Source organism: Paraglaciecola sp. 20A4 (assembly GCF_011378905.1).
Taxonomy (GTDB): Bacteria; Pseudomonadota; Gammaproteobacteria; order Enterobacterales; family Alteromonadaceae; genus Paraglaciecola.
In genome coordinates this window covers 173,015-288,357 of record NZ_WTPY01000001.1, presented here as the reverse complement: position 1 = coordinate 288,357, position 115,343 = coordinate 173,015, and the positions used below count along the sequence as shown (strand labels likewise).

Genomic DNA, 115,343 nt, shown 5'->3' with positions numbered 1-115,343 from the left:
CGTTAACTAATTTTATTAAAGGCAACAGAGTGAAAGCAGGACGAAAAAGAGCGTTTGATAAAGAGGTCGTTTTAGATAAAGCGATGCGATTATTTTGGAAAAATGGGTATTCCGGTACTTCTGTAGCCAATCTATCTTCTGAGCTTGGACTCAATACGTCGAGTTTGTACGGAACGTTTGGCAATAAAGAACAGTTATTCAAAGACTCACTGGTTCACTATGTAAAGCAATACGTTGCAGCTAATTACAAACACCTAGTAGAGCCATCAAATGCAACATTAAAAGAGCGATTACAAACTTGTTTCTATGGGCTTATTGAGCTGTTCACTAATAATGAGACTCCCCGTGGATGCTTACTCGTAAAAAGTGTTAATGAATCAGACAGTGTTGCGTTTCCAGAAGACGTGGTTGTTTATATAGACAAATCAGGAACAGAAACTCAGAAAATACTGACGGATTTGTTCGCGTCTGGTATTGCGAAGACTGATATGCCCAAAGGTCAAACAGCTGAAAAACTTGCTACGTATCTATTGTCAATTAGTTATGGCATTGCCGTTCAAGCAAAGGCTGGTAAATCGGAATGTGAGTTAAAGTCAGTCCTTGATCATAGTTTGAATTCTATCCTTGGTTAAAATTGATTAAGCTAAATATGCAGGGTTTTGATGATCTGTTATTGAGCCATTTTATACATTACCTCCCCACCAATAATAGTATAAGTCACCTTAGTATCTAAAATCTTCACAGGTGCAATTTCAAAAATATTGTTATCCAATATAACCAAATCAGCCAACTTTCCAACTTTCCAACTTCGATAGAGCCTAAATCACTTTCCTGAAATCCAGCATAGGCATTATTAATGGTATAAGCCTTAACTGCATCTTCTACACTGATTTTTTCTTGTGGCACCCAACCAGTTGGATTTTTACCATCTAAGGTTCTACGAGTAACGGCTGCATAAATACCCGCTATAGGATTTAGTGGAGCAACATACCAGTCCGAGCCAAAGCTCAAAGTCGCACCGGCATCTAGCAAGGATTTAAACGCATACGTTGTTTTAATGCGTTCAGGGCCAATACGTTCTTCTGCCCAGCGACCATCGTCAATCGCATGAAAAGGGTGCATAGAAGGAATCACATCAAGTTCTGCAAAACGATTTATTGCAGCTTTTGATAAATGCTGTGCATGTTCAATTCGTGGCCGTGAGCCTTTTACATTGAGCTCATCAAATATTTTTAAAATTTCATCATTGGCTCTATCACCGATCCCGTGAATAGCCAGTTGCAAACCTAATTCGTGTGCTTCTTTAATGTTTTGTTTTAAGTCATCCATCTGCATTAATGCAAAACCGTGGGTTTCTGGTGCATCAGTATAAGGTTGATAAAACCAAGCAGTAGTGCTGCCTAATGAACCATCGACTAATTCTTTAACGCCGCCAAAACGTAACCATTCATCACCTTTGCCTTCTTTCTTTATTTTCTGGGCTAACTCATGTCGCATAGAAATATGTGGGAAAAAGTACGTACGAATTTTCAAACGTCCTTCAGCTTTGGCTTTTTCGAATATCGCGATATTATCCCACGACTTCGCGTTTTCACTCATATTATGAATTTGAGTAACACCATTTTTCAAAGCTTCTTGAACGCCCATATCAAAAGTTTTGGCATTTTTCTCGTCGGTGACAGAAGGTAAAATTTTGTTGATTAGAGATAAGGCTTTGTCTTTAATAATTCCGGTAGGCTCGCCAGTAGCATCTTTTTCGATTACCCCTCCTTCAGGATTTGGTGTGTCTTTAGTAATTCCTGCCAATGCTAAGACTTTAGAATTTACAATCGCCATATGGCCATCAGTTCGCATTAAATAAATAGGAATTTCAGTGGTGATTTTATCCAACCAACTTTTATGAGGTAACTCTCCCCCCCCAAGCTTCATGGTCCCACAGTCCTCCAGTTATCCATTCGTCTTTAGGCGCAATAGCGGCGAAATTTTTAATAGTCGTTAAGAATTGTTCAATAGTTTTAGAGCCGTAAGTATCTACGCTGACTAAAGAGTTAGATCCATCCATAAAATGCGTATGGTTATCTATAAAACCAGGCAGCACTAATTTACCTTGTGCATCAATTGTTTCGTCTGCTTGATATTTTGCTGCTATTGCTGAATCACCAACGGCAATAATTCGAGAGCCTTCAATTACAATTGTTTCTGTCCAAGGTTGTTCGATGTTACCTGTCCATGCTTTGGCGTTAATAATAATTTTGTCAGCGATAACAGGAGAATTTATTTGTACAGAATCATCTTTCTGCGAACATGCACTAAGAAGAAAGGCTATGAGAAGAGTATTTAATATTTTCATTCGTTTATCTATTAGATTCATGAAGACAGTGCGACTGAATCAATTTCAGAATTAGCTTGCACTAGCAATTTGTTACAGGAGATATTTTGAAACTTTACCATAGGGTAAACATTGTTGTCTTTGAGGAAATTTATCGAAGACACCCAAATGAAAGTTTTGGGTGCAAGTTACTTGATTAATAAGACTCCATAGTATCAGGAACCTGTGGGGTCACATAACTGATGCAACGTCGGTGTTGGTTTGTTTTGAGCCAAAGGACTATCTCTAACCAGCATCAATATATAGCTATGAACAGCCTTAGATTATTCACTCTCTTATGTCATAATGTCGGAATTTTTGTCCTTAGCAGATTGGCAAAAATCGACCTTTAGCTGTCATTAGCAAAGCGCAATTTTGAAGGCGTTTTTAGGTCACTTTGATACGAAACCGGACATTAGCCTTGGCCTACATATTTACAAGTGATCCGATAATGCAGCCCTAAATTAGATAATAAGTTTTTTATAAATCCCAATTTTAAAACTTGAAAAATCAATACTCAAATTTGATTAAAAACTCCGAAAGCGGACATTCGAGCGTTAGGAATTGTAGGCATGAAAAATTAACTTTCTATCTCACTATGGGGCACTTTCCGCCTTAGATTTATTACTTTAATTTGATAGCTAACCAGATTGAACGTGTGAAAAATGTAACTTATTAGGTTGAGAGAATAAGCACAATAAAACAACATGTAAGTTGTTTTATTATTGTATTTACAACTTTATTGTTGTTTTACTTGTTTTACTTGTTTTACTTGTTTTACTTGTTTTACTTGTTTTTACAATATAAACGTTGTATTTTTGTGCTTTATACATCATTTGAGTTGTTTTTATGAAGACAGTTGAAGCACTTGCTGAATTACTCATTGCAGAACGCAAAAAGAGAAAACTCTCGCAAAAAGATATGCGCATGCTTATTGGTATGTCACAACAACAATATCAACGCATCGAATCAGGTCAGGACTTAAAAGTTTCTACCTTGCTGCGTATATTAGAGGGGCTAGGGCTTGAATTATTAATAATTGATCCTGACCAAACTACACAAAGTCAGCATGTTGAGTCACTTTTGATAGGTGATAATTTTTGGTCGAGTAAACATAAGCACCTTGAGGATGAGTAATGACAGCTAAGAAAAGAATGGAAAGTGTTGAAGGACTTAGGCTATCACTCAACGGGCAAGATATTGGGGTGCTTACTCATTATTCTGGCGGGAAAAATATTTTTGTCTTTTCTCCTGATTATGTGGCGTTGGCAAAGACTGAACGTCAAACCTTTACGATGACACAATTAGCAAATGAGCAATACTTATTACAACCATTGATAAGTTCTCAGAAACTAGCTCCAGTATTTTCAAATTTACTGCCAGAAGGTGCGCTACGTGATTGGATGGCTCACTCTCTTAAAGTACACATTGATAATGAATTTCCTTTAATGGTCCATATGGGCAAGAACTTACCTGGAGCTTTGCTGGCTGCACCTATATCTGCTGGCAATGTGCCGAAATGGGCACTTGATCACCGAGAACAAGTTGAAGCTGTTCAAGTAGATGTTGAACTCAGCCAAGGTAAGTTTTCCTTGGCAGGCGTACAAATGAAGTTTTCTTCAGTGAAGAACGGAGATGGTCGATATAATATTGGTCAAGATGCAAACAGTAATAGTTGGATCATCAAAACACCCTCTACTATACATAAGTATGTTCCTTACAATGAGTACACAGCCATGAGATTAGCTGAGTTTGTGGGGGTTGATATTCCTGAAATCAAGTTGGTTGAACTGATTCAATTGGATAACCTGCCTGATATTCAGCTTCCTAACGAAGTCCACGCTTATGCTATCAAGCGGTTTGATCGACAAGAAGGCCAACGAGTTCATACTGAAGACTTTGCCCAAGTGTTCCAAGTGTACTCTCATGAGAAATATCAAAAGTTTAATTACGAGCAAATAGCTAATGCACTCTACCAATTTGGCTCACAAGGTTTGAAAGATGTACAGCAAATGGCAAGACGGTTATTAGTAAATATTCTATTGGCGAATGGTGATGCCCATTTAAAAAATTGGTCATTAATATATCCAGATAGTAACAGACCTATGTTGTCACCAGCTTATGATATTGTATCAACACTACCCTACGTAGAAGGGGAGCAAGAGTTCGCACTCAATATGGCAAAAAGCAAAAATTGGTATCAAGCGGACATGGCGTCATTTGAAGCGTGGGCGAAACGGATTGGTGCACCTTGGCAAGCAATAAAAGTTCATCTTGAAGACACTCTAGAGCTTTCCAGAGGCAATTGGTTGAAATTGTTAACTGAATTGCCTATGGATGAATTACATCAGCAAACGTTGAAAGCACACTGGCAAAATTTACATCATGACTTTCGTATTGAATAAAATTAACGGTGCAGGTATTTGAATGTTAATCCTGTTTCAAAGCCAATGTCATGAGGGCTGCCGTTTGTCTGTTCAGTGCCTTTTTCAGTGTATCAAGGGACATCTCTTCGTCAGAAATAAAGTCCGTGAACATCTGGTCGACGTTGTTCCAAAGAACTTCGCCCAGTGATTGAGGGTCTACCTGTGGGATGAAAACTTGCTCTTCATAGAGTCTGTGCATTAGGTCAATAAGCAGGCTCTGTAAATGCTGTTCTACCTTTTGATATTCTTGGGTAAACTTTTTGTTTGAAGACGCAGTAGATGCTGCAAGTGCCTGACGCCAACAGGACTTGTTCATAAATTCCATTGGATGATCAACGTACATTTCAATTAGACGGTAGATAATACGAGCATCATTTTGTTTGCGCTTAGCAATTATTTGCTCGCCAATTTGCTGCGCTTTTTCTCCTTCGTCTATTAATACAGCCAGTAAAAGCCCGGTCTCGAATAATAGGGGTCAGAGTCGAATTAAGCAGGAATAATAGGGGTCAGAGTCGAATTAAGCAGTATGTGGCTAGCCATTAACAGTAATTATCAGGGCGGTGCCGCTGAAAATATAAAGCAGCGACGATGCTGTCAAAGTATTCGCTCAGCTTATAGTCTAAAAGTTAGCTCAGAGTTGGTTAATATCAGTTTAAATATCTAAGAATTGAAAACAATTTAAAATAACGCTAGTTATGGCCTCTTGTAATACCCCCATGAAGTTGAAGCGTGTTGCGCAATACGCTACACCCGACTGATGATTAAGTCATTTAAACACAAAGGTCTGAAGTCGTTTTTCGAGAAAAGGAAAACATCAGGCGTTCAAGCAAAGCACGCGAAGAAACTTCGTATGCAGTTAGCTGCTGTCCATACCGCACAAGACATAGATGACGTTAATCTTCCTAGCTTTTCACTTCGCCAACTGAAAGGTGAAAGGGCCAACATTTGGTCTATATCAGTTAAGGGTAATTGGAGAGTGACGTTCGAGTTCAAGGCCGGTAATGCTTACATCTTAAATTACGAGGATTATCACTAATGAATATGCTTAACCCACCCCATCCTGGTGAGTTTATTGAATCCATCTATATGGAACCATATGGCATCAGTTGCAGAACACTTGCTAGGCATCTTGGCGTTGCAGCTTCTACGCTTAATCGTGTGGTAAAAGGTAAAAGCGCAGTATCGCCTGAAATGGCACTGCGACTATCTAAGGTACTGGGTCGAAGCTCTGAGAGTTGGCTTAGCATGCAAGATAACTATGAGCTTTGGCAAGCTAAGCAAAATATCAATCTAGATAACGTTCAGCCCATAGACCTGCATGCCGCTTAACAATCGCATTGTCTGGCTCCGAGAATAATTACATGGACACAAATTACGTAGACCCCCATGATAAAAATGCTTACCACAAAGCCTTTGTCGATGGTGTGCTGGAGCTTGCGGGATTGTAAACGCGGAAGTTTTAAGCTGCGCAGGTTTAACGGCTTGATAGGTATTTGTATAAACAGCTAAATGTAAAAGAAGCCCCTCATTTTGAAGAATTTCTTGTTTATACGTGAAATACAGCTAGCTAATGACTAGCCCAGCCACCTACTCTATTGATAGCTCTACCACGTCTTTTCTTGCCGCCACTCTAAGAGTCATTTGAATCGGGTTGTCGTTTACATCGGTAATGTAATCCACGGTATGCGGTAATTGCCCAAGTACCTCTAAAGTACCTTAAGAATTACATAGACACCGTCATAAAAATGCTTCATTTGAAAGCCTGACCTAAGCTTGATCTGTGTCTCACTTTATCAGGTAGACGAATCATGCCTCAGCCTCGAAAAAGTCAAATTAGGTTAATCGATACGCCTTATTTTATTCACAACATCCATGTCGTTCACTTCTTCGAAGCCAGCTAAAGCGGTTCAAATTTATTTCCGATAAATTTGTCACTACGTCTCCGGTTTTGTATATCGTTTATTTTTGTGTGGTGCAGCCGCCGCGCTGTTGATAAATATTCAGGGCTACAGAGCTACATAAGAACCTACAAACCTTTTGTTTTGGGATTAGTCCCCTTCGTGTGGGTGGTTATTGGGGAGCGGGGTGTCATCGGGACTAAGTAATCAATGCTAGCTAACATACAATTAATAAACCTTAATCTCCATTTTACACGCCAGACCGTGTACACATCAATTAAACGCCTATAGCGTGTAAAATCAATCTTAACTGCTATAACAGGTAAATATTGCTTTACCGGCTATGGCGTGTAAAGTAAGTTAATTGAGTAAAATGCTAAAGGTAAATAATTATGAAGGTGACAAATTCAAAGCAGCTTAGTGCATATATAAAGGATATTCGTCTAAATCAAAAGCAATCTCAAACAGACACTGCAAAAAAAGTGGGTATTCGTCAGGACACCATTTCAAGTTTTGAGCTAAACCCTGATTCTACTAAATTAAACACCTTATTTAAGATTCTATCTGCTTTAAATCTTGAATTAGAAGTTAAAGTAAGGAACTCAACACTGTCAGAACAACAGCAAGGTAACAGCTGTGCGGCAAGCATTAATACAAGTGATAGCAAATGGAAGGAAGAATGGTAATGGCTATTCTAGATGTTTATATGAATGGCTATTTAATAGGGGAGTTCACTAAGTCGGCAAACGGATCTCATATGTTTAAATATGGACTCAAGTGGCTAGAAACCCCCGGAAGTCGCCCAATATCACTTTCTATGCCATTGCAACGCAAACAATATAGGGGGACTGATGTCTATAATTTCTTTGATAATTTATTACCCGATACTATTGAAATAAGAAATAAAATTGTTGCTCGTCATGATGCGCAATCTACACAAGCATTTGATTTACTGGAAAAAATAGGTCAAGACAGCGTTGGCGCTTTGCAGTTAATACCACACAAACAACCCGCTCCCGATGTAAAGAAGATAGAAAGTAAGCCACTGTCAAACAAGGCTTTAGAAAAAATTCTAAAAGGCTATGAGTCTGATATGCCATTAGGTATGTTAAAAGAAGAAGAGGACTTCAGGATTTCACTAGCAGGTGCTCAGGAGAAAACAGCGTTATTAAATCTACAAGGACAGTGGCATTTACCTCTAAAAAACACGCCAACTACACATATTATGAAACTACCAATCGGTGAAATAAAGACTCATTCACATATTATTGATATGTCCGACAGTGTTGAAAATGAATATTTGTGCATGATGATTGTGAGAGAGTTTGGATTGGATGTTCCACAATGTTCAATTATCAAAGTTGGAGATATAAGGGCACTTGCTGTTGAGCGCTTCGACCGAAAACGTTCTTCAGATGGCGAGTGGATCATGCGATTGCCACAAGAAGATTTTTGCCAAACTTTAAATGTTCCATCGGCAAAAAAATATGAAAGTCACGGTGGTCCGAGTATTAAGAAAATTATGGATTATCTGCTTGGCTCTATGAATTCGCAAAAAGATCGATTTAATTTTATGAAGTCGCAGCTACTATTTTGGTTGTTGGCTGCGACAGATGGGCATGCAAAGAACTTCTCTCTTCATATTCACGCTGGTGGAGCGTATTTTCTTACCCCATTTTACGACATTTTATCGGTCTATCCTGTCATGGGTGGAAGAGGATTGAATATTCGAGACGCAAAGCTAGCGATGGGGCTAAAGGCGACAAAAGGAAAGAAATACCTGATAAATGATATCTTTCCAAGGCACTTCTTAGATACTGCCAAAGATGTCGGCTTCGATATTGAAATGATGGTGAATATAATGACTCAGGTAGTTAATGATCTAGACTCGGTAACTACTCGGGTTGAACGGCAGCTAAAAAGAGATTTCCCAGTGCACATAAAAAACGCAATATTTAAAGGCATGAAAAACAGAGCTAAACGACTTGCTGATTACAAAACTCAATAAAAACCCAATTAATTTGCTGTGCTGGATTTAATGTTATGCGAAGTATCGTATTGAAAATAGCAGCATTTAAACACTAGGGGTGTATTTTTGGGTGCCTATTATCAAAAAAGTTAAAATAATAAATAAAAACAATAAGATAAGTCTAACATAAGTAGCATATTGCAAAACGATAGATGATATTCCACTCAAAATATCCCTTTTAAATTGAAAAGCCCGAATAGCAATATTCGGACTTTTTTTGTTTTTATCAATATACAGACACTTTTCCTCAGTTGGCGCTAAGTGGTGAGGGTCAGCTCTTGTCGGATGATTGCCGCCCCGGCACTTAACGCGCTTAGTTTGGCTCTTGCTACATCACGAGATAAAGGAGCCATGCCGCAGTTGGTGCATGGGTAGAGCTTGTCGGCATCAACGTACTTGAGTGCTTCTCGCAAGGTATTGGCGACTTCTTCTGGGGTTTCTATGGTATTAGTTGCCACATCAATGGCCCCTACCATCACTTTTTTACCTCTGATCAGTTCAAGTAACTCAATAGGCACGTGAGAGTTGTGGCATTCCAGGGAGATGATATCGATATTCGATTTTTGCAATTTGGGAAAGGCTTGTTCATATTGTCGCCATTCTGAGCCCAGAGTCTTTTTCCAATCTGTGTTGGCTTTGATGCCATAGCCATAGCAAATATGCACAGCCGTTTCACACTTAAGACCTTCAATGGCGCGCTCTAAACACGCAATGCCCCACTCGTTAACGTCATCAAAAAACACATTAAAGGCAGGCTCATCAAATTGGATAATATCCACGCCTGCGGCTTCTAATTCTTTGGCTTCTTGATTAAGAATTTTAGCAAATTCCCATGCCAGCTTTTCGCGACTGTGATAATGATCATCATACAGTGTATCGATCATGGTCATAGGGCCTGGCAGCGCCCATTTGATAGGCTGATCAGTTTGCTGACGTAACAGCTTGGCATCTTCTACAAACACAGATTTGGGCCGGGAAACAGCGCTAACGACCGTGGGTACACTGGCATCATAGCGGTCGCGAATTTTAACGGTTTTACGGTTCTCAAAGTCAACACCGGTTAGATGCTCGATAAAGGTGGTAACAAAGTGTTGGCGTGTTTGTTCGCCATCACTAACAATATCTATACCCGCTTGTTGTTGTTCATGTAATGACACACGTAACGCATCGTGTTTACCATCAATCAGTGCTTGGCCGTCCAGTTTCCAAGGTGACCATAGCGCTTCAGGCTCTGCCAGCCACGATGGCTTAGGTAAGCTGCCTGCTGTAGATGTAGGTAGTAATGGTGTAATAGTCGCTGATTTTCGAGTAACTGTTTTCATAATAAATACTGCTAAGCCTTTTGCGTATAGGTAGTTTGAATTAATTAAAGCCCGTAGTTGGCAGACCACTGCTCAAGCACAGTTTGATAGGGCTTGATAAAGTGTTCCTCAGTAAATTTGGCCTGTTTAAACGCCAACTTGCTGCGCTCTTCTCTGTCATACACAATTTGGGTTAACGAATGATCTAGGTTATTTAAGTTTGGTTGATAGCAATGTCCTGCCACAGCATTGGCATTATAGATTTCAGGTCGGTAAATTTTTTGAAAGGTTTCCATGGTGCTGATGGTGCTTATCAACTCAAGATTGCTGTAATCATTCAATAAATCGCCAAAGAAAAAGAAAGCCAAAGGGGCCACACTATTAGGCGGCATAAAGTAACGCACCTGTAAGCCCATTTTTTTGAAGTATTGTTCAGTCAGTGATGACTCATTTGGCTGATATTCGTAGCCCAAAACAGGGTGCTGATTTTCAGTTCGATAATAGGTTTTATTGTCTGACACACTTAGGCAGATAACAGGTAGTTTTTTAAAATGCTGTTTATACGCATCTGAGTTCACAAAATATTTGAAGATCTTGCCATGCAATTCGCCAAAATTATCCGGAATGCTAAACTGGCTTTGGCCCTTGTTATGCTCGCCCAGCAAGATACTAAAGTCATAATCCCGCACGTAAGATGAAAAGTTATTGCCTACAATCCCTTCAATGCGCTCATTGGTTTTGTGATCAACAATATTGGTTTTCAATATCTCAATAGAAGGGAATGTATCGCCACTGCCTGCCACATCCAAATCAACAGAAATGATTTCAAGCTCTACTGAATAACGCTCGCCTTTGGGATTATCCCAATACGCTAAGGCATTAAAACTATTGTCGATCATCTTCAGTGTGTTGCTTAAATTCTGTTGGCGACTTTCGCCTCTGGCTAAATTTGCAAAGTTGGTGGTAGCGCGTGTGCTGTCTGACGGATGATAGTTTTCATCGAGGGATATATTCTTAATAGTAAATGCAAAATCTGTGTTCATGACCTTCTGGTATCCAATTTCTGTATAACAACCTAAATCTATTCTTTGCGCTTTTTTGACTTGGCCTAAATAAGAACCAACGGTCATAAGACCTCAAGCGATGTGCTGAAAAGGATTTATACGCGGAAGGTTAGATGAATAAAATTGATATAATCTCATTGATACATGAGAAATACTCATAATTAGTGTACGTATTATCGAGACATCAGGGTTTTTATTTGCTTTTTTTATGCGCGGCTCGAGTAACGCTTTCTTTAACAGCTAAGAAAGAGTTACCAGAGCATATGCTTCGCACACTATGCCTTACGCGACTAATACCCCCTGATTATGCACACGTGATTTATTACGTGGTAGCTTCGTGCAAACCAAAGGGGTTATCAATACTGTCGCTTGGTTGTGTAAACCAACGTGGGCCATTGTCGGTCATATAAAAATGATCCTCTAAACGAATACCGAATTCGTCGGGTATAACCAGCATAGGTTCATTACTAAAACACATGCCTTTGGCGAGTGGGGTTTTGTTGCCGCCGACTAAATAAGGCCACTCGTGAATATCTAAACCAATGCCATGACCGGTACGATGTGGACAACCAGGTGTTTGGTACTCTGGGCCTAAACCTTGTGAGGCTAAGTATTGACGAGCCGCTGCATCAACGTCCTCGCATGGCACATCAATTTGGGCAGCGTTAAAAGCGGCGAGTTGTACGGCTTTTTCATCGTTCCAAAATTGTCGTTGCCGACTCGTTGGCTGACCAAATACATACGTTCGGGTAATGTCAGATATATAGTCGTGTACTTTGCAGCCGGTGTCGATTAACACGACATCCCCCTCCTTGAGAATTTGCGGATCTTTAACACCGTGTGGGAACGAAGTCGCGGCCCCAAAAAGCACAATACAAAAATAATTACCCGGCGCACCGACCTTTTGGTGTGCTTGCTCAATAAAGGCTTCCACTTCTGTGGTGCTTATTCCTGGGCGTAACATACTTGCGGTGGCTTTATGCACAGCCAGTGTCATATCCATAGCACCTTGCATTAACGCCAGTTCATTATCAGACTTATGCATTCTGCAATGGGCAGTAACCTCTTGTGCATTGATGAGAGTTAAGCCAGTTTGAGCTTTATTAATACCGTCGAATATAAAAAACTGCGCACTTTCGTCTATACCTATTTTAGCGGTATCAGCTATTTCCAATTGTTTTAAGACATCAACAAATAAACCATAAGGGTTTTCATGTTCTTGCCAGCCATGTATTGGCCCATCTATGACTTTAAAGCCGTTTAGGCTGCCAATTTCAAAGTGAGGCGCGATATATTGCACAGCACCTTTTGCTGGCAGAATGGCCCCTACCAGGCGCTCACTGGCATACCATTTCATGCCAGTAAAATAAGTAAGGTTGGTACCTGCGTTGAGATAAATAGCGTCGATCTTATGGGCTTGCATATATGCTTGCGCTATAGCCATACGCTTTAGGTGCTCTTCTGGCTTAATAGGCACGAGGTCTTGAGTCATATCGCTCAATGTGGCTAATGCTTGCTCTGGTGTTTGCGTGCCAATGCCAGTTCCTGTAATAGTGCTCGTAACAGAGCCGGTATTAAGAGTCGTCATTTTTTCTCCTATTTTTGGATGCAGACTAAATATATTGTCAGGCACCCTATTAAATATGTAATAAAGCCATGATATCACTGACATTACCAACACCGCGCCGATATAACCTGGAATTTATTTTAACTCGCTCATTTCTAGCCTGCTGCTACTTTACACGTTGCGTGTGGGGGAATTCGCTTCGCGAACCTTATGCGCTTCGCTTATCAAAGCGTGCGGATTTATAAAGCGTTTAAAACATAATTGTTTTCAATCCGCAGTAAATAACTTTGCACGGACTGTTGCCCTGTATTCCCTAGGCGAGGTGGCCAATAATTTCACAAACAGGGACGTAAAATATCCCACATCTTGATAGCCAATTTTATCTGCTACTTCACTTACGTTGAGATTACTTGTTTGTAATAAGTCTTTGGCAATTTCAATACGGACTTTTTGCAAATACTGTATCGGTGTTTGCCCAGTGGCATTTTTAAAGCGGCGGTTAAATGTGCGTACACTCATTTCAAAACGCCCCGCTACCTCGCTCAGGTTAACCTGCCGGTAATAATTGTCTTGTAACCAAATTTGCGCTTGTACTATTTCCTCATCGGGGTGCTGTTTTGTACTGCCTTCAAAATAACTGGTGTTTTCATAGGGGCGACGAATTTCATGGGAAAAATTTCGCTCAACAACACTGGCTATCGCTTCGCCGTAGAGTCGCTTAACAAAATGCACGGTAAGATCGGCCATCGCATTCACGCTAGCCGAGCAGTACAGATTGCTAGCTTGGGTAATAAAGTATTGACGTTTTAATTTGACCCTTGGGTAGTCTCGTTGAAACTGATCAAAATAATGCCAGTGAGTGGTAGCAGGTTTATCATTTAGTAACCCTGCTTCAGCTAAGAAGCAACAGCCTGTGCCTACTGCAGAGAGCATCGCACCATTTTCATAAGCCTTACGTAACCATTCTAAAATTTCAGGGTGTTTTTTGACAATTGGTCGAGGGTTTCGCCACAGAGCAGGTAAGTAAATAATATTGCTATCACCTACATCTTCGAGCTTGGTATCGGGGAACAATGAAAAACCAATACTGGTTTTAATTGGCAGTTTATCTATCGACGTTGTTTGAATAAGCACGGGTTCCACTTGGCTGCCTTCTTTTGCCCGAGCAGCACTTTCGGCTGCACGCAACATTTCAAAAGGCAAAGTCGCGCTAGTAGCCAGCATATTATCGCAAAGTAAAAAGGTAATTTTATGCACTAATCGGTTAGTCAGTTTGCGGATATTGGCCAAAGATAACGAATTAATGGCTAAAACGCCACGTATTATGGCCAGTATAACCCTGCCAGAACCTAAACCTAGCCAGTAAACTGCGGGTATTCAAACATTGGGTATCTTAAATATGTCTTCATTACCGGTCATCGTTGGATTTGGTGGTTTTAATGCCGCTGGTCGCAGTTCATTTCATCATGCTTATAAACGAATGGTGATAGAAAGTTTGCCTGGGAGTGAACGAGAAGAAACCCTGCTTGGTTTGGCCACAATGATGAAGTTGGTGCGTTGCGAAAACGGTCTCTTTATTGATAACGCGATTGAAGGTAATCAACAAACCTTAACGCCAGAAGAAGTGGTGGAACGTTTTTCAGAGCAAATTTTAAATTCGACTCTCATTCGCACAATCGAAAAAAGCCACTTCGATGTTAATGCTGTGCATTGGCAGAAAAACATCACTATGCAGCCAACAGACAAAACAGGCATTTGTTTTGAATTGACCCGTAAGCAATTACCTGAGCCAATGCCGAAAAATTGGCAGTTAACTGATATAGATAAAAACAGAGTGAAAGTTGAAATTATCGGCGAAGTCGATTTCAAAGTAGACAGTTATCGTGAATGCCCAGTAAAAGTGGCCGGGCAATTACCCAGCGGATTTAACCCCGAAGATCACTACAATGCTCGCTTTCATCCTCGCGCCTTGCAAATGGCAATTATGGGTGCATCAGATGCCATTCGATCACTAGGCATGGAATGGAAAACCATCGTCAATGCGGTCAAACCAGACGAAATTGGCGTATACGCTAGTAATGCCATGTCGCAGCTGGATGAAAACGGTTTTGGTGGCATGTTGCAATCACGCTTAAAGGGCGGCCGAGTCAGTACTAAGCAGTGCCCATTAGGTTTGAACACTATGCCTGCTGACTTTGTGAATGCTTATGTGCTAGGTAATGTCGGTCATACGAGTGCAATTGTTGGGGCCTGTGCTAGTTTCCTTTATAATCTCAGTGCTGCCATTGAGGATATAAAAAATGGCAAGCGCCGTGTGGCAGTCGTTGGCAATGCCGAAGCCCCCATATTGCCAGAAATAATTGATGGTTATGCCACCATGGGCGCCCTGGCCAGCGAAGACAATTTAAAACGTTTAGACAAATCTGAAACAGTTGATCACCGCCGTGCCAGTCGTCCTTTTGGCGAAAATTGTGGTTTTACTATCGCAGAATCAACCCAATACGTGGTGTTAATGGACGATGCATTGGCGTTAGAGCTAGGGGCTGATATTCATGGCGCAGTGAGCGATGTATTCATTAATGCTGACGGTTATAAAAAATCCATATCAGCACCCGGCCCAGGTAACTACATCACAATGGCTAAAGCCGTATCTGCGGCTCGCGGGATTGTGGGCGATGAGTCTGTTCGAGAGCGTTCGTTTATTCAAGCTCATGGTTCAAGTACGCCTGCCAACCGAACCACAGAATCTCGTATTTTCCATGATGTCGCAAAGATTTTTAATATTCATAACTGGCCAGTCACTGCGGCAAAAGCCTATGTGGGTCATCCGTTGTCGCCGGCGAGTGCCGAACAGTTAGTAGTGAGTCTTGGGGTGTTTAAACATGGATTTATACCGGGTATTAAAACCATCGATAAGGTAGCAGATGATGTATTTGCTGAACGCTTAAATATTTCAATAACTGATATAGATAAAGGTCCAGGGAATATTGATGTCGCCTTTCTAAACTCCAAAGGGTTTGGTGGTAACAATGCCACTGCGACGATATTATCACCTCACGTTGTCAATACCATGCTCGCTAAGCGATATAGCACTGAGGATATTTTGGCGTATGAATCTCGTCGTGAACAAGTACGCGAAAAAGCCAAGGCCTATGATCTATCTGCCAGCCAAGGCAACTTTGATACTATTTATCATTTTGGCCAGGATCTTATCGAAGAGGATGATATTCAAATGACCGATCAAGAAATTCGGATTGCTGGATTCGCCAATCCTATCGACTTAAGAATGAAAAACCCATTTGAAGATATGATTTAGAATAAGTAGAAAAATAAAAAGATACAGAAAAGAATCCGGCTAACTCAGCCGGATTTTTTTAAAAGGAGCTTAATTTAGACAGGCGAATACATACATCCAATGTAAAAATAGATAACCTGTAGCCACTTGATTCTTATCAGAAGTTCGCTGTTAACTTGGTTTATCATCGATGAATATCCCTACCTCCCCTAGTCACTCCTAACAATCATGGAAAACTAAAAAATGACTGATTCGAAAAACGCTCTCTCAATTACGCCCGTGTCTCGGAATGACGCTTGGTGGCAGGAGCGCCATCAGCAAAAATTAGCTGAAAAGCAGGCATTAAATAATGATGTGGATTTATTATTTTTGGGGGACTCTATTACCCACGCTTGGGAAGATACAGGTGCAACCACTTGGCATAAATATTACGCCCATCTAAAACCCTTGAATCTGGGTTATTCAGGGGACTGTACCGAACATTTGATATGGCGCTTACAAAACGGCGAAATCGACAATCTGTCACCTAAACTCACAGTGATCTTAATTGGCACCAATAACGCGGGTCATAGAGTTGAAACAGCGGAAGATACCACTGCTGGGGTTAGGGTTATTTTACAAGAAGTTCGAAAACGTTTACCTAATAGTAAAATACTGTTGTTAGCGACCTTCCCGCGTAGTAAAAGTAAAAATGCCCCTATGCGAAAAAAAGTGAATGCGGTGAATAATTTGGTACAACACTTTGCCGATAACAAAAACGTATTTTGGTTAAACATAGGCCAAGCATTTTTAACCGAAGATGGATTGGTATTAAATACCGTTATGCCGGATTTTTTGCATTTAACCAGTGAGCAATATCAAGTGTGGGCTGATGCGATGCAAAGCACTATAGCAAGGTTAATGGGTTAGTCATGGGTCTGATCACCAGCTATCTTTAGTGACTTAAGATAGTTAGAACTAGCGTAAATGTATACGTGAATCAACGGAATCAAAATCGCTTCGTTTTGTTATTGAGCCATGCCTCAGGATGATTCATCCGGTCTAAATGCTTACTATATAGATGATGTGAAAATGCTAAAAAGTGAGCCTGATGAAGACTAAATTTATGAGCTTGAGTGAACTTAGCTACGCATCTGACAGCCGCCAATATTAACGGGAACGTTCACGTCCCGAATAAATAGAAGCAGCGACATGTCTTCGATGGGAAATTCCGCTAGCGGCGATGTCAATAAATAGGGTTTAGTTTCAGCGTCTCTGAACCTGTTTATTTCTTAATAATTTGCCTACCGAGCTCTTAGAAAGTCTTTATCCAGTACGCCTGAGATATTTCGCAGTTCATAGTCAATAATTTCGGCAGTACGAGTAGCGCCGGCAGTTTCTGTCATTTCAGCAATAGCCGTGATGATCAGTGCTTCTAGTGCGTCACTGTGATTAATCTTTTCTTGGTCAGCTGCCGCAAAGGCATCCGCTATACATTGTTTTGCAATACTATATTTACTCATTTTGGCTCTCCTTAGGTAAAATCCTAAAATTGGCACCTTCTAAAATAGGAAAGAGCAAGGGTCAAATACGTCGACCCTTGTTAATTTTATACTTACGCGATAATAGTCTACTTAACTTTTGTTTCGCTCGTATTCACGTACTTCATTACGACCCACCACCATATGATGAACCTCATCAGGGCCATCTGCATAACGCAAGGTACGCTGGCCTGCATACATAGCAGAAAGTGGCGACCATTGTGAAATACCGGTAGCACCATGCATTTGCATAGACTGATCAATAATTTCGCAAACCCGCTCTGGCACCATCGCTTTGATCATGTGTATCCAAATACGTGCTTCTTGGTTACCTAGTACATCCATGGCTTTAGCCGCTTTGAGTACCATCATACGCATGGCTTCAATGTCGATACGCATCTTTGAGATAACTTCAACGTTCTTACCAAGTTGATATATTTTTTTGCCAAACGCTTCTCTTGTCGTTGAACGCTCAAGGGCAAGTTGCAACGCTTCTTCCGCTTGGCCAATTGAACGCATGCAATGGTGAATACGACCTGGGCCTAAACGAACTTGAGAAATTTCAAAGCCACGGCCTTCACCTAACAACATATTAGTTTTAGGCACCCGCACGTCTTCAAGTTTAATGTGCATGTGTCCATGAGGCGCATGATCGTGTCCGAAGACATGCATTGGGCCAACAATTGTGACGCCTGGAGTGTCTAATGGCACAAGTATCTGTGATTGTTGTTTGTGTGCTGGCGCATCGGGGCTGCTTTTAACCATGCAGATCATAATTTTACAACGCGGGTCACCGGCACCAGAAATATAATATTTCTCACCATTAATAACCCAGTCGTCACCATCTTCAACAGCCAAGGTTGAAATATTTTTTGCATCAGAAGAGGCAACATTAGGTTCAGTCATGCCAAAGCAAGAACGTATTTCACCTTTTAATAGTGGTGCCAGCCATTTTTCTTTTTGCTCAGGTGTACCTACGCGTTCTAACACTTCCATATTACCGGTGTCAGGTGCTGAACAGTTTAATGTTTCAGATGCTAGCGGCGCTTTACCAAGTTCAACGGCAATATATGCGTAATCTAAGTTAGACAAACCTTGCCCTGTTTCAGCATCTGGCAAGAAGAAATTCCACAAGCCCGCTTCTTTTGCTTTGGTTTTAGCGCCTTCAAGCAATTCCATTTGACGGTCAGAGTAGCTCCAGCGATCAGCGAGTTTTTCACCAATTGAATAAAATTCTTCTTGGATAGGAATAACATTTTCTTCAATGTGCTTCTTTACCGCGAGGTAAAGTGGACGCACGTCCTCGGACATACGTAAATCATTTAAATCTTCAGTCGACATAATTGTTCCTTAAAATTGAGTGAAACCTGACGTGTTTTACTGACGCTTCATAACACAAATATTGAAGGTTAGATTTCAAATAAATCAGTCGAAATATAATATGTAAATGAAGTGTAAATGGCCAACAAAATCTCTACAAGAAGCTGAAATTATTGATATTTTTAAAAAAAATGTCTTTTTATAGCGTCTTTATAAAAGTGGATTATAGGGGTGTATCACTGTTACTTTTTAAAACACCAATTTAAGCAAGCTCCGTGCAAAATGTGAGCAAACGAGAATTTAAATATAAACGAGGCTTTTTTCAAAAAGAGAGAACGGCCAACATACATTTTTATAGGATATTTGTTGTAGAAAAGAGATGAGCAATTGAAAACAATTACCAATTGCTATAACGATATTAGTTTTGCTAATAGCTTGACTAACACTATAAATTAGGAGTAAGGTGTGCCCAAGCTTTGAGAAGAGCCTATTTTGTGAATCCCACGATGTTAGTTATTAAGTAGTACTCTAGTCATATTAGTTTATTTGTAATTCTTCGCGTTATCCTCAGTAAAATAATCGTTTTCCTCACATGCTTTATCGCCATACTTTTTTGGCGCACTTTTTTAATTATTTCTAGGATATCTATTATGTCTAATACAACTACTGGTTCAGTAAAATGGTTTAACGAAGATAAAGGTTTTGGCTTTATCGAGCAAGAATCTGGTCCTGACGTTTTCGCACATTTCAGTGCAATCGTTAGCGAAGGTTTTAAAACTTTGGCTGAAGGCCAACGTGTAGAGTTTACTGTTACTCAAGGTCAAAAAGGCCCACAAGCAGAAAACATCGTCTGTATCTAGACCTTGTTAATCAGCGCAGTTAAATGCTGCGCTATCGTTTCGCTCATATATGAATATGAGTGAAACAAATACGCCGTTTATATAAAACGCGTATCGAATACCTTTTAAAACGAGTCTTAAGTAGTAACATCTCGTCTTTATATTTCGACTCATAACCCGAGTCATCCCGCCTTATGCTGTTACCCGTATTCCTTTTCCTTCATTAAGAATTTTATATCCCTAATTTGAAAATACCCAGTACCAAGCAATCGGCGGCTCAAAGAGAATTTTATTAATTTGAATCAAACCGCACAATTATCCCCTATACAAATTTACGACAACCCTATCCCTGGCCGCGAATTCATCCTTAGTCTTTTTAGTAGTTTAAAAAAGCACTTAAATCGCGAACAAATAGCAGATGCACTCGCATTAAACTCTCCTCAAGAAAAAGAAGCCCTCAGAAGACGTTTACGTGCAATGGAACGTGATGGTCAACTGTCATTTCAGCGTAAGGGCTATCAATTAATAGATCCCGAATCCCTTGTTAGCGGCACTATTAGCATTCACCCTGATGGTTTTGGTTTCGTGACCTATAGCGATACTGAAAAAGATTTATTTTTACCCAAAAGCCAACTTAACCATGTGTTTGATGGCGATGTGGTTCAAGTGCTTATTGAGCCTGGGAAAAACGCCAAACGCGCTTACAGTAATTTACTTAAAGTACTGCAACGTAATACCACCCACCTCGTGGGTACCCTTATGCGTGAAGATAAGCGATACTTTTTACTGCCTGATGACATTAAGCTTACGCAAAACATAAACGTTGAGCAAAGCTCATTGCAGCAAGCTAAAGTCGGTCAATATGTGAATGCTAGAATTACCCACTACCCTAACTTTCGTCAAGAGACGCAAGTTGAAATTGTTGACGTATTAGGTAATGCAACTGATGCTGGTATCGAAAGCAAATTAGCCCTTCATCGCCACGGTATTTCAGACCAGTGGGGCAAAACCTTACTTGATAAAGCTCATTCCCATGGTAGTGCGGTCTCACAAGCAGACAAGACACAGCGCACAGATTATCGCAGTTTACCTTTTGTCACCATTGATGGTGCAGATGCGAAGGACTTTGACGACGCGGTTTATTGTGAAAAAAATCAAGCTGGAGATTGGCGCTTATTAGTGGCAATAGCGGATGTGTCGCATTATGTGTTACCCAACGACGTATTGGATATTGAAGCGCAAGAACGCGCCACATCTATCTATCTTCCTGATCAAGTCGTACCTATGCTGCCCGAAACATTGTCCAATGGCCTATGTTCGTTAAATCCACATGAAGACCGCTTGGTTATGGTATGTGAGATGATCATTAGCGCGAAAGGTCTAGTGACCCAAGCCGATTTTAGCGAAGGCTTGATACAGTCTCATGCACGCCTAACATACAATCAAGCCAATGCACTGGTGTTTAAGCCCAACAGTAAGCTTGCCAAAACCGTTTCAGATGTTAGCCCTGCAATTGTGCCGCATATTAACGATTTGCATGCCTTGTTTCAGGTGTTGAGTAAGCAGCGTAAACGGCGCGGGGCCATTGAGTTTGAAACACGAGAACTCGCCCTTACGCTTAATAAACACAAGAATATAACAAGCATTTCACCGGTTAAGCGTAACGACGCTCATCGCATGATAGAAGAATTCATGTTGTGTGCGAATGTTGCTACAGCGCAATTTTTACAACATCATAAAATTCCGAGTTTATTTAGAGTACATGCTGGACCACAGTTAAAAAAACTCACCGCATTACGGGCATTTTTAACTGAAAAGGGCTTAACCCTTGCTGGCGGCGATAGCCCAAGCTCACACCACTATAATGACTTACTTAAAAAAGTGAGCTGTAGAGCTGATGCGAAACTGATCCAAACATTGTTACTGCGTTCACAAAGTCAGGCAGAGTACTCACCCGTTAATCAGGGGCATTTCGGTTTAGCCTACGACGCCTATGCACATTTCACATCGCCCATAAGACGTTACCCCGATTTATTAACTCATCGAGCAATACGTGCAAAATTACGCAGCAGTAAACCTGCCACTGGCTTTAACTGGGTCTTGCGCCAACTTAAACTCGAAACGTTAGCCAGTAAAAGCATAAGTAAATCGGCTTACCCTTATACTGCAAAGGATGTCGAGCTGCTAAGTAGTCATTGCTCTGGGCAATCGCGCTTGGCCGATACTGTTAGCCGAGAAGTTGAAAGTGCGCTGATGTGTAAATATATGCAACCGTTTATAGGTGAGAATTTTGATGCCTCTATATCGGGTATGAACAATGCAGGTTTCTTCGTGACACTAGAAAAAAGTGGCGCGGAAGGCTTAGTACATATTACCAGCTTAAAAGGTGAGACGTTCACATTCGATGGCAATAAGCAGCAAATTAGTAACCAACAGCATACCTATCATATTGGTGATCACGTAAGCGTTGTTTTGAAAAATGTTGATTTACGCAGCCGTAAGATGAGCTTTGTAATGGTATAAAGGATATGCATGTACCCCCAACTAAAATAAACCTGGAGCCGACTGAACAAGTAAATTAGTTCGCAAGTGGGCCTTGGATTCTTGGATTGGATTGGATTGGATTGGATTGGATTGGATTGGATTGAATGTGCAAAAACGCAAAATCACCAGATATAATAGCTCTTTTTTGCTCGCTACAGCTCTTTCATGTTTTGCTGGCCGAATAACCTGTAGAGATAGAAAAGCAAAGCGGCTATGCATGATCCCACAAAGGCAATGCCCATATCTTTTTGCGCATCCCATATATCCCCTTGCGTGCCTAAATACGAATCCCCTTCTGCAGGAAAGAAAATATCTGCAACCAGCCATTCCAAAATTTCATAAAGAGCACTGATTGAAAGTATCAGGGTGATGGGTAAATAGAAGGCAATGCGCGGTGGATATCTTAACCATGCTGAAAAGCACTCTTTCATTGGATAGTAGAGTAAAAAACCGAAACTAAAATGAACGAGACGATCGTATTGGTTTCTAGGCGAATGAAAAATATCCTGAAAATAAAACCCTAAAGGATTCTCGGCATAGGTGTATTTTGAACCATAGACATGCAGACATAAAAATAAACAGAGCAAAAAATAACTCACCTTGCTGAACTTGTATTTTCTGTAGGTAATGATTAAAAATACTAACGAGATGACCGTCAGCGTATTTTCAATAAGCCAATTGGCAACATCGGTGGTACCAATAAGTGAGTTGGCCCATACAGCGGTAAACACGAATGTAAAAAGCAGCATCCAACCCAAATCTGTTGTTTTATCGCTGCCTTTTAACATTTTATCTAACAACCTTATAAGCTTAAGTTAAGCATTTAATATCAACGTGTTAGCTAACAAAAATAACGTTATCTGTTGACCGTATGGCAGTTTGTGCATCCACCTGAAATTTTTCCAGCGAGGTAGTAGCGTGGCTCCGGTAGTGATGCAGCCGTTCGTGCTTTATCAATTTGACTGACAAAGTCTTGCATATAATCTTGCATAAACGGGTGGTTTGCCCCCATTTCTGAGCCTTTTAAACCCGATGCGATTTTGCCGATATTTTTTAGGGCGCTTAATACCTGTTCACGTTGAACATCAGGTTCGCTATTGCTTTGGGGTGATGGCTTATCCAGTGCAATATCGAGTAACGCCATCTGATGAGCCAATCGATTCATATCAGAACTCAAATCCGCCTGTTCGGTATATTTGAAATCAGGGGGGTAAGTCACTTTGCGCAATGATGAATTAAATTCACTACTACACCCTAGCAAAACAACCGTGCTGATCGCCGTAATGAAAGCGATTTTGCTTACCACTATTATTAAGTTATTCATATGTATTGGCTCCTTTTGAAACCACGCAAAACAGCTGACTAAAGGGCTTTTTCTGTTTTTTGGATCATGCCCAATAATTCATCCTTAAGATGAACTCGGCGAACTTTGAGTGATTCGATATAGTCATCTTTAACCGGTGAATTACGGTTTTCCAAATCACGGACTTCACTTTCAACTTCATGATAACTATCAAATAATTTTGCAAAGTGAGCATCGTTCATTTTAAGGTGACGGATGGTATGGTGATGTTCTGGCAAATCTTTTACCAGTGAATGTTTTTCTAGTTCCATTAAGATATCTCTAAGTTGTTAGCGGTTTGATTCATATTAGCCAGTAGCAAGTAAAGCGTATTGATCCTCATCATTGTTTTATCATCTATATTTATTGAGGGTGGTTTACGTCAGCTAAGCGTGAGCCAATAGGAGAGTGGAATATTACGGATGAAGGATATGAAAGGGATAAAGGCTTTTGGCAAGATTAAAGGTTCCATTGCTTACCAATATGCCGTGGATACCAACCGTGCTGTAAACGGATGGTTATAGTTTTATTTTATAATGGTCGCTAATTAGCAAGAACAGGTGTGAGTCATCATCACACCTGTTTGCATAGTGCTAAAACGCACTACCTTCTAAAAACGTGTTAATCAATGTGCAAACTTTTTCAGATTGTTCATCAATAACCCAATGGCCGGCATCTTCTAGCCAAATCAGCGACGCTTTTGGAATGGCATCCGCCAACATTGGCGCATACTTTGGTTTTTGGAAGTGATCCTTGTCTCCCCACAATACTAAAGTTTCATGAGGTAGGGTTTTAAGATCTCCCGCAATGGCTTCGGTATATTCGCTGTTAAGTCGACGCATATTGCGAAATAAAGCCGCTTTACCCTGTTCACTGCTCCACTGGGCCACGTAAAGTTTAATCAGTTCTTCGGTCATAACACTGGAGTCGTATACACCTTTAGGCATAAAATCACGCAATATGCCTACGAATTCTTCGACGCTGGTTTGTTGTTCAACGCCTGGCTCAAGCAAGGGCTCAAACTCAGGTATCGGCCATGAATCAAAACAGACACTGTCGATTAAAACTAAGCGATTAACTTTTTCAGGGTGTTTCACCGCTATCAATTGCGCAACACCGCCACCGATATCGTGGGCCACAATATTTGCTCTAGAAATACCCAACGCATCCATAAATTTTCTGATAATGCGACTTTGAGCATTTATCGATACGTCCGTGTCGACTGGCATATCAGATTCACCAAAATTGAGCAAGTCAGGGGTGATAACTCTGTGATTAGCTGCCAAGGTAGGCATCACATTTCGCCATAAAGATCGATTAGTAGGAATACCATGAATTAATATTAACGGTGATCCCTCCCCCATCTCTTCGTACGCAATCTGATGGCCTTCAATCGTAACGTATTGAGTCATATTCATTTTTACCTCCTAGTCGGTCAAATATGGCAACTGGGTTTGTTACCTATGATGTCTGCAGATAGATGAGTGAACGAAAATAGATGAATTGAGCTAACTTTTACCCCGTATAACACAGCCAATGATATTCTGGCTTAACACGTTAAAGCGCAAAAAAATTCCAAACTCTAGCCATTGCAAACTTATTTATCACACTAGCTAAAGCAAATTTCAGCCCAATTGTCAGGTAAAAACAGACTAACTGAATCCCCAATAATATTTTATTTATCCTTTTAATCGGATCCCCTTACAACAAAGGCCTAACAGATAGATTTAACAATTAAATCTCTTGATGATAAAAAGAAAACGTATATGAATTGCACACAATTACGCACACCATAGGCTGCTGTATTGCGTAGAAATGAAATTAAATCTAATTGAGATGAAATAATTACCCGGTAAATTAATACTCAATAAGCTGATTTAACGTTCCTGATTTTTACTCTGTGATTTGACTCAGGCGAGTGCTGGGGGGATTATGCATTCATCTGAAATAGGGAAATTGACACTATGCTGTTTTACTCTCAAAACTCATCTACTTGGTCTAAATTTAATCGACTAACACTCTTTTTAATCACATTGTTACTTTCATCTTGTGCCACTTTGACACCTGATTTTGAAGAACCTGATTTGCAACTAACCAACTTGCAGATCTTGCCATCACAAGGTTTAGAGCAACGATTTCGACTTAAATTTCGTGTGATCAATCCTAATAATACGGCCTTTCCGATAGAAGGTATCAATTTCAAGTTGAGCTTACGCGGGTTGCAAGTCGCCACGGGAGTGAGTGACAAAAAATTTGTATTACAGCCATTAAGCGAAGATACATTTGAAGTCGATGTCAGCGCCAGCATATTTAATTCTGGGCGGCTACTGCTGGATATTATGAATTCACAACCTGAAGAATTAGCCTACGAAGTAAATGCAAAAATTTTTACCAGTAAAGGGTTATGGGGCAGTATTCCAATTACGCGCAGCGGTATTCTTCCAATTGGATTAAATAAGCGCAGTACAACCACCAAAAGTAACTCACTGTAAAATTGTCTATTTTTCAAACTGTTCTAAGCTTGTAGGGTGTTGCTTTATTCGTTAGGCAGATAATCTGCACTAAACTTAACAAGTCCTATAAGCTTAATTGATACCCTTTATTTTATAAACAACACCCATGTCGTTCACATATTCGAAAGACAGATAAAGCTGTTCAAATTTACCTCTAATAAATTTGTCTTTAACTGTCTCGCTATGTTCGCCGTTCATTCTTGGGTGATGCTATGACTGTTATTGAGCCTATGTAACGCAGTATTAACAGAGCCCCAATTCAGTCTGTTCCATTGCTCCGCTGTCATCCCAGCCCTGTTAATTGTGTTTAGCATTATATAAAAATGACTGGAATACGATCCACGTGAAAGGCAAATTGATTATGAACGTATCTTAAAAAAATTCCCGTGCGATGTGGCTAGCTATCTTAGTCGCATTAATTGGTTCGGTTACGGATGCCAAGGCGCGAACGCCTATTCAGCAAGTACTTTTAGTCGGTGATTCTTGGGAGCTTACTGTAGATGATAAGCGAGATACGTTAATCATACGCGGAGTCAAAGGTAGCCAAGCCAAAAATAGCACCTCGACATTCAATTATCAGATTGTATGGGGTGGCCATAGTGGGATTCTTCGCGAAGTAACTGATAATCAGAATTCAAGCCAGTTTGTAGCGTTAGAACTCACCGACATAAATAACATTTCACAAACATGCCGGGGCTATATGGCCCAAAATACGACTGAGTTTATGGCGGGCAGTTGTGGCAGTAAAAACGCACCCGGCGCTTGGTATGCAGTGCGAAATAACCCAAAGCTTGCTTCAACCATGAATACTAAAGCAAACCAAGAAAGGTGTAATGCCAAAGTAAATAAATGTCAGACGAGAATTGATCGACTGTCCCAGTCTCAGCAAAACCTGAGCAAGCAATACTTAGCCGCTAAAAGCGTTAGAAATCAATGCCAGTCTGCACTTAAGTTATGCTACCAAGAGCAAGCAGATTCTACTTCGCAGACAGTTGCTAATAAATCGTTCTCTTCGTTTAAGAATAAAGTTAACGGAGACTATTACAGTGCAGGGAACAGTAAAGACAAATCTGATACTCAGGTCCAGAGAATCAGTATTCCTGGACGACCACGCTCTGGAAGTGACTTAGAAAATTGGCTGCGACAACATAATGGCGCTTTACTAGGCGTAGCCAAAGGTATTTTGAACAACACTGATCGTAAACGTTTTAATAGTCACGAAAGTCAGATGTGTAACAGCAATATTTATTGTGAAATGGCATTTCGCCAACAAGTCATTAAATGTGCTTTAGGCTTAGGGTGCTAAAAATGCCAGTGATAAGTTTACGTTTATATCGAGTCTTTAGAACACTTCTGATGATGTTATTAGTTATGGCGGCTTCACCGGTATTCGGCGATTCATTTGAACAGAATTCTGAGGCAAAAAGTGTGCTAGATTCGCTCTCTATTCCATCTTCTGCTCCATTGCCAACACAAAATGCTCAACAGAAAAAAGAACACGCTTCTTTGTCATTAACTGACGTTTGGTGTGCAGATATTGATGATAAATCGACCCGCGATGTTTGCTGGCAGTCTTATCAGTCGAGTTTCAACTATTATAAAACCGGCCATGAGCATCGTGCCAAGGTTTTTGCTTGGCAACATTTCTCTGCGCGGATTATTTTTTTCGTCGTTCTCGTGTTAGTAGCAATAGGTATCTACTTTGCTTGGATACAGTTCAAGCTTGATATCAAGCCCGACAATATTAGTGTAGGACAAGAGCATAAGATTGAGCTTTCGACTTCTGGTGTTAAGGTCAGTTCACCGGTTCTTGGAGTGATCATACTGGTGTTATCGTTAGCCTTTTTCTATTTGTATTTAGTATTTGTTTACCCTATCGCAGAGATTTTATAGTTGATAAACACTAGCTAACGAACGATTCACGGAATAAATTTTACTTTCCCCGCACTAACCTTGCCCTTATTCCTAATGCCGTGCAACTGACAGGCATAACATCGATATATTTATGCTAAAATTCGCGCCCTCGCAAATGAATGGGTCCAAAAATGATGTCGTTAAAAAACATAAGCCTAATTTTCCTGATGATATTTGGAATGTTACAGTTTAGTGGTCAGGTTTATGCGCAAGAATCAGCGGAAAAAGTAGTGGCCAGTACCGATGTTGAAGCAACCATGAAATCCATGTCTTTTACCTATCGACAAGCTATGCAAGCAGCTGACCCAAAGGCGATGCACAGTATGGTCGACAAGTTACAGCAATTGGTTAGCTCGGTGCAAGTAGTGCAATTTGAGCCCAAGAGACAAACGATATTGCAACAAGGGCTACAAGAAGTGCAAACACAACTGAATTTGGTCCAACAAAGTCTTGGAGCGAGTGATATCAAAAAGGCGAAACAACAATTGCAAGAAGTGATAGCACTGAAAAAGCAGTATCACAAAGAACGTAGTCCGAGCATATGGCGGCTACTTTTTGGCAGTGAATAATTCACAGCGCACTGCAAAACTGAATTAATACGTTGCTCATTGAAATCTAGACAATGTCTCATGCCGTTTGGCCGAGAAACTTTGTACTTTGTCTTTTATGGCGAACAGTTCTAAGTTTGACTCGGCTTGGCATACCAGCATTCTATAAGCGCTAAAAACACCAAACAACACGTTTCATAAATACTAAACAAGCAAATTTAACCTAATAGATACATCTAAAAAACATATCATTAGCAAAAATTACTAACCGTTACATTTTTATGAAAATCTAAGACCGAGGTCTTATATCGTCTTTACCCCATATCGTTAAAGTCAGCTTCTATTAGTCTTTTTACTCGTTAGATCTCAAAACTTGTTTATGTTTTTTATGCAAACGTATCTTAAGTGGCTGGTCTATCGTGTTAATGATGTTTTCCTAGGAGTATGCATGTTTGCAAAGTCACGTATCGAATGCCCGCAATTACGTAAAAAAATAATGTCAGCTGAGGAAGCGGTATCTTTTATCCATGATAAACAGACCGTTGGAATGAGTGGTTTTACGGGAGCGGGTTACCCCAAGTCGATTCCGGCTGCATTAGTAGAAAAAGCAAAAAGTTTACGTGTATCGAACCAACCTTTTAGAATTAATTTATGGACCGGCGCATCCACAGCACCGGAATTAGATGGGGTACTTGCAGCGATAGATGGTATCAATATGCGTTTACCCTATCAGTCGGATCCCGTTTGTCGTCAGCAAATTAACGACGGATTAATGGATTACGTAGATATTCATCTGTCTGAAGTATCACAGAATGCTTGGTCTGGTTTTTTGGGCAAACTTGATATTGCCGTTATTGAAGTAGCCGCGATACACGCTGACGGGCGCATTATCCCTTCTTCATCTGTCGGTAACAATAAAACGTGGGTAGAGCAAGCTGACATGGTTATCTTAGAAGTAAATGACCAGCAAAGTGTCAAGTTAGAAGGGATGCACGATATATATTATGGCACCGCGTTAGCGCCAAATCGCAAACCCATTTTATTGACCTCACCGTCAGACAGAATTGGCGAAAAATATCTATCAATCCCTATTGAAAAGATAGTCGCGGTTGTTGAAACGTCGGCTCCCGATCGCAATAGTGCGTTTAATCCCCCTGACCAGATATCAAACCAAATCGCCGATCATATTCTTGATTTTTTTAGCCATGAAATTAAAAAAGGCCGACTGCCTAAAGAGTTGTTACCCATACAGTCAGGCGTTGGCAATATACCCAATGCTGTATTAAGTGGCTTAGAGCAAGGTGGTTATAAAAACTTAACGGCATACACCGAGGTTATTCAAGATGGCATGCTCGGTATGCTTAAATCAGGCTCGTTGTCAGTCGTCTCTGCAACGGCATTTTCTTTAAGCCCCCAAGCACTGGATGAATTTAATGAAAATATCGATTTCTATCGCGACAAAATTATATTACGCCAGCAGGATATTAGTAATCACCCAGAGATCGCCAGACGCCTCGGTATTATTGCCATGAACGGTTTAATTGAAGCCGATATATACGGTAATGTGAATTCAACCCACATTATGGGCTCACGTATTATGAATGGTATTGGCGGTTCAGGGGATTTTGCCCGTAATGGCTACTTATCCATTTTTATGACCCCTTCTATTTGTAAGAATGGGGCTATTTCAGCGATTGTGCCTATGGTGTCTCATGTTGATCATACAGAACACGATGTGAAAGTGATTGTGACTGAGCAAGGTTTGGCTGACTTAAGAGGCCTATCACCTCGTCAACGCGCTAAGGTAGTTATCGAAAAATGTGCCCACCCGCTATTTAAAGACCGTTTATATGATTATTTCGATCGTGCATGCGCCAGTAAACGTGGTATGCACACACCGCATATTCTGAACGAGGCGCTAAGCTGGCATCATAACTTTGAAACCAATGGCCAAATGTAATCTAACTAAGCGTCTAAACCAGAGCTTGCCTGCTTGTTAAATAGGTAGGTAAGCCTTGGGATCAACATATCAAAATTATGCTTATTGCTGGTTCTAAACTGTTAGTAATAAGCTTCAATCAATATGCTGGGTCTACCGTCACCTTGAGTATTACCTCTGCATAGTCCTTGTCTCGCATTTACTCGTTGAAATTCATAGCTCTTTGAATCTGAGTATCGCTGCGGCACAATATAGTCGTATATCGAAATATTGAGTCGCAAATATGGCCAAGTCAATATGTGCGGCATGAGTACTGTTTAAGCAATAACCCCAACGCTGAATGCCACGTGCTACAAAAGGTGATTATGGCAAAACCAAATACGAAAGCGCCGTCTAAAAGTGTGGATATTTTTTGCAGCAATTGCCAACACCCACTTTTAAAATATAAAAAAGGCGGGAAAGGTGCCCTAGTAAAATGTTTTAAAGAACGAATTACCAAGGATTTTACGACACACGAAGGTACCTGCCCTCAATGTGAAAAGGTGTTCGCTAGAGACACGCTTATACGCGGTACGCCCGCTTTGAAAATGATAGGCGGCAAGGTTTGGTTTAAATAGGCCAATATAAATTGGCCTATTTGGGTACTTTGCAATGCCTTCAATCAACCACCATTAGGGCGCGATATTCGTCATAGGCGTACTGATCTGTCATACCGCTAATATAATCTTGCAACAACCGACAACGATAATAAAACTCCAACTCTTCGCTAGCATCATTTTGAATTGCATGTATATAGGCTCTGAGATGCTTGTTCGGTAACTTTTTGACTAACCGCCTTTCAAACAGCGGCGCATTTCTATCTTGTTGGTAGACCAGCGTGAATTGTTTTTTGCTCAACTTGAGTAACGGTTGGTAGCAATCTAATAAGCCATTAATTATTTTGTAGCCTTGAAGCTCCCTGGCCTCGACTTCTTTGTTACAAAAGGCATATTTTAGGGCGACTTTCTTAAAGGCCTCAGACAACGCATGTGCAGCGCTTTTATCTTCCAATAAAGCCTGATTAAATGAACCGTGAAAAATGTCATTAATATTAGCGATAAATCGCTCGACAGCATGTCCCACTAAAGGATGGAGTACGCCAACCCTAAGTGAAATGAAAAACTGACTTTCTTTGGATATATCATCAGCCTCAGATGCCTTAAAGGCTTTTGAGGTTAGGGTTTCCATTAATCCGGGGTTGTTGTCCAATGCAAATTCATTATGTATGCTTGAAAATTCAGCACACAAAGATTTACCGAGCTTTTCAATATCGAGTATGCCTTTTTCTACCGCATCTTCTAAATCTGCAATACAGTAAGAAATATCGTCTGCAGCTTCCATGATATAAGAAGCGGGATGGCGATGACCCACCTCCATCTTGAGAGTTTCACAAAGCGTTTCGACATATTGTTTTTCGCTATAATAAAAACCCACTTTCTTCTGCAGGTAGCTAAGTGCCTGTCCTTTATCCGGCTTCGTATCAGTACCACAGCGAGTATATTTGAGTATTCCAGCAACCTGACTATAGGTGAGATTCAACTGCAGCAATGTATGAATAAGTCTAATGGCCTGTGCGTTGCCTTCAAAATTACATATATCACGTTGTAATGCTGGGTTTAAGCTAAGAGTCTGATCTTCTGACGTTGGTAAGCTGCTTGCTAGATTTTTAGTAAACCAATCATTAATCGCTTGCTCACCAAAATGTCCAAAGGGCGGATTACCCACGTCGTGCATTAGACACGCCATTTCAACGACGCTTTCTAAGTGTCGCTCGAAGTCAATTAGATTATATTCAACTTGCTTCTTAGCATCTAACTTATTGAAAATACTTTGCACTATAAATCGTCCGACCTGCTGGACCTCTAATGAGTGCGTTAAGCGACTTCGCACGGCTGCGTTACGCTCTAAGGGAAATACCTGTGTTTTTTGCTGAAGCCTTCTTACCGCGGCTGAATTGATAATACGGCCACGATCACTTTCAAAATCAAACAGTAACGATTTAGTTGATTCTCTTTTTCTCGTATTGTGAAGTCGGTCACTTGTTAGCTTTATAGAAAAGTCGATCATAGATGTGTCTTGTAATAGCAGGGAGTCAAACAGTACAACAGGAAATGACGGGATAGCAATTCTTTATTCTAAATAAAACAAGGAGTTAAAGAGCTCTCAATGCCACGCGTTTTAATTTTTTAGTAGTTCATGGCTTTATAAAAAATCGGTGATACTGGCAAATAGCCCTGTAAAATAATAGCGTTCTCTAAAAACAGTACAGCTAGTTTTGCTTCACATACTTCGGTTTAATCAATTCAATTTCACCTGAATTTTGCATGCTGATCAGCACTTTATTGAGTGTCGGTAGAATATTTCTATTTTTTTATGTAGATAGGAGTAAAAATGGTGACGTTCAATCGCTGGCTGTAACATTACAATGTCTTTTTTTTGCCTCACTTTATTGTTTAGTGCAAAAAGTCGCTCTGTCCCTACCGCGACATCTATTTTGTCAGCAATAATTAACCCAAGTACTTGATCAAGATTGACCAGAGGGTAAATGGATATCTCGTATTTTTTCGCTGCTCGCTCGATATACTGGAGGCCTTTTCTGTAACCTATAACATAATCATGGGGAATACTTTGCCAGCCATTTACCTTGAATTCCTTCCCCGCCTTAACATATAAATACACATCATGAGAGAAACACGAAACGGCTACCGGGATGAGGCTAGAATACTTAGCGTCCAATCCTCCAATACTGCTATTCGCTTTCTAGACATTAAACGTTAGTCAATACCGATATAATTTAGGCCTATTTTTGTTACCCATACATATGGGGCACGCCTCTATAAACATATTGCCGTTAAACATCTTTCTGTTCTTGTTCCATAACAATAGGGATTGGTTTAGTCGCTTCCCCGGAATATAAACTGATATGCGGGAAAGGGATCTCAATATTCTGTGCGTCGAAAGTCTTTTTGATCTCCTGATACATGCTGTTTTTGAGGGTCAAAAAATTCTCTCTTTTAGCCCAAACTGAAAATTGTATATCGACCGAGGAAGAACCAAAACCTAGCAAAATAAACAGTGGTGCGGGTTCATCTAAACACAATGGATTTTTAGTTGCGACTTGGTTAAGCACCTCTTTTACGCGCTCAATGTCTTCTTTATAGGCGATACCAATTTGTAGGTCGGCACGCCTGATGGGAAACCTTGTTAACGTGGTAACTTGCGTTTTAATCATCGATTCGTTAGGAATACGAACGAACAGGTTATCAAAAGTACGAATTTTTACCGACAACAAATCAATCGAGATCACCTCTCCCGTGGTCGACTCAACTCTGATCACATCGCCGATTGAGAATGGTCTTTCCATCATTAAAAATAAACCGCTTATCAGGTTTGACGCGGACGTTTGTGACGCAAAACCAATAGCAACACTAAAGATTCCTGCGGCCCCAAGCACAACGCTCAAATCAAACCCCAGTTCTTTCATTACTGAAATTGAGGTCAGCACTAAAATTCCGTAAAACACCACCCTTTGCACTAGTGCCATGCTGTTAACGGTAAGATGCGCTATATTAAGACGCCCAACGCCATTTCTGGCCAAACGAGCCAATAGGTATCCAAGGATCAGTATTAAAATGGCTTTGCCAATAGCAAAGACGTGGAATTGCTGCATTAAACCAAGCGCGATACTGGTCTCTTCCATCATGTAATTTCCTAAGGTTATGCTTGTGCTTAAGCCACTAAACTTCTAATTGAACGCATAAATGTGTGAGCATCGGCTATTTCTCTGGCGTGCGACACTAAAGAAATAGCCGATTTATCCTGCTCTTTGGTTAAGCTTTTGATGTAAAAAGACGGCCTAGCCTTATCTAAATGGTGCGTTAAACACACTTTGTCAGTCCAGAACTGTTCGCTAGCGTCGGCGTAAAGGTTTAAATAGGGTATTGGAAGGTTAATTCTATCGACGGTTAGTAATTCATCGTGCTCATTTAAAATACTGATCGTGGTGATGGCTCTATGTGAACGCTTGGGAATATTTTCTAATGACACCCTAGCATCGGTGTACTTCGAATAACATAGTTCACCAACCATAGTAGACGGCCCAAACCAAGAATCTGACGGCAGCCAAAAAGGCAGATCACTAATAGGCAATCTACTGCCTATATTAAAAAAGGCTAACCATAAAGGAGAACTCACTGAGAGTTCTATTTTTTCTCCGGGCAGTATATTTAAAGTGGAACTGGGCCTAACAATGATGGAACGATTTGCCAGTAAAGGGGCAACTTTTAATGCATCATGGGTTTTGTTCACTAGGTACCTTTTGGGCAGCGTATCGATAGATGCTTCCATCGATACCGCATCTTCTAGAACTAACTGTTCAAAACTCTCATCTTTGGTCTCTTCATTCCAAATGAGCCACTCGACATGTTTGCGTTGTACCGAGATCTTACGACTGCCAATTCGCCAGGTTTTAACCTCATTTATTTCGAAATTAATATCACCCCACCACTTTTTCATTCTGATCACTCTTTTTAGCCGTTGCTATCTAAGCAGTTTATTACTGGATAGCAGGTAAGTTACAGAAAAATATTATCCGCACTGAAAAATAAACCACCGTAAGCAGGTATTGCTGAGACAGCATCACAAATATAGGTGTAGCCGTTAAATATTGGTAATCATATGCTAAAGAAGAATAATAGCTTTGCTGATTAAGACCCGTAGAGTCGTGTATGAGAGATTGTGTCCAAGGGACTTTGGGTAATCGTTGATTGCCGATAGACTGGTACATCCATGTACTAACATACGACTGGTGTATGTCACGCTAATATCTTAGATAATAGTTATATCTAGTCTGAGAGGCTGCTATTAGCCGTCAGGGCGCAAATAGGCGATATCGTCGTCATCATCAGCGTGAAAATCGTAACCACCGTCAAAATCATTATTCAACTCATTTGAGACGGTCATAGGCAGTTCCAATATATCCTGAGCATAAATCGCGGCATTTTCGGGTTGCTTAATAAGGCCCTTTAAATCATTAAAATCTAGCAACATTATAGCTTGCAGATATTCTTTTGTTGATACCGGTAGTTGCTCAGTGAAACGGGCAATGCTCTGTTCCAACTTAATTTTTAGGGCGTCTTTTTCTACATCGCTTAACAAAGTAATAAATTGCTGATACAAGGTATGGGTGAATACTTTCTTGTCAGAATCAATAAGCAACAGTGCCACTGCTGAGTTTAGAAACTTTTGCAACTCAAACACCAGTACGTCTTCATCATTATCAATGATCAGGCTATTTGCACTGTAGTTTGCTCCGATATTTTTATATATCTGTAGCAACTTGGCACTTTGCTGACCCTCTTTAACTAACCCCTCATGCATCAATCTGATATCAGAAGTATCGTTTATGCCTACTGCATATTGCGTGATTGAAATATCTTCGAAGTATGAAGCTGATATCTTCTTTAACTCCGCGTATTTAGCCCAACCGGCTCTAAAGCAATACACGATACCTTGCTCTTTTATAATGCTTTTCGCTTTCTCAGCATCGTTATCGCAGAGGTCTAGCAAACCTAAATTGCTCATACCTAATACTATTTCACAGCCCTTTCTAATTTGATCCGCATAAATTATCGATAAATTGTCGGACGCTATCCGCAATGACATATCGCTTAATTGCTGTTTAGTTTTATGCATAAATTCTGGGGGGAAATAGCCCCCACTTTCACCGTCTTTTAAAACTAAAAGTAGAAAAGGGTGATGTCTTAACTGTGCAATTTTCATTGTTCAATCCTACCGAATGAAAGCTTGAATACGATTTTCATGTGCATATTACAGCGGCGCAAACATATCATCAGTATCCATTTCAAGCGCTGTCACTCGTTGTTTATTGGCGTTTTGTTTTAAGGTGCTTTCAATGTTTTCTAGTGTGCCATTGGTGCTGACGGTCATCACTTCACGATACGCATCTTCACTTAAAGATTTAATCTTCATTAGCAGCTCTTCAACACTACCTGATGCTTGCTCTTCATCTTCTTCCATTTCTGAAAAGTCGTGACCAACAAACGGTAAAGACAAATACAGAAGACCAAAATCGTCTTCTACAATAACGCGTAATATTTCCAATTGTTTTTCTTCGTCATCGGTAGTCAGAAATATTTGCGTTAATAAACTATGGGCTTCTGTTTGAGCAGAAAATACCGTGTCTTCTTCCATATTTTCCCAGTACGACGGCTCGACATTCAATAATTGCTTAATGGATTCTGCGTCCATTAACCAGGTGGCAATCGATGGAATAGTGGCGTCGTGTTCTCTAACAATTTTTGCAACGGTCAAAATATCCATTTCGGTTAACACCGCCAGCATTGTCTCATCGCCTTGCTGTGAAGCAATAGCTTCTAAAGCGGTACCTGCTTGTCTGCCGCTATGCTGAGCTTGTTCCATAATGTCGCTTGCAAGCATTAATGCATTTTTATTCAAGTTAAATCCTTAATTTTTTTCATTTATCGATCGAGTGTTTTAATACTAATCAGCTAAATCTAATAGTTGTCGTTTTCGAAAAAGCTTACCGAGTCGTAATCCTGATCTTGTTCATTTTCGTCGGATTCAGCCTTTAACGGTGTCGCGTCGTAGCTATTATAAAAATGAATAAGCAAAATAGCATTTTTCAAATCGCGTTCTGATTGGGTCATGATTGCGGTTATACAAGCACGCGCATCCGCATGCACACCCACAAAAGGTTTTATCTCAGCCCAGGTAGGCTCTTTCGTGATCGTCACTTTTGCTAGGTTTTCGCTATCGATACGCACTTTAGTTGATATCGCCATCGCTAATTGATCAACCATGCCATTAAACAACGAAGGCATTTTCTGTAACTGGTCGAATAAACTTGATAGATAATTTGTTAACAAGTCAGGATTTTCAGGATCATCATATGAGGTCATATTCTCTAAATACATAGAAAAATCACCGCTCAAATAATCAGGTACATTTGCTTCAAGTTGCATTCATTGTTTCCTAAGGTAAAGTCTAATTCACAGCCGAACTGAAGTCCTAGCTCAAAGCTGAATCCCAAAACGAGTCAGCCACTTCTCGAGGATTGGTTATCACGGTATAATTTTGTTTTAAATACACCGCGCGCTTTTTAGGATCAGAAATAACATCATAAGCTTGCTGAATTAGCTGAAACTTCTCTTTGGCTTCTGTACCGTCATTTCTATCAGGGTGATATTTATTGGCCAGCTTTCGATACGCTTTTTTAATATCGATGGTCGACGACGATCGACTGACACCCAACTGTTCAAAATAATCCATAAACTTCTAACTACCTTTCGCGAGACAACATAAACATGACTGTTGATATGATGGAGGTAATTTTACCTTCGAAATGATAATATTGACATCAGAAAAAGGGTTTGTTGCATATTAGTTTATAAACGGCACAGCCCTTGCTTTACTAATTTTTAACATACCTTCTAATACCAAAATATTGGGATACTAATATTTCCAAGGATTTTTCAATAAAAACAAGATGCTATTGGTTTTTTTGGTGTTTAGAAACAGAACTAAACAAAATATAGAGGGATATTTTTATCTCAGCAAAGCCGGTATTACATTCTAATTTATTGAGATAAAGCACCAGCAAGCTACGTTTTAAGATTAAACACGGTGGTCACCACAGAAAAACTCGCTACTTTAAGCGGTAACTTGTATCTTCCAACAATCACCTATCCCGTATTTTTCAATGATATTTAAATCACGTTAATAAATAGTTATGGTTGCCTCACGTTAAGTACCATTCATCAAAAGACAAAAATATGAATACATTTGATAGATTTAATCAGCTTCGGTTAATCCCAGCACGATGAAAACGAGTAATAGCATTCACTTATACTGCTATCACCCGTTTTACTCCAGATTAATTACTTAATCGAAAACTCATCAAATAATTGCACTTGATAGGTTGTTAATAGAAAAATTCGGCTATGCCCCAACCACACTCAACTTAAAGCCTAATGTGTAATCCCGTTGTGAGCGTCTAATCCCTTTCATGCTTAATGTTTTCATAAAGAAGTCCTCTTTATGTCAACCTGTTTCAGGATGGGACAGCTGGATCAAAAAAGCACAGTAAATAGACTGTGCCTTTAATTTATCGACTAATTAATATCACCTAGGTTTCAGCCTTCGCTTCCATCTTGCACTATATTAATATCACTCGACAAGTTAGCTAAACCACCACCTAACACACGATACAAAGTGATACGATTATCCAAATGTATCCTGCGGGTGGTAATAAATGACTGCCTGGCACTGTACATAGTGCGCTGGGCTTCTAGCGCATTTTGAAAGGTATCTACGCCGCCTTCATATCGCGCTAACGACAAGTCGTAACTGCGGCTTGCAGCCGTCACTAACGCTTCTTGAGCATCAAGTTGAGCTTGAATCGTCGCTCGGCGCGCTAGGGTATCAGCCACTTCTGAAAACGCGCTTTGAATGGCATATTCGTAAGCTGCAAGATACTTTTTCTGCTGCGCTTCGCTGTAGGCTAAATTTGCATCGTTTGCGCCACCATTAAATATGGGCAAAGTGATACTAGGGGCAATCGTCCAGATCGAGCTTGCACCGCCAGTAAATATGTCAGACAAAACGGAACTGGCTAATCCCCCCGTGGCCGTCAATGACAATGTTGGAAAGAACGCGGCTCTAGCGGCACCGATATTGGCATTAGCTGATTTCAAATTATGTTCTGCAGACAGCACATCAGGTCGCTCAAGCAATACAGTTGAAGACAAGCCTACTGGTACATCTGTCACCAAGGTTTCACTCTCGGGTAAAGCCTTAGCCATTAAACTGTCATCAAACTGCTCCCCCACTAACAGGCGCAAAGCGTTTCTGTCTTGGCTCACTTGTGTGGTGTAACTAGCGATATCAGAGCGTGCAGAATAATAAATGGTTTCAGCACTTGCCACATCAATTCTTGAATCAACACCAAGCTCTAGGCGTTTGTTAGTGATGTCCATGGTTTGCTTGGCATTGGCTGCTGTTTCTTCAGCTAGGCTCAGTAAATTGCTATCCGCTGCTAACGTAAGCCACGCATTGGCAATTTCACCGATTAAGGTAATTCTTGCTGCTTTTGCGGTTTCTGCGCTGGCTAAATACGCTTCCATTTGCGCTTCTGTCAAACTGCGATTCTTACCAAACAAATCGATTTCATAACCACTCAAACCCGCTTCAGCTTCGTAAGTTGTATTGATATCGCCTGTTGAGGACTTGGTACGCGCCCCACTTAATCCTGCATCAATTTGCGGGTATAAATCGGCTTTTTGAATGCGATAAGTAGCTCTCGCTGATTCTACATCCGCTAAGGTTTCACGCAGGCTTCGGTTACTATTAAGCGCCAACTTGATAATCTGCGCTAAACGCGCATCTTTGATGAAATTTTCCCACGGGACCTGCATTGCCTGCTCTGTTGATAAGCCTTGGGTTTGCATTGTTGGCTGGTCTTGCCATTCGTTAGGTACGGGTAAATCAGTGCGCGCATAATCCGGTGCTAAGGTACTACAACCCGCTAAGATTAAAGCGCCAGCAATAGGCACTAGCCTAGCGGTGCGCATCATATTCATGCTTAGTTTAATCATGGGCATTCTCTACGGTAGTTGGCTCAGCGTCGTAATTTGGACGTCGTTTGGGGAAGAATCCGCGGATCAAAACGAAAAACATAGGCACAAAGAAGATTCCTAAAATCGTTGCGGTTAAGGTACCACCAACAATGCCCGTACCAATTGAAATACGGCTATTTGCGCCCGCACCTGATGACAATGCCAACGGTAACGTACCAAACATAAATGCTAAAGAGGTCATAATAATCGGCCGTAAACGGAGTTTGGCCGCTTCAAGGGCAGAGCCTACCAATGATGCGCCCTTCTGATAGGACGTTTCAGCAAATTCAACGATCAAGATCGCATTTTTTGATGCCAGACCAATAGTGGTTAATAGTGCCACCTGAAAATAAATATCATTTTCCAACCCGCGCATTGTGCTCGCGATTGCCGCTCCAACTAAGCCTAATGGAATGACCATAATAACTGAAAATGGGACTGACCAACTTTCATATAACGCAGCAAGCGCTAAGAACACCACCAAAATAGAGATGGCATAAAGGGTTCCTGATTGCCCGCTTGATAGTTTCTCTTGGTAAGACAAGCCACTCCATGCGTAGCTTAACTTGCCTTGGCCTACTTCTTCGGTTAAGCGCTCCATTTCAGTCATGGCTTGGCCCGAACTAACACCGCTAGCGGAAGCACCTTGTATTGAGTAAGAGGCAATACCGTTAAAACGAGATAAGCTTTGCGGCGCACTCGACCAAGAAGATGAGCTAAACGCTGAGAATGGCGTCATAGTCGTTTCGCCATCTGCGTTTACCCCTCGTACATGCCACTGGCCTAAGTCCTCTGGTTTTGAGCGATATTCGGCTTCACTTTCCACGTACACCTTCTTTACTCGACCATTATCAATAAAATCATTCACATAACTCCCCGCCCAAGCCGACGTTAACGTCGACGACACATCCGACAGTGATAAACCAAGAGCCGTTGCCTTGCCATTATCAATATCAATTTTAAGTTGAGGCGTGTTGCTCAGTGAACCTTCTCGAATACTGGTGAGCAACTCACTTTGACGTGCTTTTGTTAGTAATTCATCTTTTAAACGGGTCAATTCTTCACGGCTAGTACCTGTTGCAGCCTGCAGTTCAAAAGAAAAACCGTTGCTTTGCCCTAACCCTCGGATAACCGGTTGCTGCATAGCAAAAACACGGGCATCACGAATAGTCGACAGATTTTTGTTCATACGCCCTATTACTGCGTCGGCGCTCTGATCATCGTCGGTTCGCTCATCCCAAGGTGTTAATCCTACAAACCCCATGCCCGCATTCTGTCCGCTGCCCGAGAAGTTAAAGCCTGAGATAGAAAAGACTCGCACAACGTCCCTTGTTTCTTCGCCCAAAAGATATTCTTCTACTTGCTCGGCGACGGCCCGAGTTCGTTTAATGGATGCGCCTTCAGGCAAACTAATTTGGAACATAGTACTGCCTTGATCTTCTTGGGGTAAGAAACCCGTTGGCATACGTACAATAAGTAAACCTAATATCGCAATAATAACGCCGTACACTATTATCCAGCGCACCTTACGCGTAATTACATGCTCAACATGCCCTGTATATGAGATAGTCATACGGTCGAACATACGGTTAAATCCAGCAAAGAACCCCTTTCCTTCTTTGTTGTGTTCAGCCTTCGTCAGCAGGCTTGCACATAACATCGGGCTAAGCGTTAACGCAACAATAACCGAAAGCGTCATTGACGACACAATGGCGACAGAGAATTGTTTGTATATAACACCCGTCGAACCACCAAAAAACGCCATCGGTAAAAATACCGCGGATAACACCACGGCAATGCCCACCAGCGCACTGCTGATTTCTGACATCGACTCTATGGTTGCATCTCGGGGTGATAAGTTCTTCTCGCGCATTAAGCGCTCGACATTTTCAACCACAACAATGGCATCGTCCACCAGCAAGCCAATGGACAACACAATACCGAACATGGTGAGCGTATTGATGGAAAAACCAAATGCTGACAACACGCCGAATGTCCCTAGCAATACAACGGGTACAGCAATGGCTGGAATTAGCGTCGCGCGCCAGTTTTGTAAGAACAGGAACATCACGATAACAACCAGAACCACTGCTTCCAGTAACGTTTGCACCACTTCGCTGATTGAAATTTTAATAAAATCGGTACTGTCACGAGGAAACGTAACTTTGTAGCCATCAGGTAAGTTTTTAGCAAGCTCGGCCACTTTCTCTTTTACCCGAGTAGCCGTGTCTAAGGCGTTCGCCCCTGGCGACAGCATAACGGCAATACCCGATGCAGGGTGCCCATTTAAACGCGGAATAGCATCGTAACTCGCACTGCCTATTTCAACTTGTGCAACATCACTCAAGCGCACGTTTGCGCCACTTGCATCATACTTTACAATAATATTACGAAATTCATCAGGCGTAGACATCATTGACTGCGCTGTCACTGTGGCATTAAGTTCTTGGTCAGCTAAAGACGGTACCGCACCAATTTTACCTGCGGGTATTTGTATATTCTGGGCACTTAACGCGCTGGTAATATCAGACGGCATTAATTCATAGGCAGCCAATTTAGTCGGGTCTAGCCAGATACGCATGGCATACTCTGACCCGAATACCCGGGTATCCCCTACGCCTTTAATTCGAGCCAACTCATTTTCTATATTAGATGAAATATAATCAGCGATATCAAAGGAAGAGACCTTGTCCATAGAATCGTAAATCGCGGTGACCAGTAAAAAGTCACTATTAGACTTTGTTACCGTAACCCCTTGTGTTTGCACTGACTCAGGGAAACGTGAAGTGACCTGCTGTACTTTATTTTGTACTTGCACTTGAGCGTAATCAGGATCAGTGCCTTGCTCGAATGTGATGCTGACTGACGCTGAACCATCTGATGTGCTCGATGACGAAAAGTATAATAGGCCATCAAGGCCAGTTAACTGCTGTTCGAGTATTTGGGTAACGCTATTCTCAACCGTTTGCGCATCCGCACCGGTATAACTTGTGTTAACACTGATAACGGGAGGAGCCACACTTGGGTACTGCGCTATCGGCAACGACATAATCGATGCAATACCGGTCAGCATGATAATAATCGAAATGACCCAGGCAAATACAGGACGATCAATAAAAAAACGGGCAAACATAATTTACACGCCTCCTTGCATAGCTGAGGTATCTTTACTTTGCTCAGACAGGGTAACCATAGAGCCATTAGTGTCCATTTGCACTTCCACAGGTTTGACCTCACTGCCTGGACCTACTTTACCGCTACCTTCGACTAATAACTTATCATTAGCCGCTAAGCCACTCTCAAGTAGCCATTTATTGCCAACAGCGTTAATGGTTTTTAAAGTGCGCTTTTCTACTTTGTTATCTTCGTTAATCACATATGCATAGGCTTCGCCTGTCGCATTATGATAAACCCCCTGCTGCGGAACAAGGATCGCATGCTCATCTACCGCTTCATTGACTTTGGTTCGCACAAACATGCCCGGTAACAGTATCCCGTCAGGATTTGGAAACTCAGCACGCAAAGTAACGGTACCAGTTGATGCATCCACAGAGACTTCTTGCATTTTCAACTGACCTTTAAGGTCGTATTCACTGCCATCCTCTAAGGTAAGGGATACCGCTGTTGTACCTTGCTTAACACCATTCTTACCGATTAACTGACGCAATTTCAGCAGCTCTTTGCTACTTTTAGTCATATCCACATAGATAGGATCCAAGGTGCGGATAGTCGCTAAAGCAGAGGCCTGTTGTGCAGTTACCAGTGCGCCAGGCGTGACAGTGGAAATACCAATATGACCGGATATCGGTGCAGTGACTTTAGTAAATTCGAGATTAATAGACGCAGTAGCTAATGCCGCTTGATACTTCTCAATATCGGCTTTAGCTTCAAGGTAAGTGGCATGAGCATCGTCAGCATCTTGTTGCGAAACCCCTTCAAATTTCAGTAAATTTACATAGCGCTCATCTTTCAATTTAGCCGTTTCTAGGGATGCTTTTGCACTGTTTAAACTCGCTTTGGCTTCGTTGTATGCAGACTGATAGGTTGCGGGATCAATCTGATAAAGTAATTGCCCCTTCTCTACAGTATTGCCCTCGACAAAAGAACGCGTTTGAATAATCCCCCCCACCTGAGGTCGGACTTCGGCGCTTAAGGATGCCACCACACGGCCCTGCATTTGAGTATCAATGTTATGTACCGAAGTGCTCACCGTAATATATGAAACAGCCGGCACTGGCATGGTGCGCGCTGGGGCGCTCTCTTGTTGACAGCCGCTTAGCAAAGTCACTGCTAGCAGCAACCCCCCAATGTAAATTGAAGATTTCATAATTGCGTGTTCCTCGATAAGTAAATAGAAAATGGTGAGGCTTAAACCATCTGCCCATTCACCTTATCGGTGGTTGGAGGGGGGTAAGCCTACAATGGAGCAAATAATAACAATGCATAGGTTAAGAGAGGGTTAACCTACGCAGGATAAGCGCTATAAATACTCAATAACACTGTCAAGACCATCGCAAAAATGTAAGCAAATATATGATTAGATGACTTACGGTCAATACAAAAGAACCAGCACCGAACTATACACAGTGCCCTTGATATCATGTTGCTTGGTTATTAAGCGTTAGGTATCCCTTATTTTTCTCAGTGATAACCCTAGAAAAGACTTAAGAATAAACACCCATTAGATTAATAACCTAACTCTAAATGACGCTCTTAAAACAAGATTAACTAAGATTCGAGAAAAATTGTTGGCTCTCTTCGATAATCCGTTTGGTTTGTACAGGATCCGGTTCTGTCGACCAATCTCCCGGTTTGAATGTTCCACCCAAAATCATGTAATCATTACGAGAGAACATATATAGCGAATCACTTCCACCGCCTACCGTCAGGTAATCAACCGCGGGATCTGGTGGTAACAAAATCAACTGCCCTTTGGCCGGCATAATGCCTTCATCACCAAATAGTGCTCTTGATCCTAATCCAGTGCAGTTAAAAATAACTGGCTGGGTAAGTTTTAGAAGCTCGTCTTGATCGTTGAAATTACGAATAACAAACTCACCACCTGCTAATTGCACATCTTGGATTAAGCGACGCAAGAATGTGGACGTTTCAATCAACATGGTCGCTGATACCGTGCAATACGTTGTGGGAAAAGGGTGTTCGTTCGCCCCATACATTTGACTAAATGGGTAATACTGACGAAATGGATTATCAGCTTTAGGTAGCTCGTTACTCGCGGTGTATAGCTCTATCCACTGAATACCGTAATCAGCCCCGACCATACGAGCAAATGTTTCATGGGCAATTTTCGCCGCTAACTGCAATTGCAGTTTAAACGTGTCGCTTGATACGAGTGGGTCGTGCACACTATACGGCCCCCATTCACCACCAGCCACTTGTGATGTGGTGTGCCGCGCCATCTCTTTGGTATAAATAGTCACTTTCCAGCCAGCTTCTTGCAACAACCGAGCTGTGGTTAACCCCATCACTCCACTACCAATAATCGCAGCCTCTTTATGTTCAGCAGATTTCACTTCACTCACAGCTAACGCCGATGAGCCCCAAGATAGAGAAATTCCCCCACCGCCATGTCCATAATTGTGCACCAAGGTCTTGTCGCCAAATGCTTCACTACGCACCACAAATCCTTCAGGGCGATAGGGGCGATGCCCTACGACTTGGGTAATAATATTATTCATAGAGATTTTTGGTGCCAATAATGGCTTGCGTGAAAAAGGACGCTTAAAAGCCGTATTAGCAGGGGCTGAAGCTGTATTAGCGCAACCACCTAATGATGCAGCCAACGCGCCGACACCAAGTCCTTGTATAAAGTTTCTGCGCTTAAATTTACCCTCGAACATGCTGATATCCTTAGTTTTATTTTATTATTGATGGCACTATCTAGGCTTAGTCGATGTTCGTATATCAACCTAATTGGATGAAAGCAAGGTACTTGCCAGAATGTGAGCAATACTTAGTGCAGCGACTTTTATAGGGGAAATGATTCCCAAAGCGCTATTATTGTTATGCGCAATGGCACTGATATTGACATAATTATCTAGCCGCCTTCGATAGCCTAATGCATCCATATTCGGAGACAGAGTATTTCAATCAATTTGAATATGAACCCAACCAAAGGTGATACTACATGTCGTTAATTTCTAGCGCTGCAAATACACGGCCTGCCATTAAAACCGCGGTTATCGGTTATGGGTTTTCAGCAAAAACCTTTCATATTCCTTTTATCAGTAATATGGCTGAATTTGCCTTTGTGGCAATCAGCAGTCGTCAACAAGAAAGAGTCAACAAAGATTGGCCAAACGTAGAATACTTCGCTTCACCTGAGGCCTTAATAGCGCAAAGTGATGCAGAACTAGTAATCATTACCGCCCCTAACAATGTGCACTTTTCGTTAGCAAAACTGGCATTAGAAAATAACAAACACGTCATTCTAGAGAAACCGTTTGTCACCAACAGTCGCGACGGTGAACGCCTTATCGCACTTGCCAATAAAAATCAGAGATTACTAAGCGTTTTCCAAAACCGTCGTTATGACGGGGATTTTTTAACGGTGCAGAAGTTAATACGTGAGAAGCAATTAGGAGAAATAAAAGTATTCGAAGCACATTTTGACCGTTTTCGCCCAGAGGTACGTCAACGCTGGCGGGAGCAAGCCAGCGACGGAGGCGGAATACTATTTGATCTTGGGCCTCACTTGATCGATCAAGCGTTGCAGCTATTTGGTATGCCTCACGCGTTAACGGCGCAATGCCGCATTATACGTGACGGCGGTACGACGGTAGATTACTTCAATTTGGTCTTGCACTATCCAGATAAAATAGCCGTATTGCATGCAGATATGTTAAGCGCCACACCCAATAGACGTTTTACTATTCAAGGCAGTAAAGGGACTTTTCAAAAATACGGATTGGATCCGCAAGAATCACGATTAATAGCAGGGCTAGCCCCTATTAATGCCAATTGGGCAGATGAAGACGCCAGTCAATATGGTCATATATACCACGCAGGCGATGCGCAAGTGGTTGTGACTGAACGAGGTGGTTATCAACATTATTTTCAGGCCGTCGTTGAAGCAATTCATAATAACGTGCCTCATCCCGTCTCTGCTGAGCAGGCCCTTGATAGCATTAAAATCATCGAATTAGCGATGCAAAGCAGCAAGCTAGGGCAGACTCTGCAAATAAAAAATTAATATTGAGACGATTTTTGCCACACACGAACGTATTCGATTTCAAAATCGACCACGCCGTCGTCTTTTTCTCCTTCTGGACTATTTAACTCTAAATCTGCTTTGCTATCTGGTATGCCGTGCCATGGAAATGTTTCTTGGTCTAACCATAGGCTCAAAGGCTTATCTGCTACATAGCCTTGGTAGTCAGCCGGCACATCACGGTTTGCTTTTGCCCATTGGGTGACTTGGTCCGGCGTCACGGTTGAAAGCAACTTGCCGTCTACATAATATTTTACCCCGGTATGGTCCCATTCAATGCCATACACGTGGAAATCGTCAGCAACGCGAAAGCCTAGATCCTTGTGCTCGGTATAGACTGGTTTGCCCGTTTCTTTGATTGCTGGATTCCAATCACGAATTGACCACCAAAGTTCGGTGTCTAAATCAAGCTTTTGTGGATCTCTATGATCACCAAACTGTTCAAAAAAATCAAACTCAAAGCCCTTACCCATCGACCAGAAGGCACTGGTGATTTCAGCATCTGCTGCTTTACTTTTGATTTCTATATACCCGTATTTAAATTCCTTGCGAGAGATAAAACAGGCGGTAGTGATATTCGCATGGGGCATCGCTTCACCAAACACAGGTACACGAATTTCATCCGTAAAGGGGAAGTCTGGCTCCCAGCGTGTTTCAAGCATTAATTTACCGTCTTCTAAGCGATAATTGCGCCCAGAGAACTGAGACGGAGCACGCCCTTTCCAAACTTTTTTATGCGGTTTATCAGGATGTTTATAAACTGGCTGGCCATCTGCGAATTTACCTACAATATACCATCGGTCTTCATCGATAATGTCACCATCGAACTCATCGCTGACCACAGTATTAAGTATCCAATCGCCTGCGTTATCAGGATCAGAAAAAGGCAAAACAGACATGTCAGTATTGGCAGCCGATTCTTTTTCAAACGTTTGGCTGCAGCTTGCAACCAACATTAGCCCAAAAGCCAAAATCCCCATACGAAGCGCATTATAAGGAGAGTGTTGTAACGTATTTGAAGAATTCATAATCAATTTAAAACATATGATGTTTATATATAATCAATGTTTTAACACACACCGTGAAGAATTACAAAATCACTTACTCTTTGAAATCGTAGTTCGCTACTGCACCGTATCCGGGGATTTTAACTAACCGGTAACCCTATATTGAAAAGACGATTAGCTCGTCATCTCTCCTCAGGTTTCAATGTCAGGGTTAGCGTCAGAATAAGTGAGCGGAAATATACTATCGATTTGTTCAATATCCACTGACTTGCCGTGTCGATTAACCGCTCGATATTTAGCTAAGTCGGCAGGCTTGAGATAACCTGAAAGTTGTTCCAAATCATTTAAACGCACACCTTGACTGACGAGATAAGTTAAATAGGTGTGTCGTAAAACTTCGGTAGATAACTGTTCTGGATAGGGCAACTCCGCGTCATGCCCTGCATTGATAATTAATTGACAAAAGTCCTCTATCGACAAAGGATTTGTCCATAATGAATCGTCTACCTGCAGACCCTCACAAAGCTGCTCGATAATTATCGCTAATTGCTTAGTCAATTTTACTTGCCGAGCATATGTACCTGGTATTTGTAGCTGAGTATAAACGTGGACAAAATCGCCTTTTGTGATTTTACCCAGTTCAGTGGCATCCACTCCGCTTAGTAATAAGCTGATAACCACCTTCGCTTGCTTATTTGCCACATTGTACAAGCTTTGACACTCGGCGGTGGTCAGTAGACGGATAGTTGTCTGGGGTGCATGCTGCTCGCCTAGCTGTAAAGGCTGAGCTCTCGCCCCTAATTTGGCCTGCTCAGCCCCCTGTAATTCCGCATAATGATTCCCATGTTGTTGGCCAGGCATAACCACAAAGTTAGTGCCTCCAACCGGTAACGACTTTTGGCGCACAATAAAACTGAATAGAAGTAATGCCATCACTGCCAATAAAATAGCCGCAACAATACTAATAAGTGTGTCTTGCCAGTAGTTGGGACCAATTGGAAACTCTGGGGTAAAAGGTTGTTCGAGTATGCTTATTTTAGCGTCAAAGGGCTTCGACACTTCTTGGGCCACAAGCTGATTTTTCAGGGTCTGGGCCTGTGATTGCAATTCTTTTAAGCTCTCATCTAAACGACGGTACTGCTCTAACTTTTGATTAAAATCCTGAGCCTGATCCTGGAAATCAGCTAATTGCTCTCGCAAGGCGTTAACTTTACTCACGGATACGGCGAGGTTGCGTCGTGAATCTTGTAAATACAATAACTGACTGTCAGCAATTTGTTGCTCTAAGTCTTTACTTAAACTGCTAAATTTCTGTTGTTTAGCAACCACCTCAGGATCTCGCTGTAAATATTCCTGAGTATATTTTTCTGATAGTGCTGATAACTCTGCTGCTAATTCTTGCACCGCCGCTCGGTTCACCTCAATACTTGCTTTATCGACCGGACGTTCGATCAGCTGTCCATTGGCAAGGGACTCATTAATACTGTCCAGCTCAGCTAATGCCTGAGTTTTCTGTTCTTCAGCTTCATCTAAGGAAATACCCAACCCTTTTATTTTGTTTGGAATTCGATTGTCATTACGCTCTGAAGATACAATATTGTTGGCTTGCGAAAACTCATTTATAACCTGTTTTTGCTGAGCAATTTTTTGCTCCAGCACGGTCAATTGCTGCTGATATTGCAATATTTCATCAGAGCCATTACTAACGCGCTCTCGCTCTAGTAATGATGTATACAAAGACAACCACTGTTGCAGCACAGATTTAAGTAATTCAGGGGTGGACCCGACAGTTTGTAAGGTTATTATTTTTCCTGTTTCACTTGCTGTTGCACTAAGCATTTCCTTCAATTGTTGAACATTGAGGTCAATCAAGTGTTCTTCACGCAACTTGATGGATAACGCCTGCAATAGGCTATTGCTAGTTAAACGTTGTTGATTAAGGCTAAGTTGTTGCTGGGCGATATAATCAAGCTCTTGCGCGTTTTGCGTAGTATAGGCGAAATGCATAATCGCCTGACTACGAAACTCTGGCGCTCTGCTCCAAATAAAAATATTCGCTATCGTCAGCACAAAAAGGAACACACCGACCAGAACCTGCCACCGTCTTGTTTGCACTTTTTTTTGTTCTTGCACCGCAAGAGGATCATATCCACCGCCAGACATATTGGGAATATAATCAACTTTGTTAGAAAAGGGCATTGTACGGTTCCATTTGACGTTAATATGATGAGATAACGTGTGAATCTTAAGATAAAACGAAGCAATTTACTGCCTATCATTTTTAGTTTATCTAGGCTTTTTGGTATTCTATTCACATGTGATGCGCGATTAAACCGCAATTCAAAGTATGACCATTCAAATCAAAGACCGTTCTATTGTTTTTCGGCTTACGGCAAAGCCTATCGTTGTCATTGTTTATGTTGATTAAAAAGTATTTTTTCTCAGTATCACCAACCTTTTTAGAGACCAACATGCTTAAGTCATTTGAGCTAGCACATCGCTGTCGTTATAACCCATGCTAATATACTGGTCCCTAGCATTAATCAGTCAGTAGCCAAGCGCCATGATCCACGCCCATAAAATTTGCAAAAGCTACCAAGATGGCGATCGACGTCAAGTGGTATTGCGTGAGCTAGATTTAAGTTTGCCTCCCGGTGGACAAATGAGTATTCAAGGGGAGTCAGGTTCGGGCAAATCGACCTTGTTACATATGCTTGCTGGTTTAGACAAACCTGATAGCGGTCAGCTAACAGTTAACCAACTAGATTTAACCACAATTGGCGAGCGTCAAGCCGACGATTACCGACGCTGCACGGTGGGGCTGATATTCCAACGCTTTAATCTGATTGATTGTCTGTCGGTCTATGACAATCTATGTTTACCGGCGCGGCTAAACAATAATCTCGATCCTGGCTATATTGCGCAGTTGCTTGATGCGCTAGATATCGCCCAGCACAGTAAAAAACTACCGAATCAATTATCCGGCGGCGAACAACAGCGGGTCGCCATTGCTAGAGCCTTATCCCATAAACCTGCGTTATTACTGGCAGATGAACCCACAGGCAACTTAGATGCTAAAAACAGCAACAAAATCGCCAAACTGCTTTATGAGCAAAGTTTTAGATTGCAAACTAGCTTAGTTGTTGTGACCCACAGCAGTGCCGTAGCGGCTTTGGCTGAGCAGCATTACCTGATGAAGGACGGCAAACTGGTGCGAGCTAATTAATATGCGCCTCTTGTTTTGGTATTTGCGCACGGTGGTGCAAAGCTACCCCAGCGCCTGGTTCCGTTTAGCAATGTTGTATATGGCGTTGATGATAGGTTGCATAGGCGTAAGTGCGGTACTGGTTATCAATCAGGGCGCCGAGCAAAGCTATGTTGAGCAAGGACAGGGCTTACTGCCGTTAGTGGAGTATAAGCTAGTAGCGGTGTCGGGTGCGCAGCTGAGTAAACTCGATTACGCGCAAGTGCGCCGTTTAGGTGTCACAGAAGCTGTGGCTGTAACGCAAATATCGACCCTATTGTTTGACGCTCAGCATCACCAGTTGACTGATCATCCTCTTGATATTATTGGCTTTGATAGTCTCGCTTTACTTAATTATCAGACTACCCAGCAACAGGCAACGCCCCTGCAAGGACAATCACAACAAGCTAAACTTGCGCTTAAGCTTACCAACTTGCCTCACAATTCAGCTTTTCTCTCTACTGAGCTTTATACAAAATTAGCCGAACAAGTGCCGGGCCATTTAGCAACAGATGACAGCATTGTTATTACTACCGCACAGAGCCAGCGTTTACCTTTATTACAACATGTAAATCTCGCCAACATGGATAATGAAATCATGATGGATATAAGCCTCTTTGCCCAGCAATTTGGCGATACGCCTATCAGCGATATACTCATCGTAGGGGAGATTAGCCCCCATCGTTTGAACGATATTCGACGTTTATTACCTGCACATCTAACACTACTTAGCGTGCCTAGTATCGAAAAAAACACCGGCATGAGCGATAGTTTTCAATTAAATCTACTGGCTATGGCTTTACTGATGTTTGTGGTATGTCTATTTATTGTTATGAACGCCTGTCAGTTACTGATTATGCAGCGTTTGCCTATGCTCAAAATATTCCGCCAGTTAGGCATTTCACGCTTAAGCATAATAACCGGTCAACTACTCGAATTATGGCTGTTAACCCTGCTTGGAGCTGCCCTAGGTGTTTATTTAGGAGTAGCATTAGCCCTTTATTTAGCACCAAGTATCCAAGTTACGCTAGAAAGTCTATTTCGGGTCAGTGTGGGTTTTGCGCAGGTATCTTACTTAAGTTTATTCGTACAGGTCTTATTGCTCAGTATAGTGGGCGTTACCCTTGCTGCTCTAATGCCAGTCAAACAACTTAATCAGACGTTATATCGCACTGATGCAAATTCTCCAACTAAGTCGTTTTGGTTTACCCTCGGTGCTTGGCTGCTTTTCTTCTTAGCGGTCATCACGTTGTGGTTAAGCCAGTCGATACTGGTTAGTTTAATCGGTATTGCCTTATTGATTTTGGCAGGCTGTTTCGTGCTAATTACCTGCTACCCTTATGTACTCAACACCACAAGTGCACTTGTGCCCAAGAAATGGCCGCTATTACACTGGAGTCTACAACATAGTCTATGGCTTTCTGGGCGCAGTAAAATAGCCTGTTGCGCATTTTTTATTGCCCTGATGAGCAATATCGGTATGAACTTGATGGTCGACAGTTTTCGTCAAGCTACTCATGATTGGCTTAACCAGAGATTGATTGCCGACTATTATCTGTATCAGACAGACAAAATAGATGCTGCCACCAGCATTCAACAATTAGGACTGAATATCCAAGCTGTGCAACGCTTTGAACTTAAGGCTCAATATGCAGGCTTGCCCATTCAGGTGCATTCTCATCCCAGTACCGCGAGTTTTGTAGCGGCGCTGAAAACCCAAAGTCAACTACCTAACGCTGGCGCAATATATGCCACCGGTCAAGGTGCTTATGTAAACCAACAATTTGCCCTGCGTAATGGAATTAATCTAGGGCAATCTTTATCGGTGCCGCTTAATTCTGGGGTAAGCGTCTTTACAGTGGTAGGCATCGTTTATGACTATGGCAATCCCTATGGACAGATATTGCTGCCGCCAGCACTATTTAACGATAAGAGTAAACGCTCAAATGTGTTGGCCTTATATGGTGATTCAGCGCAAATTAATACCTTAAGTAATGACTTAGAGAAGCAAGGATTTAACCGAGCTCAACAATTATATAGCGCTAATCAATTACTCAATTTATCTATGGCAACGTTCGAGCGTACTTTTTTGATCACTGACAGTCTTAACATAGTAACCTTATTGGTTGCCGCCATCTCTTTAGCTTGCGGAATTATCGTACTCATGCAAGACACCAAGCCCCAGCTGACGTTGCTGCGTACTTTAGGCGTGAGCCGCTGGGTGATTCAGGGTTTGTCGCTGCTGCAATATCTATTTTTATGTTTATGGGCACTGGTTTTTGCCATCCCCTTTGGCATATTTCTTAGTTGGCTATTGATCAATTTAATCAATAAACAAGCGTTTTACTGGACCTATCCTTTAAATATTTCCATTGGTCAAATTGCGTCAGTCTCAGCGATGGGGTTGTTGCTGGTGAGTATGATTATCCTGTTACCTTTATTGTGGGCAAACAACAAACCGCTGATTAGGGATATTCGATGGCTAAATTAAATTTTTTAAGTCTAGCGGTTAGGTTTGCGCTATGCGTCTTATTGGTATTATTACTGAATGCATGTAGCGATCAGCCCGTTAACAGCAATCCAAAAAGTGTTTTATTTGCAGACTCAGCCTCCCCAGTTACGGGCAAACCTGCAGATCCACGTTATATCATCACGTTGCCGGCAGATCACCTGGCCCATCCAGATTTCAATGTAGAATGGTGGTACGTAACAGCCAATCTTAGCGATGAAAACGGCGACGAGTACGGGTTTCAATGGACCTTATTTCGCTTTAAAACCAGCGACCAAATTAGCAGTTGGGATAATGGCCAAAGTTATATGGCTCACGTATCTTTGCACAGCGAAAAGCAACACTGGTTTGCAGAGCGTTTCGCCCGAGGGGGAGTAGGCAATGCTGGCCTGACTGAACAACCCCTCACTCTATTTTTGGATGATTGGCAATGGCAAGAAAACACAGGTCAAGGGTCACTATTTCCGTCAACAATCACCGCAAATAATATTGCTAACACCCAGATAAAACAACCAACACAAGATGCCCATCTTAGTTTGCATTTGTCCACTGATGGCCCCTTCGTGCTTCAAGGCCAAAAAGGTTATAGCGTAAAATCGTTGACGCCGCCTTTAGCTTCACACTACTACAGTCAGCCGTTTATTCATGTCAGAGGAGATTTGCACGTTAACGGTCAGGCGCACCAACTCACAGGGCAAGGTTGGTTTGATCATGAGTGGAGCTCTCAGCTAATGGACGCCAACACTGCTGGCTGGGATTGGTTCTCTTTGCATCTGGATAACGGCGCTAAGATTATGGCTTTTCGTATGCGTTTGTCAGGCCAAGCAGATTTCATATCGGGCAGTTATATCGAGCCCGATGGCACATCTACTTCCTTGTCATCGAATGAATTGATACTGGTGCCTCAAGGTCAAACCAAGGTGGCAGGTAGACTATATCCGCTAGTTTGGCGCTTGAAGTTAGCGAATAAAAATATTGATCTTAAACTACAGGCTAGTAAGAGCGACCAACTGAATTCAGGTCGCTTTACCTATTACGAAGGCGCGTTAGATATTAGCGGTACTCACAGCGGCAGAGGTTTTATGGAGCTAACAGGTTACTAACCTGATATTGCTCCAAAGGATCTACCCCCAGCCGATAAATAAAGAATAAGAAGGATTAATGTAAATCTTCTTCCCATAATATTCCGTCTGGCCGCGTCTCATCAAACAACCAACTATAGTGACGTTCCACATCACTACGTTTCACTTTGGTGGTGGCGGTCAATAAATCATTTTCGACCGTCCAGCCGTTGCTGCATACCATAATAAAATCGAGTCTCTGGTGACTCTCTAACTGGCTATTAACCTGCACTAACGTGTCTTGTAAAGATTGTTCTATATCCTTTGCTTTACGCTTGCATGACTGGTTTAACACCACCATGGCCACAGGTTGCTTCTGTCCAGAGCCCAATACACAAGCTTGTTCGACGTTTAAGTTGGCAAACAATAAGCTTTCAATCGGTACCGGCATCACGTATTTACCTTTAGCCGTTTTAAATTGTTCTTTAATACGCCCGGTTATTTTATAAGCACCCGTCGGCGTCATGGTTGCGACGTCACCCGTTCTAAACCAACCATCGACAAAGTTCTCTGCTGTGGCTTGCTCGTCTTCGTAATACTCAGAGAACACCAAATCACCTCGAATGAGAATTTCACTATCGGGGGATAACTTCATTTCAATGTTGGGCATAGGTTTGCCGATTGTGCCCAAATCTTCATGGCTATAGGGCATATTACCACTGGCAAGACCGGTGGTTTCTGTCATTCCCCACCCTTCATTAATAGGGATGCCTAAACGGTGATACCAGGACAAAACAGACTCTGACATGGGCGCGGCCCCTGAACCAAACGTACGCGCTTTGTGTAAGCCCAGTTTCTTACGTATTTTACTGGCCACTAATTTACCGATAATGGGCATCTTGAGCATTTTATCCAGTTTTTCAGCACCCACTTGACTAATGACTTGAGCTTGAAAAACGGACCATAAGCGCGGTACTGATGAGAACCCGGTTGGACTGGCGTACTGAATATCTTCCACAAAAGTTTTCAAATTTTCCGTAAAGTACACTTCGACTTTACAGCGTACAAAAACGGGTACTAAGCTTCGCTCTGTAATATGAGCCAAAGGCAGATAACTGATCGAACGGTCTTCAGGTTTAATTTCGAATAAACTAATAATATTGTCCGCTGCAGAGGCGAAGTTCTTATGTGATAACACTACCCCTTTAGGCAAAGATGTAGTGCCCGAGGTATACGAAATGGTCGCCATATCGGTACTTTCAGGCATGTGCGGATCCTCAATCGGATCGAATGCTTTTAGCCAGTCGTCCCACTTTTCATGACATTCCACAGTAGGGTAAGGAAACGATATGCTTAACAACGATTTAGGGATAGCTTTTGTAGCAGCATCTAGGTTATCAAGCTTGCCAACAAAGATAGCTTTTGCGCCACTGTGCTTAATCACATGCTCAATGATATTAACACCTGCCGTTGCATAAATCGGCACACTAACCATACCAGCCATTGCAATTGCAAAGTCGGCGATGATCCACTCGGCACAATTTTTCGACATAATGACAATGCGATCGCCTTTTTCAAATCCTTGGGCACGTAAACCTTGAGCAATACTCTGGGCTTGATGCGTTACATCAGCCCAAGTAAAAGTGCGCCATTGGCGTTCAATCGGCTGATGAAAAAACGGCTTATCTGGGTGAGCTGCATGGCCCTCAAGTAAACTATGTATAACCGTTGCATTGTTCATTACATTCTCCTAATTAAGTGTCACTTAAAGGCAAAACCTAAAGTGCGAAAATACGTTATAAGCGGTCGGAAAAAACCATTAATTGCCGGTGAATTTTGCGGGACGCTTAGCTAAAAATGCACGGCTGCCTTCTTTCGCATCATTGCTGTGGGCACATATGTTTTGCAATTTCGCTTCATGGTTAATCGTTTGACTTAAATCGCTGTGCATCGCCTGATTAAGCGCTTCTTTGGCATAGCGCAATGACAGTGGCGCTTTCTGGCAGAGTTGTTGCGCTAACAACATGCTCTGCTCAAGCAACTCATCGTCATTAACGACCTTGTTACACAACCCCAAACTAAGGCAATCTTGAGCACCTAATTTAGTCCCTAGCGCAATAAGTTCATATGCACGTTTACGACCGACTGTGTGGGCTAAGTGCCAAGTTGCACCACCATCGGGGATTAAGCCAATGGCGCTAAAAGCTTGATAAATATAAGCTCCTTCACCCATAACAGTTAAATCACAGGCCATAGCAAATGCACTGCCTATACCCGCTGCGGCACCATTAATAGCGCTTATCCAAGGCTTAGGCGCTTGAGTTATGGCCATAAGGGCGGGTTTGTATGACTGTATTAGCCCTTCTTCTACATCGAGATCGTCAGGCATAAGCTCTGTTAGATCCGCTCCTGCACTAAAAGCGCGGCCTTCACCGGTTAAAATAACTACGCGTATATCGTCGTTGCTATTTACCTGCTCTGCTGCATAACGAAAGGCGTTGCGTTGACTTTCATCGAAGGCATTAAGTTTATCGGGTCGATTAAAACGAATAACGGCCACGGCGCCGTTTATGGAAGTGGTAACGGATGATGATTCTGGCACGGTTCTATCTCAGCTAGGCATTGCTGAGATACCAGCAAAACGCCAATCAAATAAAATTAAGGAATAGACAATGCCATTGAGTAGCCGAAGTTGTAAAATTGAATCTAACTATGAGTGACCATATTCAGATGTTATAGAAGTGTTAATGCGCTATTTAACGCGGCTTAAAGAGTGAAATGCAGCCGCTTACATCGTAAAATGCGGCTAAATTTGCACATCATGTTACAAAGAGGCAGCAGCTCGAGATGCCTGATCGTACAAACCAGACATAGAACGAAGTGTAGCGGCCAACTTCACGAGCTCGTCGGCATCAACATCTAACAGTTTTAATCCGTCAAGTAAGCATTGCTCGCGCACCCGCCCATATTCTTCGCATGCTGCGCGGCCTTTTTCTGATGTGGCATAAAAAATTTCTTTTCCACGCTTACTACCGACAACTAATTCTAGCTTAAGCAACTTTTTAATGGCGTAATTAACCGTGTGGGTGTCAATAATATTAAGCATAAAGGCGATATCGTTTAAGCGTTTTTCTCGTGCTCGATGATTGATATTGTGCAAAATAAGAATATCTAATACGGCAAGCTCGCCAATGCCCGATGCGCTTGCACAGCGCACCATCCATTGTGAAAACGCGTTGTAAACGACAGTCATGCCGTACTCAACTTCTGATAATGGCCAATTTTCAGAAGACGCTAAATGCTCTGAAGAGACAATTTTTTGTTTGTGCCCATGTGCGGGCTTTTCATTTGCTTTAGGCTGCGCTGTTTCGTCGGCATGTTTTTCTTTTTCACTCACGGTATGACTCTCTTTTACTTACTTACTTACTTCATTTATCGGCTTGCTACTAATAATGGCTATATATTATTCGCCTTCGTCAACTGCGCCAAAGCCACCACCAGTGGGTGTTTGAATCACCACAACATCAGCGCATTTTACCGCGGTCTCACCATTGCCACCAAGATCGAACCACTTTTGTCCTTGGCGTTCAATCCAGTTATGCCCAAGCTCTCCTGCTTGACCACCTTTTACCCCAGCGAGGGGAACTTCACGATGACCGGATAAAATAGCGCACTGCATATCAGCCAAAAAACGAATACGTCTTTCGATGCCATCCCCCGCATGCCATTGCCCCTTGCCACCGGAACCTCGGCGAATGATAAATTTCTCTAATAACACGGGATAGCGCGATTCCAGTATTTCAGGATCTGTTAAGCGTGAATTCGTCATATGGGTGTGTACTGCCGCAGCGCCATTAAAACCCGGGCCAGCGGGCGCTCCAGAACATATAGTTTCGTAATATTGATATTCATCATTACCAAATGTTAGGTTATTCATAGTGCCTTGACTCATACCCAAGGTACCCAGCGCACCAAACAAGGCATTGGTGGCTGCCTGACTGACTTCCACGTTACCAGCCACCACAGCAGCAGGATAAACAGGATTAAGCATAGAGCCTTGTGGCACGATGATCGTCAGCGGGCGCATACAGCCTGCATTAAGTGGAATATCACTATCAACCAAGCAACGAAACACATATAACACCACAGCTTGGGTGATTGCCTCAGGCGCATTGAAATTGTTAGGTTGCTGCGCACTGGTGCCAGTAAAATCAATACAGGCACTGCGATTGACTCGGTCAACATCAACCTTAACGCAAATTTGTAGGCCGCCGTCCATTTTATAGGTGTATTGGCCACCTTGCAGCGAATCTATGGTGCGACGCACACTCTGTTCAGCATTATCCATAATATGTTGAATGTAGTTATTCACCACAGGTAAGGAGTGCTCGTCCACCAATTTGAGCAGCTCTTGGTAGCCTCGGCGGTTTGCGCCAATTTGTGCATGCAAGTCAGCTACATTTTGGCTGAAATTACGCACAGGATATTTTGCACCGAGCAATAAGGTTTCTAATTCAGCATGTAAAAATTGCCCTTTTGAAACCAGTTTCATACAGGGAATAATCACCCCTTCTTCAATAATGGTTTTCGCATTTGGCGACATGGAACCCGGCGCGATCCCACCTATATCAGCATGATGAGCTCGGCTGGCCACATAGAAAATGACCTGCTCATTTTGCTTATCGAATATCGGCGTGATCACGGTCACATCAGGAAGATGCGAACCGCCATTAAAGGGATCGTTATGAATAAATACATCACCTACTTCTATACTCAAACCACTCTTGATTAATACTTTAACAGTTGCATCCATTGAGCCTAAATGGACCGGAATATGCGGCGCATTGGCGATTAAACGGCCACTTAAATCAAACACGGCACAAGAAAAATCTAACCGCTCTTTAATGTTTACCGACGATGACGTATTGCGCAGCACTATGCCCATTTGCTCGGCGATGGACATAAACTGATTATTAAAAATCTCCACCATCACTGGATCGCTCTGCACTTGGCTTCCAGTCCTTTGTTGGCTTTTATCATGGCTTGCTTGCACGGTGTCTTGCGTTTTTGACGAATCGCTAGCTTGCTCTTTTTTCAATACTAAATGCTTGTGGACCGTCATCGCTGCAGACCAATGCGGCTCAACAATGACAGTGCCGTTGTCTTCTATAATAATCGCCGGCCCCTGAACACTATGACCTGGAAGTAACTCGTTCAACGAGTAAATGGGGGTATGATGCCACTGACCAGCAGAAAAAATTTGGGTGCTTTCTTTCGCATCAGGTTTAGCACTATCAGTAAGGGGATAAACAGGCTCATCTATATGCTGGCCGCCCCCCGCAGATTCCATGGATATAGACTCAATAACGATGTCTTTCTGTGAAGAGATAAAGCCATACTGTGCCAAATGTACCGCTTCGAACTCAGCCTTCATTTGTGCAATTGGCCCCTGCTCTATAGGCAAAGTGGTATCGGTGCCCTGATAACGCAGAAACACCTTGGCACTATGACTCTGGGCATCACTGGTTATGCCTTGTTCTAACAACTCATTAGCAGTATGAGTTTGCAGGCGAGCAAATGCGTGCTGCAATTCAACCATACTGCTGGCAGCCATAACATGTTGGAATGTCTCGGTGCGCTGGCTGCGAATATCCGCCAGTCCCATACCGTAGGCCGATAAGATACTAGCAAAAGGGTGAATAAAAATAGTTTGCATACCTAAACGGTCAGCCACTAAACAAGCATGCTGCCCCCCCGCACCACCAAAACAAGTCAAAGCGTATTGTTGTACGTCGTAACCACGCTCGATAGAGATTTTTTTAATAGCTTGCGCCATATGCTCGATGGCAATGGTTAAAAAGCCTTCAGCCACTTGCTCGCCACTGACATCCATTCCCTGTTTTTGCGCTATGGTATTAAAGGCAGTTTTAACCACTTTATCGTCAATGGATTGGTTGTGCTCAGGGCCAAATAATTTAGGGAAAAAACGTGGATCGACTTTCCCCAAACAGACATTCGCATCGGTGACAGTAAGTGGCCCACCATTGCGATAAGACATGGGCCCTGGGAATGCGCCAGCCGATTCAGGCCCAACCCGAAATCGCTGCTGGTCAAAGTGCAACACTGAACCACCGCCCGCGGCTACAGTATGCACACTCATCATAGGAACGCTCATGCGCACTCCTGCGACTTGAGTTTCAAATGCCCGCTCATAGTCACCGGCATAATGAGAAACGTCGGTAGATGTTCCTCCCATATCAAATCCAATAATTTTATTAAAACCGGCTAGCTCACTGGTGCGCACAGCACCAATAATGCCACCTGCGGGGCCTGACAAAATCGCATCGCGCCCTTGGAATTTGCTGGCCGCGGTTAAGCCGCCGGATGAACGCATAAACTGTAAACGTCTGTTGCTATTTTGCTGCTCTTCTTTGGACTGCTCATCAGTGTTTGCACCGATAGCGGCGCCAACCTGCTGCACGTAGCGACGCAAAATGGGCGACAAATAAGCATCAACTACAGTGGTATCACCTCTGGGTACGATGCGCACCATAGGGCTAACATCATGGCTCGTGCTGATTTGACTAAAGCCGATTTCTTTTGCTATTTGCGCGATACGCAATTCATGCTCTGGATATTTGTAGGCATGCATTAGTACTATCGCTACCGAGCGATAGCCAGCATCATATTGCTGCTGAAGATTGACGCCCACAGTTTGCTCATTTAAGGGCACAAGTACGTTACCGTCATTATCAACACGTTCACTGATTTCAATAACGTCTTGATATAAGACTTCTGGCTTTTCAATATTCAGAGCAAACGTTTTGGGGCGCACCTGATAACCGATTTCTAGCACATCACGCAGACCATGGGTGATAGCCAGCACAGTGGGCTCACCTTTTCGTTCAAGCAACGCATTGGTCGCAACCGTCGTGCCCATTTTGACACTGCCAATTAAATGCGTTGGGATAGGCGCATTGGCCTCAATGTTCAGAAAATCTCGAATGCCTTGTATGGCTGCGTCTTCATAAGCGGTTGGGTTTTCCGAGAGCAATTTTCTGGTTAGCAAACGATTTTGTGGATCTTTGGCTACGATATCCGTAAACGTCCCCCCGCGGTCGACCCAGAAATCCCAACACGAATTGTCAGCATTGCTGCTCGCCTGACTCGACTTTGAATTAGGCTTATTCGGTTTATCTGCTGCGCTGCTCATATGGTTTCATTCCAGATTAAATGCTTTGTCTACACTCAATCTAACTACACAATGACAATTTATCAACATTTTATAAATATAATGTTGATATGCATTTTTTAAGTTGCTAACTTAGCTCATGATCCACGTGAGATAATATGCTTAACTGATATTGCCTAACGACATTAGATACGTCCAAGCGTGCACATAGGAATTGGAATAATGCCCTCACTGAATATTTTTAAAAATGTTGGACCAGGTGCTTTAGTAGCCGCAGCGTTTATTGGCCCTGGCACCGTGACGGTTTGCACGCTAGCTGGGGCTAATTTTGGTTACGTGCTGTTGTGGGCGTTGTTGTTTGCCACTATTGCCACCATTATTTTTCAAGAAATGTCAGGTCGTTTGGGTACCATAGCGCAAAAAGGCTTAGGTGAAGCGTTGCGAGAAAGCCTGCAATTCTCTATTTGCAAATGGCCGTTATTTATCCTTATCACCGTTGCCTTATACGGTGGCAACGCAGCCTATGAAGCCGGAAATTTATCTGGCGCAGCATTGGGTGTTAGTGCAATTCTAAATGAGCCAAATGAGACGGCTTTTACCTGGACAATATTGAGCATCGCAACCTTGGCAGGATTAGCTTTATGGCAGGGTAGCTATCGTCAGGTTGAACGCTTATTAATGGTTCTGGTGCTATTTATGGGCGTGGCGTTTATCGGCACATTTGTTGTCAGCCAACCAGATTTATCCGCATTTACCCATGGATTATTTACTCCAACGCTGCCCGACGACAGTTTAATTACAGTGGTTGCGTTAATTGGCACGACTGTGGTGCCGTATAATTTGTTTTTGCATGCTTCAGCAGCCAAAGCGCGCTGGCAGGGAGAGGCTGACTTATCTGCCGCCCGAGCTGACTCAGTGATCTCCATTGGCTTAGGCGGCTTAGTCGCCATGTTTATTGTATCCACAGCCGCAGCCAGTTTATTTTCAAGAGGGTTAGGGGCAAGTAGTGCGGCTGATATGGCGATTCAACTAGAGCCTCTTTTTGGTTCTTTTTCCAAGTACTTATTGGGAGCGGGCCTTCTCGCAGCAGGATTAAGCAGCTCACTGACCGCGCCACTTGCAACGGCTTATGCCATAACAGAAATTATTAACCCCAATGAAAAAACACGGGAAAAATTGTTTCGCTCCGTAAGCCTGAGTGTCTTGATAGTCGGGGTGGTATTTGCCTTAAGTGGAGCAAAGCCCATTAATATTATTATCGGCGCTCAATTCGCTAACGGGTTACTGCTACCCATTATTGCCGCTTTCTTACTTTACACTATGAATAACAAAGCATTATTAGGCAAACACACCAATGGTTTGTTAGCCAATGGATTGGGGGCTTTAGTATTTTTAGTATCTGTGGGCTTAGGCATTCGTTTAGTGCTTAAATCATTCTCGATAATGTAACCACCATTTTCATAACGCATATCAGTTAGTAAAATACGGGCATTAAAAAAGGCGCTAAGCGCCTTTTATATTAGTAAATAACAAAATCCAATATAACTAGTCTTCTTTCGGAGCGTACTTGTCTTTCATCAAGTATGCGAACGCCGTATTAAACGCCACTTCTTGATAAATTTTAAGACCCGTATCACTATATGGAATATGCACAGGGTTGCGTTTGAGCGATTCTTTAATATCTGTGGGTGACATTATCGTCACATCTAAATCAGCAATTAGCTCAATAGCGGCTTCCAATTTAAAACCTACAGCACCACCGGCAAATTTACCTTTCATTGGACGCTGGCGAATAACCACTTTATCCACTGAGTAGTCAGCCATTAACTTGGCAAAAGTTTGCTGAAAATAACGTAAGTCTTTCGCGCTATTTATATCGGTCAAGGTCAAGCGACGACTGCGAAAATCCGGTAACTGAAACACCTCTTCAGCCAACGATAACAAACACACATTCACATCATTACTATTTATTTCAACACCACAAACTTTCATATATCACCCAACTTATTAAGACCCGCGCAGTATAACGCAAAATCAGCAGACGTTAACCTTGTTTGATAAAACGCGCTAAAAATTCATCATGCTGCAGCTTATTAGTAAGAGGTGTCAGTGTTTCAGCTAATATTTAGTCATCTTGGTAACTGGCAACCTTCAATCAATTAAACGAAAAGCCCTGCAGCGAAGGCGCTGAGGGGCCATTACTTGGTACTATTTAATAGAAGGCATAATTAAATTTAACAAAGTGATGCGGTTAACCCAACAATCATAAGTCTGCTGATAGGATTTTGGAAAATAGCTTATTGAGTAAACAAAGCACTAGAGTCACCAGACATAAATTTACGCTGGTGTACCTCGATAAATATCGGCTATGCGCAACTCTGACTCACCACTATATAAGTATCTAATGACAGTGATTGCTTAGTCTCATAACTAAATCATGCTCCTGCGGCTACTCGGCTTTTTTCCAGACTTTACTGACAACTAATCTGGGCGATTAAACGCATTCGACACAGTTGCAGTGGATACACCAAGCTGCACTGATACTTGTTTAAGGTTGAGTTTTTTATTGATAGCCTTTTGTTGATAACCGCGACGTTCTACTAACATTATAAAGGCTTAATTTAGCACGATTGAATGTATTGTCGCCAGCTATACAGAGCTCGAGAGTAAGGTAGAAGTCACTTATAGATATCTATTAATACTGCGATGTTGAGAAGCTGGGCAACTTAACTGATTATTGAATCACATACAAAAACACGAGAAATACCATGCTTAAATTGTACGGATTTGACGTCAGTAATTACTTTAATATGATCAAATTAGCCTTGTATCATAAAGGCTTAGATTACGAAGTTGAAATTGTTTACCCTAACCAAGAACCTGAGTTTTTAGCCAAGAGCCCCATGGGTAAAGTTCCCGCTCTTGAAACCGACGATGGTATTATCGTCGAAACCAACATCATTTTGGAATATCTCGATGCTAAATATCCTGATAAGCCATTGTATCCATCCGACCCCTTCGCACAAGCGAGAGTTAAAGAGCTAGTTAAATTCATTGAATTATATATTGAATTACCTGCCCGTCGCTGCCACCCAGAAGCCTTTTTTGGCGGCAAGGTCAGTGATGAAACGCGCAAGGATGTAAAACGCGCACTTTACCGAGGCATCACAGGATTAAATAGACTAGCGTCATTCTCACCTTACGTGGCCGGTGAAGAATTTAGTGCCGCTGATATTATGTTTTTATACAGCGTTGATTTAGCCAGCTCAGTGGCTAAAAAATTATATGATATAGACCTGCTCGAAGGCTCTAATGGTGCTAAAGCATTGATGGCTAAGTTAAATAAACTACCCGAAGTGCAGCAAATTGCAGAGGATCGCAAAGTAGCAAATAAAGCGTTTGTAGAGTATGTAACAAGTTTTCAAAAATAAACCGCGATAAACGGTAGGCTCAGAGGGGGATCTTCCTTTACCATATAGGGCTCTAATAGGAGAACCATGATGAGCCTTACTTCCAATGCTAAATTCAGCTGCCCATATTGTATGGAAATCAATGATATTGAAATTGATCAAGATAACGATCTGGGCCAACAACTGATTGCTGATTGTCAGGTCTGTTGTAGTCCTATAGAAATCCTTATTACCCAAGACAATAATAACGACTTTATTATTCACGCTCGCACCGACAGCGAATAGTCTATTTTTACGGAGTTCTACTTTGATTGACATTTTCCATGCGTCCGACTCTTTGCGACGCAAATTACACACCATTGAAAACGAGCGCGATTTAATGCAACTAGTGCTTAAAAACCTAAGTCAATACCGGTTTGCTACACGGGTTGAACACACTGAATTGGATATTGCTTTTGCTGCGTCAGGCGGCCCAAGTCATTTCGCTAATACTGATGACATAGAGATTGCATGCACCCCCGTGGTTAGCCGCCCAACGCAATTTAACGACATATTACTAGAGCGCCAAACTGGCTATATCAATTTGTCGACACCGGCGGGTTTCATTCCTTTGGTTGACGCAGTAGAGCGCAATGGCTTTTTGCATAAAAAACTACTTAGTTAAGTTTACCCCCTTAATTTCGAGCAATAACGCCTTTGGTCCATTTGGCCAAGGGCTGTTACTCGTGATTGCACTTTTCACATTCACCCTACCGCAAACAGCCTTCAGCGAACAAATTAGCTTTAATAAAAACACGCTAAAAAATGATATACAACTGAGTTACCAATGGAATGATAAAGACCAGGAACGTCATCAGTTTTCGTTCACCTTGCCTCTCAATAAAATAAAAGCCAGTCATCACAAGCGATTTGTGCCCCAGCAAGTGAAGCAATATCAATATATTGCCATGCAAAAAGAACGCAATAAAATCGATGCTAAAGCTGCTCGAATTGAAATAAAGCGTATTGGTGGGGACCTACAGCTCAGTGTCAGCAGCCGTTCCCCCCAAGCCAGCGCAAAATACCAACGTCAATTACTCGATGCTAAAGATAAAGCTTTCGAGCAATATTTGAGCGACAATTACTACGCCCATTTTACTGATTATTTAGGCCAGCGGGGCATTAAGCCTGATCATTTACGTTACATCAGTGAAAACCAAGCGGTTCTGAAGCCGTTCGCCGAAGCCATGTATTTAGAGGCATCAGAACAGGGAGATATGCGCGCATTTTTAAACTTACTATTAAGTTGGCTGCAGAGCATTCCGTATGATGACTTAGAAAATCGGTTATCCTCAAATGGCTCAGGATTTTCGCCACCCTTAGCGCTTCTTAGTGGCAACCGTGGTGATTGTGATAGCAAATCCGTGCTGATGGCCAGTGTGATACGAGCGCTGTTCCCGCGAATTGAATTAGCTATGCTGTACCTACCAAATCACGCTTTGTTGGCCATATCATTGCCCCTATCTAAGGGGGAAAGAGGCCGACAAATTGAAGGAGAAACGTATTTATTAATGGAACCAACGGGGCCTGCTTTAATGTCGTTAAACGAAACCGCTGCAACAAGCCGCCGTGCACTTGACATGGGAATGTATAGCTACGAAATGATTCCCTAAGCGTCATATGCCAATGTTGAAAATACTTTTTGATAAAAAATACGCGCTCTTTGATAATTGCCATGTAATTATAAATGGCAGTCCATTATACCTAGCCTGAAGTAGTTTATATTCAGTAACATTGTGAGTCCTTATGAATCCATATGACATCGTGCTTTTAATCCATATATTACTCTTCTGTTATTGGTTGGGTGGTGACGTGGGGGTTTTCTACTCCAGTCAATTTGTGGTTGATAGCAACCTCAGCAGAGAGACCAGGATGACAGCCGCCAAAATTATGCTTGGCTGTGATCTTATCCCCAAAATATGTATGAGCTTAATGCTCACAGTCGGCGGGATTTTGGCACATTATTTAGGTATACAGCATGATCCGTGGCAGTTTGTCGGTATTATATTACTCGGCCCAATATGGCTTACCATGGTGCTAGTATTGCACTATTATCATAATGCTCGTTATATACCCACATTGACTAAAATTGATTATATCTTTCGCTGGATCATGATTGCTGCGATTGGTACTTCGTGTGTATATGCATACAATTCGGGAAGTTTGGATCAAACGCCATGGTTAACGTTAAAACTATTAGGGTTTGGATTTTTAATATTTTGCGGACTGATGATTCGAATAAATCTAAAAGAGTTTTCGGTCACTTATGCCAAAATGTTGCAGGACACCCACGATGACGCAGACAACCTACAAATGGTTCGTAGCCTTAAAAAAGTAAAACCTTGGGTAGTGACTATTTGGTTGGTATTGATACTTGAGGCCTATGTGGGGATCGCTAAACCGTTCGTGAGCTAATAGCAAGCGCAAAAAACCGCCGAATTGTCGGCGGTTCTGATTATTTACACATCTAAATGATACTAGAGCTGCTCTTCGGCAAATTCCGCTAAACGGCTGCGCACCACTCCGTCTAGATTGACGGTAGCACTGCCTGAGAAGTTTTTAAATTTCTCTACTATGTAAGTCAAACCTGAGGTAACCGCAGACAAATAATTACTGTCTATTTGCGCTAAATTACCACTGCAAATTAACTTAGTGCCTTCCCCACAACGCGTAATAATAGTTTTAAGCTGAGACGCGGTTAGGTTTTGTGACTCATCCAAAATCACAATAGCGTTTTGAATACTGCGGCCGCGCATAAAGTTTACGGATTTAAACTGAATATTGGCCTTTTCCATTATGTAGCTCATGGACCCCTTTACGTTTTCATCATTTTTATGCAGCACTTCCAAAGAATCTGTGATTGCCGCTAGCCAAGGGGCCATTTTTTCTTCTTCGGTACCGGGTAAAAAACCGATAGATTCGGCAATTTCAGGAGTACTACGGGTCACAATAATCTTATCGTACATGTTTTTTTCGACTACCATTTCAAGGGCTGCCGCTAATGCTAATAAGGTTTTACCGCTGCCTGCTGGACCCGTTAATATGACTAAGTCGATATGTGGGTCGAGTAACGAATGCAAAGCCATGGCTTGACCAATATTTTTGGGCGTGATCCCCCATGCTCGGCGACCCATCAGGCGCTCGTAGCCTAAATCTAGTACATCTATTTCAGTCTCTGTTACCGATTCAACCAATCCAGCAAAATGTTCGGTGTCATCAAGTAAATATTCATTAACGTATGCTTCAGGTAATACATCTTTGGTCAAAGTATGAATGGTATCTCGGCCTTCAGAACGGCTGTTCACCGCGGTCACTTCACTCCAAAAATCTCCCTTAAACCGATGAAAACCTTTGCTCAAATATTTGATATCACTAATTAGTTGGTCGGTTCGATAGTCTTCAACGTGCGCTAGCCCAGCTCCTTTTGCTTTGAGTCGCATATTGATGTCTTTGGTCACAAGCGTGACTTGACCAAGGCTATTTTGCTCTTGTAAGTACAGCGCAGTATTAATGATGCGGTTGTCGTTTTCGTCACTGGTGAACACATGTTGATCTGCAGGCAGTGCATGGTCTACGAAAATAGATAATGATCCAGTTGGCGCAGTATCGCCAGAACCAATCCCCTTCATACTAACGCCTTCCATAAGCTGTTCTGGGGTTGCGTCGTGAAGCAAATCCTCCATGGCACGAATCGATACTCGTGCGTCACGAGCAACGTCTTTTTTACTGTCTTTGATGTAATCGAGTTCTTCAAGAACAGTCATCGGGACGACAACGTCATTCTCTTTAAAGGATAAAAAGGCAAGGGGTTCGTGAAGCAGTATATTGGTATCTAGTACATAAATTCTGGTGTCTAACGCTTTTTTTTCTGGCATTCGTCACTCCGTTTTAATAAAAGGCACTGCATTACAAATTACCAATAAACAGCCAACCGTATTCAATATTGAACTGCTATTGGTTACCTGTTAGTTAAACAATAAACCACTTTACCTGCTTAATCATCTACTTTTATTAAGTAAAATTTATGTGTATGAACGCGCCTATTGATGTCTTTTCACCTATGGTTAAAGCTGCATAAGCTTGGGTTATGTGTATTTATGCACAATATGTTTAGAAGAAGGTGGATTCGCCTCCATCCTTAAGCACTATTGGTATACAATGCGCGCCGAAATTATTCCGCCCGCATCAAAAAATCAGTTATGCATACACTGTTGGAGACACTCTATGGCGCAAAAACATTCATTCGCACTTGGTCAACGTTGGCTAAGCGATACCCAAACAGAACTCGGATTGGGTACTGTGGTGTCGGTTGATAATCGTGCAGTAAGCCTATTGTTCCCGGCTACAGGCGATAGCCGAGCTTATGCAAAGCAGAGTGCTCCTCTGACCCGAATTTCATTTGACGAAGGAGACGATGTAACCAGCTATGAAGGCTGGAGCATGCAGGTAACTAGCGTAAGCGAAGAAAACGGCATGCTGACCTATACAGGTACTCGTCAAGACACCCAAGAAGAGGCTGTTCTAAAAGAAACTTTTATCGATCATAATTTTCAATTGAATCAGCCAGAACAGCGCTTATTTGCTGGTCAGTTCGATCACCCCAAATGGTTTGATTTGCGTGAACAGTGCTTAAATCATCAATATGCCCATAGCACTTCGTCGTTATTAGGGTTTGTAGGCGCACGGGTTGATTTAATTCCGCACCAATTGCATATCGCTGCTGAAGTAGGTCGCCGCTTTGCACCCCGTGTACTGTTAGCCGATGAAGTGGGTTTAGGTAAAACCATTGAAGCCGCGCTTATCATCCATCAGCAGTTATTAACCGCTAGAGCTGAGCGTGTATTAATAATCGTCCCCTCAAGCTTGGTCCACCAATGGTTAGTAGAAATGCTACGCAGAGTGAACTTGGCATTCTCTATCTTTGATGAAGAACGTTGTAGCGCAATGGCCGGAGAAAGCGGTAATCCGTTTGAATCAGAGCAATTAGTTATTTGTAGCTTAGATTTTTTAACCCACAACAGCAGCTATTATGAACTGGCCATGCAAGCCAAGTGGGACTTGATGATTGTAGATGAAGCTCATCATCTTACTTGGAGTGAAGGACAAGCTTCGCAAGAATATCAGGTCATACAAGGTTTATCACAAGTGACCAAAGGGGTATTGCTGCTAACCGCAACACCAGATCAGCTTGGCCATGAAAGCCACTTTGCTCGTTTGCGCTTGCTCGATCCCGCGCGGTTTCATGATTATCACAGCTTTGTGAAAGAAGAGCAGCAATATAGCCAGCTAGCACAAGCTATTTCCCCGTTAATATCCGGTGACGTGCTAAGCAAACAAGATATCGAGGCTATCGAAGCCTTTGCTAAAGATGAAGAGCTTGGCGACATCAATGCGATGACTCCGAGGAAAAAGACCCAGTTGTTGCATAATCTGCTAGACAGACATGGTACCGGGCGTTTGTTGTTCCGTAATAGCCGTGCAGGCGTATGTGGCTTCCCTGATCGTAAGTTGTTCAGTTACAGCCTAGAGCAGCCAGAAGAATACCTTAATGCTCAAGCAGAAGACCCGACCAATTTATCGTTACACCTTACCCCTGAACGTAATCCCGATTTGGTCAACAGTTGGTTTAATGTCGATCCTCGTGTTGACTGGTTTATCGACAAACTGCAAGCGCTTAAGGGTGAAAAAGTACTGACCATCTGCGCGAATGCCAGCACCGCGTTGCAACTAGCTGAAGTATTGCGCGTTAAAGCGGGTACTCGAGCAACGGTATTTCATGAGGGCATGGGAATAGTTGAGCGTGACAAAGCAGCAAACTATTTCGCACAAGACGAAGAAGGCGCGCAAGTGCTCATTTGTAGTGAGATTGGTAGCGAAGGTAGGAACTTCCAATTTGCCCATCATTTGGTCTTGTTTGATTTACCACAAGTACCCGATTTGCTTGAACAACGCATAGGCCGTTTAGATCGTATTGGTCAGACCCAAGATGTGTGTATTCACGTGCCTTACTTTGAAATGAGCGCCCAGCAAGTATTGCTCGACTGGTACCATCAAGGACTCAACGCCTTTGAGCAAACTTGTCCTACCGGTATGACAGTATTTGAAGAGACTCAAGAGCTATTGCAAAGCTGCTTGATGTTCCCTACTGACTTTGCTGCCAGTGAAAAATTAATCAATCAAACCGCTAGTCTTCACAAGCAGCTCAAAGAGCGGCTAGAGCAGGGGCGAGACAAACTGCTTGAACTAAATTCATCAGGTAAAGGCCGAGTAGAGAAACTTCAAAAAGAAATTTTGCAAGCAGAAGACTCCCCTACCCTTGAGCTGTTCATGACACGCTTGTTCGATACTCTGGGTCTGGCCCAGGAGGACAAAGATGAGAGTTGTTATATTCTTCGTCCCACTGAAACTATGGTAGCAGCATTGCCTGGGCTTGATGAAGAAGGTATGACGATTACCTATGAGCGCACGACAGCTACTCGTTTAGAGCATGTGAGTTTCTTCAGTTGGGACCACCCAATGGTGCAGTATGCCATGGAAACCGTCACCACAGAAATTACTGGAAAGAGCTCAGTCGCTTTAGGTGAAGATAAATCACTTCCTGCAGGCGCGTATTGGCTGGAGTGTTTATTTGTGTTGTCAGGCAAGGCTGAGAAGTCATTACAGCTTGACCGCTTCTTACCCCCCACACCCATAAAGATATGCGTGGATACCACAAATAACGTAGTGGACAAGCAGTTTATCAAACTCGATAAAGTGCGCGGAAAAATGGGCAATCAACTTATTAAAGCGCTCACGCCTCAGTTAACTAAAGCTCTCGCTGTGGCACAAAACCAAGGTGAAATTAACGCTAATAGTGTGCGTAAGCAATGCCAAAAGCAAATGAGATCTCTGCTCGGTGGCGAATTGAAACGCTTGCAAAGCTTACAAAAAGTCAACCCGTCGATACGCGATGAAGAAATCGCCCATTTACAGGGTCAAATTGATGATTTGAAAAGGGTCATCAATGAAGCGCGCGTTAATTTAGAAGCTATTCGTCTGGTTGTGAATAATCCGTAAAAACATAGGTTAGTAATAGGCTGTCACGGCAGACATATATGAAGATGGTGTTCAAGGATGAACCTGCTTTTTAAAAATTAACCTAGCTGCTTCGAAAGATTACGAGTATTGATTGACGGTAGTATGAGAGACCAAATCCCATCGCTATTTATTGACTCCATAAAAGACCGATCGTCGTCAAACCAGTGAGACTCTAACTAGCGTTAAAATTAGTATTTATTATCTAGGTGTTGTAGTTTTGTGCATCTCACAAAGAATGCTTCAATCCTCCTGATTTTTTAATCAACGTTTATTAAAGTTACTTCATTATCTATCCGATAACAGGTAACAATTAGCTGACAAACGGCATTTTATGACTATCCGCACGACTACATTCTACTGCTTGGCTGCGTGTTGTTTTACGCTTGTCCACTATGCGGTCAGTGCGAGTACGTTAAGCGATGTTCAACGACAACTATTTCCTGACACAGCCAAAGTTTTACAAGTTAATCAGAACGCCGTTCCGTTAATTGAATCACAAAACACAACGTCAAACCTTAATGGCGTGGTGATTTTAATTGGTGAGTCAGGACGTCCTCCAGTAAGCCAGCATAATCTTGCTATATTGACGCAATATTTAAATGATTTAGGTTGGGTTACCATGCAAGTTTCGCCACCTACAATTGGTTTTGAACCTGACTTAGGGACAGAAGATAACAAGCAATCTGCGGCACAAAATGACGGAGCAACTAGCGACGACGCCACAACTGAGATAGCGGAACAAAAAACCCAACCTCAACAAGATAAACCAACAACTCCTAGTTCCCCGCAATACCAAATTCATCGCATCAGTAATGCGCATTTTTTGGAACACGAAGCAGAACTCAAGGAATTGATAAACGCGACAATGCTACGGGCACAAGAGTACTCAGGTTTTCGCCTAGTCATCGCCCAAGGAAGCAGCGCCGCTTGGTTGATAAAAATATATGCTGAAAAGCAAATCCCTAACCCAGATGCTATGGTCGCTATTAGTCCATTCTGGCCACAGCGGAATCTAAACTCACTTATTGCTAAGTACACTGCTATCACAGAAATGCCGATCCTAGATATTTACGGCACTCAAGATAATAGCTGGAGTCTACTAAGCGCAGCTCAGCGAGCAACGACCGCCACCAAAAGCTTGAAGTTAGATTATCGGCAACGAGAACTTACCAGCGCTTTTAACACGAAACCTGATAGTGCTTTTGTGAGTAAAGAAATATACGGGTGGCTACATAATTTGGGCTGGTAACACATTTCTTTACATTGTAGTAGCCATATAAAACATTTTAATTATCAATTAGATAGTTAAAATGTCGACTATTTCCTGCATAAAGATCCAACAAATTCTATGCGAAACACTATACTTTTGTCTAATTCGACTTTCAAATGCGAGGTTATTAGGCTGTGATCCATGTACAAAAATTCTTAAATGTTAAGTCTCAACAACTCGCGTATTTTGTGCGAGCTTTTTGGAACAACCGTATAGTGTACAATGAATTAGACCTATACTTTTGGGACACCATGGAAGAATGGTCTCAGGTTAGTCATCTCGCTAACCAGCCAATATCACAACGAGAACGGGTATTTTGGTACGTATTGCACCAATTACATTTTTGGCCTGAACAGAAATTGCGTGAAGACATAAAAGTACGCAGCGACTTAGATTTATGTGTGCACTTTCTTGAGAGTCAAGAAGACTACCCCTTCCCATTTGAATACTCTGGCGCTAGACCTTAACATCAGGTTAAGGTCTGATTTGTTATGAACTAAGATTCACTGGCTTTTGTATTCCAAGGGGCTATTTTCAACAGCATAGCCATGCCAGGCAAAGCGCATACAAAACATAACATAAAAAATTGAGTGTAGCCGATTGATTCAATAATGTAGCCCGTTCCCGCACTCACGAACGTTCGAGGGACAGATGCGATACTGGAAAATAATGCAAACTGGGTGGCTGTAAAATGGCGATTGGTTGATTTAGCCATAAATGCAATTAACGCCACTGAGCCTAAACCTACACCAAAATATTCAAAACCGCTGGCGATCGCTAAAACGAGATGGTTGTAACCCACCATAGATAGCATCACATAACCCAAAATTGAGACCAGTTGAAAAACACCGAAAATCCATAAGCTGCGATTAATGCCCAATTTCACCATTATGATCCCACCTAAGATCGTACCCGCAGTCGCCCCTATGGTTTTGGCTATTTTGGCTACCGAACCAATTTCAACGGTAGAAAACCCCATATCTAAAAAGAACGGTGTTTCCAGCGCGGTCGCCATACTATCGCCTAATTTATAAAACATGATGAACAATAGAATGAGAACGGCTTGTTGCCAGCCTTGGCGTTGAAAAAACTCTACAAACGGCTCAACTACAGCAGAGCGTAATGTTTTTGGCTCGTCGCCAGCTTTGGACGTTTCATCAATCATCAAGGTTGTGATTAAGCCAACTAGCATAAAGACTGCAATACTCATGTGCGCCACTGACCAAGGATAAAACCCTGCTAAAATCATCGCCAATGAACCAGGTACAAACGAAGATATCCGATAGGCCTGAGCATAAAAGCCGTTACCTGCTCCAAGTTCATCATCGGGTAATAATTCTCGGCGATAGGCATCAATGACAATATCTTGGCTAGCACTAAAAAATGCAATTGCCGCCACAATAACAATAATATGACTGATCTCAGTGGCCGGGTCGTAGAACGACAATAGACTCATCAATAAGATAAGTGCCATTTGGGTGATAAACATCCACCCACGTCGTCGACCTAAAAAGGGAACTACAAAACGGTCCATCACTGGAGACCATATAAACTTCCAAGTATAAGGAAAAAGTACGAGGTTAATTAACCCAATCGTAGACAAATCAATGTCTGCAGAGCGTAACCAAGCAGGTACAAATTGAATCAGTAAATACAAGGGGAGACCGGAGGAAAAGCCAGTGCAAATACAAATGAGCATGCGTTTATTTAATAACGCCTGGCGTAACGTTTTATTATTCATAACAACTGCGTTTTCTTATGATTATAGTGTGACTGGATTGGCTAAATTAGGCTATCACCACTTGATTGCGGCCGCCTTTTTTCGCTTTGTATAGGGCTTTATCTACTCGCTCTAACCACTGCATATGTTGTTCAAATGCAGGATCAAATTGGGCTATCCCTACACTGACTGTAAAGGAAATACTTTGCTGTTCATACTTTATTGTTAGCTTTTCAACTGACTGCCGTATGCGCTGAGCAAGCACCATAACATTTTCTGCAGCCGTATCGGGCAGTAAGATTGTGAACTCTTCTCCTCCGTACCGTCCGCAGATATCCGTCTCCCTGGAAGCATGCTTGATTAATTTTGCTAATTGACGAATAACTTCGTCGCCCGCAGGGTGACCGTAAGTGTCATTAATTTTTTTGAAATGGTCAATATCCAACATGATAATCGATGAATTGCCCGGACTACGCATATTCCGTTTAAATTCTCTACTGAGTTGTTCATCCCAATAGCGGCGATTAAAAATTCCAGTTAAACCGTCTACCCGACTTAATTGCTCCAATTTAATATTTAGCTCATCAATGGCTTTCTTGTTTACCGCTTGATCCGTCACGTCGTAAACGATTATGCACATTTGATCAACATGACCAGATAGAGACGCCAGCGGAAAAATAGTGATATTTTGATACATGAATTTGGAAGGTGAGGTAATCGGTCGATTCGCACCGAAGTGAAATAAATAAGGACGTTGTTCCCAAATAACGAAAACCGGACTTTTTAAAGAAAATACCGGCTCTGCTTTTGCCCGCAACCAGCTCTCATCTATTTCAGAAAAACTATCAAACAACGATTTTCCACGGATCATACTTGGCACAATACTGCTGTGATTTTCCATAAATTGATTCCAAACCACGACACGGTAATCACGGTCAACCACCACAATACCTACCTCAATAGAGCCGAGCAAATCATGCTTCCAATGCATTTCTGATATATCATTTTTGTCCTGCACAGACCGGACTCCTAGTGTGAGGTTTTAATCAGTTTTTCGTAAACTAATTCCATGGCATGACCTGGAAATAACAGCAACAGATCAAATTGGATATCCTGTGAGTTAATTGCATAAGCAATTTCAATGGCGAGAATTTTATCCCATCGTTCACTATTATTTGCAAGCACTTGATCTATATCGCAATGTCGTCCCAATATAATGGGGTGATTATGACTAAAACGAACATTCAGTTGCTCTGATAAGGCGTTCAAGCATGCCGCAACTAAAATGTTAGAAATATCCATCAACACTTCTAGTTCAAATTCGGTTATTAAGCTTTTTTGACTGTATTTAAGCAACTTGCCCATATTGACAAAATTCGCATCATCAAACAGCACTAATGCTTCGCCATTAATGCCTCCGCCAATGAAGCCATGGGATACCGCAGAGATACTATCCCTGTTCTTGACATCAGAAATCGCCATATGCAACTCGTTACGAGTAATGAGGTTTACATTTGGAATAGGTAACTGAATAAACTCCCCAAGTAACTTAGCCAATTGTTCACCAGCCCGGCCCATCGCAACATTTGCCATTTCTCGATAAGCATCGAGTTCAGCCGTATGACTATGGGATTCGATTACCTCGAAATTCTCCTGACGCTCTTGGGCACTTGGCTCTCCAGCATAAATGCCATACTGACGAAGAATGTCACACAGTTTTTGGTTATCAACGGGTTTGCCGATAAAGGCAATCGCACCCAACGCTAGCATTTTTTTGTGAGCCTCTGGCTGAACATCACCTGAGACGACAATCACTAAAGTGGGTAAATCGTGCTCCTTTACGACGTGCATAGTTTGGTAGCCATCCATCACCGGCATATTCAAATCTAAAAACATGACATCGCCTTTACCCTCCTTGATAAATGCTATTGCTTCTTTGCCGTTTTCTGCGAAATACATTTCGACATCCCATCCGTCAGGGATAGAACGAGCCATCTGCCGACGAGCAAAAGCTGAGTCATCACAAATAAGAACTGACGTTGTCATATAAAGTACCGATTCCGTAGTTAAAGGCTGAATTTACGCCATTTAAGGAATATTTTTTGAACTGTGATGTATAAATCTACTCCATTAATATTAAGATTAATCAGCTTTTTCCACAAGCAGACCTTAGTTCAAAGTAATCGCGATTAAGGCCTACAATTTCGGACCAACAAATGCTTATAATCTGTTAAAATATCGTCAGTAATTTCTAAATAAGTGGTCACCAAAACGCTATGAAACAATATCTGGATTTATGCCGACGCATAGTCGAAGATGGCATATGGGTAAATAACGAAAGAACCGGCAAAAAATGTCTGACGGTCATCAACGCCGATCTCAGTTATGATGTTGCAAATGGTGAGTTCCCGCTGGTAACGACCCGTAAAAGTTTTTACAAGTCCGCGATTGCCGAAATGATTGGCTATATTCGCGGCTACGATAGCGCCGCAGATTTTCGGAAAATTGGTACTTCTACTTGGGATGCCAATGCCAATGAAAACCAAGCTTGGTTGAATAATCCCTATCGTAAAGGTGACGACGACTGTGGGTTAATCTACGGTAAAATAGGACGAAACTTTCCCAAACCCGATGGTGGAAGTATCGATTTATTAGCTAAAATTGTGCACGATTTAAAAAATGGCATTGATGATCGAGGTGAAATTCTCACATTTTATCACCCTGGGGCATTTCATATGGGCTGCTTACGTCCGTGTATGTATAGCCATCACTTTTCCTTACTGGGTGATACTCTGTTCTTAAATAGCACTCAGCGCAGTTGTGACGTGCCATTAGGCCTAAATTTCAATATGGTACAAGTCTATTTTCTACTGGCCATTGTTGCCCAGATTACGGGCAAGAAAGCCGGTATGGCATACCATAAGATAGTGAATGCTCATATTTATGAAGATCAACTTGAACTGATGCGCGACGTACAGTTAACACGTGAACCACTGGCCATGCCAAGACTCATTATTAATCCAGAGATTAAATCGCTAAAAGATTTGGAAACCTGGGTCACTATGGATGACTTCAGTATTGAGGGTTACGAGCATCATCCAGCTATCAAGTATCCATTCTCAGTATAAAAATCAGTAGTCACCTTAGCTAAAGGCGTTTTTAGAAGCGTCATAGGTAACTGCATGGCGAACCAGCACAACTGCACAACCAACGCAGCTTAAGGTCTAGCTAAGATTGGCCACGCCCAAAATTTCAGGCATTAAATATGAGTTTGTGGATCCCGTTTACCTTATTGGCTGCGTTTATGCAGTCTTGGCGAAATGCATTTCAAAAACGCTTGAGTGTTGACGTTGACACATTGGGCGTTACCCTTGCACGCTTTATACTTGCCGTTCCTATGGCCGCTATCTATGTATCGCTTGTGTTCTATTATGATGATACTGAGGTTCCCATAATGGAATGGCATTTTTACTTAATTATTCTATTGGGCGCAATATCACAGATATTTGCCACTGCTTTAATGGTTACGTTATTCCGTTTACGTAATTTTGCCATGGGCGTTGGTTTAGCGAAAAGTGAAGCCGTTATTGCAGCTGTTTTAGGGGCGTTATTCTTCGCCGCACCGCTTTCTTATGTAGCTTGGATTGGCGTCGTTATCGGTGGGGTTGCCGTATGGCTAATGAGTGTGCCAAAAGGCATGAGAGATATTTCGTGGCCGACGCTGATAATCGGTTTAGCGAGTGGGCTTTGCTTTGCCTTCACAACGCTTTTAGTGCGTGAAGCCAGCTTAATGACGAAGCTACCGTTTTTACAAGGTGCAGCATACGTATTGTTTTGGATTTTACTCGTACAAACTATTGTCATGCTGGTGTGGTTACTGATCCGCAAACCCAGTACCCTGCGAGCACTATGGGTAAGGCCTAAATTGGTATTTGTTATTAGCTTTTGTAGCTTTGTCGGTTCGATTGGTTGGTTTACCGCGATGAGCTTAGAAACGGTGGCTCTAGTGAAAACCTTGGGGCAGGTAGAGATTTTCTTCACTCTGCTCATTTCAGCAAAATGGTTTAGAGAAAAATTACAACGTTCAGATAAACTGGGGTTGGGAATGATACTTGTCGGTGCAATATTTGTTATTTTGGCATAAAAAACCAGCTTTACGTCTAACTTAAAGCTGGTTTATGTAATCGTTAATAAAGCTTAGAACGCGTAGTTATACTGGGCAGCTAAGATAAAAGCGTTGCCTTCACTACTAAACTCCCATTGACCACCAGCATCATCTGCTTCAGTAAATGTGCGGTCTTGACCACGAACAATGCTTAATCCTAAGTCAATAGATGAACTGTCATCAAGTAAGTAGTTTGCGCCAGCGCTTAACCACAAACGATTAGTATCAGGGATCGAAATAGACAACAATTGAGAGTCTGTAGGTGTCTCATCGTAAGCAATACCAGCACGTAATTTCACTTTTGCATTTAACTGGTAATCGGTTCCAATCGCGTAACGGAAGCTATCAGAGAAATTTTCTTCTTTTTCAAAAATAGGATCTTCTTGGCTAGGAACATACGCTTCTAAACGCTCAAAACTGCTCCAGTGCGTCCACATTACGCTGTAATGAAGCCCCCATTTTTCGTCTAACTTATGACTACCTGAAAATTCAGCTATCGCAGGTAATTCTATATTTACTGTACCTGGTTGTGATTCACCGGCCTGACCATTGGGAAATACGCTAGGGATAAGCGGTAATTCATTGGTATACGTACCGTCAAAGGTGATATCAACTTTACTGCGGTAATGAAATCCGAAGCGAGAATTTTCATCTATATCATAAGCTACACCGAGGTTATAGCCGTAACCGTAGTCATCGCCTTCTAAGTCCACAGCTAATGTACTAGCTGGCACAGTTATACCATTAGCAGCCAAGGCATTACTGAAATCCCCTAAGTGACGGGTAATCGTTGCGTCGGCATAAATAATATTAAGCCCACCAGCAACCGTTAAACGGTCGTTTAGCTTATAGGAAACACTGCTGTTAAAGTTGATGGTCACTATTTCAGTTTTACCCGCTAACTGACCTGCCGCATAATCTTCATCGAACTCTGTAGCCAGTCCGAAGTTTGAGAAAAGACCAAAACCGACGGCGAATTTGTCATCAATAGGCATAACAAAGTAAGTAGCTGGTACAAAGGCTTCAGGGGCAATACTGTCATCGTCTAACCCAGCGGCACTGGAATATACTGGTGCGCTCTCACCTGTTAGGCTCACATCAGGCACAATATATGTACCAACAACAGACAATTGGTTCTCACTGAACTGTGACATCAAAGCTGGATTACGGGCAACAACAGAGGCATTTTCAGCAATAGCAGCGTCACCAGCAAATGCTCGACCTAAACCAGAAGCGCTGTGCTCTGATAATTGAAACGCAGCAGCGAAGGTGTTCAATGATAAGGTACTTAAACCCGCCGCTAAAAGAATTTTATTTAATTTCATATGTTCTCTTTATGACTCGGATAACCGCAAACAACAAGCGTAGAGTCTGTCCAAAAATTAGGAGGCGGATAATATAGCTTTTGTTATGAAAATGTCAGTATTAGTCGATAAAATGCCATTACTTTGCGGTAAAATCGTACAAATCACACGTATTAGGTTTTTATCGCCAGTGCATTTAACCATTAATCTTTGTGCTGTTAACCAACCTTTAACAATTTAGGGCTTAACGGTATTTTTGCACAACCGTACCGCACAACTCGGTTAAATATTTTGCGTCAGCAAAAATACGCCAACACCCAAAGTAAATAGATACGAACCCCACAGAGAGTGTTCAATCACTACAACCAATGTTGAGCGTGATTGCATATATCGATAACCAAAGAGCACCCCACCAATACCTGATAAGCCGACTGCTATCCAGTTTCCGTAAACTACATGGGCAAGGGAGAAACTCAACGTACTCAGAGCCCAGCGTATATTTTTCGAGGGAATAATGCCTTTATAGCGATGAAAAAAGAAGGTTCTAAAGATCAGCTCTTGGGGGATAACTGAAATAATTGGGTAAATAGCCAATGTTATTAACCAAAACTGAATATCTTCTCTGGGCAATTTAAATAGAATTTGCGGCGCAAAGTAATGTACTAGTAGCCCAAGTGCTATAGCTGCTGGCACAAAGAGCTTTAACGAAGCACGAATATGCACCCAAAAGTCATGGGTATTAAATAGGCGAAAACGGTTAAAGTCGACGTCTCGCCACAATAACCACAGACAATATCCTCCCATCAACAGCAATAGGGGCATCAACCAAGTGTCATAGTCAGAAACAAGAAACAATATTAACAGCGGGGTACATAAAAATAGAACGGTCAACTCAGACCAGCGTAACAAATGCATATAAAAACTCCTAGAGGGAATATTATACAATTAGTGCGCAGTTTTTGTTCATAATTTTGTCATGAAAATATGTTAGCAGGTTAAATATATAAGAGCGAAGTAGAATTTACCTGCCCGTTCAGTAATGAGTACTCCTCACTAAAAAGCTTTCATATTAGTATTATTTTTTGCATTCCCCCTTGTAAATGTCCTATAAACGACACATATAATCTGTGTATAAAAATAAAAAATTTTAATTTTTATTCCTTTCAATAACTGTCCTTAAGGAGATATATATGACGACCATCAATATCGGTATCGATGAAGCAGATAGATTGAAGATTGCTGACGGGTTAAAAGCGTTATTAGCAGATTCTTACACATTGTATCTACAGACCCATAATTTCCATTGGAATGTGACTGGCCCGCAATTTCGTGAATTACATTTAATGTTTGAAGAGCAATACATTGAGCTTGCCACAGCGGTAGACGATATTGCTGAACGTATTCGCACCTTAGATGTTGCTGCACCTGCCACATACAAAGAATTCGCAAAATTAAGTTCGATTAAAGAAGTTGAAGGTGTACCTGCATCGGCTGAAATGATCGACCTGTTAACGAAAGGCCATGAGCAAGTCGTGAAAACCTCACGAGAAGTCTTGAAATTGGCTCAGGCTGGTGATGATGAATCGACTGCGGCGTTGGTATCAGACCGTATGCGTATTCACGAAAAAACCTCTTGGATGTTACGTGCTACACGTAAATAAATAATAATCAGTTTAAAAAGGGCTAGTTTACTAGCCCTTTTTTTATATGTAATCGGCAACATTAGTTAACAAGTGTTGTGCCACCATCAATCGGTAATATTTGTCCAGTCATAAACGCACTAGCACGACTGGCTAACATCACTGCCACTCCGGCGATATCAGACGGTTCTCCCCAGCGGCGCATAGGAATAGACTGTAACTCTTCTTCAAATGCCTCTTTATCTTCGCTTAAAAACTCAGTCATTTTTGAATAAAAGCGTCCAGGGGCAATAGCATTAACGCGAATGTGTTTACTAACCAATTCATTGGCTAATACGCGTGTCATTTGATGAATTGCAGTCTTAGAAACGGCATAACTAAAATTATCCAGTCCATTACCCACAATACCAGCGATAGAGCCGATATTAATGACCGAAGATGTATTCTCGCTAGATGCATTTTTTTCGAGCAGTGGCATCAGCGCCTGAGTCAAAAAGAACGGACTCTTCACGTTGAGGTCCATAACTTTGTCCCAACCCTTTTCAGGAAACTGACCAAAAGGTGCACCCCATGCTGTGCCGGCGTTATTCACCAATACATCAATATGTTGTTCACGGTCATTTAGTTGCTTCACGAGGTCCATCACGCCTTCACTTGTGGCTACATCGCCGACCAGCGCGACACAATCACCAAACTGACTCAACTCTTTCGCCGTGTCCAAACAAGCTTCAGCCTTGCGAGCAGTAATATATACTCGTTTAGCACCGGCTTCTAAAAAGCCCTGCGCCATAAAAGCACCTAACCCGCGAGATCCACCAGTAACCACGCATACTTTGCCCTGCATTGAAAACAAATTTTCCAGCATTAAATACTCCTGAATATAAATCAATTATTGTTGATTTAGACTAACAAGAACAACTAACGCAGATTATTTTTTAGGGTGATAATTAAGTATAGATATCGTGGGCAGAATAGATTTTTTTGCGCAAAACTGGCTCACGAAATACGTGAGCCAGACAAATAAATAAACGGTTAAGCTTTCACACCTTTGTGTTGAGTCGCTGGAATCTCTACCATCTTATTGCGACGTAGCGACCAAACCATTAATACCAGTCCACCGATAATCATGGGAGCAGACAAAATTTGCCCTTGAGAAATTCCCATTGAAAATGCGCCTTCATAAAGTCCGATGTGTTGATCCGGTTCACGGAAGAACTCCACAAAGAAACGAAAACAGCCATAACAGACCAAGAATAGACCACTAACTGCCCCTACAGGACGTGGCTTACGTGAATAAAGCCAAAGAATGATGAATAAGGCGACGCCTTCAAGAGCAAATTCATACAATTGCGATGGATGGCGTGGCAAGGCACCCGCTCCTGGAAATATAACCCCCCAAGATACATCCGTAGTGCGTCCCCACAGCTCTGCATTAATAAAGTTACCAATGCGCCCTGCCCCTAAACCAATGGGCACCAACGGCACAATAAAGTCTCCTACTTGCAGAAAACTACATTTGGCTTTTCGAGAAAACCACCACAAGGCAGCGATAACCCCCAACAGCCCTCCATGGAACGACATACCACCAGTCCATATTTTGAACAAATACATGGGATCAGATAAGAAGAGATCAAATTGATAGAAGAATACATAACCGATCCGCCCCCCTAAAATTACACCTAAGAAGCCCCAAAACAATAAATCACTCAGTTGGTCTTTCGTCCAATTAGTTCGCGATAAACGCACGCCAGCAAGCCAGAATGCAGCAGCAAAGCCTATAAGATACATCAAACCATACCAACGCAAACTAAGCGGACCAATACTGAAAATGATGGGGTCTATCTGCGGAAATGTAAAATAACTACTTACCATGTTGAATTTTTATCCTAGTAACATTCGAAGGCTAACAATAACTAAAAAGCCGGCAAAAATTTTCTTTAAAAGTTGGGTATTCAAAGAGCGACTGAGCTTCGCACCAACACCGGCTGTGAAGACTGACGTACAAACGATACCTAAAGTAGCAGGCAAATAAATAAAGCCGACTGCCCATTGAGGTAAATGTTCGTTATCCCAGCCGGCGACAATAAAGCTGGCGGAGCCAAATAGCGCAATCACTAAACCACTAAATGCAGCACAACCGATTGCTATACGTATATCCACCCGGCACCATAACAACGCGGGCACCATGATAGCACCTCCACCTATTCCCATCACCGATGATATACAACCAGTAATCACGCCAATAAGCAGCAATATCTCCTTAGAGACATCACGTTTAGCGCTCTTGTTCCCCAGCAATATCATTTGTGCCGCAATCACTAACACCAAAATCGCAAATAAAGTCTTTAACGATTCAGCAGGGATCATAGTGGCAAACTGCGGACCAATGATGGCACCAACCGATATGCCTAATCCGGTCCAAAGTAAATAAAACTGCCTTAAGTTACCCAGTTTATAATGCGCTCGAGATGAGGAAATGGCTGTCAGAACAATGGTTGAAAGCGAAGTAGCAATGGCCATAGGCATGGCTACCTTAAGGGGTAAGTGCACGTGTTCTGTTAATAGATAGAGTAAAGATGGCACAATAATTAAGCCGCCACCGATACCTAGCAAACCTGCGAATAGGCCCACAACGGCTCCGAGGCCCAAACACACTAACAATATAAATAATGCAGGATCCATTTTATATCACCCCCGCTAACTACCTGCGCGGATAAGAGCGCCCAGACCAATCGATTCAAGATATTGATTAACACGCTCGCGCACGTTTTTCGGATCACTCATTGCTAATACTTCTTCTAGCAGGATTTTGGCATCGTCAAGTCTGGCACTTCGCGCGACCCACTTGATTTTCATCACACTATGGCTATTCATACTCAGTTTTCGATAGCCCATGGCCATCAGTAAAATAGTGCCGCCAGGTTCACCTGCTAACTCACCGCATAAGGTGATAGGCACGGCTAATTTATTTGCCTGTTGAGCAATATCGTATAATGCCGCAAGAACAGCTGGATGATAACTATCATATAACTCTGAAACCCGGGCGTTATTCCGATCGACCGCCAGCAAATATTGGGTTAAATCGTTACTGCCCACGGAGAAAAAGTCGACTATCTTCGCCAACTGCGGCATTTGATATATTACTGCTGGAACTTCCAACATCACCCCAATTTTGGGTTGATATAACGACCCGCCATTTTCTTTTGTTTCTTCTTTAACTTCAAAAAATGCTTGGCTAATTAAGCGTTTTGCTTCTAGTACTTCACTAACAGAAGTAATCATAGGGAGCATAATTTGCAGATTTTTCAAGCCTATGCTGGCTCGTAACATGGCGCGGATCTGTACCAAGAACACTTCAGGATGATCAAGTGTCAGCCTAATACCTCGCCAGCCTAAGAACGGATTCTCCTCAGACATAGGAAAGTACGGTAGTGGTTTATCTCCGCCTACGTCCAAGGTCCGCATAGTGAAGGGTTTATCAGGCTCAGCGATAAGCATAGCTCGGTATAGCTCGACCTGTTCCTTCTCTGTTGGGAAACGTTGGCGCATCATAAACGGAATTTCGGTGCGGAATAAGCCAACGCCATCTGCATATTTTGAATAGGTATTTTCAATTTCAGCCGACAGTCCAGCATTAACCATTAAGCTCAACTGACAGTTATCTTTGGTTAGTGCAGGCAAGTCATCCTGAGCAAGAATTTTATCACTTAGTAATTGTTCTTCATGAATAAGCTGCTGAAACTCACGCTCAATTGTCTGATTTGGCGAAACAATAATTGCGCCGGTATACCCATCGAGCAAAATATCCTTGTCATTCAACAGTGACGGTGGCACACCTGTAACCCCCATAACCGCTGGCACGCCCAAGGCTCGAGCCATAATAGCTGCGTGAGAATTACTCGAACCTCGAATAGAAATCAAGCCACACAAGCGACCTTTTGGAAATTCAGCCAACATGGTCGCTGTTAACTCTTCGGCCACCAAGATACATTTTTCAGGTAACTCTTCACGGGGTAAACGGGTTGTATCCAAATTAAGTAAATTGGCCAATATACGATTGGATAAATCTTCCACATCGACAGCTCGTTCACGCATATAAGCATCGCTCATCGCCTGAAACTGAGCAATATAGGTTTCAATGACTAATTTGAGTGAGGTGGGTGCATCCCAACCCAAGGCAATTTTTTGCTCTACTTCTCGCCCGAGACTGTTAGCATCGAGTAAATGCTGATAAAGCGTGAAAATGGCTTGCACGTCATCTGGCACCTCCCCCTGAATGCGCTGAGATAAAAGCTCAACTTGCTCGCGGGTTTGCTTAACAGCAGCACGATAATGTTGTACCTGAATATCGTGGTCGTTGCTACGCTTTGGAACGTGGTTACGCAAGTTGACCAATAAGTTTTGTACGACCCCCACACCCGCCGCTAACCCTGATGAACCTGGCACACCTTTTAACGTTTTAATCTCATTCTGTTCTGAGTTTTCGTCGCTTAAGCTAAATCGACCACGGGCTTCCGCATTGACTATTTCTACAGCTAACTGCATAGCAAGTGTGACTAAAAAAGCTTCTTCATCTTGGCTAAAAAGGCGTTTGCGTTGCTGTTGTAACGTTAGCACACCTAACACTTTTCGCTGATGGATAATCGGGGCACCTAAAAAAGCGTGGTATCGGTCTTCCTGTACTTCGGGGTAATGTTTAAATCGTGGGTGAGTTTGGGCATTACTAATATTTATTGGCTCTTCACGTTGACCAATCAAACCTATCAAGCCTTCAGAAAAACCTATTGAAACCTTACCTATCGCACTTTTAGCCAACCCTTCAGTTGCGCGCAAAGTAAAGCACTGCTTTTCGTAATTCGCTAGGTAAATACTGACTGAGTCGACTTTAATTGCCTCTTTAAGACTCTTTGCCACACCGCTAAGCGCATCATCTAGGACGGGATTTTGATTCACCTCTTTAACGATGCGTTTTAGCTTGGTTAACATATTAACCCTTTAGTTTTTGCGTCTACGTTTACTTCTTTGGCTCTGGGCCGGCTTGGCGCTTAAAGACATGGTGGTAGGCGCGAATTCTTTCATTGCACGACGATACACTTCACGCTTAAACGACACCACATTACGTACCGGATACCAAAAACTTACCCAGCGCCAATCATCAAACTCAGGATGGCCAGATTGTAGCAAATCAACATCTTGCTCTTTGCACGTCAGTTGTAACAAAAACCATTTTTGCTTTTGTCCGATACAAACAGGTGCGCTACCTTGGCGAATCAAGCGCTTAGGCAATTTGTATCTCAACCAATTTTTGGTTACCGCTAAAATTTTAACTTGCTCTGGCTTTAGTCCAACTTCCTCGTAAAGTTCGCGATACATGGTTTGTTCAGCAGTTTCACCTTCATCGATTCCGCCTTGCGGAAACTGCCAAGAATGTTGACCATAGCGCCTTGCCCAAAAGACTTGACCTAGGCTATTGCAAATCACTATGCCAACGTTGGCGCGGAATCCTTCGGCATCAATCACTTAGACTCCCGAGAATTCAATTCTTTTATTGATTGGCATTCTTCCATAAACTACTGACTATGCATAGAATAATCACAATAATTTACGGGCTATTGGCCCTAAGCTATATCGCAACAACACTGGGTACGCCCTATTCGTGGAGCTTTATACACAAAGCTCTGCCCATATTACTACTGGCCTTGGTTGTATGGCGACACAGTCGCTTAGCGCGAAAGTGGCTGTTATTAGGCGGTATATTAACCAGCGCCAGTGGCGATATGTTGCTTGCCTTGCCCATTCAAAATAGTTTTGTTTTAGGTTTAGCCTCGTTTGCATTGGCGCATATTTTATACGCTCTGTTTTTTCTACAATGGCTAAATTTGAAACGTATCACCCCGTTATTTATCTGCTTGTTTGGTGGGTATCTGTTTGCAATGATGTTTTTATTGGTCCCAGCAGTCGGTAACCTTCGGGTGCCCGTTATCGCTTATTTTGTTGTTATCAGCGCAATGGTCTTCACCGCAATGGGCGCGCAAACCCCAACAGCTTCAGTACGCCTTGGTGCACTGCTGTTTGTTGCATCAGATAGCTTATTAGCCGTTAACGCCTTTATTATTCCCTTACCTATGCAGTCTGTATTCGTCATGGGGACTTATTACGCCGCCCAGTTTTTTATTGCTTTGGGCTGCATACAACTGGCAAAAGATCATGAAATTACCTAGCGTACCTCCCTGTAGCATCGACGAGTTACTGCAACGGGCCGAGCAATTAGCAGGCTTAACATTGGGCGAGCTAGGCCAAATTGCCAATATTCGTGTTCCGAAGGACTTCAAACGCGAAAAAGGTTGGAGCGGTCAATTACTCGAGCTAGCCCTTGGCGCCCAGGCGGGTTCCAAAGCTCAGCAAGACTTTGCCAATATTGGCGTAGAACTGAAAACTATTCCTATTGATTTAACCGGCAAACCGTTGGAAACCACCTACGTGTGTTATGCCCATTTAACCGATGTGGCGGGAATTCATTGGGCCACCAGCAGTGTACGCAATAAATTAAACAAAGTGTTATGGGTACCAATTGATGGAAGGCGCGATATATCGCCAAGTGAGCGCTGTATCGCCACGCCGTTTCTGTGGTCTTTGCAAGCAGAGCAAGAGGCAGCTTTGCGTCAGGACTGGGAGGAGATAATGGACATGATAGCCATGGGAGATATCGAGAATATTACCGCTAGGCACGGTGAATATTTGCAACTGCGTCCTAAAGCAGCCAATGGCAGTGCATTAACAGACGCCATCGGTCGCAATGGCCAAATAGTGCAAACTAGACCAAGAGGATTTTATTTACGCAAAGAATTTACCAGCAAAATTTTAGCTGACTACTTTGGCGAATAAATTCGGCTCACCACAAAGCCCCTATTTGCTCACCTTAAATAATTTAGGACCATAAAAAAAGGCGCCTTCTAGCGCCTTAGTAAACTGACTAATATTAGTAAACTACTGTGGTGTACGCAGTACCATTAATCTAATTTCTGTCATATCTTCCATGGCATATGTGATCCCTTCACGGCCTAGGCCCGATTCTTTCACACCACCGTAGGGCATATTATCAACACGCCAACTTGGCACATCGCCAATCACCACTCCACCCACATCTAATTCGTCCCACGCTTTATGAGCTTTATAAATGTCACGGGTGAATACACCTGCTTGCAAACCGAATTGGCTGTTATTCACTTCTTTCAATGCTTCATCAAAGTCACTGAATGAGCTGATAATAGACACGGGCCCAAACGCTTCCTCAGCATTTACGGTCGCATCGTTAGCCACCCCTTCTAACAAGGTTGCTTGCAACATAGCACCATCGCGTTTGCCGCCAGCCAATAAAGTCGCACCGCCTTTCACGGCTTCTTGGATCCAAGTGTCTAAGCGCTCTGCTTCCGATTCAGAAATCATCGGACCGATAAACGTGTTTTCATCAAGGGGGTCACCATGGACTAAATTGGCCACTTTTTCTGTATAACGTTGTTTGAATTCGCTATACAGTTTTTCGTGAACCAAGATACGCTGCACACTAATGCAGCTTTGCCCGGACTGATAATAAGCACCAAAGATGATGCGCTCGATGGCATCGTCTAAATCAGTGTCCTCATCCACCACGCACGCTGCGTTGCCACCTAACTCTAGGATCACTGGCTTCTTACCCGCTTTGGCTTTTAATTCCCAGCCAACTTGGGGTGAACCAGTAAAACTCAGTAATTTAAAACGCTCGTCAGTAGTAAATAAATCTGCACCATCACGACTACAAGGTAAAATTGAGAATGCACCTTCTGGCAAGTCTGTTTCTGCTAACACTTCGCCAATAATTATTGCGCCTAATGGGGTGCGGCTTGCGGGCTTCATAACAAAAGCACAACCCACAGCTAGAGCAGGTGCAATTTTGTGGGCCGCTAAATTGAGTGGGAAATTAAATGGAGAAATAAATGAACATGGTCCAATGGGCACTCGCTTGTACTGGCCTTGATACCCTTTAGCACGAGGGGTTATTTCCAGATTAAGCACTTCGCCTTTCATGCGCACAGACTCTTCCGCTGCAATTCTAAAGGTGTCGATTAAACGTGTTACTTCGCCTCGAGCATCTTTGATGGGCTTACCCGCTTCAATACACAGTGCGTGAGCTAATTCATCAAAGCGTTCTTCAAAGCGTTTTACACAGTGATTAAGAATGGCTTGTCGTTCATAAGGAGCCATTTTATTAAGCAATGGCTGGGCTTTCTCAGCGGCCGCAATGGCTTTATCAATAACGGCGGCGTCAGCCAATGCCGCATAAGTCGCCACTTCACCCGTATACTTATTGGTGATCTTCAAATCGCGATTCGCGTAAACGGCTTTACTCGCCAAATAATAGGGATATTCTTTTGCTAACATGCTGTTTTCCTTATAGTTGCTGACTACGTTCGCGGATAGTTTCGTTTAACGTCTTGTCATTTAGGCTATAGTCGACCGGCACATCAATAACATGTACACCGGGCTCTGCCAAACAGGCTTTTACAAGAGGCAAAATCTCATCAGCTGCTTCAACTCTCCAACCTTTGGCACCATAGCTCTCTGCGTACTTTACAAAATCAGGGTTGCCATAATCTAAACCATAATTCGCAAATTTCATGTTGGCTTGTTTCCACTTGATCATGCCATACGCATCATCTCTTAAGATGACGACGACTATATGCAATTTCAACCGCACGGCCGTTTCTAACTCTTGGCTGTTCATCATAAATCCGCCATCACCACATACCGTCAGCACAGGCTTGTCAGGATGAACCATTTTGGCTGCCAAGGCAGAAGGTAAACCAGCGCCCATCGTTGCCAACGCGTTATCTAGCAACAAGGTATTTGTCAACGCTGCAGGATAATTACGTGCAAACCAAATTTTATACACGCCGTTATCTAGTGTGACGATGCCATCTTTAGGCATCGCTTCACGTATATCGCGCACAAAACGTTCGGGTAACACAGGAAAACGATCGTCATTTTCACTTTCCGCTTTATGATCTAAAAATGCTTGGTGTGCTTTTTTGAAGAAACTAAATTCCCATGCACTTTGCTGCTGAATTTGCTCTTTAATCTGCCAAATACTGTTAGCAATATCACCTACCACTTCAAGTTGTGGAAAATACACGGGATCGACCGCTGCGGTTTCAAAGTTAATATGAATGACTTCTCGACCACCGTGCTGCATAAAAAATGGCGGTTTCTCAACAACATCATGGCCAACATTGATAATTAAGTCAGAGCTATCGATAATTCGATGCACGAAATCACCAGATGAAAGCGCGGTATTACCCATAAATAACGCATGAGATTCGTCAAGTACGCCTTTACCCATTTGGGTCGTCACGTACGGAATACCCGTTTTTTCAACAAATTCTTTTAGCATTTTTGAAGTGAGCTTACGATTCGCCGCCGCTCCGATAAGCAACAATGGTGAACGGGCACCTTCAATCATCTCAATGGCTTTATTAATCGCTTTATATTCTGCGATAGGACGTCTTGAAATACTCGGCTTGAGCAGCTGAGCTTGGGTATTTTCTGCAGCGATATCTTCAGGCAATTCAATATGGGTCGCACCTGGACGTTCTTCATGTGCAAGGCGAAATGCTTCACGGACCACCGAAGGGATGCGGTCACCGCTAACAACTTGCGTAGTGTATTTAGTGATTGAACGCATCATATCGACTACATCAATTACCTGAAACCGGCCCTGCTTGCTAGTCTTCACTGGCTTTTGACCAGTGATCATTAGCATTGGCATGGCGCCTAACTGAGCGTATGCACCTGGTGTAACAAGGTTAGTCGCGCCAGGACCGAGTGTTGATAAACACACGCCTACTTTACCTGTCAATCGTCCATATGTTGCAGCCATAAAGCCAGCACCTTGCTCATGGCGGGTTAATATCAATTTAATGTCTGAGTCTCGTAAAGATTCCAACAAGTCCAGGTTTTCTTCACCAGGGATCCCAAAAATGTATTCAACACCTTCTGCCTCGAGGGCTTTAACAAATAAATCTGACGCTTTCATTTAATCTCCACTTTCTTTTAAGCGCACTAAGCACGCCGGTTTATCGTTAAGCGCACTAAGCACGCAGGTTTTGTTATTAAGCGCATTCAGCGCGCCGGTTTTCACCGGTGTTCTTGTTCCGTATCTAAGGTTTACTGTGCCAACCGACGAGCATTTGATCAGCTAAGCTTTTGCTATGTTGCCTAGCATGCCATTTAACAAAAAAGATTAAAGTATGAAAAACCGATTACTTAAATCGATTAATTCTTAATACACCAAGTCAGCACGTTTTCTGTTACCTCTGGCTGCAATCCTAGCGTATTCTGGCGAAGCAACTTAATAAGAGCTGTGCGCAAACTACTTTTATCCTCTTGGCGCAGCACTGACCATGGGTCATCATTTTTATCTATAGCAATAGGGAATTTCAGGTCCAAGCATAAGACCTTGAAAAACGCTAACTTATTGCGTGCGCTTGCTAACCCATCATCTACACTGCTGAGTTTTTCATCTATGAAGCAACGCAAAGACCTATCACACACAGTAGGCGCTTTTGATTCATCTAGTAACAACGCGCCAAAAGCCAGTTGTAACTGTATATTTTGCTTATTACTGAGCAAGTTATTCATCTTAGTCAGTAAAGTAGCAGTTGACGCTAAGGTTGCCAGTTTTGCCTTAAGTTCGAATGCGTGGGGAGCGGCGACAAGGAACTCGCTGTTTTCGTTGCTTAACGCCTGCGCACTAAGACATAGTTCGACTCCCGCATGTTGCTCTAGCAACGACGTTAAATGATGAGTTAATGTTATAAATTGTTGTTTCTTTGCTGGGTTAAATTGCTCTTCAAATAGACTTAACGTTTCTTGAACCAGCAACATACCCGCTTTAATCGTACGCCAGTCATTAATGCTTTGGCTTTGATAAAACGCATCTTCACCACCTTGCCAAACATTAAGCGACTGCTCGAGTGCTGCAATAGCACCTTGAGCAGTCGACATATCTGTTTTTATGTTGAATTTCGCCGGGGGTTGGTAGCCTTGCGGTGCCGCGTTATCTGCTAAGCGATAACCTCTGGCAGCCTTTGACTGCATACCAAAGCGTAAAGGGGTAATGCAAACAAGTTGCTGGGCAATCTCAAAGAGCATCGCTGGATCGCCCTTTTTCAGTTCCAGTTCTACCTCACATATCTCGACGCTGCGGCCATTAGCACTAATACTCCCCTGATCGAATACCAACTCAACTTGAGTAGCATCTGAAAGTGTAATAACAAAGGTGTGACGCAAAAAATCAGTGGAAAACATGAGATACAAATCGTTTTCTAGGGTAGTTAAATCTATCGACTTAGGCCAAATTTGCGGGTCAAACAAATCTAATTTCAAGTCTGGGCTCGGCAGCGGAACATTATATTCTGGACGCTGGTGCATACCTGCCACGACTATTCCTTTGGTTTTTACCGTTTGTTCAAATTCACCATTGCAACCTCTGATACGCAAGCCTATGTCATGTTTACGCAATGTACGCTGAGTTGTTTCGAAGTAATCATTGCGCAGTTGCTTCCCAGCGGAATCAGTGTAATTTAGTCGACTTTGCGCTAGCCAAGATAAAATATCTTGATATGCACTTGGGGTTGCAAGCAACTTTAATTCAATTTCTATGTCCATAGTGATTGTCATTTAATTTTTAAAAAAGTACCTTACCTTTCCCTTTTGTGCAGTACAACGCAAAGGTCAAGGTGTAAGACTAATCCGGTTCACCTATTGCCTTTCCAATAGCTAGGCCATAAGATCGAGCCAGACATTCAGAGACTATATATTTATTATGCTAAAGCGATTTTTGATCAGTGTTACCTGCGCCTTATTTTTGTTGCCTACTATTCAAGCAAGTGCTCAACAATCACAGGGTGAAACGCAATATATTTCAGATGATTTATTTACTTTTATACATTCTGGACCAGGTAGAAATTACCGTATTTTGGGCTCTATCATCGCAGGATCTGAAGTAACAGTTCTGCGCACCGACAGTGAAAGCAATTATGTTGAAATTGTCGATGACAAAGACCGTACTGGTTGGGTTGATGGGGAGTTTGTTAGTAAACAAAAAAGTTTACGCGAATTGGTGCCAGGGCTTCAGCAGCAGTTGGCTGATGCGACCCAAAGTACCTCCGCTCAACAAAATGAAAATGATAGTTTACGCCAGCAATTTTCTGAGCTTCAATCCCAGAACAATAGACTAACGAAGCAATTGAAAACCCTTGAAGAGCAAAATGCCGATTTTAGTCAGAAGCTGGATGCCGCCGATCAAACTGCAAAAATGCAGTGGTTCACACGAGGTGGTATTGTCGCGCTCATCAGTTTGATACTAGGTGTAATTGTGGCTTACTTGCCTAAAAAACGCCGTAAAAGCGATACTTGGATGTAAATTTTTAGGATATTCCTCATTGGTGTATAAAGCCGCCCCAAGGCGGCTTTATACTTTTATTCCACGGAAGTCACCATGCCATCTTTAGATATACTGTTATCGTTTTCCATCGCTGCGCTCTTACTTAGCTTATCCCCTGGGCCGTCAAATTTGTACATCATGGCCCGCAGTATTAATCAGGGCCATCAAGCAGGCATCGCTGCAGCAGGTGGTATGGCAGTAGGATCTTTTGTTTACGTTTTAGCGACCGCATTTGGTTTAGCCGCGATTTTTATTTATTCGCCACTGGCATTTATATTGCTGAAACTCGCAGGTGCGGCATACTTACTTTACCTTGGGTGGTTATACCTATTTAGTCGTAAACACCAAGATGAAGACAAACCTAAAATAACAGTGATGTCAACCCCGCGCATTTTCGCGCAAAGTATATTAGTTGAACTGACCAATCCAAAAACAGCACTGTTTTTCATTGCATTTTTGCCTCAATTCATCAAAGAGGATTCGGGATCCGTTATTGGGCAGTTTGCTGTGTTGGGGCTTATGTATGCGCTTATCGCGTTTATTTGCGACGTATCGGTGGCCATGCTTGCTGGAAAATTAGGCAAATGGCTGAGTCGTCACCCCGCCTTTGAAATGTGGCAAAACCGTCTCAGCGGTGGGTTATTATTGACACTCGGAAGTTACATTGCAATTGACGAACTGGTTAGTCGTAGCTAACGTTATTTGATTTAAATTACAATTAATATAAGGACTTACCCATGCAACTATTGGCCAAGCTGCTTAAAGCTTTGAACTCGGACGACAGTCCTTGGCAACTCGCTTTTGGCGTAATGTTAGGGATGATTATGGGTTTAACCCCTTTTATCGGCCTACACAGTGTACTCATTCTGTTTATCGTACTTTTTTTACGGGTTAACCTCAGTACCTTCCTGCTCGCTTACGCACTGTTTTCTGGTTTTACGCTGCTGTTAAACCCTATGATGGCCGATATAGGCGAATCCCTACTGACATCAACAGACTTAACGGGATTATGGACCAGTTTATATAATTCAACATTCGGTCAACTTACTCAGTTTTATCATACCCTTACGCTGGGAAGTTTACTGTTCAGTCTAATTTTGGCACCCTTTATACTGGTGATCAGTAAAATTTTAGTCGTTCAATATCGCGTACGATTCATGCAATGGATAAACAAGTTAAAGATTGTTCAGTTCCTTAAAGGCAGTCGTATTTATCAAATCTACCAGACGCTAGGAGAGTAAACATGCAGAAACTTATTCGTTGGCCTGGGCTTATTGCATTTTTCGTTATTACTGGGCTTATTGCCGCTATCGCTATCCTATTTTTAGATTTTTGGATTAAATTAGCCGCAGAGAAAAGCTTAGAATCAACCACCGGTGCAGAGGTCAATATTGCCCAAGTGACTCATACATTTTCTCCTTTTGGTATCACCTTAAGCGACATTCAATTAACAGACCCAGCAATGCCAACGCAGAACCAAGTTCAAGCACAAGAAATTACTGCGCAAATTGAGTTAGCACCTTTGTTATTGCGAAAGATAATCATTGATGATCTTACAGTTAGTGGGGTGCAATTTGCTCAGCTTAGAGAATCTGAAGGCGCGGTATACCGCACAGCCACTACCGCCATAAAAGAAGAATTACAGGAAGCATTTGATCCAAAAAACCTACCCAGTGTGGATGAAATACTGGCTAAATCACCGTTAAAAACCACTAAAGCGATTGAGCAAACTCAATCCGCCTACCAAAAACACAGTGAGATACTCAAAAGCAAATACGCCGAACTGCCCAGCAAAGACGCCCTAGAAAATTATAAGAAACGCGTAGCAGCTATTACGAATACAGATTATAAAAATCCGCTGGAACTCGCTAAGGCTAAAGAAGAGTTTGACACCCTGCGCGAAGAAATTAGTCGCGATAAAGCCAAACTTACCGAATTTAAAGATGCGGCAAACGCAGCTAAAAGCGAGATGGCACCGACGTTAGCTAAACTAAAGTCAGCGCCAGGAGAAGATTACGCTCAACTGCAAGGGTTAATTGCCGGTGATGAAGGAGCAATCAAAGACGTGACGACCATGATTTTTGGAGAAAAAGCAGGAGAATTTAGTCAATACGTACTCGGAGCATATGACTTAGCTGCTCCTATGCTGAATAAAAGCAAAGAAGAACTCGTCGAAGAGCAAGCTTATAATGGTCGTTGGATAGCGTTTGATGACACAGCTGCACTGCCAGATTTTTTAGTACGTAATGCCGATATATCGGTCAAATGGCAGAGTGAAAGCATATTGAGCGTATGGCATGACATTACTAATCAGCACGACAAAATCGGGCGTCCCACCACGTTTAAAGTAGACTCAAGTGCTAGTGCGTTGTGGCAATCTCTTAAATTAAACGGCGATTTTTGGCTAAACGATACGGGGGTAAAGGCAAATCAAGACTGGAATTTACGTGGTTTAGCGCTGTCTGATGTTTCGTTGTTAGAGCAAGAAAAGCTGTCATCAAAATTACTCAAGGGATTACTTTCAAGCTCAGGCAAAGCCAGCATCAATAAGAACGTTGTTTCGGGCACAGGTAATGCCGCCCTTAGCCAATTACAGTTAACAGCAACCGGTAGTAACAATCTGACCAGTGTAATTGCTGAAACGCTTTCAGGCCTGTCCAATCTAACCATCAACTCGGATATTGGCGGTACATTGGGCGATATAAATTTAAGCTTTAGCTCTGATTTAGATAAACAATTAGCCACGGCTATGTTGTCCAATTTGACTGGCGACCAGAACAGTAAGCTTGCTGAGCTTAAGCAGAAACTCAATGCTAAAATTGAAGGCCCACTAGGCGCCACCGACTCAGAGATGAGCCAATGGTTAGACTGGGAAAAGCTTGCTGACGGCGACCTAAGCAGTATGCAAAGCATGCTTGATAGCAAATTGAACAGCGTGGTAGAAAACAAGAAAAACGAGTTAACCGACAAGCTTAAAGATAAGCTAAAAGGTAAGTTTTTTAATTAGTATTTTAGTTTTGGTTATTTCAACATTTTAAAGCTTTACACCAAGAACCTAACTCGCTAAAAAATCTTAAGGCCAGTTTTTTAACTGGCCTTTTTGTACTGTTCGCTTATTGACTGCTTCGCTTGCAAGCAGTGTTTCACTAGCCGCGGTAAGAAAACCTCGGCATAATACCTGCCAAAGAATTGATTACCCTCAACCAACACAAGGAGCCGACAAAAATGAAAGCAGTACCCATACTCCTTTTCGCTTTGTTGGCAGCACTACAATATCGCTTATGGCTTGGCAAAAATAGCATCCCAGAATACGTTACTATGGAGCAGTCTGTGACTGACCAAGCCGAGCAAAATGCTGAATTATTACAACGTAATAACTTACTCAAAGCTGATATTAAAGATCTCAAAGTTGGTCTTGAGGCTGTAGAAGAAAGAGCGCGAAACGAGCTTGGCCTGATAAAACAAGGTGAAACCTTCTACCGAATTTTACCTAGCGAAGATTAAGAAATGCCATTTCTCCCCCAATACACCGTAGTTGTGCCCGCGGCAGGCATTGGTCAACGTATGAAGGCCGACAGACCCAAGCAGTATTTAACTATCGCTGGGAAAACAATTTTAGAGCACACCTTAGAGAATTTGTACGCCCATCCACAGATTAAACATCTCGTGGTCGCGTTAAACCCGCAAGATAGCTATTTTTCAAGTTTAACCATCGCCAGTCAACCTTGGATAACACAAGTCGATGGCGGAGATGAGCGAGCCGAATCAGTCCTTGCCGGACTAAGCACTATTGAAAATGAAGAATGGGTACTGGTCCACGATGCTGCACGTCCGTGTTTAGCTCACGATGACTTAACAAAACTATTAGCGGTTGCGCAATATTCAAAACACGGCGCGATACTCGCTTGTCGCGTCCGCGATACCATGAAACGGGGTAACGCTTCGCAGAGTATATTACACACTGAGAACCGAGATAATTTATGGCACGCTCTGACACCGCAATTTTTCCCCTTGATCACACTGCGTGATGCGCTGCGTAACGCGGCGCAACAGGGTGTGCAGATTACTGATGAGGCGTCTGCTATAGAATGGGCGCAAGGCACAGTAAAGTTAATTGAAGGGCGCGCGAGTAACATTAAAGTAACTCAACCAGAGGATTTACAATTGGCTGAATTTTACCTACAACACAAGGCAAGTTTATGAGTATGCGCATAGGTCACGGTTACGACGTACATAAATTTGGTGACAGCGGTCCTATCACTATTTGCGGAGTTAAAATTGACTACGAGCAAGGCCTGCTTGCGCACTCTGATGGCGACGTTGCTCTGCATTCCCTATGCGACGCATTGTTAGGCGCGCTTGCACTTGGTGATATAGGCAAACATTTCCCCGACACGGACGCACAATTTAAGGGTGCTGATAGTAGAGCATTGTTACTTCATGTAATGAAATTAGTCAAAGACCAAGGTTATCAAATTGGCAATATTGATTTAACCATAGTGGCTCAGGCCCCTAAAATGTCACCTCATATCCTAGCGATGCGCGAAAACATCGCCCATGACGTTAGTGCTCAGTTAAATCAAGTCAATGTAAAAGCAACCACAACTGAAAAGTTAGGTTTTGCAGGTCGTAAAGAGGGCATTGCCTGTTACGCGGTTGTGCTTTTAAGTACAAACGATACGGTATAACTGAAATGCAAATTGATCATTGGCGATATCTACACACCACTCCAGAAACTAGCGGCATATTTAAACAACAGCCCAAAGACTTTATAGTGCAAGAAATTCTTGGCTATGAGCCGATAGGCGAAGGCGAACATATTTATTTATGGGTACGTAAAGAAGCGCTAAATACCGCATATTTAGCCGAACAAATTGCTAAGTTCGCTCAATTACCGCTACGAGCAGTGACTTACGCTGGACGAAAAGACAAACACTCCGTGAGTGAGCAATGGTTTGGGGTACACAAGCCCGGCAAAGCAGAGTATGACTGGTCTGCCTTGAACGTACCTGGCGCCACAGTGCTTAAAGCAATAAGGCACAATAAAAAGCTCCGCACCGGTGCATTAAAAGGCAATAAATTCACTATTTTACTACGTGATATCACCAAGCCTGATGGCATGTCTGAACGGATTGAACAGATAGGTCAAACCGGTGTGCCTAATTATTATGGTCCACAACGCTTCGGTGACAGCCGTTACGATCCCAAAGGTAGTAATCTAGTCCTAGCGGAAAAAATGATTAACGGCGAAGCAATACGTAATCGCAATAAACGTTCAATGGCTATCTCTGCTTTGCGATCTTGGCTATTCAACGAAGTGTTAAGTGAACGCATTAAAGCGGGCTACTTCGAAACACCTCTTGAAGGTGATGTCATGTCTTTAGCCGGTAACCACAGTTACTTCGTTAGCGAGACCATCGACGCTGACGTTAAACGTCGCTTAGCTGAGCAAGATATCTATATATCTGCACCACTTTGGGGTAAAGGAGAGCTTTCCTCTACAGCAGCGGCTTTAGTTTTCGAAAAAAATGTTGCCGTTAAACACCCAAAAGTGACAGAAACACTGGTGTCCTTGGGCTTAGAGCAAGAAAGGCGCCCTATTGTCTTATACCCCCATAATCTTACATGGGCATTGGAAGAAAACAATTTACGTATTGCCTTTGATTTGCCTGCCGGTACATTTGCCACTTCGGTGTTGCGTGAAATAGTGAACGTATCCACAACTGAACTGGCACCTACAGAATGAGAATTCTACTGAGCAACGATGATGGCGTATTCGCCCGAGGCTTAGCAGAATTATATCGCGAATTAAGCACAGAGCATGAGATAACCGTCATCGCTCCAGATCGCAACTGTAGTGGCGCTAGTAATGCGTTATCATTATTACAACCCTTACGTATAGAACAGATGGAAAGTGGCTTCTACGCAGTGAATGGCACCCCTTCCGATTGCGTACACGTGGGAGTTAACAGTTTTCTGGAGCAAGACCCTGAACTCGTTATATCCGGTATTAACCATGGCGCTAACTTAGGAGACGATGTTATTTATTCTGGTACCGTAGCTGCCGCAACTGAAGGTAGGTATATGGGATTACCGGCCATTGCTGTGTCGCTATGTGCACACACCAGTGATAACTTTGCCTGTGCAGCTAAACTGGTCAGCCGTATCGTAGACCATTTGCAAGCGCACCCGCTGCCGACTGATCAGATTTTAAACGTTAATATTCCTGATTTACCTTATACCCAGATTAAGGGTATAAAAGTCACACGCCAAGGTAGACGGCACCGCGCTAAGACGATGATCAAAGATGTAGACCCTAGAGGTAAGCAAATTTACTGGTATGGTACGGTAGGCGACGAACAAGATGCAGGTCCAGGAACTGATTTTCACGCCATTAGCGAAGGCTATTGTTCAGTGACGCCTTTGTCTGTGGATATGACAGCTCATCAATCTCTTGAAGATGTGCGACAATGGATAACAAAAATATAATAATTAGCAACGGCATAAGTATTTTATTGCTATGCACGCACCATTTGACCTTAATCACACACGTTGGATAAACAGTTACATGAGAGTTTCTTCACGCAAAGGGGAAAGCCTAGCCCATCTGTTAAAACAAGAAGGCATACATAATGCCTCTGTTCTCAATGCAGTAGCCTGCACCCCTAGAGAATTATTCCTGCCTGATGCTTTACGTCATAAAGCCTATCAGAATACTGCATTGCCAATTGGTCAGGGTCAGACGATTTCACAACCGTATATAGTCGCAAAAATGACTGAGTTACTGCTGGCATCCAGTAATACTCCCAAGGCAGTGCTTGAAATAGGCACCGGCTCAGGATACCAAACCGCTATATTGGCTCAGCTCTTCAATAAAGTTTTTAGTGTTGAGCGAATAAAAAGCCTGCAGTTTCAAGCGAAACGCAGAATGAACCAATTGGATTTGCATAATGTCTCTATGAAGCACGGTGATGGTTGGCAAGGATGGGCAAGTAAAGGTCCTTTCGATGCGATTATCGTTACCGCAGCAGCGAGTCAAGTACCCAGTAAATTAGTAGAACAACTCAACGATGGCGGACGCTTAATTATCCCCGTTGGTGAACAAAGCCAGCAATTACATTGCATCACTCGTGAGGGTGAGGGCTTTAGTGAAAAAATAATTGAAGCGGTGCGTTTCGTACCTCTTGTCGCTGGAGATATCATTTGAATGCCCTGCTCCAGTCTGGCGACATAGCTCAAGCCAATCCGTCTTGGGTATTTTTAACACCTCATTTATTGGCTGAAGAATAATGCAACTGAAACGAACATGGCGCGACTACTTAGCGTTAGCATCAAAGGGCATAGTAATGGGTGCTGCAGATGCTGTCCCTGGTGTATCAGGCGGTACTATTGCATTTATTACAGGTATTTATGAAGAGTTAATTTATTCGTTAAAACAATGCGGCCCCGAAGCATTGAAGGTTTTATTTCGACAAGGCTTAGGCGCCATGTGGCAACATATTAATGGCTCATTTCTGATTACCTTATTGTTTGGTATTTTACTGAGTATCTTGACCGTTTCCAGGATCGTACTATTCTGGCTCGACACCTACCCCGTGATGTTATGGTCATTTTTCTTTGGTTTAATATTGGCTGCAATATGGTCGCTTATACGCCATATTGAACAGTGGAAATTAAATACAGTCGTTTTCTTTTTATTGGGTACCCTGTCTGCTTATTTAATTACCATGATTACACCAAGCGCCATTGAACCAACCAACCTATTTATATTTTTGTCCGGCATGTTAGCCATTTGCGCCATGATACTACCCGGTATATCAGGGAGCTTTATTCTCTTGTTACTGGGGATGTATACGCCCATTTTGACTGCGGTGAAAAATTTAGAATTAGCAACGTTGGGGCTTTTTGCTGCGGGTTGTGTCGCAGGACTATTGAGTTTCTCCCGGGTTTTGAACTGGATGTTTAGCGCTCATCGCACTCTTACATTGGCGTTACTGGGTGGTTTTATGCTCGGTTCACTTAATAAAGTTTGGCCCTGGAAATATACACTTGAATCAACGGTTAATAGTCATGGTAAGACGATCCCTCTCGTGCAAGAGAATATCTTGCCTGGCACGTTTGAAGTATTAACCAGTGAGCCATCTTACTTATGGTACGCCATTGCATTAACTATTTTTGGTGCTGGTAGTGTGTTGTTACTGGAAAAAATAGGTTCAACATCCAGGGAGTGAGCTTGTTAACCTTATCAGTGACGTTACTATTCGTTATTTTTTGCCATAATCAAGGCGAAATTCACCAATGAAAAACGCCTACTTACTATTGGTACTTTTACTTTGTGTGCAGATAGCGGCTTGTTCCGGTCGCAAGTCTCCGGCACCAGTTGCCGAGCTGTATCAAGGGAAAACATTTCGTGATGTTAAAAAATCTTCCTATAATTCTCATATTTATATTGTTGAAAAGGGAGACACGCTCTTCACTATATCGTGGAAAAGCGGACAAGATTATCGCGATATTGCTAAATTCAACAATATACGACCTCCGTATAATATCTTCCCTGGACAGCGTTTAACGCTCAAAAAACCACCAGTGTCAATCAGCAAAAAGTCTAATAATCGCACTGGTCAGAGTTCGAAATCAAAAACAAATCAAGTAGTTGACCCCCCTAAAAAGCAGGCGTATGGTGATTCTAACGCTACTGTTACGAAAGGGGTTATTGCCTCTTCCAGCAGTGAGTTTCCGAATAAAATTACGGCTTGGCTGTGGCCAACTAAAAATAGCGTTGCAAGCGGTTTTTCTAACACCGAACATGGCAACAAAGGCATAGATTTTAACGGAAGCTTAGGGTCACCTATTTTGGCGGCCGCTGCTGGCAAAGTTGTTTACACAGGGGATGCCCTGCGTGGATATGGAAAGCTAATTATAGTGAAGCATTCGGACTCATTTTTGAGCGCTTATGCACACAACGATAGCATTTTGGTGAAAGAGCAACAGTGGGTTAGGGCAGGACAAAAAATTGCGACTATGGGAAATAGTGGTTCCGATTCAGTCAAACTTCATTTTGAAGTGCGCTACAAGGGACAATCTGTAGATCCGCTACGCTATCTGCCTAAACGATAATAACAATAAATAAATATAAAATTTCAGGAGAGGTTTAGGAATAAGTTATAGCTAAGGAGTCACCCCATGCGTCAGCAAAAAAGCAATACCATTGAATTAGATGTAGTTGATGATATAGAAGAAGCTGTTGAAAAAGAATTAGTCAAAGCAGAGAAAGAATCTGAAGACAAATTTAAAGATATTGTCTCGAATAAAGAAGCTCCCAGTAAAAATCTCGATGCCACCCAATTATATTTAGGCGAAATTGGCTTTTCTCCGCTACTTACAGCGGACGAAGAGAAATATTTTTCACGCCGAGCCCTAAAAGGCGATGAAGCCTCCAGACAACGAATGATCGTCAGTAACTTGCGCTTAGTAGTCAAAATCGCGAGGCGTTATAACAACCGTGGTTTAGCCCTGCTTGATTTAGTTGAAGAAGGCAATTTAGGTCTTATTAGAGCGGTTGAAAAATTTGACCCTGAACGTGGCTTTCGCTTCTCAACCTACGCCACTTGGTGGATCCGTCAGACCATTGAACGGGCTATCATGAATCAGACACGCACCATACGTTTACCAATACACGTGGTAAAAGAACTTAACGTATATTTACGTACTTCCAGAGAACTGGCCCAGAAGCTAGACCATGAACCCACAGCGGAAGAAATTGCAGAAGCTGTGCAGAAGCCCGTAGCAGATGTGAATAAAATGCTGCGTTTAAATGAACGTATCACCTCAGTCGATACCCCTATTGGTAGCGAGAACGATAATGTATTACTCGATATTATCGCCGACGATAAAGGTCACGATCCTGAAGAGGATCTGCAAGATAAAAATATAAAGTTAAGTATAGTCGGTTGGCTAGAAGACTTAAATCCGAAACAACGTGAAGTATTAGCGAGACGCTTTGGCTTATTAGGATACGAACCTTCGACATTGGAAGATGTAGGCGTAGAGATTGGTTTGACACGAGAGCGCGTCAGACAGATACAAGTAGAGTCACTGCGCAGATTAAAAGATATGCTAGGTCATAAAGGTTTGAATTTAGAGTCTCTATTTAATCAACTTGCCTAACTAAAATACTTCGCAAAAAAATGCCGCTCAATAATAGAAGCGGCATTTTTGTTTTAGTTTTTACTTTTTAAAGTATAAAGCTGTTATTAACAGTCAGTGTCTTCAGAGCCCATTTTAGATTTAGCATCTTCACAAGCATCTTCTAATGCATTACCTGCATCAGTTTTCATCTCGCTTGCTTTATCTTTTGCATCTTCGTAAGCGTCTTTTGATGCGTCTTTAGCGTCTTCATAGGCGTCTACGCTTTTTTCTTTAGCATCTTCATAAGCATCAGCGGTAGATTCTTTAGCATCTTCGTACATGTCTTTGCTTTTTTCGCTAGCAGATTCCATTTTATCTTTACTGGTTTGCATAGCTGAATCAACTTTCTCACCCGTTGTTGCTTCTTTGTTCTCGCTACATGCGGCAAGAGATAATGATGCAACAAAGATCACCATGGCTGTTTTAGTAAATGTATTTTTCATTTTAGTTCCTTGTGTTTACGCTGCTCGAATATTCAAGCGATTGAGTATTGCTTTTATTAAGGCATTAACCATAAATAAAATTAACCCGAAGTAACAAACTACTTTGCCAAGACCATGCACTACCCCTTCAAGCATAGCCACATTTCGCAATGTTAAAAGTGCGGTCAAAGCACACACTATGATGACGAAGAAATACATGATTGTCTCCTGTAATTTTTAACGAATATTTTATCCAAATAGACCATCAAAACCCCATTTGGAAAATTATTTAGTTTGATAATAACCTTTGATTAAGTTAATGCGATTATCATGCCAAAGTATAACCATTTGAAATTAATGATATTTAACTAAAAACATAATGCCAACTGTATGTAAATGTGGGACATTGGCAACACTGAGTTACAACATTAAGCGTGGTTATTTCTTGTTCTTGCCTATTCACTTTGTCAGGATACATATCTAATCATTCTATTTTCGAAAACAACTACGAGTGAAGTTCCGTATGCCGTCGTCTCCCTACTCTCCTGCATCGCCTGATGGCGGCGCCTATCGCCTAGTATTCCCGAAAGTCTGTAAAACCCGCGATGTCATCACTTGGCTCAGAGAAGGCAAACAACAATTTAAACGCGCTCCTGCACCATGGGTAACGTGCATGCTTATTTGGTTTGCGTTTTCGTTATTGATGTCATTTATTCCCGTTGTCGGACAAATTTTAAGTGGTTTAGTAAACTATGTTTTTATCGCGGGATTGATGTTGGGCTGTTACGAAGCACATCAGGGAGGGGCATTCACTAGTCAGTACATGTTTGCAGGCTTTAAACACAATGTAGCGAAGTTAGTCGGGTTAGGCGTTGTCAGTATGGTCGTTTCAGGTGGTATAATGTGGCTAGCACTGGGCGATATGTACCCAGCGATGCTTAGTGGCAACCTAGAGACTATACCCGCTGATATAGATATAAAGGGTCTATTAGTATCTATCTTGATAGCTAGCCTGTTACTTATTCCGTTGATGATGGGCTTATGGTTTGCACCGGTTCTAATTATTAGACATGATTTGTCTATCTTTGCCGCGCTGAGATTAAGCTTTGTGGGCTGTTTTATAAACACATTACCTTTCTTTTGGTATGGCCTAATTTTAATCCCTATGTTGTTATTTGGAATGTTTACGCTGGGATTGGGGCTACTGATTGTGCTACCGGTAATTATGATCAGCATATATGCATCTTATGTGCAGATATTTTTAGAACCGGTTGTTGTCACCACGCCAGTTGAACCAGTTGAATAAGCTTGGCTGCTATTAATTTAAAGGCTTCGTGAGATCTAAACATAATAAACCCAGTAATTTAAATGAACAATTACTGGGTGAAACGTTAATAAACCATGTTTTAATGATGACACTAGCATCGTGGAAGACGTCGATAAAGGATCTAGATCCGCTCGTTTAATACAGTAGCAATAGGTGATGACATAAGCTGACGCTCTGATACCCAAGCGCGTAAGGTCTTGCCATCTTTCTCAGGTGTATTGAGTAAGCTTTTTGGCATTTTCTTTATCATTAACTCCCCCGTTTCGAGTGCATTATTCAAAAATGCGATACGAATTAGACTTTCACCGTCACAGCTAATACCCGTGTAGTAATCCTGTAATTTCAAGCGATAGTCACTCTCAACCTTTTTCATTTTTTTGCGCAATTCGCCTTTATCATCCGCTTTAACTATCGTACAAATATTTTGCAAATCTTCATTTACGTCAGCACGTGCTGCTAGCGAAAATACGCAGCAAGAAATAACAATAACAGCGGCGGTTTTAGCAATGGTTAACATGGTGGATCCTTGAACAAGTATGAGTCGGTCTCTAATGTCGCGGATTAGACAGTAATACCACGGCCTAATAAACAACCAACAAAATACCTAGGTGTAGTTTTTTATACCTTTAAGGGCAATACCTGAGCGCGGTAAATCAGCTTACCTAGTAATAAATTAAGAATTGATAGGGACTGAGAGAAAAGGCTGCTAGTATCTGCGCCCATTTTTTCAACGTTTGCAGGAACAAAAATGTCAAAACTTTTCTTTAAAGGCCGCATAGATCCGCGGGAGAAGTATCAACACTTCGGTTACAACACTCAACGTAAAACCAAGTTAGGCAGTAAAAATGCCCCACTGATATTAAGCGTGAAAACCCAGGAAAGGCAGCTCGAACTTGAGGCGCTACTCAAACAACACAATTTTTACGGCGAGATAATTGTCGACTCGGCCAAACCAGAAAATACCATACAGCTTGATACATTATTAAGCTTACCTGGTACACAAACTTTTGAAAAAACGCCTAACCGCAATGATCCGTGCGTGTGCGGAAGTGGCAATAAATTTAAAAAGTGTTGTGGATAAGGTCAGCGCCTTAGCTGACCTTTCGGTCTTTTGTTTTTCAAATAGATATCTGACGTTACAGTGCTTTCAACCAATCCTTGAGTTCCACTGCCACAGGCTTATTGTGTTGCGCTAAAAAAGTCGTAAAACTGTGGGCATCTCTGTTAACAATACGGTGCATCGGAAAACCCACTTCGTTCGCACAGGCCATACTTAACGCGTCATTTCCCACGTCGTAAGCAACATGAGCATCGCTGGAAAAAACAAGCTTCCAGTCAAGCTGATCGGTTATCTCAAGTACCTTTTTACAATGTGGCCCACTCCCCGAACGAGATCCTTTGAACGAGCTGTTGTTCACTTCTAATACGACATTATTGTCTTTTGCTGCTCGAACGACCTCTGCAATATCGATAGGAAAATTTGGATTACCTGGATGGCCGATGATCTGAATGTCTCCTGTTTCGATGGTCGCTATCATGGCCTTGGTATTCTGTGCTTTACTGGCCGGAGCAAAAACCGGCTCATGAAAACTTGCGATAGCAAAATCTAGAAAAGGATGAAGACCATTGGGTATATCATGACCGCCGTCCGCGGGCATAATATTGGCCTCAATTGCACGTAGTATAGCGATGCCGTCGACTACCCGAGGTAACACATGACGATTCCCAAAATGCCATGGGTGAGGAGAATCTGGCATGGTGGGTCCGTGCTCAGTCAATGAAAACATCTGCATACCCTTGAGTTTTGCTTGGACAACATACTCTTGTACGGTGCTGTAAGCATGTGTACTGGCAACGGTATGCGAGTGAGTATCAACCAATAATGTCATTCTGTTCTCCTGTATTTTAATCAATGATAACGACAGTCCATGACACTTTTTTTAAACCATAATTTAGTGATCGCTGGCGGTAAAATAAAGCTACCCATTATCGCTAAATATAGAGCTGTAATATAACCGAAATTAAGGAATCAAGCTCAGCGAAGATACTAGCATAATATCTATACACTCTGACTCTGAAAACGAATTTCGATAATGCCTAGGTAAAAGTTGAATAACGTACATTAACCAATAGTTACGGCTAAATAAATCTATCAAACATAGTTGTGAGCTTACTGCTTATTAAGCGATAATATTCTCACCTGCTAGGCAAAATAATGAGGACTGTATGATGGACAAATTTATGCAAGCTGCCATCGATGAAGCGAAACTAGGACTCGAAGAAGGGGGTATCCCCATTGGTTCGGTATTGGTTTACAAAGATGAAATTATAGGTAGGGGTCACAATAGACGTGTGCAAAGTGGCAGCCCTATTCTACACGGCGAAATGGATGCACTCAATAATGCAGGTCGCCAACCAGCCAGCGTATATAAGGCATCAACCTTATATACTACATTGTCACCTTGTAGCATGTGCAGTGGTACAATATTACTCTATGGTATTCCCAAACTCGTTATTGGCGAAAATCAAACATTCCAAGGAGAAGAAGCGCTATTGAACGAACGAGGTGTAGCCATAGAGGTTATCCACAGCCAAGCCTGCATCTCACTTATGAATGGTTTTATTCGCGATAAGCCAGAATTATGGAATGAAGACATCGGTGAATAAAGTCAACCAAGTGATTTAAATAGTAAACACAGAGATGAAAATAATAAACACCAAGTTAAATACACTTAACTTATATTCCATTGTATTCTATATTTCTTCTTTATTAATTTATGAGATCGGAATTGTAAGTCGTTTAAAGAAAAAGCATTCGAGTGTCATTAGTTTCCACTATATTTATCTTTAGTTAGTATTTTATAAGTCTACAAAGTTTGGCTGACCAGCCTGTCAATGAGGCATAGAAATTTACCGATGAGTTACTTTTAAAATCCGTAATCATGATGATAATAGACGAGCTTGCTTTCATATTATCATCGCAATTTTCAATCCCGATGACGCTAAACAAAAAGCAGATGAGCGTGATAAACTTTATCAATTAAAAGCGAATAGCTTTGGCTATACCGTTTTAATTTTAGGTGTAATGATATTCTTAGGACGCATGCTATTGAACGAATTTTTATCCCCAACTGACACATCAAAAGTCATCCACGAATTTCCACTTTTGACGGCCCATATTTTACTGTTCGGTTTTATTATTTCCGAGTTGGCACGTTGTGCGAGTCAATTATTTTTTTATAGAAAAGGTGCCTAGTGTGGCAAATGTACCCATCAAAAATAAAGTTCGAGAGTTACGATTTTTTGCTGATGAAATGACGCAAAAAGAGTTAGCAGAATTAGTCGGTGTAACACGACAAACAATTATGGCTATTGAAAAAAGTAAGTATTCACCAACCCTTGAAGTAGCCTTCAAAATTGCTGAAGTATTTGGTCAATCTATTGAAGAAGTATTTCAGTACGAAGGTTAACAAAACTTTTTGTTAGTACTCACTAACATTGATATTTATTGTACAACAATAGTTAACGATATAATTGATTTGATAGCCAGCACAAAGAGTATTAGCTCGCTGTGCTGACTATAGTGTTAAATCGGAGAGTAAATACTCACTTACTTTTCACCCTTCCATTTTACTTCATAAAGATCCCTTCTACGATCAAGATAGTTTCGTACTGAACCTTCATTTTTGAGCTGTTTCAGTTTATCGAAATCAAGGTCCACTATCAGTGTCATCTCAGTATTCGGGGTTGTTTCAGACACAATCGCATCATGAGGAAATGAGAAATCAGAGGGCGAAAATACAGCTGTCTGACCATATTGAATATCAACATTATCGACCTTAGGTAAGTTACCCACACTACCCGCAATTGCCACATAACATTCGTTTTCGATAGCTCTTGCTTGCGAACATCTACGAACCCGTAAATAACCATTTTTGGTATCAGTCCAGAAGGGAACAAACAGGATCTGAACATCTTGCTCGGCAAGTAATCTACCCAACTCAGGAAACTCAACATCATAGCAAATTAAAATACCAACCTTACCAAAATCGGTGTCAAAGGCTTGTAACTTATTGCCCCCTTGCATGATCCAATCTTTCTTTTCATGAGGTGTAAGATGCAATTTATATTGGCTTTCTACTCGTCCGTCTCGGTGACAAAAATAACTCACGTTATACAATTCATCATCTTCGATAACAGGCACTGAACCAGCAATGACATTAATGTTGTAAGACACCGCTAAACGCGAAATTTCTGTCAGTATTTCATCGGTATAAGTGGCCAAATTCCAAATGGCATCTATCGAAGTATCAGCCTGTTTAATACCCATTAAAGGCGCATTAAAAAACTCAGGGAAAAGTGCCACATCACATTTATAGTCTGACAACGCATCAACAAAGTATTCGACCTGTTGAAGTAATTCAGGAATATCGTTGAAGTAACGCATCTGCCACTGAATACACCCGATCCGCGCCGAATTGCGCTGGCTAGCCAATGCGCCTGGCTCTTCAGCGTCGTAATATATGTTGTGCCATTGCAAAAGAGTAGCATAACCCCGAGATGCTCTATCTTCAGGAAAGTAAGCTTTGAGCAATTGCTTTACTTCAAAGCCATTAGATAACTGAAAGGTCAAAATAGGATCATGTAAGTCTTTGGATTTGACTAACTCGACATATTCATAAGGTGACATCTGTGCGGCATGCTTGGCGTAATTTGGAATACGTCCACCGGCCACAATCGATTTCAAATTTAGGTTCCGACATACATCTTTACGGGCTTGGTATAAACGACGCCCCAAACGCAGTCCACGGTATTCAGGAGATACAAATAAATCGATCCCGTATAATACATCTCCTTTGGGATCGTGCGTCGACATATACGCATCACCCGTTATATCGTCGTAGGTGTGCTTATCACCAAATTTATCATAGTCAATGATCACCGAAATAGCGGCTGCTACGACTTTGCCTTTATCTTCAATACAGATTTGTCCTTCGGGAAAAACATTCAACTGTGATTGAAAATTTTTCAGAGGCCAAGCGCCGCCGACTTGCGCATATACGATGTCCATTAACTCTTTTACATCTGCATAATCGTCAATGGTTAGGTGGCGTAATTCTAATATATGTTCAGGGTCATCGACCGATGGAGTCGTGCTGTTGTTATCATGCATAAGCGTACCGAGAGGCTCCGTTGTAATAGGATTTGTTCACGAGTAACAACCTGTACCAGCGCAGGTGTTTCGTCAAGTAATGTTTGTTCTTCATGGATGTTTTATCTAGATAATTAGCAGCGAGTCAGTTTTCAAACTTGCGCTTATAATCGCGTGTATAGGGATAGAAATAAATAAATATTCTACTTAACCCAGCAACATTCGCGCCATCCTTATTAATCCAATAATGTTGGAATGGTTTAATGTATTTCGCTGATACGATATGCTCATCGAGATCCTAGACCGGTAGTTTAAGCTACCAGTACAAAAGGGAAAGGTTTGTAAGAACGCTTATATCTTTTTGTAACGGCTAATAACATCCTGTGGCTGGACGGTTATTCTACAATTAAAGATTTCACTAAACTATCTTCGCCACCATAGCGCTGAAGATATTTGTTCACTATAATGCGCGACTTTACGGTCCCGCAATTAGGTATTTAAAGTAATGGCAGAACAAACTGATTGGACAATCGATGACGCAGAACGCGTATACGGCGTGAAGCGTTGGGGTGCAGGTTACTTCGAAATCGGCGCTAACGGTAATTTACATATTACCCCTGATCTCGCAAATAAAAATATGCGTATCGACTTTCAATCTGTCATCGACGAGATTAAACAAGAGGGTATTCAATTTCCAGTTGTTGTGCGCTTTCACGATATATTGCGTTCACAAGTTGCGGCACTTAATAAGACCTTTATTAATACCATTGAAGAAGCCCAGTACAAGGGTAAATACATGGGTGTTTATCCGGTTAAAGTTAATCAGATGCGTGAAGTCGTTGAAGAGATTGTCGACGCAGGCGCTCCCTTCAATTACGGCTTAGAAGCAGGCTCTAAGGCTGAGCTTATTACTGTGATGGCATACAATACCAACATTAATTCGCTGACTATTTTAAATGGCTACAAAGACGCCGAATTTATGCGCTTAGCACTGCTTGGCCGTAAATTGGGTCGCGAAATGATCGTCGTTATCGAGAAATACTCAGAGTTGAGTTTACTGGTCAATGCAGCCAAGCAGCTAGATGTTATGCCCATCATTGGACTACGTTCTAAAATGACGGTTAAAGGCCGTGGTAAATGGGAAAGTTCAGGCGGTGATCGCGCTAAATTTGGGTTGACCACCAGCGAAATGATTTGCGCTGCTCGCTACCTAGAAAGTGAAGGTATGGGTGACTGCCTAAAGTTACTACATTTCCATATCGGTAGTCAGTTAACTGATATCCGAGCAGTAAAAGAAGCCATTAGTGAAGGCGGGCGTATCTACGCCGAATTACATCGTATGGGCTTCAAATTAGAATACGTTGATGTGGGCGGTGGTTTAGGTATCGATTATGACGGTAGTAAATCAACTAACGACTCATCTCGCAATTACACCATGGATGAATACGTCGCCGATGTCGTTTATGGCATGCGTGAAGTGTGTGATTTAGAGAATGTCCCTCACCCTACCCTAGTGAGCGAAAGTGGCCGCGCAATTACGGCTCATCACAGTTGCGTCGTTGCCCAAGTCGTCGGTGAAATCCGCGCTAATAGTGCCGAGTTACCCACAGATAAACTGCCCACAGATCATATTCTATTAGGTAATATCCGTGAATTGGCGGAAAGCGTTGATACTCAAGATAATTTGCAAGAAATTTTTAACGACGCCTCACAATGGAAAGAACAAGCCATTGGTGCATTCAAATTGCGTGTTATAACCCTAGAAGAATTAGCTAAAATTGAAACGCTATACTGGCAGATTATGGTGAAATTACAGCATCGCTTAAAAGATGCTGACTTTGTGCCAGAAGAACTGCAAGAACTCGATTATAATTTATCGTCACAATACCTATGTAATTTTTCAGTGTTTCAATCCGCTGCTGATACGTGGGCTATCGATCAAGTATTGCCCGTGGTACCGATTTCGCGGATGAATGAAGAGCCCACAGTAAACTGTTCCCTAGTGGACATAACCTGTGACAGTGACGGCAAACTTGATCAATTCGTTGTAGAGCATGGCATTTCTGATGTGCTGCCGATGCCACCGCTTAAAAAGGGTGAAGACTATTATTTAGGTTTGTTTTTAACAGGCGCTTACCAAGATGTTATGGGCGACATGCACAACCTTTTTGGACGTCTTAACGAAGTTCACATTTTTGGTGATGATGATGATCCTGAAGATTTCTACATCGAAGAGGTTGTTAAAGGTTCTTCGGTGCAAGATGTGTTGTCTATCATGCAATACAATCCTGATGCCATGGCACAATCTATGAAGCGAATGATCGATCAACATATTTCAAGTGGTGAAATGAAACCAAGAGAAGCGGTGAAGTGGACCGACTTTTACGAAGACTGCTTAAAAGGTTATACCTACTTAAAAACCAATTAAGAGTTGATCAACAAATAACAAAAAACCCAGTTTATATCGTTAAACTGGGTTTTTTTATTGTTGAGCAATATATATCCGTTAAATCGCAGTTATTATGGTTTAACGCTACCGCTGAGTAATTTTTGCTTCTCATCGTATTGTTCAAAATAACTGGCCCAAAAGTCGGCGGTAAAATCATTAATAAGATTCGACTCAGCATTCATCAGCATAAAATATCCAACTTTTTGATCCGGCGCAAAAGACACCACAGCTCGATAACCTTTAACCCACCCACCATGATAATTTAACTTATGACCATCGAAATCGTATACACGCCAACCCAGTCCATAATGTGCATCTTTTAAATAACGTTTC

The 115,343-nt window shown here is 42.1% G+C and carries 105 protein-coding genes (1 of these 105 cut by a window edge); 53 read left to right on the top strand and 52 right to left on the bottom strand.

The features are described from left to right. Positions 1-29 precede the first annotated feature (29 nt). The gene (locus GQS54_RS01170) at positions 30-632 is read left to right on the top strand and encodes a TetR/AcrR family transcriptional regulator (RefSeq protein WP_166422173.1); all 603 of its coding nucleotides are present in this window, start codon (positions 30-32) and stop codon (positions 630-632) included. Positions 633-738: 106 nt separating this feature from the next. Here GQS54_RS01170 and GQS54_RS01165 read toward each other — a convergent pair whose 3' ends face one another. After that, complete coding sequence (locus tag GQS54_RS01165; RefSeq protein WP_166422172.1) at positions 739-1,929, bottom strand: amidohydrolase; 1,191 nt, start codon at positions 1,927-1,929, stop codon at positions 739-741. Then, positions 1,898-2,350 (bottom strand): amidohydrolase family protein, encoded by a 453-nt coding sequence (locus GQS54_RS01160; RefSeq protein WP_166422171.1) that lies wholly within the window; start codon positions 2,348-2,350, stop codon positions 1,898-1,900. The genes GQS54_RS01165 and GQS54_RS01160 overlap by 32 nt, the downstream gene beginning before the upstream one ends. 867 nt (positions 2,351-3,217) lie before the next feature. Between GQS54_RS01160 and GQS54_RS01155 the strand changes: the two genes are divergently transcribed. Beyond that, entirely contained in the window at positions 3,218-3,505 is a 288-nt protein-coding gene (locus GQS54_RS01155; protein WP_166422170.1) for a helix-turn-helix transcriptional regulator, read from the top strand. Next, positions 3,505-4,773: a type II toxin-antitoxin system HipA family toxin gene (locus GQS54_RS01150; RefSeq protein WP_166422169.1), complete on the top strand. Its 1,269-nt coding sequence runs from the start codon at positions 3,505-3,507 to the stop codon at positions 4,771-4,773. The genes GQS54_RS01155 and GQS54_RS01150 overlap by 1 nt, the downstream gene beginning before the upstream one ends. A 25-nt stretch (positions 4,774-4,798) precedes the next feature. Here the strand turns inward: GQS54_RS01150 and GQS54_RS01145 are convergent, their stop codons facing one another. Next, positions 4,799-5,110 (bottom strand): hypothetical protein, encoded by a 312-nt coding sequence (locus GQS54_RS01145; RefSeq protein WP_166422168.1) that lies wholly within the window; start codon positions 5,108-5,110, stop codon positions 4,799-4,801. 441 nt (positions 5,111-5,551) lie between these two features. Between GQS54_RS01145 and GQS54_RS01140 the strand changes: the two genes are divergently transcribed. From GQS54_RS01140 to GQS54_RS01125, 4 genes are all read left to right on the top strand, one after another. Next, a complete protein-coding gene (locus GQS54_RS01140; RefSeq protein ID WP_166422167.1) occupies positions 5,552-5,830 on the top strand; it encodes a type II toxin-antitoxin system RelE/ParE family toxin in 279 nt (92 codons plus the stop codon). Further along, positions 5,830-6,123 carry a HigA family addiction module antitoxin gene (locus GQS54_RS01135; RefSeq protein ID WP_166422166.1) on the top strand — a complete coding sequence of 98 codons (294 nt, stop codon included), beginning with the start codon at positions 5,830-5,832 and terminating at the stop codon, positions 6,121-6,123. Before GQS54_RS01140 ends, GQS54_RS01135 begins: the two co-directional genes overlap by 1 nt. Before the next feature lie 961 nt (positions 6,124-7,084). Continuing rightward, the gene (locus tag GQS54_RS01130) at positions 7,085-7,378 is read left to right on the top strand and encodes a helix-turn-helix domain-containing protein (RefSeq protein ID WP_158768612.1); all 294 of its coding nucleotides are present in this window, start codon (positions 7,085-7,087) and stop codon (positions 7,376-7,378) included. Next, positions 7,378-8,700 (top strand): type II toxin-antitoxin system HipA family toxin, encoded by a 1,323-nt coding sequence (locus tag GQS54_RS01125; RefSeq protein ID WP_166422165.1) that lies wholly within the window; start codon positions 7,378-7,380, stop codon positions 8,698-8,700. Before GQS54_RS01130 ends, GQS54_RS01125 begins: the two co-directional genes overlap by 1 nt. 278 nt (positions 8,701-8,978) lie before the next feature. Here GQS54_RS01125 and GQS54_RS01120 read toward each other — a convergent pair whose 3' ends face one another. From GQS54_RS01120 to GQS54_RS01105, 4 genes are all read right to left on the bottom strand, one after another. Beyond that, positions 8,979-10,013 (bottom strand): methionine synthase, encoded by a 1,035-nt coding sequence (locus GQS54_RS01120; RefSeq protein WP_166422427.1) that lies wholly within the window; start codon positions 10,011-10,013, stop codon positions 8,979-8,981. Between the two features lie 74 nt (positions 10,014-10,087). Then, entirely contained in the window at positions 10,088-11,065 is a 978-nt protein-coding gene (locus tag GQS54_RS01115; RefSeq protein ID WP_166422426.1) for a DUF1852 domain-containing protein, read from the bottom strand. A 343-nt stretch (positions 11,066-11,408) separates the two neighbouring features. Beyond that, positions 11,409-12,638: a Xaa-Pro peptidase family protein gene (locus GQS54_RS01110; RefSeq protein ID WP_166422425.1), complete on the bottom strand. Its 1,230-nt coding sequence runs from the start codon at positions 12,636-12,638 to the stop codon at positions 11,409-11,411. A 282-nt stretch (positions 12,639-12,920) separates the two neighbouring features. After that, positions 12,921-13,877, bottom strand: coding sequence for a helix-turn-helix domain-containing protein (locus GQS54_RS01105; RefSeq protein WP_240919790.1), 957 nt, complete (start codon positions 13,875-13,877; stop codon positions 12,921-12,923). A 175-nt stretch (positions 13,878-14,052) separates the two neighbouring features. Between GQS54_RS01105 and GQS54_RS01100 the strand changes: the two genes are divergently transcribed. Together GQS54_RS01100 and GQS54_RS01095 are read left to right on the top strand one after the other, a co-directional pair. Beyond that, a complete protein-coding gene (locus tag GQS54_RS01100; RefSeq protein WP_166422163.1) occupies positions 14,053-15,969 on the top strand; it encodes a beta-ketoacyl synthase in 1,917 nt (638 codons plus the stop codon). Between the two features lie 222 nt (positions 15,970-16,191). Continuing rightward, on the top strand, positions 16,192-16,857 hold the full coding sequence (locus GQS54_RS01095) for a platelet-activating factor acetylhydrolase IB subunit (RefSeq protein ID WP_166422162.1): 666 nt from the start codon (positions 16,192-16,194) through the stop codon (positions 16,855-16,857). Between the two features lie 374 nt (positions 16,858-17,231). Here the strand turns inward: GQS54_RS01095 and GQS54_RS01090 are convergent, their stop codons facing one another. Together GQS54_RS01090 and GQS54_RS01085 are read right to left on the bottom strand one after the other, a co-directional pair. Further along, complete coding sequence (locus GQS54_RS01090) at positions 17,232-17,450, bottom strand: hypothetical protein (RefSeq protein WP_166422161.1); 219 nt, start codon at positions 17,448-17,450, stop codon at positions 17,232-17,234. Between the two features lie 111 nt (positions 17,451-17,561). Next, the gene (locus GQS54_RS01085) at positions 17,562-18,809 is read right to left on the bottom strand and encodes an acyl-CoA dehydrogenase family protein (RefSeq protein WP_166422160.1); all 1,248 of its coding nucleotides are present in this window, start codon (positions 18,807-18,809) and stop codon (positions 17,562-17,564) included. 629 nt (positions 18,810-19,438) lie between these two features. Here GQS54_RS01085 and GQS54_RS01080 point away from each other — a divergent pair. Next, complete coding sequence (locus tag GQS54_RS01080) at positions 19,439-19,648, top strand: cold-shock protein (protein WP_007103646.1); 210 nt, start codon at positions 19,439-19,441, stop codon at positions 19,646-19,648. A 276-nt stretch (positions 19,649-19,924) separates the two neighbouring features. Next, positions 19,925-22,150 carry a ribonuclease R gene (gene rnr, locus GQS54_RS01075; RefSeq protein ID WP_166422159.1) on the top strand — a complete coding sequence of 742 codons (2,226 nt, stop codon included), beginning with the start codon at positions 19,925-19,927 and terminating at the stop codon, positions 22,148-22,150. A 173-nt stretch (positions 22,151-22,323) separates the two neighbouring features. On the opposite strand, the gene GQS54_RS01070 is transcribed toward rnr, so the two are convergent. The 4 genes from GQS54_RS01070 to GQS54_RS01055 form a co-directional block, all read right to left on the bottom strand. Beyond that, a complete protein-coding gene (locus GQS54_RS01070) occupies positions 22,324-22,959 on the bottom strand; it encodes a DUF2238 domain-containing protein (RefSeq protein WP_166422158.1) in 636 nt (211 codons plus the stop codon). A 68-nt stretch (positions 22,960-23,027) separates the two neighbouring features. Further along, the gene (locus GQS54_RS01065; protein ID WP_166422157.1) at positions 23,028-23,495 is read right to left on the bottom strand and encodes a hypothetical protein; all 468 of its coding nucleotides are present in this window, start codon (positions 23,493-23,495) and stop codon (positions 23,028-23,030) included. A 38-nt stretch (positions 23,496-23,533) separates the two neighbouring features. Then, a complete protein-coding gene (locus GQS54_RS01060) occupies positions 23,534-23,785 on the bottom strand; it encodes a DUF465 domain-containing protein (protein WP_166422156.1) in 252 nt (83 codons plus the stop codon). 321 nt (positions 23,786-24,106) lie between these two features. Beyond that, positions 24,107-24,931, bottom strand: coding sequence for an alpha/beta hydrolase (locus GQS54_RS01055; protein ID WP_166422155.1), 825 nt, complete (start codon positions 24,929-24,931; stop codon positions 24,107-24,109). 546 nt (positions 24,932-25,477) lie between these two features. Here GQS54_RS01055 and GQS54_RS01050 point away from each other — a divergent pair. The 6 genes from GQS54_RS01050 to GQS54_RS23155 all read left to right on the top strand — a co-directional run bounded on the left by GQS54_RS01050 (position 25,478) and on the right by GQS54_RS23155 (position 31,044). After that, entirely contained in the window at positions 25,478-26,005 is a 528-nt protein-coding gene (locus GQS54_RS01050) for an LEA type 2 family protein (RefSeq protein WP_166422154.1), read from the top strand. Between the two features lie 412 nt (positions 26,006-26,417). Then, positions 26,418-27,332: a hypothetical protein gene (locus tag GQS54_RS01045; protein ID WP_166422153.1), complete on the top strand. Its 915-nt coding sequence runs from the start codon at positions 26,418-26,420 to the stop codon at positions 27,330-27,332. A gap of 2 nt (positions 27,333-27,334) precedes the next feature. Next, entirely contained in the window at positions 27,335-27,919 is a 585-nt protein-coding gene (locus GQS54_RS01040) for a hypothetical protein (protein WP_166422152.1), read from the top strand. A gap of 200 nt (positions 27,920-28,119) precedes the next feature. Further along, entirely contained in the window at positions 28,120-28,509 is a 390-nt protein-coding gene (locus tag GQS54_RS01035; protein WP_240919789.1) for a cytochrome b562, read from the top strand. A 427-nt stretch (positions 28,510-28,936) separates the two neighbouring features. Continuing rightward, positions 28,937-30,448, top strand: coding sequence for an acetyl-CoA hydrolase/transferase family protein (locus GQS54_RS01030; RefSeq protein ID WP_166422150.1), 1,512 nt, complete (start codon positions 28,937-28,939; stop codon positions 30,446-30,448). Positions 30,449-30,792: 344 nt separating this feature from the next. Continuing rightward, a complete protein-coding gene (locus GQS54_RS23155) occupies positions 30,793-31,044 on the top strand; it encodes a hypothetical protein (RefSeq protein ID WP_166422149.1) in 252 nt (83 codons plus the stop codon). A gap of 40 nt (positions 31,045-31,084) precedes the next feature. Here GQS54_RS23155 and dgt read toward each other — a convergent pair whose 3' ends face one another. The 11 genes from dgt to GQS54_RS00970 all read right to left on the bottom strand — a co-directional run bounded on the left by dgt (position 31,085) and on the right by GQS54_RS00970 (position 45,983). Then, entirely contained in the window at positions 31,085-32,533 is a 1,449-nt protein-coding gene (dgt, locus tag GQS54_RS01020; RefSeq protein ID WP_166422148.1) for a dGTPase, read from the bottom strand. A 784-nt stretch (positions 32,534-33,317) separates the two neighbouring features. Further along, positions 33,318-34,166 carry a mechanosensitive ion channel family protein gene (locus tag GQS54_RS01015; RefSeq protein ID WP_166422424.1) on the bottom strand — a complete coding sequence of 283 codons (849 nt, stop codon included), beginning with the start codon at positions 34,164-34,166 and terminating at the stop codon, positions 33,318-33,320. 29 nt (positions 34,167-34,195) lie between these two features. Further along, positions 34,196-34,981, bottom strand: a complete 786-nt coding sequence (locus GQS54_RS01010; RefSeq protein ID WP_166422147.1) for a hypothetical protein — start codon at positions 34,979-34,981, stop codon at positions 34,196-34,198. Positions 34,982-35,329: 348 nt separating this feature from the next. Further along, positions 35,330-36,247: a hypothetical protein gene (locus GQS54_RS01005; protein WP_166422146.1), complete on the bottom strand. Its 918-nt coding sequence runs from the start codon at positions 36,245-36,247 to the stop codon at positions 35,330-35,332. Positions 36,248-36,295: 48 nt separating this feature from the next. Continuing rightward, entirely contained in the window at positions 36,296-36,943 is a 648-nt protein-coding gene (locus GQS54_RS01000) for a hypothetical protein (RefSeq protein ID WP_166422145.1), read from the bottom strand. Between the two features lie 59 nt (positions 36,944-37,002). After that, positions 37,003-37,470, bottom strand: coding sequence for a hypothetical protein (locus tag GQS54_RS00995; protein WP_166422144.1), 468 nt, complete (start codon positions 37,468-37,470; stop codon positions 37,003-37,005). A gap of 46 nt (positions 37,471-37,516) precedes the next feature. Next, positions 37,517-37,777 (bottom strand): DnaJ domain-containing protein, encoded by a 261-nt coding sequence (locus GQS54_RS00990; protein WP_166422143.1) that lies wholly within the window; start codon positions 37,775-37,777, stop codon positions 37,517-37,519. An 863-nt stretch (positions 37,778-38,640) separates the two neighbouring features. Further along, complete coding sequence (locus GQS54_RS00985; RefSeq protein ID WP_166422142.1) at positions 38,641-40,101, bottom strand: efflux transporter outer membrane subunit; 1,461 nt, start codon at positions 40,099-40,101, stop codon at positions 38,641-38,643. Continuing rightward, on the bottom strand, positions 40,094-43,255 hold the full coding sequence (locus tag GQS54_RS00980) for an efflux RND transporter permease subunit (RefSeq protein ID WP_166422141.1): 3,162 nt from the start codon (positions 43,253-43,255) through the stop codon (positions 40,094-40,096). Before GQS54_RS00980 ends, GQS54_RS00985 begins: the two co-directional genes overlap by 8 nt. 3 nt (positions 43,256-43,258) lie before the next feature. After that, on the bottom strand, positions 43,259-44,449 hold the full coding sequence (locus GQS54_RS00975; RefSeq protein ID WP_166422140.1) for an efflux RND transporter periplasmic adaptor subunit: 1,191 nt from the start codon (positions 44,447-44,449) through the stop codon (positions 43,259-43,261). A 397-nt stretch (positions 44,450-44,846) separates the two neighbouring features. Next, positions 44,847-45,983, bottom strand: coding sequence for an FAD-dependent oxidoreductase (locus GQS54_RS00970; protein WP_166422139.1), 1,137 nt, complete (start codon positions 45,981-45,983; stop codon positions 44,847-44,849). 287 nt (positions 45,984-46,270) lie between these two features. On the opposite strand from GQS54_RS00970, the gene GQS54_RS00965 reads away from it, so the two are divergent. Then, on the top strand, positions 46,271-47,335 hold the full coding sequence (locus GQS54_RS00965) for an oxidoreductase (RefSeq protein ID WP_166422138.1): 1,065 nt from the start codon (positions 46,271-46,273) through the stop codon (positions 47,333-47,335). On the opposite strand, the gene GQS54_RS00960 is transcribed toward GQS54_RS00965, so the two are convergent. Both GQS54_RS00960 and GQS54_RS00955 read right to left on the bottom strand, forming a co-directional pair. Further along, positions 47,332-48,381 (bottom strand): family 16 glycosylhydrolase, encoded by a 1,050-nt coding sequence (locus GQS54_RS00960; protein WP_240919788.1) that lies wholly within the window; start codon positions 48,379-48,381, stop codon positions 47,332-47,334. The two genes, GQS54_RS00965 and GQS54_RS00960, sit on opposite strands and share 4 nt — an antisense overlap. Before the next feature lie 171 nt (positions 48,382-48,552). Further along, positions 48,553-50,559: a hypothetical protein gene (locus GQS54_RS00955; protein ID WP_166422137.1), complete on the bottom strand. Its 2,007-nt coding sequence runs from the start codon at positions 50,557-50,559 to the stop codon at positions 48,553-48,555. A 364-nt stretch (positions 50,560-50,923) separates the two neighbouring features. Between GQS54_RS00955 and GQS54_RS00950 the strand changes: the two genes are divergently transcribed. The 3 genes from GQS54_RS00950 to GQS54_RS00940 are packed head-to-tail and all read left to right on the top strand — an operon-like array spanning position 50,924 to position 55,216. Beyond that, positions 50,924-51,586, top strand: coding sequence for an ABC transporter ATP-binding protein (locus tag GQS54_RS00950; RefSeq protein ID WP_166422136.1), 663 nt, complete (start codon positions 50,924-50,926; stop codon positions 51,584-51,586). A 1-nt stretch (position 51,587) separates the two neighbouring features. After that, complete coding sequence (locus GQS54_RS00945; RefSeq protein WP_166422135.1) at positions 51,588-54,095, top strand: ABC transporter permease; 2,508 nt, start codon at positions 51,588-51,590, stop codon at positions 54,093-54,095. Further along, positions 54,083-55,216 carry a lipocalin-like domain-containing protein gene (locus GQS54_RS00940; protein WP_166422134.1) on the top strand — a complete coding sequence of 378 codons (1,134 nt, stop codon included), beginning with the start codon at positions 54,083-54,085 and terminating at the stop codon, positions 55,214-55,216. Before GQS54_RS00945 ends, GQS54_RS00940 begins: the two co-directional genes overlap by 13 nt. A 55-nt stretch (positions 55,217-55,271) precedes the next feature. Here GQS54_RS00940 and GQS54_RS00935 read toward each other — a convergent pair whose 3' ends face one another. The 4 genes from GQS54_RS00935 to GQS54_RS00920 form a co-directional block, all read right to left on the bottom strand. Further along, positions 55,272-56,915: an AMP-binding protein gene (locus tag GQS54_RS00935; protein WP_166422133.1), complete on the bottom strand. Its 1,644-nt coding sequence runs from the start codon at positions 56,913-56,915 to the stop codon at positions 55,272-55,274. 78 nt (positions 56,916-56,993) lie between these two features. Then, a complete protein-coding gene (locus GQS54_RS00930; protein WP_166422132.1) occupies positions 56,994-57,776 on the bottom strand; it encodes an enoyl-CoA hydratase/isomerase family protein in 783 nt (260 codons plus the stop codon). Positions 57,777-57,998: 222 nt separating this feature from the next. Continuing rightward, complete coding sequence (locus GQS54_RS00925; protein ID WP_166422422.1) at positions 57,999-58,490, bottom strand: winged helix DNA-binding protein; 492 nt, start codon at positions 58,488-58,490, stop codon at positions 57,999-58,001. A gap of 147 nt (positions 58,491-58,637) precedes the next feature. Beyond that, the gene (locus tag GQS54_RS00920; RefSeq protein ID WP_166422131.1) at positions 58,638-62,387 is read right to left on the bottom strand and encodes a hydantoinase B/oxoprolinase family protein; all 3,750 of its coding nucleotides are present in this window, start codon (positions 62,385-62,387) and stop codon (positions 58,638-58,640) included. Positions 62,388-62,588: 201 nt separating this feature from the next. Between GQS54_RS00920 and GQS54_RS00915 the strand changes: the two genes are divergently transcribed. After that, positions 62,589-63,815: an Nramp family divalent metal transporter gene (locus GQS54_RS00915; RefSeq protein ID WP_166422130.1), complete on the top strand. Its 1,227-nt coding sequence runs from the start codon at positions 62,589-62,591 to the stop codon at positions 63,813-63,815. Positions 63,816-63,911: 96 nt separating this feature from the next. Here GQS54_RS00915 and GQS54_RS00910 read toward each other — a convergent pair whose 3' ends face one another. Together GQS54_RS00910 and GQS54_RS23025 are read right to left on the bottom strand one after the other, a co-directional pair. Further along, positions 63,912-64,358: a DUF3010 family protein gene (locus GQS54_RS00910; protein ID WP_166422129.1), complete on the bottom strand. Its 447-nt coding sequence runs from the start codon at positions 64,356-64,358 to the stop codon at positions 63,912-63,914. A 489-nt stretch (positions 64,359-64,847) separates the two neighbouring features. Continuing rightward, positions 64,848-64,973 (bottom strand): hypothetical protein, encoded by a 126-nt coding sequence (locus GQS54_RS23025; RefSeq protein WP_346766543.1) that lies wholly within the window; start codon positions 64,971-64,973, stop codon positions 64,848-64,850. Positions 64,974-65,134: 161 nt separating this feature from the next. On the opposite strand from GQS54_RS23025, the gene GQS54_RS00905 reads away from it, so the two are divergent. The 5 genes from GQS54_RS00905 to GQS54_RS00885 all read left to right on the top strand — a co-directional run bounded on the left by GQS54_RS00905 (position 65,135) and on the right by GQS54_RS00885 (position 68,230). Then, entirely contained in the window at positions 65,135-65,797 is a 663-nt protein-coding gene (locus GQS54_RS00905) for a glutathione S-transferase (RefSeq protein WP_166422128.1), read from the top strand. 69 nt (positions 65,798-65,866) lie between these two features. Then, positions 65,867-66,061, top strand: coding sequence for a CPXCG motif-containing cysteine-rich protein (locus tag GQS54_RS00900; protein WP_166422421.1), 195 nt, complete (start codon positions 65,867-65,869; stop codon positions 66,059-66,061). 22 nt (positions 66,062-66,083) lie between these two features. Then, complete coding sequence (locus GQS54_RS00895; protein WP_166422127.1) at positions 66,084-66,440, top strand: hypothetical protein; 357 nt, start codon at positions 66,084-66,086, stop codon at positions 66,438-66,440. Next, entirely contained in the window at positions 66,409-67,428 is a 1,020-nt protein-coding gene (locus tag GQS54_RS00890; RefSeq protein ID WP_166422126.1) for a hypothetical protein, read from the top strand. Before GQS54_RS00895 ends, GQS54_RS00890 begins: the two co-directional genes overlap by 32 nt. A 259-nt stretch (positions 67,429-67,687) precedes the next feature. Then, on the top strand, positions 67,688-68,230 hold the full coding sequence (locus tag GQS54_RS00885) for a hypothetical protein (RefSeq protein ID WP_240919787.1): 543 nt from the start codon (positions 67,688-67,690) through the stop codon (positions 68,228-68,230). A gap of 62 nt (positions 68,231-68,292) precedes the next feature. Here GQS54_RS00885 and GQS54_RS00880 read toward each other — a convergent pair whose 3' ends face one another. Then, complete coding sequence (locus tag GQS54_RS00880; RefSeq protein WP_166422124.1) at positions 68,293-69,690, bottom strand: PhoH family protein; 1,398 nt, start codon at positions 69,688-69,690, stop codon at positions 68,293-68,295. A 349-nt stretch (positions 69,691-70,039) separates the two neighbouring features. On the opposite strand from GQS54_RS00880, the gene rapA reads away from it, so the two are divergent. From rapA to GQS54_RS23150, 3 genes are all read left to right on the top strand, one after another. Further along, a complete protein-coding gene (gene rapA, locus GQS54_RS00875) occupies positions 70,040-72,871 on the top strand; it encodes an RNA polymerase-associated protein RapA (RefSeq protein WP_166422123.1) in 2,832 nt (943 codons plus the stop codon). 352 nt (positions 72,872-73,223) lie between these two features. Further along, positions 73,224-74,141, top strand: coding sequence for a DUF3530 family protein (locus GQS54_RS00870; protein WP_166422122.1), 918 nt, complete (start codon positions 73,224-73,226; stop codon positions 74,139-74,141). A gap of 155 nt (positions 74,142-74,296) precedes the next feature. Further along, positions 74,297-74,629 (top strand): hypothetical protein, encoded by a 333-nt coding sequence (locus tag GQS54_RS23150; RefSeq protein ID WP_240919786.1) that lies wholly within the window; start codon positions 74,297-74,299, stop codon positions 74,627-74,629. A gap of 29 nt (positions 74,630-74,658) precedes the next feature. Here GQS54_RS23150 and GQS54_RS00860 read toward each other — a convergent pair whose 3' ends face one another. Genes GQS54_RS00860 through GQS54_RS00850 form a run of 3 tightly spaced genes read right to left on the bottom strand, consistent with a single transcriptional unit; the run spans position 74,659 to position 77,928 of the window. Beyond that, positions 74,659-75,903 carry an AmpG family muropeptide MFS transporter gene (locus tag GQS54_RS00860; RefSeq protein WP_166422121.1) on the bottom strand — a complete coding sequence of 415 codons (1,245 nt, stop codon included), beginning with the start codon at positions 75,901-75,903 and terminating at the stop codon, positions 74,659-74,661. A gap of 46 nt (positions 75,904-75,949) precedes the next feature. Next, a complete protein-coding gene (locus GQS54_RS00855) occupies positions 75,950-76,900 on the bottom strand; it encodes a GGDEF domain-containing protein (protein WP_166422120.1) in 951 nt (316 codons plus the stop codon). Between the two features lie 11 nt (positions 76,901-76,911). Further along, positions 76,912-77,928 carry a response regulator gene (locus tag GQS54_RS00850; RefSeq protein WP_166422119.1) on the bottom strand — a complete coding sequence of 339 codons (1,017 nt, stop codon included), beginning with the start codon at positions 77,926-77,928 and terminating at the stop codon, positions 76,912-76,914. A 230-nt stretch (positions 77,929-78,158) separates the two neighbouring features. Here GQS54_RS00850 and GQS54_RS00845 point away from each other — a divergent pair, with 230 nt between their 5' ends. Continuing rightward, entirely contained in the window at positions 78,159-79,010 is an 852-nt protein-coding gene (locus GQS54_RS00845) for a thymidylate synthase (RefSeq protein ID WP_166422118.1), read from the top strand. A 137-nt stretch (positions 79,011-79,147) separates the two neighbouring features. After that, complete coding sequence (locus tag GQS54_RS00840) at positions 79,148-80,026, top strand: DMT family transporter (RefSeq protein ID WP_166422117.1); 879 nt, start codon at positions 79,148-79,150, stop codon at positions 80,024-80,026. 53 nt (positions 80,027-80,079) lie between these two features. On the opposite strand, the gene GQS54_RS00835 is transcribed toward GQS54_RS00840, so the two are convergent. Together GQS54_RS00835 and GQS54_RS00830 are read right to left on the bottom strand one after the other, a co-directional pair. Next, positions 80,080-81,372 carry an outer membrane protein transport protein gene (locus GQS54_RS00835; protein ID WP_166422116.1) on the bottom strand — a complete coding sequence of 431 codons (1,293 nt, stop codon included), beginning with the start codon at positions 81,370-81,372 and terminating at the stop codon, positions 80,080-80,082. 261 nt (positions 81,373-81,633) lie between these two features. After that, a complete protein-coding gene (locus GQS54_RS00830; RefSeq protein WP_166422115.1) occupies positions 81,634-82,266 on the bottom strand; it encodes a CPBP family intramembrane glutamic endopeptidase in 633 nt (210 codons plus the stop codon). Between the two features lie 275 nt (positions 82,267-82,541). On the opposite strand from GQS54_RS00830, the gene GQS54_RS00825 reads away from it, so the two are divergent. Continuing rightward, the gene (locus GQS54_RS00825) at positions 82,542-83,012 is read left to right on the top strand and encodes a Dps family protein (protein WP_166422114.1); all 471 of its coding nucleotides are present in this window, start codon (positions 82,542-82,544) and stop codon (positions 83,010-83,012) included. Between the two features lie 61 nt (positions 83,013-83,073). Here the strand turns inward: GQS54_RS00825 and GQS54_RS00820 are convergent, their stop codons facing one another. From GQS54_RS00820 to rppH, 5 genes are all read right to left on the bottom strand, one after another. Continuing rightward, positions 83,074-83,856 (bottom strand): RhlG family 3-oxoacyl-ACP reductase, encoded by a 783-nt coding sequence (locus tag GQS54_RS00820; protein ID WP_166422113.1) that lies wholly within the window; start codon positions 83,854-83,856, stop codon positions 83,074-83,076. Positions 83,857-84,023: 167 nt separating this feature from the next. Further along, positions 84,024-84,863, bottom strand: coding sequence for a prolipoprotein diacylglyceryl transferase (gene lgt, locus GQS54_RS00815; protein WP_166422112.1), 840 nt, complete (start codon positions 84,861-84,863; stop codon positions 84,024-84,026). 9 nt (positions 84,864-84,872) lie between these two features. Then, entirely contained in the window at positions 84,873-85,673 is an 801-nt protein-coding gene (locus tag GQS54_RS00810; protein ID WP_166422111.1) for a sulfite exporter TauE/SafE family protein, read from the bottom strand. A gap of 15 nt (positions 85,674-85,688) precedes the next feature. Continuing rightward, on the bottom strand, positions 85,689-87,977 hold the full coding sequence (gene ptsP / locus GQS54_RS00805) for a phosphoenolpyruvate--protein phosphotransferase (RefSeq protein ID WP_166422110.1): 2,289 nt from the start codon (positions 87,975-87,977) through the stop codon (positions 85,689-85,691). A gap of 9 nt (positions 87,978-87,986) precedes the next feature. Next, positions 87,987-88,511, bottom strand: coding sequence for an RNA pyrophosphohydrolase (gene rppH, locus GQS54_RS00800; protein ID WP_166422109.1), 525 nt, complete (start codon positions 88,509-88,511; stop codon positions 87,987-87,989). A gap of 59 nt (positions 88,512-88,570) precedes the next feature. On the opposite strand from rppH, the gene GQS54_RS00795 reads away from it, so the two are divergent. Both GQS54_RS00795 and mutH read left to right on the top strand, forming a co-directional pair. Then, entirely contained in the window at positions 88,571-89,212 is a 642-nt protein-coding gene (locus GQS54_RS00795; protein ID WP_166422108.1) for a lysoplasmalogenase, read from the top strand. After that, the gene (mutH, locus tag GQS54_RS00790; protein ID WP_166422107.1) at positions 89,199-89,876 is read left to right on the top strand and encodes a DNA mismatch repair endonuclease MutH; all 678 of its coding nucleotides are present in this window, start codon (positions 89,199-89,201) and stop codon (positions 89,874-89,876) included. Before GQS54_RS00795 ends, mutH begins: the two co-directional genes overlap by 14 nt. Positions 89,877-89,978: 102 nt before the next feature. Here the strand turns inward: mutH and GQS54_RS00785 are convergent, their stop codons facing one another. From GQS54_RS00785 to GQS54_RS00775, 3 genes are all read right to left on the bottom strand, one after another. Further along, positions 89,979-91,409 (bottom strand): aldehyde dehydrogenase family protein, encoded by a 1,431-nt coding sequence (locus tag GQS54_RS00785; RefSeq protein WP_166422106.1) that lies wholly within the window; start codon positions 91,407-91,409, stop codon positions 89,979-89,981. A 10-nt stretch (positions 91,410-91,419) separates the two neighbouring features. Continuing rightward, entirely contained in the window at positions 91,420-93,060 is a 1,641-nt protein-coding gene (locus GQS54_RS00780; RefSeq protein ID WP_166422105.1) for an acetolactate synthase large subunit, read from the bottom strand. 239 nt (positions 93,061-93,299) lie between these two features. Beyond that, positions 93,300-94,694, bottom strand: a complete 1,395-nt coding sequence (locus GQS54_RS00775; protein WP_166422104.1) for a CYTH domain-containing protein — start codon at positions 94,692-94,694, stop codon at positions 93,300-93,302. 157 nt (positions 94,695-94,851) lie between these two features. Between GQS54_RS00775 and GQS54_RS00770 the strand changes: the two genes are divergently transcribed. From GQS54_RS00770 to rpoS, 13 genes are all read left to right on the top strand, one after another. Then, complete coding sequence (locus GQS54_RS00770) at positions 94,852-95,451, top strand: TIGR04211 family SH3 domain-containing protein (protein WP_158768533.1); 600 nt, start codon at positions 94,852-94,854, stop codon at positions 95,449-95,451. A gap of 75 nt (positions 95,452-95,526) precedes the next feature. Continuing rightward, on the top strand, positions 95,527-96,168 hold the full coding sequence (locus tag GQS54_RS00765) for a LysE family translocator (protein WP_166422103.1): 642 nt from the start codon (positions 95,527-95,529) through the stop codon (positions 96,166-96,168). Positions 96,169-96,209: 41 nt separating this feature from the next. Further along, on the top strand, positions 96,210-96,713 hold the full coding sequence (locus GQS54_RS00760) for a DUF2062 domain-containing protein (protein WP_166422102.1): 504 nt from the start codon (positions 96,210-96,212) through the stop codon (positions 96,711-96,713). Between the two features lie 2 nt (positions 96,714-96,715). Beyond that, positions 96,716-98,479 (top strand): TIGR03545 family protein, encoded by a 1,764-nt coding sequence (locus tag GQS54_RS00755; RefSeq protein ID WP_166422101.1) that lies wholly within the window; start codon positions 96,716-96,718, stop codon positions 98,477-98,479. A 218-nt stretch (positions 98,480-98,697) separates the two neighbouring features. Continuing rightward, positions 98,698-98,976: a cell division protein FtsB gene (gene ftsB / locus GQS54_RS00750; protein ID WP_166422100.1), complete on the top strand. Its 279-nt coding sequence runs from the start codon at positions 98,698-98,700 to the stop codon at positions 98,974-98,976. Between the two features lie 3 nt (positions 98,977-98,979). Continuing rightward, a complete protein-coding gene (ispD, locus tag GQS54_RS00745; RefSeq protein ID WP_166422099.1) occupies positions 98,980-99,675 on the top strand; it encodes a 2-C-methyl-D-erythritol 4-phosphate cytidylyltransferase in 696 nt (231 codons plus the stop codon). Then, positions 99,672-100,160 carry a 2-C-methyl-D-erythritol 2,4-cyclodiphosphate synthase gene (gene ispF, locus GQS54_RS00740; RefSeq protein ID WP_166422098.1) on the top strand — a complete coding sequence of 163 codons (489 nt, stop codon included), beginning with the start codon at positions 99,672-99,674 and terminating at the stop codon, positions 100,158-100,160. The genes ispD and ispF overlap by 4 nt, the downstream gene beginning before the upstream one ends. A 5-nt stretch (positions 100,161-100,165) precedes the next feature. Next, positions 100,166-101,218, top strand: coding sequence for a tRNA pseudouridine(13) synthase TruD (locus GQS54_RS00735; RefSeq protein WP_166422097.1), 1,053 nt, complete (start codon positions 100,166-100,168; stop codon positions 101,216-101,218). Then, a complete protein-coding gene (surE, locus tag GQS54_RS00730) occupies positions 101,215-101,961 on the top strand; it encodes a 5'/3'-nucleotidase SurE (RefSeq protein ID WP_166422096.1) in 747 nt (248 codons plus the stop codon). Before GQS54_RS00735 ends, surE begins: the two co-directional genes overlap by 4 nt. 79 nt (positions 101,962-102,040) lie before the next feature. Then, entirely contained in the window at positions 102,041-102,679 is a 639-nt protein-coding gene (locus GQS54_RS00725) for a protein-L-isoaspartate(D-aspartate) O-methyltransferase (protein WP_166422095.1), read from the top strand. An 82-nt stretch (positions 102,680-102,761) separates the two neighbouring features. Then, the gene (locus GQS54_RS00720) at positions 102,762-103,703 is read left to right on the top strand and encodes a DUF368 domain-containing protein (protein WP_346766540.1); all 942 of its coding nucleotides are present in this window, start codon (positions 102,762-102,764) and stop codon (positions 103,701-103,703) included. 67 nt (positions 103,704-103,770) lie between these two features. Continuing rightward, complete coding sequence (locus tag GQS54_RS00715; protein ID WP_166422094.1) at positions 103,771-104,589, top strand: peptidoglycan DD-metalloendopeptidase family protein; 819 nt, start codon at positions 103,771-103,773, stop codon at positions 104,587-104,589. Between the two features lie 66 nt (positions 104,590-104,655). Beyond that, entirely contained in the window at positions 104,656-105,639 is a 984-nt protein-coding gene (gene rpoS, locus GQS54_RS00710; protein ID WP_166422093.1) for an RNA polymerase sigma factor RpoS, read from the top strand. Between the two features lie 86 nt (positions 105,640-105,725). On the opposite strand, the gene GQS54_RS00705 is transcribed toward rpoS, so the two are convergent. Together GQS54_RS00705 and GQS54_RS00700 are read right to left on the bottom strand one after the other, a co-directional pair. Then, a complete protein-coding gene (locus GQS54_RS00705; RefSeq protein WP_166422092.1) occupies positions 105,726-106,103 on the bottom strand; it encodes a hypothetical protein in 378 nt (125 codons plus the stop codon). 15 nt (positions 106,104-106,118) lie between these two features. Then, positions 106,119-106,301: a phosphohydrolase gene (locus tag GQS54_RS00700; protein ID WP_166422091.1), complete on the bottom strand. Its 183-nt coding sequence runs from the start codon at positions 106,299-106,301 to the stop codon at positions 106,119-106,121. A 304-nt stretch (positions 106,302-106,605) separates the two neighbouring features. On the opposite strand from GQS54_RS00700, the gene GQS54_RS00695 reads away from it, so the two are divergent. Continuing rightward, on the top strand, positions 106,606-107,388 hold the full coding sequence (locus GQS54_RS00695; RefSeq protein WP_166422090.1) for a BPSS1780 family membrane protein: 783 nt from the start codon (positions 106,606-106,608) through the stop codon (positions 107,386-107,388). Between the two features lie 142 nt (positions 107,389-107,530). Here GQS54_RS00695 and GQS54_RS00690 read toward each other — a convergent pair whose 3' ends face one another. Next, the gene (locus GQS54_RS00690; RefSeq protein ID WP_166422089.1) at positions 107,531-107,926 is read right to left on the bottom strand and encodes a DUF3718 domain-containing protein; all 396 of its coding nucleotides are present in this window, start codon (positions 107,924-107,926) and stop codon (positions 107,531-107,533) included. A gap of 231 nt (positions 107,927-108,157) precedes the next feature. On the opposite strand from GQS54_RS00690, the gene GQS54_RS00685 reads away from it, so the two are divergent. Continuing rightward, positions 108,158-108,490: a PBPRA1643 family SWIM/SEC-C metal-binding motif protein gene (locus tag GQS54_RS00685; RefSeq protein WP_166422088.1), complete on the top strand. Its 333-nt coding sequence runs from the start codon at positions 108,158-108,160 to the stop codon at positions 108,488-108,490. 55 nt (positions 108,491-108,545) lie between these two features. Here the strand turns inward: GQS54_RS00685 and GQS54_RS00680 are convergent, their stop codons facing one another. Then, the gene (locus GQS54_RS00680) at positions 108,546-109,298 is read right to left on the bottom strand and encodes a phosphatase (RefSeq protein ID WP_166422087.1); all 753 of its coding nucleotides are present in this window, start codon (positions 109,296-109,298) and stop codon (positions 108,546-108,548) included. A 340-nt stretch (positions 109,299-109,638) separates the two neighbouring features. Here GQS54_RS00680 and GQS54_RS00675 point away from each other — a divergent pair, with 340 nt between their 5' ends. Continuing rightward, positions 109,639-110,076: a nucleoside deaminase gene (locus GQS54_RS00675; RefSeq protein WP_166422418.1), complete on the top strand. Its 438-nt coding sequence runs from the start codon at positions 109,639-109,641 to the stop codon at positions 110,074-110,076. 590 nt (positions 110,077-110,666) lie between these two features. Next, the gene (locus GQS54_RS00670; RefSeq protein WP_158768514.1) at positions 110,667-110,879 is read left to right on the top strand and encodes a helix-turn-helix transcriptional regulator; all 213 of its coding nucleotides are present in this window, start codon (positions 110,667-110,669) and stop codon (positions 110,877-110,879) included. Between the two features lie 140 nt (positions 110,880-111,019). Here the strand turns inward: GQS54_RS00670 and GQS54_RS00665 are convergent, their stop codons facing one another. After that, on the bottom strand, positions 111,020-112,582 hold the full coding sequence (locus tag GQS54_RS00665; RefSeq protein WP_166422086.1) for a bifunctional GNAT family N-acetyltransferase/carbon-nitrogen hydrolase family protein: 1,563 nt from the start codon (positions 112,580-112,582) through the stop codon (positions 111,020-111,022). 484 nt (positions 112,583-113,066) lie between these two features. On the opposite strand from GQS54_RS00665, the gene speA reads away from it, so the two are divergent. Next, positions 113,067-114,989: a biosynthetic arginine decarboxylase gene (gene speA, locus GQS54_RS00660; RefSeq protein ID WP_166422085.1), complete on the top strand. Its 1,923-nt coding sequence runs from the start codon at positions 113,067-113,069 to the stop codon at positions 114,987-114,989. A gap of 92 nt (positions 114,990-115,081) precedes the next feature. Here the strand turns inward: speA and GQS54_RS00655 are convergent, their stop codons facing one another. Then, positions 115,082-115,343: the final stretch of a serine hydrolase domain-containing protein gene (locus GQS54_RS00655; protein ID WP_166422084.1), read on the bottom strand. It continues 884 nt past the right edge of the window; the window shows 262 of its 1,146 coding nt (coding positions 885-1,146); the start codon falls outside the window, past its right edge — the gene reads right to left on this strand; its stop codon occupies positions 115,082-115,084.

What these genes read in the sequence shown, in the direction of transcription:
- GQS54_RS00690 (WP_166422089.1), bottom strand. Translation starts at nt 107,926, where the DNA reads ATGTTAACCATTGCTAAAACCGCCGCTGTTATTGTTATTTCTTGCTGC.
- GQS54_RS01105 (WP_240919790.1), bottom strand. Translation starts at nt 13,877, where the DNA reads ATGCTGGCTACTAGCGCGACTTTGCCTTTTGAAATGTTGCGTGCAGCC.
- GQS54_RS00955 (WP_166422137.1), bottom strand. Translation starts at nt 50,559, where the DNA reads ATGCCCTTTTCTAACAAAGTTGATTATATTCCCAATATGTCTGGCGGT.
- GQS54_RS00950 (WP_166422136.1), top strand. Translation starts at nt 50,924, where the DNA reads ATGATCCACGCCCATAAAATTTGCAAAAGCTACCAAGATGGCGATCGA.
- surE (WP_166422096.1), top strand. Translation starts at nt 101,215, where the DNA reads ATGAGAATTCTACTGAGCAACGATGATGGCGTATTCGCCCGAGGCTTA.
- ispF (WP_166422098.1), top strand. Translation starts at nt 99,672, where the DNA reads ATGAGTATGCGCATAGGTCACGGTTACGACGTACATAAATTTGGTGAC.
- GQS54_RS00675 (WP_166422418.1), top strand. Translation starts at nt 109,639, where the DNA reads ATGGACAAATTTATGCAAGCTGCCATCGATGAAGCGAAACTAGGACTC.
- GQS54_RS01090 (WP_166422161.1), bottom strand. Translation starts at nt 17,450, where the DNA reads ATGAGTAAATATAGTATTGCAAAACAATGTATAGCGGATGCCTTTGCG.
- dgt (WP_166422148.1), bottom strand. Translation starts at nt 32,533, where the DNA reads ATGATCGACTTTTCTATAAAGCTAACAAGTGACCGACTTCACAATACG.
- GQS54_RS00945 (WP_166422135.1), top strand. Translation starts at nt 51,588, where the DNA reads ATGCGCCTCTTGTTTTGGTATTTGCGCACGGTGGTGCAAAGCTACCCC.
- GQS54_RS01125 (WP_166422165.1), top strand. Translation starts at nt 7,378, where the DNA reads ATGGCTATTCTAGATGTTTATATGAATGGCTATTTAATAGGGGAGTTC.
- GQS54_RS00735 (WP_166422097.1), top strand. Translation starts at nt 100,166, where the DNA reads ATGCAAATTGATCATTGGCGATATCTACACACCACTCCAGAAACTAGC.
- GQS54_RS00980 (WP_166422141.1), bottom strand. Translation starts at nt 43,255, where the DNA reads ATGTTTGCCCGTTTTTTTATTGATCGTCCTGTATTTGCCTGGGTCATT.
- GQS54_RS01085 (WP_166422160.1), bottom strand. Translation starts at nt 18,809, where the DNA reads ATGTCGACTGAAGATTTAAATGATTTACGTATGTCCGAGGACGTGCGT.
- GQS54_RS00970 (WP_166422139.1), bottom strand. Translation starts at nt 45,983, where the DNA reads ATGTTCGAGGGTAAATTTAAGCGCAGAAACTTTATACAAGGACTTGGT.
- GQS54_RS01060 (WP_166422156.1), bottom strand. Translation starts at nt 23,785, where the DNA reads ATGGAACTAGAAAAACATTCACTGGTAAAAGATTTGCCAGAACATCAC.
- GQS54_RS01095 (WP_166422162.1), top strand. Translation starts at nt 16,192, where the DNA reads ATGACTGATTCGAAAAACGCTCTCTCAATTACGCCCGTGTCTCGGAAT.
- GQS54_RS00785 (WP_166422106.1), bottom strand. Translation starts at nt 91,409, where the DNA reads ATGTTAGCAAAAGAATATCCCTATTATTTGGCGAGTAAAGCCGTTTAC.
- GQS54_RS00965 (WP_166422138.1), top strand. Translation starts at nt 46,271, where the DNA reads ATGTCGTTAATTTCTAGCGCTGCAAATACACGGCCTGCCATTAAAACC.
- GQS54_RS00765 (WP_166422103.1), top strand. Translation starts at nt 95,527, where the DNA reads ATGCCATCTTTAGATATACTGTTATCGTTTTCCATCGCTGCGCTCTTA.
- speA (WP_166422085.1), top strand. Translation starts at nt 113,067, where the DNA reads ATGGCAGAACAAACTGATTGGACAATCGATGACGCAGAACGCGTATAC.
- GQS54_RS01065 (WP_166422157.1), bottom strand. Translation starts at nt 23,495, where the DNA reads ATGAATAACTTAATAATAGTGGTAAGCAAAATCGCTTTCATTACGGCG.
- GQS54_RS00975 (WP_166422140.1), bottom strand. Translation starts at nt 44,449, where the DNA reads ATGAAATCTTCAATTTACATTGGGGGGTTGCTGCTAGCAGTGACTTTG.
- GQS54_RS01045 (WP_166422153.1), top strand. Translation starts at nt 26,418, where the DNA reads ATGTGGCTAGCTATCTTAGTCGCATTAATTGGTTCGGTTACGGATGCC.
- rpoS (WP_166422093.1), top strand. Translation starts at nt 104,656, where the DNA reads ATGCGTCAGCAAAAAAGCAATACCATTGAATTAGATGTAGTTGATGAT.
- rapA (WP_166422123.1), top strand. Translation starts at nt 70,040, where the DNA reads ATGGCGCAAAAACATTCATTCGCACTTGGTCAACGTTGGCTAAGCGAT.
- GQS54_RS01140 (WP_166422167.1), top strand. Translation starts at nt 5,552, where the DNA reads ATGATTAAGTCATTTAAACACAAAGGTCTGAAGTCGTTTTTCGAGAAA.
- GQS54_RS01165 (WP_166422172.1), bottom strand. Translation starts at nt 1,929, where the DNA reads ATGAAGCTTGGGGGGGGAGAGTTACCTCATAAAAGTTGGTTGGATAAA.
- GQS54_RS00725 (WP_166422095.1), top strand. Translation starts at nt 102,041, where the DNA reads ATGAGAGTTTCTTCACGCAAAGGGGAAAGCCTAGCCCATCTGTTAAAA.
- GQS54_RS00845 (WP_166422118.1), top strand. Translation starts at nt 78,159, where the DNA reads ATGAAACAATATCTGGATTTATGCCGACGCATAGTCGAAGATGGCATA.
- GQS54_RS00915 (WP_166422130.1), top strand. Translation starts at nt 62,589, where the DNA reads ATGCCCTCACTGAATATTTTTAAAAATGTTGGACCAGGTGCTTTAGTA.
- GQS54_RS00780 (WP_166422105.1), bottom strand. Translation starts at nt 93,060, where the DNA reads ATGAAAGCGTCAGATTTATTTGTTAAAGCCCTCGAGGCAGAAGGTGTT.
- GQS54_RS00755 (WP_166422101.1), top strand. Translation starts at nt 96,716, where the DNA reads ATGCAGAAACTTATTCGTTGGCCTGGGCTTATTGCATTTTTCGTTATT.
- GQS54_RS01055 (WP_166422155.1), bottom strand. Translation starts at nt 24,931, where the DNA reads ATGAATATGACTCAATACGTTACGATTGAAGGCCATCAGATTGCGTAC.
- GQS54_RS01050 (WP_166422154.1), top strand. Translation starts at nt 25,478, where the DNA reads ATGCTGTTTTACTCTCAAAACTCATCTACTTGGTCTAAATTTAATCGA.
- GQS54_RS00695 (WP_166422090.1), top strand. Translation starts at nt 106,606, where the DNA reads ATGCCGTCGTCTCCCTACTCTCCTGCATCGCCTGATGGCGGCGCCTAT.
- GQS54_RS00995 (WP_166422144.1), bottom strand. Translation starts at nt 37,470, where the DNA reads ATGCAACTTGAAGCAAATGTACCTGATTATTTGAGCGGTGATTTTTCT.
- GQS54_RS00910 (WP_166422129.1), bottom strand. Translation starts at nt 64,358, where the DNA reads ATGAAAGTTTGTGGTGTTGAAATAAATAGTAATGATGTGAATGTGTGT.
- GQS54_RS00820 (WP_166422113.1), bottom strand. Translation starts at nt 83,856, where the DNA reads ATGCTGGAAAATTTGTTTTCAATGCAGGGCAAAGTATGCGTGGTTACT.
- GQS54_RS00715 (WP_166422094.1), top strand. Translation starts at nt 103,771, where the DNA reads ATGAAAAACGCCTACTTACTATTGGTACTTTTACTTTGTGTGCAGATA.
- GQS54_RS00850 (WP_166422119.1), bottom strand. Translation starts at nt 77,928, where the DNA reads ATGACAACGTCAGTTCTTATTTGTGATGACTCAGCTTTTGCTCGTCGG.
- ftsB (WP_166422100.1), top strand. Translation starts at nt 98,698, where the DNA reads ATGAAAGCAGTACCCATACTCCTTTTCGCTTTGTTGGCAGCACTACAA.
- GQS54_RS01030 (WP_166422150.1), top strand. Translation starts at nt 28,937, where the DNA reads ATGTTTGCAAAGTCACGTATCGAATGCCCGCAATTACGTAAAAAAATA.
- GQS54_RS00905 (WP_166422128.1), top strand. Translation starts at nt 65,135, where the DNA reads ATGCTTAAATTGTACGGATTTGACGTCAGTAATTACTTTAATATGATC.
- GQS54_RS00885 (WP_240919787.1), top strand. Translation starts at nt 67,688, where the DNA reads ATGACAGCCGCCAAAATTATGCTTGGCTGTGATCTTATCCCCAAAATA.
- GQS54_RS00680 (WP_166422087.1), bottom strand. Translation starts at nt 109,298, where the DNA reads ATGACATTATTGGTTGATACTCACTCGCATACCGTTGCCAGTACACAT.
- GQS54_RS00760 (WP_166422102.1), top strand. Translation starts at nt 96,210, where the DNA reads ATGCAACTATTGGCCAAGCTGCTTAAAGCTTTGAACTCGGACGACAGT.
- GQS54_RS00705 (WP_166422092.1), bottom strand. Translation starts at nt 106,103, where the DNA reads ATGAAAAATACATTTACTAAAACAGCCATGGTGATCTTTGTTGCATCA.
- GQS54_RS01145 (WP_166422168.1), bottom strand. Translation starts at nt 5,110, where the DNA reads ATGAACAAGTCCTGTTGGCGTCAGGCACTTGCAGCATCTACTGCGTCT.
- ptsP (WP_166422110.1), bottom strand. Translation starts at nt 87,977, where the DNA reads ATGTTAACCAAGCTAAAACGCATCGTTAAAGAGGTGAATCAAAATCCC.
- GQS54_RS00665 (WP_166422086.1), bottom strand. Translation starts at nt 112,582, where the DNA reads ATGCATGATAACAACAGCACGACTCCATCGGTCGATGACCCTGAACAT.
- GQS54_RS00990 (WP_166422143.1), bottom strand. Translation starts at nt 37,777, where the DNA reads ATGGATTATTTTGAACAGTTGGGTGTCAGTCGATCGTCGTCGACCATC.
- GQS54_RS01135 (WP_166422166.1), top strand. Translation starts at nt 5,830, where the DNA reads ATGAATATGCTTAACCCACCCCATCCTGGTGAGTTTATTGAATCCATC.
- GQS54_RS00890 (WP_166422126.1), top strand. Translation starts at nt 66,409, where the DNA reads ATGGCTTTTTGCATAAAAAACTACTTAGTTAAGTTTACCCCCTTAATT.
- GQS54_RS23155 (WP_166422149.1), top strand. Translation starts at nt 30,793, where the DNA reads ATGGCAAAACCAAATACGAAAGCGCCGTCTAAAAGTGTGGATATTTTT.
- GQS54_RS00700 (WP_166422091.1), bottom strand. Translation starts at nt 106,301, where the DNA reads ATGTATTTCTTCGTCATCATAGTGTGTGCTTTGACCGCACTTTTAACA.
- GQS54_RS01100 (WP_166422163.1), top strand. Translation starts at nt 14,053, where the DNA reads ATGTCTTCATTACCGGTCATCGTTGGATTTGGTGGTTTTAATGCCGCT.
- GQS54_RS00880 (WP_166422124.1), bottom strand. Translation starts at nt 69,690, where the DNA reads ATGCCAGAAAAAAAAGCGTTAGACACCAGAATTTATGTACTAGATACC.
- GQS54_RS00860 (WP_166422121.1), bottom strand. Translation starts at nt 75,903, where the DNA reads ATGAATAATAAAACGTTACGCCAGGCGTTATTAAATAAACGCATGCTC.
- GQS54_RS00795 (WP_166422108.1), top strand. Translation starts at nt 88,571, where the DNA reads ATGCATAGAATAATCACAATAATTTACGGGCTATTGGCCCTAAGCTAT.
- GQS54_RS01070 (WP_166422158.1), bottom strand. Translation starts at nt 22,959, where the DNA reads ATGTTAAAAGGCAGCGATAAAACAACAGATTTGGGTTGGATGCTGCTT.
- GQS54_RS01115 (WP_166422426.1), bottom strand. Translation starts at nt 11,065, where the DNA reads ATGAACACAGATTTTGCATTTACTATTAAGAATATATCCCTCGATGAA.
- GQS54_RS00870 (WP_166422122.1), top strand. Translation starts at nt 73,224, where the DNA reads ATGACTATCCGCACGACTACATTCTACTGCTTGGCTGCGTGTTGTTTT.
- GQS54_RS00810 (WP_166422111.1), bottom strand. Translation starts at nt 85,673, where the DNA reads ATGGATCCTGCATTATTTATATTGTTAGTGTGTTTGGGCCTCGGAGCC.
- GQS54_RS00840 (WP_166422117.1), top strand. Translation starts at nt 79,148, where the DNA reads ATGAGTTTGTGGATCCCGTTTACCTTATTGGCTGCGTTTATGCAGTCT.
- GQS54_RS01010 (WP_166422147.1), bottom strand. Translation starts at nt 34,981, where the DNA reads ATGAAAAAGTGGTGGGGTGATATTAATTTCGAAATAAATGAGGTTAAA.
- lgt (WP_166422112.1), bottom strand. Translation starts at nt 84,863, where the DNA reads ATGGTAAGTAGTTATTTTACATTTCCGCAGATAGACCCCATCATTTTC.
- GQS54_RS00920 (WP_166422131.1), bottom strand. Translation starts at nt 62,387, where the DNA reads ATGAGCAGCGCAGCAGATAAACCGAATAAGCCTAATTCAAAGTCGAGT.
- GQS54_RS00960 (WP_240919788.1), bottom strand. Translation starts at nt 48,381, where the DNA reads ATGAATTCTTCAAATACGTTACAACACTCTCCTTATAATGCGCTTCGT.
- ispD (WP_166422099.1), top strand. Translation starts at nt 98,980, where the DNA reads ATGCCATTTCTCCCCCAATACACCGTAGTTGTGCCCGCGGCAGGCATT.
- GQS54_RS01005 (WP_166422146.1), bottom strand. Translation starts at nt 36,247, where the DNA reads ATGAAAATTGCACAGTTAAGACATCACCCTTTTCTACTTTTAGTTTTA.
- GQS54_RS00685 (WP_166422088.1), top strand. Translation starts at nt 108,158, where the DNA reads ATGTCAAAACTTTTCTTTAAAGGCCGCATAGATCCGCGGGAGAAGTAT.
- GQS54_RS01035 (WP_240919789.1), top strand. Translation starts at nt 28,120, where the DNA reads ATGTTACAGTTTAGTGGTCAGGTTTATGCGCAAGAATCAGCGGAAAAA.
- mutH (WP_166422107.1), top strand. Translation starts at nt 89,199, where the DNA reads ATGAAATTACCTAGCGTACCTCCCTGTAGCATCGACGAGTTACTGCAA.
- GQS54_RS00835 (WP_166422116.1), bottom strand. Translation starts at nt 81,372, where the DNA reads ATGAAATTAAATAAAATTCTTTTAGCGGCGGGTTTAAGTACCTTATCA.
- GQS54_RS00900 (WP_166422421.1), top strand. Translation starts at nt 65,867, where the DNA reads ATGAGCCTTACTTCCAATGCTAAATTCAGCTGCCCATATTGTATGGAA.
- GQS54_RS00940 (WP_166422134.1), top strand. Translation starts at nt 54,083, where the DNA reads ATGGCTAAATTAAATTTTTTAAGTCTAGCGGTTAGGTTTGCGCTATGC.
- GQS54_RS01040 (WP_166422152.1), top strand. Translation starts at nt 27,335, where the DNA reads ATGCCAGTGATAAGTTTACGTTTATATCGAGTCTTTAGAACACTTCTG.
- GQS54_RS00775 (WP_166422104.1), bottom strand. Translation starts at nt 94,694, where the DNA reads ATGGACATAGAAATTGAATTAAAGTTGCTTGCAACCCCAAGTGCATAT.
- GQS54_RS00825 (WP_166422114.1), top strand. Translation starts at nt 82,542, where the DNA reads ATGACGACCATCAATATCGGTATCGATGAAGCAGATAGATTGAAGATT.
- GQS54_RS01015 (WP_166422424.1), bottom strand. Translation starts at nt 34,166, where the DNA reads ATGGAAGAGACCAGTATCGCGCTTGGTTTAATGCAGCAATTCCACGTC.
- GQS54_RS01150 (WP_166422169.1), top strand. Translation starts at nt 3,505, where the DNA reads ATGACAGCTAAGAAAAGAATGGAAAGTGTTGAAGGACTTAGGCTATCA.
- GQS54_RS23025 (WP_346766543.1), bottom strand. Translation starts at nt 64,973, where the DNA reads ATGTTAGTAGAACGTCGCGGTTATCAACAAAAGGCTATCAATAAAAAA.
- GQS54_RS01155 (WP_166422170.1), top strand. Translation starts at nt 3,218, where the DNA reads ATGAAGACAGTTGAAGCACTTGCTGAATTACTCATTGCAGAACGCAAA.
- GQS54_RS00720 (WP_346766540.1), top strand. Translation starts at nt 102,762, where the DNA reads ATGCAACTGAAACGAACATGGCGCGACTACTTAGCGTTAGCATCAAAG.
- GQS54_RS00830 (WP_166422115.1), bottom strand. Translation starts at nt 82,266, where the DNA reads ATGCATTTGTTACGCTGGTCTGAGTTGACCGTTCTATTTTTATGTACC.
- GQS54_RS00985 (WP_166422142.1), bottom strand. Translation starts at nt 40,101, where the DNA reads ATGATTAAACTAAGCATGAATATGATGCGCACCGCTAGGCTAGTGCCT.
- GQS54_RS01160 (WP_166422171.1), bottom strand. Translation starts at nt 2,350, where the DNA reads ATGAAAATATTAAATACTCTTCTCATAGCCTTTCTTCTTAGTGCATGT.
- GQS54_RS00935 (WP_166422133.1), bottom strand. Translation starts at nt 56,915, where the DNA reads ATGAACAATGCAACGGTTATACATAGTTTACTTGAGGGCCATGCAGCT.
- GQS54_RS01130 (WP_158768612.1), top strand. Translation starts at nt 7,085, where the DNA reads ATGAAGGTGACAAATTCAAAGCAGCTTAGTGCATATATAAAGGATATT.
- GQS54_RS00770 (WP_158768533.1), top strand. Translation starts at nt 94,852, where the DNA reads ATGCTAAAGCGATTTTTGATCAGTGTTACCTGCGCCTTATTTTTGTTG.
- GQS54_RS01080 (WP_007103646.1), top strand. Translation starts at nt 19,439, where the DNA reads ATGTCTAATACAACTACTGGTTCAGTAAAATGGTTTAACGAAGATAAA.